This window comes from Limimaricola sp. AA108-03, assembly GCF_050847355.1.
GTDB lineage: Bacteria > Pseudomonadota > Alphaproteobacteria > Rhodobacterales > Rhodobacteraceae > Limimaricola.
The window spans coordinates 538,113-649,060 of sequence record NZ_CP193755.1 but is presented as its reverse complement, the minus strand read 5'-3'; the positions used below and the strand labels follow the sequence as shown (position 1 = coordinate 649,060).

The window sequence follows — 110,948 nt, the reverse complement described above, 5'->3', positions numbered from 1 at the left end:
AGATCTTACCGAAATCTTAACCGCCTTACGAGAACGCATTTGACCATAAGGTCATGCTCGTCAGGGGTACGCCTGCCGATATGGGCGCGGTCGAGTTCATGTTTTCAACTACTGCGGCCCTGCCTTCGCGACGTGATCGGTGATTGTGTGAAGCCTGCCGCCGCTTGCCGCGAGGGCTGCGAGAATGGCGAAGAATACTGCCTTGTCCGATCATCTTCGGCCCGGGGTATCGACGAGCCGCCTCGCGCAAACTCGTCGATACCATGGCCAAGTGCAATTTAGGCCACCAGCAGGTCGTGACGATTGGCGGCCCTGGGATCGCGGCCCTTGGGGGCTCCCGCTGCAAACCTGACCTCGAGCCTTACTCCCTAGAGAGTGCGCCGCGTTCTGTCCGCCATAACCGGCTCACCTTCTCGAAGCAGTACAGTAGTCATCCCGTCCTCCGATACCGTCACCCGCTCATGATAGCAGCGGGCGCCGAAGCCGTAGATACCCCCGGAACCGCCAAATTGGGGCAAAAGACGCGGCAAATCTGGGTCAAATAGCCCAAAAAAGCAGTCTCGATAGCCGGACGTCTTAATTGTTGGATGCCCGGACTTGCAAATATGCTTGTACTGCCTGCTGCGCCCAAGGAGCGGCAGGGAAGGGAGTACGCCGCGATGCAAAAACACCACTCGCTGCATGAATCTCCTCAATATGTCCGAGTGTTGTCGATCTTCATTCTCGCCAGTTTCGCGGCGATCTTCGCGACGACCATCGTGCTCAGCACCTACATGGCCAGCTACATGAAGCGCCAGATGATGCAGCGCGACGCGGTGGTCTCGATGGAATTCCTGAACTCCATTGTCCATGTCGAGGGGGCCGAGCGCTTCTTCTTCGAACGCGAACTCCGCCCTGCCGCGGGAGAGATGGGGGAGGTCTTCGAACATATCCTGCAACTTCCCGAGATGGCCCGTGCGAACATCTATTCGCTATCCGGCGAAGTCATCTGGTCCAGCGATCCCGCCCTCATCGGGCGGACCTTCGACGACAACGAGGAATTGAGCGGGGCGCTGCGTGGAGAACTTCACCCCGCGATCGCGTCATTGGATTTCGAGCACAAGATCGAACATGCCGGCCTGCCCGACGATGTCGAGGAATTCGTGGAGATCTACGTTCCGATCTGGTCGAGCGACGGCAATGCCGTCATCGGAGCGATCGAGGTCTACAAAACCCCGACGACCCTGCTCGCTGTGCTGCAGGACATCGTGCGCCTGGCCCAAGTCGGCGCGCTCTTGGCCGGAGCGGTGCTGTTCGCGGCCCTGATCTCGGTCGTGATCTACACGATGCGCATCCTGCACTGGCAGGAGAAGCGTCTGGTCGAGGCGGAACGTCTGGCGGTGATTGGCGAGATGGCCTCGGCCGTCGCCCATGGTCTGCGCAACCCGCTGGCGGCGATCCGCTCCTGCGCCGAACTGGTCGCAGAAGAGAAGATCGAAGAAAACACACGCCAGACCGTGCTGGACATCGTGGATCAGGTGGACCGGCTCGAGGTCTGGATCCGTTCCTTCCTGAACGGTACGCGCGCCGAACCGCAGGACGCCGCCGACACGGCCCATGTCGACGTGATCATCAAGCGCTGCATCGAGAGCTTTCGGCCGCAACTGCAGCGGCACAATATCGAAGTCGTCTTGGGCCGTTGCGATGGCCACCCGATCGCGGCGGCGGGATCAGGCGAAATGGAGCAGGTCGTCAACACCATCCTCGCCAATGCGATCGAAGCCATGAAGAATGGCGGCCGCCTGCACATCAACTGGTCGAACGCGCCGGGGCGCCGCGTCGCGATCGAAATATCGGACACCGGGCCAGGCCTGGATGAGGATCAGCTGCAAAGCCTGTTTGTGCCGTTCAAGACATCGAAGCCGTCGGGCCTGGGCGTCGGGCTGGCACTCGGGCGGCGTATCGCCGAGCGTTTCGGCGGAACTCTCGATCTGCGAAACGGCATCCAGAAGGGCGTCGTGGTCACGCTGACATTTCCGGCGAGGGCATAGCGATGGGCGAGGTCCTGGTCATCGAAGACGAAATGGTCTTGGCCCGCTCGATCGTCAGCTATCTCGAGCGGCGTGGATTTTCGGCCGATTACGCCGTCGACGCCGCATCGGCAAAGGTGCAGTGCGAGCGCGAGGCGCCACGGCTCGTGATCCTGGACTACAAGTTGAACGAAGATGACGGGCTGGTCCTGCTCGACTGGTTCAAGGCGAACTGCCCCGAGGCGCAGGTGATCATGATGACGGGCCATGGCGACGTGGATATCGCGGTCCGGGCGATGAAGGCCGGAGCGAGGGACTTCCTCGTCAAGCCGGCCCCGCTGTCTGCCGTGGCTTCGATCGCGCAGGGGCTCATGCTGGACGAGAAGATGGGGGGCCTCGACTGTTTCGGCGCCGACCGGATCATCGGTCGCTCCTCCGCCGCCAACGCCCTGCGCCGCGCCGTGACGCGGCTCGGCCGCGGATCCGGCCCCGGACCGCGCCCCGGAGTGCTGGTGGTCGGCCCGCCCGGATCGGGCAAGTTCCTGATCGCGCAGGCCCTGCACGAGACCGCTACCGGCAGCAGCGAGAGAATGACGGTGCTCGACTGCGCGTTGGAAAGCGATGAGATACACCGGTGCCTCGCCGATATCACAGGGCCATGCACCCTGGTGCTGCGCGGCGTCTCCCATTTGGGAATGGATGCGCAGTCGATGCTGCTGCGCCTGCTCAATCGCCTGGATCCGCAACCTTCGCTGATCGCCACGACGGAGACCTACCTCACGCCGAGCACGGGGGCCGGAGGGATCCTGCCGCAGCTACTCTACAGCATCCAGGTGGGTTGGATCGACGTACCCTCGCTGTCCGATCGCGCGGCCGACGTCCTGCTCATCGCCGAGCATGTCGCGAACCGGGTGGCCCGGGCGGCGGGCCAGCCCCGCCCGAAATTCACCCCTGCTGCACGCGTGAAGCTCTTGGAACACGAGTGGACAGGCAACGTGGCCGAGCTGGTGAACTGCATCGAGCGGGCGATGCTGGAACAGACCGACGGGGTGATCGAAGGCTCTCATATCCGCCTCATCGACCAGTCCGCAGACGACAGGCTCAGCGTGCCGACCCTGAAGGAGCTCGAACTGAGCGCGATCCGTCAAGCGCTTCATTGTAGCAAAGGCAACGTCTCGCAGGCCGCCAACATGCTCGGTATCAGCCGCGATACGCTGCGCTATCGCATGCGGAAGTTCGATCTGGAGGCCCATTGAGGCCAACGCTGCCCTGCTGGGTCTTTCGGGCCCGGAACAAATGGGCTCTACCGGCCCCTTCGGCCTTCCGTCCAATCCCGGCTGCTTTACCAAGACCACGAAGGTCCACAACTGGAGCCCGGATTCCACAGGGCGGAGTCCGCGGCCTCTGCACATGACCTTCCGTACCACAAACGCGGGAGGTCACGAAATCGCTCCTAGCATCAGCAGTCCGGCCGCCAGGGACGGCACCGTCACGATCACCCCGATCCGGATGAATTGGCGCACCGGAACATGCACGCCCGAGCGCTCCAAGGCGGCGTACCAGAGCAGCCCGGCAAGCGAGCCGATCGGCAGGAGCCGTGGCCCGAGATCACCACCGACCAACGCGGCGAGATACTCGGTGGTATGCTGTTCGCCCGGAAGCGCTCCGATCGCCACGATGTTGGTCAGGGCCATGGAGTGGTTGTTGATCAGCGCCGACCCCACCGCCGAGACGACCCCGATCGTCGCGATGCCCGGCGGGTTGTAGAGATCGACCAGCCAGTCGACCGCCCCGGCGTTCCTCAGGCCCAGCGCAATCAGGTACACCCCGAACAGGAATATCAGGATCTGCCAGGCGACACCGGTCCGAAGGAGATGGCCCGGCCTGGCCGCATCGTGAAAGGCACAGAGCATGCAGGCGGCGATCGCCCCGCATAGCGCGACGATCCAGACCGACCCGCCGAGATATTCGATCACCGGATAGGCGCCGAGCACGCTCAGCGCTAATATCAGCCCGTGCTTCTCCGCAGGCGCCCAGCCGCTCCCGGAAAAGCGGGCGGCCACGACTTTCGGGTCGGCCACGCCCGGCCCTCGCCGGTCGAGTTCGGCCGAAAAGATCCAGCGCAGAGTCAGGAAGCTGATCACCGCGCTGGCCAGGGCCACCGGCACCATCCGCACCGCATAGGCGTTGAAGTCCAGCTCGGCCACATCAGAGACGATCAGGTTGATCGGGTTCGAAGTCACGATGGGCGCGATCCCGGCCGCCATGAACACCGCGAAGACGAACGGTATCAGCAGCGTCTGGTTCTCCGGATAGAGCGCGCGGACGATGGTGATGACCAGCGGCGTCAGCACGAGGATCGCGCTGTCATTGTTGAGGATCGCCGCCGTGCAGGCGCTCAGGCAGAACACCAGCAAGAACAGGGTCCGCGCCGAGCCATCGCCGAGACGGATCACCGCCCCGGCGAGACGGTTGACCACGCCCAGATGCCCGGCCGCCGCCGCGATCACCATGATCGAGGCGATCGCGATCATCGGTCGCCAGAGCACGCCGATCGCCTCGATGATGTCGAGGATCGCGACATGTCCGGCCGCGGTCATCAGCGTGATGCCGGCGATCGCGGCCAGCGCCGGACCGACGACGAGAACGCCGAGGGCCGGGCGCGACAGCGCGAGGATGATCGTCACGCCCAGCGCCGAAAGTGCGGATGCTTCTCCCATTGGCCCTACTCCTCCAGCGAGGCGCGGATCTGGTGCTCCTCCATGTCGAGGCGCCCCCCCTCTATCGCGAATTTCAGCGCTTCCTCGATGGTGCGGCCCATATGTGGCTGGCCGCGCAGCACCACGACCACCCGCTGAAGCTGCGGCACCGGGTTCTGCCGTGAGCGGATGAAGATCGGCTCGACATAGAGCACCTCACCCTCGACGATCAGGGTCGAGGTCCGGCCGCGAATGACCTCGACGCCGAGACGGTTCCACAGGCCGATTTCCTGCGCGATGAAGGAATCTTGGTCGATGGCGGCATCGGCCTGTTCGGGCCCCATGAAGAACATGCCCTTGGGCAGCTTCAGCACGGACAGCGTCCCGTAATCCTCGCCCGTCTGGTAGACTGTCGCCAATGCCCGCAGGTTGAGCGGATCCTGCGGCGTGTAGCTCTTGGACAGGGCGAACTGCACGGGGTTCTCGGCATCGACCATCGCCCCGCCCGCTTCCGCGACCCACCAGAACAGACCTTGGCTGAAGGTGATCGTGGCACCGCTCTCGCCCAGGATCGGCCCGACCACCTCGTCGGCATCGTCGATCAGATCTTCGCCGCTGTAGAAGGTCAGCGCATCGCGCTGGTGGTAGAACGGATAGATCTTGTTGAACTGGATCGACATCAGTTCCTGGGGATATTGCACATGCGCGCGGATCTCGGGCGGCATGGCGTCCTTCGGCTTGAACAGGCCGGGATAGATCGCGGCCCAGGTCTGAACCACCGGTTCGTCGGCGAACTGGTAGAGATCGACCTGCCCCGTCATGGCGTCGACCACGACCTTCACCGAATCCGCGATGTAGTTCATCCGTTCCAGCGGCCGCCATTCGGTGCGCAGATCCGCGGGATCGCCGAAATTGGTCAGGGCGCTGTAGGGGTAGGCATCGCTGTAGGTGACCGCGTTGACCATCCACTTCACCCCGTCACCGGCCGGAACCGCATAGGGATCGGTGTCGACGTCGATGAATGGCGCGATCTGCTCGAGCCGCTCGATCGGCCTGCGGAAGACATGCACCCGGGTCTCGGACCCGATCAGTTCCGAGAACAGGGTCTGGAAGAAGTGCCCGGTCTGATAGCCGATCACCAGCCGCTTGAGCGGGCTGTCGACCCGGATGCCGGCCGCGACATCCCGCGGAAATTGCACCTCGCTCCGGCCCTGCTCGGTCGCCACGTCGTGCTCCGCAAGCCCGACCGCGTTCGAGAAGGCGGCGTTGACCGCTCCTTCGCCGTAATAGATGGCCGGGTTGTCCACGGCCAACGCGTCGAACCGCGCTGAAACCGGCACGCCGGAGCTGCCATAAACCGGATCGCCGGTCGGCGTCCGCTGGGAGGCGAGCATGGTGATCAGCCCATGACCATGGGTGAACAGGAACGATCGCTGGTTCCAGGCCACGATCCAGGGCCGCATGACGTCCTGCGGCAGTTCGCGCACCGCGCTGGCCATCATGGTCATCTCGCCATCGACCTCCGAGACGATCGTGTCGACATCCATGAAGCCGTAATAGGGGCGCAAGGTCTCTTGGGCTTCGAGGATCTGCAACGTGGGCGAATACACCGTCATGTCGCCTTCCGCCTGGAGGATGCGCTGCACGTATTGCGGCGCGACCCGGCGGCTGTAGCGGCTCACCGAGCCGGACCAGAGCGGGGCGTTCTTTATGGTGGGGCTGTCGAGGAACGCCTCGAGCGGCGGCAGCGCTGCGTCGCCCATTGGCGGCACGAGGGTCTTCTCGATGATCCTGTCGGTACCGAAAGCCTTGTTGGTCGCATCGATATGGCGCTGCAGATACGGCAACTGGATCACCGGTTCGTTGGGCTTCACGAAGATCTGGTCGCGCAAGGCCACGACCGACCGGAAGGCCAGATCCGTGGTGATCCCCGGGAGAAGCACCAACGCGAAGGCGAGCGGGCCGAAGGCGCGCGGCAGATCGATGCTGCCCGGTTGCCGCAGGGCCTTTCGCGCCTTCCAGATCGTCAGCGTCAGGCCCACGGTCAGGGCGAGGATCGCGAGCGCCTCGACATAGATCGCGTTCTTGGTCGAGAAAAAGCCCACGATGTCCACGTATTCCGCGCCCGCACCGGTGCCTTCGGTGGAATCCTCGAAGTTCGGCATGGTCAGAAGGCCATAGCGCCGCAGCCAGATCAGCGTCGCGGCGGTCAGACCGGTGAGCAGCAGCATCAGGCAGCCATAAGGCGTGCCGACCCGGCCGAGCCAGCGCACGAAGCCGTTCATACCCTCGGGCCAGCCGGCATCACGGCTGCCGGAAAGCGCGGTCCAGACCGAGGCGAACAGGCCCGCAATGGCCACGAACAGCACCGCGATCAGCGCGGTCACGATCGGTGGCAGGTCGAAGACATAGAAGCTGATGTCGTTTCCGAAGATCGGGTCGACCTCGCCGAACGGCACCGCGCTGATCGGGCCGAGGAACTCGTAGAACTGCAGGTTCAGGACGTAGCCAAGCAGCGATCCGCCAATCGCGGCAACCCAAAGGGTCTTCAGCCGGTCGGCCTGCGGCAGCCCATGCAGCCAGGCCGGGGTCGCCACCGCCAGTATCATGGCGATCAAACCCCCGGCGAAGAGCGCCGTCTGCATGTAGAAGTTGGTCCAGAAAACCTCGGCATAGCCGAGACTGTCGAGCAGCCAGTAGTTCAGCAGCAGGCCGCTGAACCGGTCGAGCAGGAACAGCCCCAGCGCCACGCTCGCGACGATCAGGACCCGCGTCCACATCCATGCGGCAGTGGGCACCTTCGGCAGCTTGGCGAATTGCGACCGGGCCGGGATATCGGTTTGCATGCTCATCGCTTCACTCCTCCTTCAGCCGTACCGGCTGCCCGAACAGCATCCGCACTTGTTGGAAATTGGTCGTCGTTCCGAAGACGAGCATGGTGCCACCGAACAGCAGCAGACCCGCCGCGTAGCGGACCGCGCTGACGAGGAAAGCCAGGGTGATCGCCTCCGTTACCGGCAGGCGATTGACCATGAGGATCAGCGCGAACGCGAGCTCGAACTGGCCGATACCGCCCGGGGTGACCTGCACCAGCCGGGCGATATAGCCGCCGACCACAGCCATCACGATCACACTCGGCGTAACGACGACATAACGCAACACGTCCTGCACCAGCGGGACCACCCGGCTCGTGAAGGCCTGCGGCACGATGTAGGTCGCGAACTCGACCAGCGCGAAGGAGAGCAGCGAGAGCAGCGCCAGCCCGAACAGCATCTGCGGATCACGGCACAAATCGCCGAACGCCTCCGCCGCCCGCGACCACCATGACGCCTCCCCTGCGCGCTCTTCGGCGCCGGGCCGCATCAGCAGCCACGACACCAGCAGGATCGCGAGCGGTGGCACCAAGGCGAGCGCCCAGTTCAAGAGCCCGTTCATCACCAGACCGATCAGCGCGAAGAAGGCGAGTTCGAACAGAAGGAAACCTTTGAAGATGAAGACCAGTCGCACCGCCTGCTGCAGCGTCGCGCCCTGTCTCTCCAGTCCCGCCGCCCAAGCCACTTCCCCCAACCGGTAAGGGGTCATGCGACCGAGACCGTGGCCGTAGATGAATATCTTGAGATGCTGACCGAGCGTCCCCTCGATGCCCAGAAGCCGGGCGATCCGGTGGAACTGCAGCCCCTTCAGGAGCGCGACGGCGATGAAGATCGAAGCGGCGAGCAGGACCAGCGACCAGGTCACGAGTTCCTGCGACCGAATGAAGTAATGCACGCCGGGCACCCCGGTGCCGAGTCCGGCATCATCCTCGCCCAAGGCGACGATGCCGCCGGCGAGCAAAGCTGCCAGCAGGCGCGTGTTGGCGAGCAACTCCCAAATCCCCGCCGCGGCCACCATCGCTGCAAGCAGCGCCGCGCAGAGCAAGTAGGACGGCGTCACCAATCCCAGAAACTGGCTCTTTTGCGGTAAGATGCCCTGCGATGAAGTGGGCTCGGCTACAGGGCGCGCATCGGAGCTTGGTCCGATCGGCACGCCCCCGCGCAGGTGGTGATGCACCTTCTGAAGAGCAACGTTTTGATCCATGGGACAGCCTCTCAAAAAATACGAGTGCCTAGGCCGATCGGCAAAAAGACAGGTGGACCATTGTCCACTCATCGGCTCCGCTCCAAAGATTGAGATGATTCTCGACGGCCGTCATCGCCCGGAAGATGCAGAAACTGGGGGATATACCCCAATTCAACCGCCTGTTTTCGTACAGAAACCTCGGCACTACATTTCGGCGGCGGTAGGTGATCCGACATTTTGGGTCGGGCCTCGTTAACTCTTGAAGCCAGTTCGGATGGTCACGACCAGGGCGACGGCAAAGAGACAGACTTTTGGGCATCTGTCGTAGCGCGTGGCTCTCGCCTCCAGTCCTTCAAACGTCCGAACATGATCTCGATCCAGTTACGGCGCTTACAACGACGTTTGTCGTGCCTGACCGGCGTGGCACGAGATTTTTGGCCCGGGATGCAGGGTTTGATCCCCTTGACTATCAGGGCTTCACGGATCGGGCGCTTGCCAAGTCAAAGCCATTCTCACCGCAGAACTGCCGCACCTTGTCGCGCAGCCTCTGCAGGACACGTGCCAGAGCAGCGATATTGGAGTCACCCGCCGCGCAGATCCATCATGCGCGCCTCTCACCCGCCAACTTTCGCAGCTCGAGGTTCAACTCTCTCATGCCAAAGCGCAGGGTAGCCTCCCGATCGCCCTCGCGCATCCCCGCCGGATCGGCCAGCTGCGGGAGCTCTTCGAGCGCGCCGGCGGCCAACGCGCGGATAGCCTCAACCACCTTACCTACCTCTTGCCGCAAGAAGTCCTCGTCGCCCTGAAGCGGCGACGCCGTCGCTCCTTCCAGGGTTCGATCGAGGATCACGATGGAGTTGTGGAGGCGCCGAAGATGCTTGAGACGTTCTTCTGCGTCCCGAGCCGGAGCGATCCGCATGACGTCCTTGGCCTCCGCCGCCAAGCGAACGGCTTCCTGATAGCGCGCCTCGTGCCCGGGATGCAGCGGATCGGCCCCTTTCTCCGTTGCGGTGCCAGCATGCTCCAACCGGTCGGCCAGTGCCGCCAGCGCATGCCTGACATGTCGCTCGAAGCGCTTCGCGGCCCGGTCCGGCCAGATGAACAACGCCACGGCGAGACCCACGGCGGCGCCCAGTCCGATTGAGATACCGCGATCGATCGAGACCTCGATCACGTTCTGCTGCGACCCGAGGGCCAAGGCGATCGCGGCAACGATCCCGTACTGCCAGTTCGACTTCAGCGCCGCGATGGTATTCATCGCGAACATGGTGACGAAGAGCGCGACGGCGGTGCCGTATCCGTGCGGCAGAACGAAGAGGCAAGCGATGGCGATCAGCGAGCCGACCAGCGTCGCCGACAGGCGGCCCATGGCCGAGCCGATCGTGCCATCGCTGCTTTCTTGCAGGATGTAGACGGCCGAAATCGTGCCGACGAAGACCTCAGGTAGCCCCAGCCAAGTCATCAACAGGTAGAAGGCGCTCGCTGAGACGGCACCTTGCAGGCCGAGGCGCAGCGCGTCGCGCCGGCGCTTGCGCCATTCCGCGCGCAGGCTCGTTATCCAGGATGGCAACTCCATGGGCAGCCTGCGGCTCCGTCGCTTCGACCTCCAGTCGAGAGACTAGGCCATTACAGCCAATGGCCAAACTGCCAGACCTCAACAGCGATCCCGGCAGTCCACTTCCGCCGGCCATCACGACGCTCCGGGACATGGCTCTCGATCGCTGCTACGGATCCGCCACGGCCGCTTGAGCCGCAACTCGGCAGGCAACGGTAGGCTCCTGCCCTCTCACAGAAGAATTCTGACATTCTAGAGGAATGGTGCCCGGGGGCGGAATCGAACCACCGACACGAGGATTTTCAATCCACTGCTCTACCCCTGAGCTACCCGGGCACGGGGATGATGGCTGCTGCCGTCATCGGGTGTGGGCCTTCTAGGCGAGCCGCAAAGGGGTGTCCAGAGGCATTCGACGGAAAAATGTTGCCCCGTCTCAGTGATCGCGGCGGGGCGGCTCGGCAGCCGCCCGGGCCGCCTCTTCGATGGCTTTTTCGACGTCCTCGGGATCCCGGGACGGCACAGCATAACCGCCACCGAGCCAGCGCGCGAGATCCACGTCGGCGCAGCGCTTGGAGCAGAAGGGGCGCATGGCCTCAACCGTGGCCTTGCCGCAGATCGGGCAGGCCATCACAACCGCCCCAGAAGCCGCACCAAGGCGGGACGCTCGCGCTTGCGTTGAAGCTCGAACAAGCCCATCGGGCTCCACCCTGCCAGCGAGGTCTCGACGGGGTCGTTGCGGAACGAGGCGCGCAGCGACTGCTCGAGCTGCTTGCGATGCGCCTTCGACATCGGCGCGAAATCGACGACGATCTGGCCGCCGAGACCGCGCAGCCGCAATGCCCGCGGCAGGGCGCGGGCGGCGGCGAGGTTGGCCTTGAGCGCGGCGGCGGGCGTCGTGTCGCCGCCGGTGTTCACGTCGATCGCCACCAGCGCCCGGGTCGGCTCGACGAAGATCGTGCCCTCGCCGGTTGCCACGCGCGGGCTCTTGAGATCCTCGATCTGATCGAGCACGCCCTCCCGCTCGAAACCGCCGGGCTCGGTCACCACGTCGCCCGCGCTCCAGTCGCGCCAGGCCAGCAGATGCGGCCCGTCGCCTTCGGTGAGCGCCTCGGGTTCGGTGCCGCCGGCATCCGCCGTCACCGCCTCGGCAAGGCCACGCATCGCGGCGATGTCCTCGACGATATCGTCCTCGGCGGCGCCCTCGCAGACCGAGCGCAGGATCAGGCCAAAGCCCTCGGGCGCGCCTTCCATGCCCTCTTCGGCGAGAATGCACAGCCGTGCGCGTTCCTCTTCCTCGGAGATCCGGCGCGACACGTTGAGACCCGCCGCACCGGGGGTGACGATGGCATAGCGGCTCTTGAACAGCACCCGATCGGTGAGCGGCACCGCCTTGCCGTCTTCGGCGATGCCGGTGACCTGCACCAGCAGCGCCTGTCCGGGACGCAGCCCCTTACCCTGCCGCAGGAAGCCCCTGCCACCCTCTGGCAGACGCACCATCATGCCGCCCTGCCCCTTGAGCGGCCGATCGCAGATGGCGCGGTAGATCGCGCCGGGCCGCGGTGCGTCGCCCTCTTCGATCAACAGGTCGTCGAGCTGGCCATCGACCAAAAGCGCCGCCGCCTCGCGGTCACCGATATGGTCGAGGACGATACGGCGTCCCTTCATGCGTTCTCTCCATATGCAGGATATCCGGCCGCGGTCAGCAGGCCCGCGGCCTCGGCCAGCGGCAGGCCGACCACGCCGGTGAAGGAGCCATTGATCCAGGGGATGAAGGCCCCGGCGGGTCCCTGGATCGCGTAGCCTCCAGCCTTGCCCTGCCAATCGCCGGTGGCGAGGTAGGCGTTGACCTCGGGATTCGACAAGCGCTTCATCTTGACCGCGGTCTCGACCTCGCGCTGCCAAAGCCGGTCACCACGCCGTACCGCGACCGCGGTGATGACGGTGTGCCTGCGGCCCGACAGGAGATGCAGGAAACGCGCCGCCTCCGCGGCATCGGCGGGCTTGCCCATGATGCGCCGGCCCAGCGCGACGGTGGTGTCGGCGCAGAGCAGCACCTCGCCCTTGTCGAGCGAGACCGCCCGCGCCTTTTCCAAGGCAATCCGGCGCGCATAAGCGCGCGGCAACTCGCCACGCGCCGGTGTCTCGTCGATTTCGGGGGGGCGCACCTCGTGCGGCACGAGGCCGATCTGCGCCAGCAGGTCGCGGCGACGCGGCGAGGCCGAGCCGAGGATCAGCCTCAGCCCGGTCTCGGGCGGTAGCGCACTCATGCGGCGATCAGCGGAAGCGGTAGTTGATCCGACCCTTGGTCAGATCGTAGGGGGTCATTTCGACCTGCACCTTGTCGCCGGCGAGGACGCGGATCCGGTTCTTGCGAAGCTTTCCCGCCGTATGCGCGATGATCTCATGGCCGTTTTCCAGCTCGACCCTGAACGTCGCATTCGGCAGGAGTTCCTTCACGACACCGGGAAATTCGAGCAGTTCTTCCTTGGCCATGGTCTCTCCGTCCAGTGGTACCCGCGAAATACGCGGGCCATGCGGAGTAGATGCGCCTTCAGGGCCTGAGTTTCAAGTGCAAACAGGTCCCGATCCGGTCCAGTCCGGCCGGCTTCCCGGCGAGCTTCACCATCGCGCCGCCCGGATGCAATCAAAATTTCGTGGCATTCGGGGGAACGACCTCGGAGATGCGCCGTTGTGTGGCCGAAGCGAAGATTTTACGGGAGACGATCCATGACCACGCGGATGACCAAGCTTCTGCTGTCGACGGCGCTGACCCTGCCGCTGGCGGCTGCAGCCCAGGCGCAGACCACGGATGCGACCTGTTCCGACCTGGAACTGCTGCTGACCGACCGGATGGCCGATGGCGTGCCGGCCGATGCCCCCATGACCGAGGAGGAGATCGCCGCGCTGATCGAGGCGCAGGACAACGAGCAGTGCGCCGTCGCCTATGTCGAACTCGAGCGCATCGTTGCGGTCGAGGGCGAGAGTGCCGAGGCGGAAGCCGAACTGGCCGAAACCGAGACCGCCACGGTTCGCCTCGAGGACGAGGTCGTGATCGAGGGCATGGTCTATCTCGAGCAGTCGACCCCGACGGTCAATGTCGAGAGCGGCCAGACCGACGTGATGGTGTCGAACGCCACTCCCGACGTGACCGTGAGCGAGGGTCAGCCCGAGATCCTGATCCGCCAGGCGCCCGCCACCATCACCATGGACATGCCGCAGCCGACGATCCGCATCGAGCAACCGGCGCCCGAGATCATCATCACCATGCCCGACCCGACGGTCGACGTGGCCAACGCCCAGCCGCAGGTCGAGATCCGTCAGGCCGACCCGGTCGTCACCGTGACGCAGGCCCGCCCGCAGGTCGAGCTTGAACTGCAGCGTGCCCCGGAAGGCTCCGAAGGCGGCATCCAGGTGACGGACCGCGCCACCGGCGAGACCTTCGCCACCGGCGAAGCCGCGGGCGAAGCCCGTGCTCTCGAGAACGCGGAAGTGCAGCTGACCACGGTCGAGCCGACCATCACCTACGAAGAGAGCCGCGACGGCGAGAACGCCAATGTCTCGGTGCAGCGCGCCGAGCCGCAGATTCGCTTCGAGAGCGCCGAGCCGGTGATCGAGTTCACCCAGGCCGGTGAGCCGGTGATCGAGATGGTGCAGACCGGCGAGCCGGTGGTGACCATCAACGAAGCCGCGATGGAAGGCGAAGCCGCCCCCGCCATGGACAACCCCGAGGCCGAGGCCGAGATGGAGTCCGAGGCTGCCGTCGACACCGAAGAGGCGCTCGAAGCCGAGGCCGAGACCGAACTGGCCGAAGCCGGTGCCGAAGTCGAAGGTGCCGCCGAAGAGGTAGAGGCCGAGATGGCCGAGGCCGGCGCCGAGATCGAATCCGAGGCCGCTGAGGCCGAAGCCGCGATCGAGACCGAGGCCGCCGAGGCCGAAGCCGAAGTCGAGGGCGAGGTCGCTGAAGTGGAGACCGTCGAGGCCGAGACCGCCGAGATGACCGACGAAGCCGTGATCGAAAGCACCGGCCCGGTGGTCGAGCGTGAAGGCTTCGCGATGGTTCCCGCCAACGAGATCGCGGTTACCGACCTCGAGGGTTCGACCGTCTATGGCATCAATGACGAGCGGATCGGCGACATCGGCGACATCATGGTCGACGATCAGGGCCAGATCCAGGACGTCGTGGTCGAAGTCGGCGGTTTCCTCGGCATCGGCGAGAAGCCCGTCGCCATCCCCTTCGACCAGATGAGCGTGCTGCGCTCGGAAGCCGGTGAAGTCCGCGTCTTCATCGAAGCCACCGAGGAACAGCTCGAGTCGATGCAGGAAGTCGAGCAGTAAGCCTCGCTCCTTCTCGAACGAAAGGCCGCCCCATGGGGCGGCCTTTTTCGTGGCCTCCCGCGTGGGGCCAGGGGAGTTCTAAGGATTGGCCCGTTCGCGGGGCGGCCCCCAGCGCTCGATCAGCCGCTCGATGATCATGTCGCGGGTCTGGCGGTAGCTGCGCAGCCGCTCTTCGCGGCCCTCGCCGAGACCGGTAGGGTCGAGCACGGGCCAGTACTCCACGTCGAGATGGAAGTAGCTGGTCAGATCCAGCGCGCGACGCTGGCTCGCGGGCGACAGCGCGAGGACCAGATCGAAGGATGACAGGTCATCGCCCCAATCATGCATCTCGTCGAAGCTGCGCGAGCGGTGCCGGTGCAGTTCCACGCCGATTTCGGCGCAGACCGCGATGGCAAAGCCGTCGATCTCGAGGTCGTTCTTTACGCCGACCGACTGGATATAGCAGTCGGAACCATAGAACTTCTTCATGATCGCCTCGGCCATGGGTGACCGGACGGCGTTGTGATCGCAGCAGAACAGAACCGATTGCGGAAGCGGCTGCACTGTCGCGGCCAACTCCATGTCAGGCCCCGAAATGCAGCACGCAGATGAGGGTGAAGAGCCGGCGTGCTGTGTCGGTATCGACATCGGCCTTTCCCTCCAGCCGCTCCTGCAGCACCCGCGCGCCCTCGTTATGGATGCCGCGCCGGGCCATGTCGATCGTCTCGATCTGGCTCGGCGGCAAGGTCTTGACCGCGTCGTAGTAGCTTTCGCAGATCTGGAAGTAATCCTTCACCACCTGCCTGAACGGCCCCAGCGACAGGTGGAACTCGGCCGCGCGCTCGCCTTCGGTATTGGCCACGTCGAAGACCAGCCGCTTCTCGCGGATCCCAAGGCTCAGGTGGTAGGGTCCCATGTCGCGCCCCGGCAGGGCAAAGCTGTTCTCTTCCAGCAGGTCGAACACCGCGACGCGGCGTTCCTGCTCGATCTCGGGCGTCGGCGTCTGACCCGCGTCATGCAGCCGGATTTCGGCGATCCGGGTCATGTCGTGCTCCGGTTCAGCCGGTCGAGCCGGGCGGTCAGCGACAGCCCATGCGCCTCGAGGCTCTCGGCCCGCGCCAGACGCGCGCCGGCGGGGCCGATCGCGGCCAACGCCTCGGGGGTCATCTTCGACAATGTGGTACGCTTCAGGAAATCCATCACCGACAGCCCAGAGGAAAACCGCGCCGACCGCGCCGTGGGCAAGACGTGGTTCGGCCCCGAAATGTAGTCGCCGATCGCCTCCGGCGTCCAGTGGCCGAGAAAGATAGCTCCCGCATGGCTGATCCTGTCCGCGAGCGCCTCCGGATCGGCCACGCAGAGCTCGAGATGCTCGGCCGCGACACGGTCGGCCAGCCGCGCCGCCTCCTCCAGATCCCGTACGGTGACGATGGCACCGAAATCGCGCCAGCTGGCGCCGGCGATGACGCGCCGCTCCAGCGTCTCCAGACGCGCCTCCACGGCGGCGGCCACCTTGTCGCCGAAACCGGCATCATCGGTGATCAGGATCGATTGCGCGCTTTCGTCATGCTCGGCTTGGCTGAGCAGATCGAGCGCGATCCAGTCGGGATCGTTGTCGGCATCGGCGATGACGAGGATCTCCGAGGGCCCGGCGATCATGTCGATGCCGACCCGACCGAAGACGCGCCGCTTGGCCGCTGCCACATAGGCGTTGCCCGGCCCGGTGATCTTGTCCACCGGCGCGATGCTCTCGGTGCCATAGGCCAGCGCCGCGATCGCCTGGGCGCCGCCGATCCGGTAGATCTCGTCCACTCCGGCGATACGGCAGGCCATCAGCACCAGCGGGTTGGCAAGCCCATCCGGCGTCGGCACGGTCACCGCCAGCCGCTCGACACCGGCCACCTTGGCGGGCACCGCGTTCATCAGAACCGAGGAGGGATAGGAGGCCAGACCGCCGGGCACGTAGAGCCCCGCCGCCGAAACCGGGGTCCAGCGCCAGCCCAGCATCGCCCCTGCCTCGTCGGTCCAGCTTTGATCCTCGGGCATCTGGCGCGCGTGATAGGCGCGGATGCGCTCGGCCGCGAGTTCTAGCGCGGCGCGATCCTCGTCAGAGACCTTTTCGCATTCCGCCTCGATTTCCTCCGAGGTGAAGCGCAGCCGTTCCACCGGCAGCGCCATGCGGTCGAAGCGCGAAGTGTAGTCGACCAGTGCGAGATCGCCGCGCGACCGCACATCGGCGATGATCGCGGCCACGGCATCGTCCACGTCGGGGCTGTCTTCGCGCTTCATGGTCAGCAGCGCGGCGAAGCGGGCCTCGAAATCGGGATCGGTGCTGGACAGGCGGTGCGGCATGGCGGTCTCCTTCGGCTCAGGGGCATAGCCCTGCCCGCCGTCCTGCTCAACCGTCCAGTTGCCGCATGCCGCGGGCCCGGGTTCACTCCGGGTGGTGCGGTGCCTTGCCCGAAGGGGCCGCGTAGGGGCGCGTCACGTCACGCAGAAGCAGTTCCGGCGCCTCCACCTCGACCGCGATCTCGCCATCGCCCGCGAGGATCAGGCGGATCGTGCCCGAGGGCTCATCCTCACCCGCCTCGAACACCACGGCGAGCAGCGACAGCACCGTGTCGCGGTCCTTTGGGTCGAGCCCCTGCGCGCGGACAGCCGTCACGTTCTCGATGCACAGCACCGCCTGAACCCGCTCGGCCTCGCGCGTGGTGACCGGGTCTTCCCAGCGGAACCGGTTGAGCAGCATCGCGAAGCGCCGCTCGCTCTTTTTCCACGCCATCTCGGAGGCGGGCAGGACGGAATCCTGCACCAGCGCCGAGATCACCTGCACGTCGTCGCCATCCAGGGCCTTGAGCCGGAGCGGGCGTTGCACGCCCTCCTCGAATGTCGCGTCGCGTGTCTCGGTCATGCGCTCACCCTCTCGATCCGCGCGCCCACCGCGCCGAGCTTGTCCTCGACATGCTCGTAGCCCCGGTCGAGGTGGTAGACCCGGTTCACCACCGTCTCACCCTCGGCCGCGAGGCCGGCGAGGATCAGCGAGACGCTCGCCCGCAGGTCGGTCGCCATCACCTGCGCGCCCTTGAGCTTGTCGACGCCGGTCACCGTGGCGTGGCCGCCATGCACCTCGATCCGCGCGCCCATGCGTACCAGCTCGGGCGCATGCATGAAGCGATTCTCGAAGATCTTCTCCTCGAGCCGCGAGGTGCCCTGCGCGGTGCAGAGCATCGCCATCATCTGCGCCTGCAGGTCGGTGGGGAATCCCGGGAACGGCTCGGTGATCACGTCGACCGCGCGCGGCCGGTCGCCGCGCAGCTTCACCTTGAGTCCGGCCTCGGTCTCGGTCACGTCGATGCCGGCCATGTCGAGCTTCTCGACGAAGGCGCCGATCAGCTCCAGCTTGCCGCCCAGACATTCAACCTCGCCGCCGGTGAAGGCCGGCGCCAGCATGTAGGTGCCAAGCTCGATCCGGTCGGTGACGACCTGATGCGTGGCCCCGTGCAGCCGGTCGACGCCCTGCACCTCGATGGTCGAGCTGCCCTCGCCTTCGATCTGCGCTCCCATCGCCCGCAGGCAACGCGCCAGATCGACGATCTCGGGCTCACGCGCCGCATTCTCGATCAGCGTCGTGCCCTTGGCGAGGGTCGCGGCCATCAGGACGTTCTCGGTCGCGCCCACCGACGCAAAGCGCAGCTTCACCCGGCCGCCCTTGAGGCCGCCGCGGGCCACGGCGTGCAGATAACCGTCCTTGAGCTCGATCTGCGCACCGAGCGCCTCGAGCGCTTCGATATGGATATCCATGGGGCGCGCGCCGATGGCACAGCCGCCGGGCAGCGAGACCACCGCCTCATGCGCCCGTGCCAGCAGCGGGCCGAGCACGAGGTTCGAGGCGCGCATCTTGCGGACGATCTCGTAGTCCGCGCGGGTCGAGCCGAGGTCATGCGTCGACATGGCGATCACCTTGCCGCCTTGCATCGAGGACACCTCGGCACCGAGCGATTCGAGCAGCTGCGTCATGGTGCGGATGTCCGAGAGACGCGGCGCGTTGGTGAGGGTCAGCGGCTCTTCGGAGAGCAAGGTGGCCGGCATCAGGGCGAGGCAGGCGTTCTTGGCGCCCGCGATCGGGATCTGGCCGCGAAGCTCGGCGCCGCCGCGTACGATGATCGAATCCATGCCTGCTACTCTTTCTCTTCTGCGTCTGGGGCGTCATCGGGCCGGGCTCCGGCGGCGCGGGCCTGCGCCTGCGCCTTGCGGCGGGCGATGTTGGCCTTGAGGGCGGCCTTCAGCCGATCGCTGCGATCTGCCGCGCGGGGCGGGTCCTGACGGGGTGTTTTCATGCCTGCGCAGATAGCGTTCTCCCCCCCAAGCGTCCAGTTCCTTGCCGGCACGGCAGGAAGTTGGGTCAAGTTGGAGCGTAGCAGCCCGCCCCGGCGTCAAGCAGGTCAAAAAGCTCTTGCGCTCGCTGTCACGGCAGGTAAAAGCCCGCCCAGACGAGACGCTGCAGTAGCTCAGTGGTAGAGCACACCCTTGGTAAGGGTGAGGTCGAGAGTTCAATCCTCTCCTGCAGCACCATCTCCCTCCCCCCGACAAGTCCAAATGAACGAGTGCAGCGCTGCTGCAGCGGGATCGTTTCGCTCGCCGATACAACGCCTAGACTTGCGTAAGGTAATTTTTACTCTCCTAATGGTTGTGTTGTTTGACCAGTGTTCGAGAGTTTTCTCATGCCTACCATAGATCCGCTGCTACCATTGGCCCTCGGGGCGATCGTCGTCCTTGCGATGTCGGGGACCTCGAGCTTGCCGTCGCAGCCGAACGAGCCGCCCGTGTCGCCTGGCGATGCCATCATCGCCAGGGCGATCTCGGCGCCGATGCGCGCCTTCGATTGGGCCGTGCCTCAGAGCGGGCCGTCGAAGGGTGGGTCGATCTGAAATGGACCCCGCCGCTCCGGCGGCGGGGTCCAGCCATCAATGCCGGTGCATCAATCGCCGATCCAGTCCCAGGGCCGGGTAAAGGCGCCGAGCGCCTTGGCGGCATCGGCCTCCGTGGCGGTACCGGTGCGGCGGATCTTCGCGACGAGACCGCGGCGGCTGTCCTCGACCACCTCGGCCACCTCCGCCCCGACCCCGGCCGTGGCCAGCGCGGCGTCATAGACGCGTGCAATCGCCATCTTGCGCAGCTCAGGCTTGAAGATCTTGCCCACCGCCGTCTTCGGCAACTCGGGAAGGATCTCGAGATGGCGCGGCCTCGCCGCCTTTTCGGGCACGTGCTCGCGCGCATATTCGAGCAGTTCGGCCTCGGTCGCGCTCGCACCGTCGCACAGTTCGACATAGACGCAAGGGATCTCGCCGGCATGGGCATCGGGCTGGCCGATCGCGCCGGCAAAGGCGATAGCGGGATGCGCGGCAAGCGCCTCCTCGATCTCGGCAGGGTCGATGTTGTGGCCACCGCGGATGATCAGATCCTTGGCGCGTCCGGTGATCCAGAGATAGCCATCCGCATCGACCCGACCGAGATCGCCGGTGCGCAGGAACTGGTGCTCATGCGCCGGGCCCGGCCAGTAGAGATGTTCGTTCTTGAGCGGGTCGGTATAGGTATCGCCCCGCGCCACGCCGGGGCTGGAGACGCAGATCTCGCCCACCGTGTCGGGGGCGCAGTCCTCGCCGGTATCGGGGTTGATGATCCGCACCTGCGTGTAGGGGAACGGCACGCCGACCGAGCCCACCTTCTTCTCGCCCTCTGGCGGGTTGATCGAGACGAGACAGGTCGCCTCGGTCAGACCGTAGCCTTCGCAGATCGTGACGCCCGCGGCCTCTTCGAAGCGTTTGTAGAGTTCCACGGGCAACGGGGCCGAGCCGGAAAAGGCGAGGTTCAGCGTCGAGATGTCGGCGTCCACCGGGCGCTGCATCAGCGCCGATATCGCGGTCGGCACGGTGATCACGAAACTCACCTTCCAGCGCTCGATCAGCTTCCAGAAATTGTCGAACACTCCGTCGCCGCGATAGCCCGCCGGGGTCGGCATGATCACATGCGCGCCCGAAGCCAGCGACGACCCCATGATGACGATCGCCGCGAAGACGTGGAACATCGGCAGCGGACAGATAATATTGTCGCGGTCCGAGAACATCAGCCTCTGGCCGAGCCAGCCATTGTAGACGATGCCCGAATAGCGGTGCTGCGCCACCTTCGGCATACCGGTGGTACCACCGGTATGGAACAACGCCGCGACCCTGTCGCCGGCGCTGTCGGCGAAGGCCAGCTTGCTGGGACGCTTGGCGATCTCGCGGTTGAAGTCGAGCACCCGCGCCTTGTGCCGAACCGGGACCTTGGGCCGGATCAGCGGCACGATCAGCTTCTTCACCCCGGTGAGGTAGCGATGCAGGTCGACTTCGATCACGGTCTGGACGTTGGGCGCGAGCGCCACCGCCTCGGCGGCCTTCTGCGCCACATCGGTCTTGGGAAAGGCCTTGAGCGTGATCAGCACCTTGGCGTTGGTCTGGCGCAGGATCGCACCGATCTGCCCGGCATCGAGCAGCGGGTTGATCGGGTTCACCACCCCCGCGATCTGGCCGCCCAGATAGCTCAGGACCACTTCCGTGCAATTCGGCAGCAGGAACGCCACCACATCGGTCTCGCCCACGCCTAGCTCACGCAGGAGGTTAGCGGTCTGCACCGATTTCGCGTGCAGTTCCGCCCAATTCAGGGTCTCAGCCGGGGCCTTGGGGTCCGAGAAGAGCTGGAAGCTGAGCGCCGAGCGTTCGGGAAAGGCCTTCGCGGTCCGTTCCAGCAGGCCGTGAGTGGTCGCGGGCTGGCCCTGCGCCTCCCAACTCTTCTCGGCCTCGATCGCCGCGCGATCGGCAATGCCCGCAAAGCCCATTCCATTCCTCCCTGTCGATATCGTTCCCGTGCCGCGACGCGGCTCCATCCCTGTTCGCGAGCATCCGGCTGACCTCCGCGTCACGCAAGCATGACGCCGCGAAAGGCCCCGGCAGCGCAAGAATTTTCGGACCTTCGGCGCTACTCGGCGGCCTCGACCAACCCGTCGGTGAATTGCAGCCGCGCCAGCCGCGCATAAAGCCCGCCCTCGGCCACAAGGTCGTCATGGCTGCCCTGCGCCACGATCCGGCCCGCCTCGAAGACGAGAATGCGGTCAGCCTTCTTCACCGTGGCCAGCCGATGCGCCACGATCAGCGTCGTGCGCCCCGTCGCGAGCCGATCCACCGCCTGCTGAACCAGCCGCTCGCTTTCGGCATCGAGCGCGCTGGTCGCCTCGTCCAGCAGCAGCACCGGCGCATCGCGCAGAATCGCCCGGGCGATGGCGATGCGCTGCTTCTGGCCGCCCGAGAGCATCACCCCGCGCTCGCCGACCTGGCTGTCATAGCCCTGCGGCAGCGCCATCAGGAACTCGTGCGCCGCCGCCGCCCGCGCGGCCTGCTCGACCTCTTCGTCGGTAGCGTCGGGCCTGCCGAAGCGGATGTTCTCGCGCGCCGTATCCGCGAAGATCACCGGGTCCTGCGGCACCAGCGCCATCTGGCGCCGGAAGGCCGGGCGCGCCATGTCACGCAGATCCGTCCCGTCGAGCAGAACCCGCCCCGTCGCCGGGTCCCAGAACCGTAGCAAGAGCTGGATCATCGTCGTCTTGCCGGCGCCCGAAGGCCCGACCAGCGCCACCGTCTCGCCCGGCCGGATCGAGACGCTGACATGGTCGAGCGCGGAGACGTCGGGACGAGATGGGTAGGAGAAGGAGACGTCCTCGAAGGTGATCTCGCCGCGCGCCGCCGCGATCGAACGCGGCTCAAGGGGCTCCTTCAGGCTGTCCTGCGCATTCAGCAGTTCGACCAGCCGCTCGGTCGCGCCGGCCGCGCGCTGCAGCTCGCCCCAGATCTCGGTGAGCGCGCCGACCGCGCCCGCGACCATCACCGCGTAGATGACGAACTGCACCAGCGCGCCGACGGTCATCGCCCCGGCATGCACGTCGCGCGCGCCGATCCACAGCACCCCGACGATGCCCGCGAAGATCAGGAAGATCACGATCGCGGTCATCACCGCCCGGGTGCCGATCCGGCGCCGCGCGGCGGCAAAGCTCTTTTCCGTCACCTCGTCGAACTGCGCCCGGCTCTGCGCCTCGTGGCTGTAGGCCTGTACCGTCTGCACCGAGAGCAGCGTTTCGGAGGCGTTGCCGGACGAGGCCGCGATCCAGTCCTGGTTCTCGCGGCTGAGTTCGCGCAGGCGTCGACCCAGCACCACGATCGGCACGATGATCGCCGGCACGATCAGCAGCACCAGCCCGGTCAACTTGGCCGAGGTCAGCAGCAGCAGCACCAGCCCGCCCGCGAGGATCAGCAGGTTCCTGAGAGCGATCGAGGCGGAGGAGCCGATGACGCTCAGGATCAGCGTCGTGTCGGTAGTGATCCGGCTCAGCACCTCGCCGGTCATGATCCGCTCGTAGAAGGCCGGGCTCATGCCGACCATCCGCGCAAAGACCGCCTTGCGGATATCGGTCACCACCCGCTCGCCCAGCCGGGTGACGAGGTAGTAGCGCGTCGCCGTGCCGAGGGCGAGAAGCGCGGCCATCACGAGGGCCGCCGCAAAGTAGCGGTCGAGCAGAGCGCCCGCGTCGATCTCGAAATTATCGACCACCTGTCGCACGGCGAGCGGCAGCACGAGGCTTACGCAGGCGGTGAGCACCAGCGCCGCGATCGCGAGCGCCATGTTCAGGCGGTAGGGAGCGAGAAACGGCCAGAGCGCCCGCAGCGCGCCGATGTCGCGCGAGCCTGCGCGCTCCTCGTCACTGGTCTTCGGGGATCGGGCCATCGAGCGCCTCGTTCATTCGTTGCCCAGTTTGTCTAGACGTCGCACCCCGTCATCACAAGCGATGCCGCCTACTCGCCGCCGCAATGGCTTCATGCGATACCGGAGCGCCCTTGATATTCCCGAACGCTGGAAATGGTTCAGGCCGGAACGGCCAACGGCGCGGCGGCGCGGCGCCGCAGCGCCAGCACCGGTGGCAGGATCATCAGCAACAGCAGCGCCACCGCGCCGAAGGCCGCGCGCAGACCGAAGGCCTCGGACAATCCCCCCATGAGCACCGGCGCGATCAGGAAGGCGCAGAAAGCGATGACCGCGACGCGGGCGATCGCCTGAGACCGTTGGTACGGTGCCACCATGCGACCCGCGAGCGCCAGCCCCATCGGCCCGATCACAGAAATGCCAAGCCCCGTCACCGCAAAGCCCAGATAGGCGACCACCGGCCCCGGCGCCATGGCCGCGATCGCGGCACCGGTCGCGGAAACGAGCGCCGCCACCCGGATCACCGCCGTTTCGCTGAGCCGCTCGGCCAGCCCCTGCCCGCCGAACCGGCCCAGCGTCATCGTCACGCCCAAAAGCGCCGGCCCGAGCGCGCCCTGCGCCGCACCGCCGCCAAGCGTCCGCTCGATATGCAGCGCCGACCAGCTCTCGACGGTGGCTTCGCTCAGGAAGGCGATCATCACCACGATTCCGCAGAGCAGGACCGGCCAGAGCGGCAGCCGCACCGCCCCGCCCTCTTGCGGCGCGACGGCCGGGGCCGGAGCACGGGACAGGAGCGGCATCAGGCCCAGGACCAGCAGTCCGACGCCACCGAACACCGCGGTCATCGGCAGCCCCGCCTCGCGCGTCACGCCAGAGGCCAGCGCAGCCAAGCCGTAAGCCAAGGAGAACAGCCCGTGATTGGCGTTCATCAGGGACCGGCCCGACTGGGCCTCGATCTGGCTCACCCGCGCGTTCATCACCACGTCGAGCAATCCAGAGGCCATGCCGACCCCGACCATGCCGAGCGCGAAGGCCATCGGCGCCACCGCCAGCGAGGGCGCGATCCAGGCCATCGCCAGCAACGCCGCGGCGGTGGGCAACGCGGCACGGCCGAGCCCCCGATCGAATTTCGGTGTCAGCCACATGGTCGAGAGAAGGCCTAGAGACGATCCGAGAAGCAGCGTGCCGAACAGCGCGTCGTCAACGCCCAGCCTGTCGCGGAACACCGGCACATGCGCGGCGAAGACGCCCCAGTAGAGCCCCATCACCACGAAGGCGGCGCCCGGAGCGCGGGTCAGTCGAAGTGCGGAGAGAATGGCCATGGCGGCGGCGTGGCATGCCCTGCGCGGACAGTCCAGCGACGCGGCACGGATGCGCCGGATTTCGCCCATGCAGGTCTTTTCAAACGGAGGATTCGGCGCTAAGGGCTCGGGTTCTGAATCGGGCCATACACCCTTGGAGGATGGCCCATCACCTGAAAGGACTTACCAATGGCCAAAGAGATTCCGGATCTCGTCGCCACGGCACGCACGGGGACAGGCAAGGGGGCCGCTCGTCAGGCACGTCGCGAGAACCTCGTTCCGGGCATCGTGTATGGCGGCGGCGTCGATCCGCTCCCCATCAACCTGCCCTACAACGCGCTGATCAAGAAGCTGAAGGCGGGCCGGTTCCTGTCGACGCTGTTCAACCTCAAGGTCGAGGGCCAGGACGACGTGCGCGTCATCTGCCGCTCGGTGCAGCGCGACGTGGTCAAGGACCTGCCGACCCATGTGGACCTGCTGCGCCTGCGCCGCACCACCCGGATCAGCCTGTTCATCCATGTCGAGTTCGAGAACCACAAGGCCGCGCCCGGCATCAAGAAGGGCGGCGTGCTCACCGTGGTCCGCCCCGAGGTCGAGCTGAACGTGCTCGCCGGCGAGATCCCCGAGCAGATCGTCGTCGACCTGACCGGCAAGGAAATCGGTGATGTCATCCACATCAACGACGTCACCCTGCCGTCGGGCGCCAAGCCGACCATCGACCGCAACTTCGTGATCGCCAACATCTCGGCGCCCTCGAAGCTCGCTGCCGCCGCTGCCGAAGAGGAAGAGGCCGCCGCCGACGAGGTCGAAGCGACCGAGCAGTCCGACTCCTGATCGCGACCGCGATCACGATGCATCTGACGGAACGGGGCCCTTCGGGGCCCCGTTTTGCATCCGGCCACTGGCCCTGCCCGACCCCGCGCGCTAGTTTCGCGCGCATGAAACTCTTTGTCGGACTAGGCAATCCGGGGGCCAAATACGCCCGGAACCGTCACAATATCGGCTTCATGGCCGTGGATCGGATCGCCGAGGATCACGGCTTTTCGCCGTGGCGCGCGAAGTTCCAGGGCGAGGTCGCCGAGGGGCGGCTCGGCCATGAGAAGGTGCTGCTGCTGAAGCCCGCCACCTTCATGAACCTCTCCGGCCAGTCGGTCGGCGAGGCGATGCGCTTTCACAAGCTCGACAGCACCGACATCACCGTGTTCCACGACGAGATCGACCTCGCACCGGGCCGGCTCAAGACCAAGGCGGGCGGTGGCCATGCCGGCCATAACGGGCTGCGCTCGATCCACCAGCATGTCGGCCCGCATTACGACCGGGTGCGGATGGGCGTCGGACATCCGGGCCACAAGGACAAGGTGCCGGGCTACGTGCTCAAGGATTTCGCCAAGGCGGACGAGGACTGGCTCGACGACATGCTGCGCGGCGTCTCGGACGGGGCGGCGGCATTGGCCGGCGGTGACGATGCGCGTTTCCTCAACGCCGTGGCGCTGCGGCTGAACCCGCCGCGCTCCGGCGGCGGCAGCAAGGGCCCCGCGGCGAAACCCGCGCCGGCGGAGCCCGCGCCGAAGGCCTCGGCCATGACCGAAACCGTCGCAGAGGTGCCCGACAATCGTTCCGCGCTGCAGAAGCTGGCGGACCGCTTCAGATGAACCGCATGCGCGTGGCACTGGAGGACCAGGCCCGCCATTGCGAGGCGCTGGGCTCGCCCTTCATGGGGCGGCTGATGGCATTGCTGTCCGCGCTCTGGCCGTTGCCCGACACCGTGGCTGAACGGCTCGATGCCTGGCCCGGTGAGGTGGGTTCGCAGGCGGCCGCCTTGCCGTTGCGCCTCGCGGGCGGGCTGCATGCGCTGGTGTTACAGGGCCGGGACGCGGCCCTCGCCGCCGCCTATCCGCCCCATGCGGTTTCCGACGACGAGCTGCTGAGCGCCGTAACCGGTGCGATGCAGCGGCACGAGGGGTTTCTGCTCGACTGGATCCAGAGCCCACCCCAGACCAACGAGGTGCGCCGGGCCGCGGCGCTGATCGCCACGGTGCATCTGCTCACCGATCGCTTCGGCCTCCCGATCCGGCTCTCCGAGTTGGGAGCGAGCGGCGGGCTCAACCTTGGCTTCGATGGCTTCGGGATGGAGGTGAAGGGTCGGCGCTACGGGCCTGAAAACGCCTCCGTCGTGCTCAGTCCCGATTGGAAGGGTCCGCTTCCCCCCGCCACCGAGGTCACGGTCGCCGAACGGCGCGGCGTGGATCTCGCGCCGCTCGAACCGTCGCACCCCGATGACGCGCTGCGTCTCATCGCCTATCTGTGGCCGGACCAGACGGACCGGATCGAACGCACCCGGGCCGCGATGGATCTGCGCGGACCGGGTCTTGTCGAACGCGCCGACGCGATTGATTGGCTCGAGCCGCGCCTCGCCGTCGCCCTGCCCGACCACCTGCACATCGTGTTTCACTCGATCGCCTGGCAATACTTCCCACCCGAAGCTCAGGAGCGTGGCCGCGCGTTGATCGAGGCCGCGGGCGCCCGCGCCTCCGAGGCCGCGCCGCTCGCCTGGGTGTCGATGGAAGCGGATGGCAAGGAGCCGGGAGCGCGGATCGGGCTGCGGCTCTGGCCCGGCGATCACGACATCACGCTGGGACGGATCGACTTTCACGGGCGCTGGTTGTGCTGGACCGGCCCGGAGCGGCTGGACGCCGCCGGAAACTGAAGGAGACCGCCATGGAGATGGACGAGAAGTACAACGTGCTCGGCAAGGCACTGGAGCCCTGTTCCACCGACCCGCTCACCGGCTTCTTCCGGGACGGGCATTGCAACACCTGCGCCGAGGATGCGGGCAGCCATACCGTCTGCGCGGTGATGACCGCCGAATTCCTCGCCTATTCGAAATATGTCGGCAACGATCTCAGCTCGCCCCGGCCCGAGTTCGGCTTTGCGGGGCTGAAGCCGGGCGACAGCTGGTGTCTTTGCGCGGGGCGGTTCCTGCAGGCGCATGACGAAGGCTGCGCCCCGCGTGTCCACCTCGCCGCCACGCATCGCCGGGCCTTGGAGATCGTGCCGATCCAAGTGCTCGAAGCGCATTCCGCCTGAAGACAAAGACCCCGACCGGAACGGATCCGGTCGGGGCCTCGTGGCGTCATATCGCTGCTTGAGCGTCGGGCCGATTACTGGCCGTCATCCTCGTCGCCCGCGCCTTCCGTGTCCTCGCCTTCCTCGATGAAGCCTTCGGTCTCGGTATCGTTGGGCTGGATCGTGCTCTCGGTCGTGTCGCGGTAATCCGGATCCTCGGCGTCGTCGGATTCGGCCCGCTCCTCAGGCTCGGCGACGTCCGGGGTGGACACGGCATCGACGGTGTCGACCGCCATGCCCTCGGGAACGGTGAACATCGCCGTCACCGGCGCGCCATTCAGCAGGACCGGGGTATCGACGTCGGTCATGCCCGGCCCGAAATCATAAACGCCGTTGCCGTTCGTCTCGGCGTGCAGCATGGCGACCAGTTCGGTGCCGGCGGAGAGGGCCATCGGCACGACCACGGCGACGCCGGTATTCTCACCCGCCATGACCATCGCGTGGCCCAGCGATTCCGGCACCACCGGCTCGCCATCCGCAACGGCGTGCAGCACGATGTAGCCGTCTTGGCGCGCATTGATGCGCGGGAAGGTGACGGTGGTCTGACCATCCGCCATGGACATCTCCATGGCATTTTCGTCGATCATCATGTCGTCCTGCGCCATGGCGCCACCGGCCATGAGAGCGGTCAGAGCGGCAGCAGTGGTGAATGTTTTCAGCATGTTGGTCTCCAGAATGAGTTCACCCCCCAACACCTGCAGCGCGCTTGGGTTCGTTACAGCGCGACACATGCGTGTGTCCCATCCGTGAGTGCAGCAATCGCCCGATCCGAAACAGAAAAGGCCGGCCGGACAATTGTCCGGCCGGCCCCGCAGCAGTGTTGAAGGGAAGTGACGCTTACTGGCCGTCGTCTTCGTCGCCAGCGTCGCCGTCGCCATCTTCACCTTCTTCGATGAAGCCCTCGGTCTCGGTGTCGTTGGTCTGGATCGGCGACTCGGTGGTGTCACGGTAATCCGGATCCTCGGAATCGTCGGACTCGGCGCGCATCTCCGGTTCCATGGTCGCATCCATGTTGGTGGCGACACGAATTTCCTGCACGCTCAGCATGCCGTCGCCATCCGTGTCATCCTCCATGAGGATCATCGCGCCGTCTTCACCGAAGGCCGCGACCAGCTCCTCGTTGGAGAGCATCATGTCTTCGTTGGCATCGACCTCGGCAAAGGGAATGCTCTGCGCCACGGCGGTCGAAGCGCCGAGAACGAAAGCGGTGGTCGCGAGGGTGGCACTCAGTTTGTTCAGCATGTCGTGTCCTCTCGAATTGTGAGTTCGCCGCCCAACGTGTCGTCGGAGGACTCCGTTCAACGGCGAAGGATCACATAAACGTGAGGAGTGCCAGATCAGGTCGCGATATCAACGCCCAAATGTTTCGCGACGGTGAAGATGTCCTTGTCGCCACGGCCACACATGTTCATCACCAGAAGGTGGTCCCGGGGCAGTTCGGGCGCGATCTTCATCACATGGGCCAGCGCATGGCTCGGCTCCAAGGCCGGGATGATCCCTTCGAGCGCGCAGGAGAGCTTGAACGCCTCGAGCGCCTCCATGTCGGTGATCGAGACGTATTTTGCGCGGCCGATCTCGTGCAGCCAGGCATGCTCCGGACCGATCCCGGGATAGTCGAGACCGGCCGAAATCGAGTGACCCTCGAGAATCTGCCCGTCATCATCCTGCAGCAGATAGGTCTTGTTGCCGTGCAGCACGCCGGGACGGCCGCCGATCAGCGAAGCGCAGTGCTCCATCTTGTCGGACACGCCCTTGCCGCCGGCCTCGACGCCGATGATGTTGACCTCGCGATCGTCGAGGAACGGGAAGAACAGCCCCATCGCGTTCGAGCCGCCGCCGATCGCGGCGATCAGCGTGTCGGGCAGACGCCCCTCGGCGGCCTGCATCTGTTCGCGGACTTCCTTGCCGATGATCGACTGGAAATCGCGCACCATCGCCGGATAGGGGTGCGGCCCCGCCACCGTGCCGATGCAGTAGAAGGTGTCGCGCACATTGGTGACCCAATCGCGCAGCGCGTCGTTCATCGCGTCCTTGAGGGTGCCGCGCCCGGAGGTGACGGGCACCACCTCGGCCCCCAGAAGCCGCATCCGGAACACGTTGGGCGCCTGACGCTCGACGTCATGCGCACCCATGTAGACCACGCATTTCAGGCCGAACTTGGCGCAGACGGTCGCGGTCGCCACGCCGTGCTGGCCGGCGCCGGTCTCGGCGATGATCCGGGTCTTACCCATGCGGCGGGCAAGGATGATCTGTCCCAGCACGTTGTTGATCTTGTGCGCGCCGGTGTGGTTCAGCTCGTCGCGCTTGAGATAGATCTTCGCGCCGCCCAGATGTTCGCTCAGCCGCTCAGCATAATAGAGCGGGCTGGGACGGCCCACGTAATGGGTCCACAGGTCGTCCATCTCGGCCCAGAAGGACGGGTCGGTCTTGGCCTTGTCGTATTCCGCTTCGAGCGACAGGATCAGCGGCATCAGCGTCTCGGAGACGAAGCGCCCGCCGAACTGTCCGAAGCGGCCGCCCTCGTCGGGCCCGGCCATGAAGCTGTTGATGAGATCGTCCGCCATGCGCTGGGCCTCCTCGCGTTCGGCTCCCGGACTACCCCTGCCATGCCTGACGGTAAAGGGCCTTGGCGGTCATTCGTCGCCGCGGTCGCGCCAGCGCCGCAGCATGCCCTCGCTCCAGCGACGACCGCGGATCAGCGCGGTGTTGACGCTTGGTCGCAGCATCGGCAGGTCCACCGCCAGAAGCGCCAGCCCGATCGGCAGCATCCACAGGCCGAAGAGCGGCAGGATCGCCGCGAGACCGCCGAGAATCAGGAACAGCCCTGCCGGGATGCGGATCCAGCGCGCGCGATCCGCCATCAATCGCTCGGTCAGCCCATGCAGGCGGGGAGATCCGCCGGTCATGGCCCGCATCTGCCGGCGCAGCCGGGCCTTCTCACGCTCGTGATCGACGGTTTTGCTCATGGACGGCATGTAGGGCAGCCGAGGGGGCAGCGCAATCTGTTGCGCTCAACCGCGTGCAGCGTCGAGAAAGGCGCGGATCCGGGCCGCGTCCTTGACGCCCGGCGCACTCTCTACCCCGGAAGAGACGTCGAGCTGGCGTGCCCCGGTCCGGGCCACGGCCTCGGCGAGGTTGTCCGGCGTCAGCCCGCCGGCCAGCATCCACGGCACCGGCCAGCGCCGCCCTGCGATCAGCCGCCAATCGAAGGCCAGCCCGTTGCCGCCCGGCAGGGGCGCGTCCTTCGGAGCCTTGGCATCGACGAGGATCTGGTCGGCCACTGCGGCATAGGTATCGAGCGCGGGCAGGTCCGCCTCGGAGGCCACCCCGACCGCCTTCATCACCGGCAGCCCGTGACGGGCGCGGATCTCGGCCACGCGCTCTGGCGTCTCGCGGCCATGCAACTGAAGCATGTCGAGCGGCACACGGGCCACGATCTCGTCGAGCATGGCATCGTTGGCATCGACCACCAGCGCCACCTTGGCGATGCCCGGCGGCACCTCGACAGCCAACTCGACGGCCTGCTCGACGCTTACCGCGCGCGGTGATTTCGCGAAGAAGACGAAACCCACATAGCGCGCGCCTGCGGTCACGGCAGCGTCGAGCCCGGCCCTGTCGGACAGGCCGCAGATCTTGACGGAGACAGGCATGATCAGGCGCGGGCGGGCGTCGCCGGACGATCGACCAGCGCGAGCACCTCGTCCTGACCCTCGTGCTTCTCGTGACGCAGTCGGTCGACCTCGCGCTCGAGCCGGTTCACTTCGCGGGCGCGCTTGCGGGCCTCGGCGCGGTGCCGGTGCTCGCGCAGCCATTCCCACAGGAAGCCGATCATCAGGCCGAGTGCCACGCCGATCAGGATCACGGCATAGAGCGGCATGTCGATGTCGGGCGAGACGCCGAACAGCCCGCTCAGCCCCTCGGGCAGCACCCGCAGCGTGACCATGCCACGATTGGCGAGGCCGAGGATGACGAGACAGATGGCGACGATGCCCCAGAAGGCGGTGCGGAAAGCTCTCATGTGGTGGTTCTATTTCCCGTTTAGCCGGTCGCGCAACAGCTTGCCGGTCTTGAAGAAGGGGACGTGTTTTTCCTCGACCTCGACCGCCTCGCCGGTGCGAGGGTTGCGGCCCAGCCGCTGGTCGCGTTTCTTGACCGAAAAGGCCCCGAAACCACGCAGTTCGACGCGGTTGCCCTCGGCCATGGCCTGGGTGATCCGGTCGAATATGGTGTTCACGATTTTTTCGACGTCGCGTTGGTAGAGATGCGGATTCTCGTCCGCGATCTTCTGGATCAGTTCGGATCGAATCATGAGCGGGCCTCCCCCTGCCTGCTTCGCCCTGCGGGTGCTGGACGTCACGAGGCTGTGACCTCAAGACTATAGGCCCTCTCCGGGTTCCGATAAATAGTCTGGTAAATCAAGGGTACGCTTTTGAAGCTCCGTTCACGAAAAGACCCCGCCGCCCGGGTGGGGCGACGGGGCCGAAGAGCTGTCCGGGGCCCGTGAGGGCCCCGGTCGGGCTCAGCGGTCGCCCTTGAGGGCGGCGCCGAGGATGTCGCCCAGCGAGGCGCCCGAATCGGAGGAGCCGTACTGCTCGACCGCTTCTTTCTCTTCGGCGATCTCGCGCGCCTTGATCGACAGGCCCAGCTTGCGGGTCTTGCTGTCGACGTTGGTGACGCGGACATCGACCTTGTCGCCGACGCCGAAGCGCTCGGGGCGCTGCTCGGCGCGGTCGCGCGACAGGTCCGAGCGACGGATGAAGGACTTCATGCCCTCATAGGTCACCTCGATGCCGCCATCCTCGATCTTGGTCACCTCGACGGTGATGATCGAGCCGCGCTTCACGCCGCCGATGGCATCCGCGAACGGGTCGCCGTCCATCGCCTTGATCGAGAGCGAGATGCGCTCCTTCTCGATGTCGACCTCGGTGACCTTGGCCTTCACGACGTCGCCCTTGCGGAAGTCGCCGATCACGTCCTCGCCACGACCTTCCCAGGTCAGGTCCGAGAGGTGAACCATGCCGTCGATGTCGCCCGGGAGACCCACGAACAGGCCGAACTCGGTGATGTTCTTCACCTCGCCCTCGACCTCGGTGCCCTCGGGGTGCGTCTCGGCGAAGACTTCCCATGGGTTGCGCTGGGTCTGCTTCAGGCCGAGCGAGACGCGGCGCTTGGCGCTGTCGATCTCGAGCACCATCACTTCCACTTCCTGCGAGGTGGAGACGATCTTGCCGGGGTGCACGTTCTTCTTGGTCCAGCTCATCTCGGAGACGTGGACCAGACCCTCGACGCCCGGCTCCAGCTCCACGAAGGCGCCGTAGTCGGTGATGTTGGTCACGCGGCCGGTGTGCACGCTCTCGATCGGGAACTTGGCTTCCACCGAATCCCACGGATCGTCCTGCAGCTGCTTCATGCCGAGGCTGATGCGGTGGGTTTCCTTGTTGATCTTGATGACCTGGACCTTGACGGTCTCGCCGATCGACAGGATCTCCGAGGGGTGGTTCACGCGGCGCCATGCCATGTCGGTGACGTGCAGCAGGCCGTCGACACCGCCGAGATCAACGAACGCACCGTATTCGGTGATGTTCTTGACCACGCCGTCGACCGTCTGGCCTTCGTGCAGGTTGGCGATGACCTCGGCACGCTGCTCGGCGCGGCTCTCTTCGAGGATCGCACGACGCGAGACCACGATGTTGCCACGGCGGCGGTCCATCTTGAGGATCTGGAACGGCTGCTTGAGACCCATGAGCGGACCGGCGTCGCGCACGGGGCGCACATCGACCTGGGAGCCGGGCAGGAAGGCCACGGCGCCGCCGAGATCGACGGTGAAGCCACCCTTGACGCGGCCGAAGATGGCGCCCTCGACGCGCTCCTCGTCAGCATAGGCCTTCTCGAGACGGTCCCACGCCTCTTCACGGCGGGCCATCTCACGCGAGATGACGGCTTCGCCGCGGGCGTTCTCGACCTGGCGGAGGAACACCTCGACCTCGTCGCCGGGCTTCAGATCGGCCTGCTCGCCAGGGTTGGCGAATTCCTTGAGATCGATGCGGCCTTCCATCTTGTAGCCGACATCGATGATGGCCTGGCCCGCCTCGATGGCGAGAACGCGGCCCTTGACGACACTGCCTTCGGACGGCGTGTCGATTTCGAAGCTTTCGTTCAGGAGGGCTTCGAATTCCTCCATGGATGCTTTAGCGCACATGCGGTCAGTTTTTCCTTTGTAAGTCGCTATACGGGCCAGGCGGTTGTCTCCGCCGGTCTTTGGATTTCGGCTTGCCGAAAGGGCGTCCAACGCGACCGGGGCCGGAAATTCCGACCCTGTCTCGTCCTGCTCGCGCGCAATACGCACCGCCCCTCGACGCTCGCGTCTATAGAGCGAACCGGCCTTCGGATCAAGCGGCAGGGCCACACCCTCTTGCACCGATGCGTGCCCCCGCCCTACCGGGCCGCCCGGGCCGAGGCTCCCAGCCGCAGGGCGCGGCCACGCCGCCCCCGCTATTGATCGAGGGCAGCGGAGACCTTTGCGATGGCAGCGGCGACGGCCTGCGCCACGTCGAGCTCCGAGGTATCGAGCAGATGCGCATCATCCGCCGGCCGCAGCGGCGCCGTGGCCCGCTCCGAATCTCGCGCGTCGCGCGCTTGCACGTCGGCGAGGACGCTGTCGAAGTTCGCCGCATGCCCGGCCTCGACCAGTTCCGCCAGCCGACGACCGGCCCGAGCCTCGGCGCTGGCGGTAACGAAGAGCTTCACCTCGGCCTCGGGGCAGATCACCGTGCCGATGTCGCGCCCGTCGAGCACCGCGCCGCCCTCGCGCCGGGCGAAGCCGCGCTGGAAATCGAGCAGCGCCGCGCGCACCTCGCCGATTGCCGCGACCTCGCTGGCCGCCTGCGCGACCTCGGGGCTGCGCAGCCCCGGCTGCTCCAGCGCCTCGGGCACCAGTCCGCGCGCCGCCGCCACCGGCTCGGCGCCCTTGAGTACCAGCGCGCCCACGGCGCGATACAGGAGCCCGGTGTCGAGATGCGCGAAGCCGAAATGCGCCGCGACGGCGCGCCCCACCGTGCCCTTGCCGGCCGCGGCCGGACCGTCGATGGCGACCGTGAAGATCATGCCCGCCTCACATCCGCGCCGAGCCCGGTCATCAAGGGCTCGAACACCGGAAAGGAGGTCGCGATCGGCCCGCCGTCATCGACCCGCATCGGCGCGTTCGTGGCCAGTCCCATGACCAGGAACGACATGGCGATGCGGTGATCGAGCCGGCTCTCCACCGTGGCGCCGCCGGGCACCTTGCCATGGCCGAGCCCATGCACGACCCACCAGTCCTCGCCCTCCTCGACCTCGACGCCAGCCGCGCGCAGCCCCTGCGCCATGGCGTCGATCCGGTCGCTCTCCTTAACGCGCAACTCACGCACGCCACGCATCACGGTCGGGCCTTCGGCAAAGGCCGCGACGACAGAGAGCACCGGATATTCGTCGATCATGCTCGCAGCGCGCGCGGGCGGCACCTCGATGCCCTTCATGTCCGGAGAGAAACGCGCGCGCAGATCGGCCACCGGCTCGCCGCCCTCCTCGCGGGGGTTCTCGTAGGTCAGGTCGGCCCCCATCTCGCGCAGCGTCTCGAACAGCCCGGCGCGGGTCGGGTTCAGACCGATATTGGGCACCAGCACGTCCGAGCCTTCGGCGATCAGGGCAGCGCAGACCGGAAAGGCCGCGGAGCTGGGATCGCGCGGCACCACGATGTGCTGCGGCTTCAGCTCCGGCTGGCCGGTGAGTGTGATCACCCGGCCCTCCTCGGTCTCCTCGACCGTGATCTCGGCGCCGAACCCCGCAAGCATCCGCTCGGTATGGTCGCGGGTGGCCTCCTTCTCGATCACCACGGTCTTGCCGGGCGCGTTGAGACCCGCCAGCAGCACCGCCGACTTCACCTGCGCCGAGGGTACCGGCACGGTATAGCGCACCGGCATCGGATCGCGCACGCCGGTGATCGTCATCGGCAACCGCCCGCCTTCGCGCCCTTCGGCCTTCGCACCGAACAGCGCCAGCGGATCGGTGACGCGGCCCATCGGACGCGAGCAGAGCGAGGCGTCGCCGGTGAAGGTCACGGTGATCGGCGTGGTGGCCATCGCCCCCATGATCAGCCGTACGCCGGTACCCGAATTGCCGCAATCGATCACGCCCGCGGGCTCGGCAAAGCCGCCGACACCGACGCCATGCACCGACCAGCGGCCCCCGCCGTGATCGGTGACCTCTGCGCCGAAGGCGCGCATCGCCTTCGCGGTGTCTATCACGTCCTGCCCCTCGAGCAGACCCTCGATCACCGTTTCTCCCACCGAAAGCGCACCGAGGATCAGGCTGCGGTGGCTGATCGACTTGTCGCCGGGCACATGCGCCTCGCCCGTGAGGGCGGGTCCGCGCTGGGACATCATCGGGATCGGATCGCCATGGCCGGACATCGGGGCACCTCGTGAGTTGATCGCCTGCGTTCCTAGACCGACGCCGAGGCATGGTCCACGCCCATGGCCACTTTGTTCCTCAAATACGCAATACGCCCGGCCGAAGCCTCACGGCCGGCGGAAGGTCAGGTAGTGCGGACGCCGCCCCTCGCGCAGGGCCTTTTGCTCGTAGCGGGTCGAGGGCCAGTCGCTCCAGGCCTGATCGTCGGGATGATCGACGCGTTCGAACCCCGCGACGGGCACTTCCTCGAGCGTCTGGCGCACATAGTCGGGAATGTCCGTCGCCACGCGGAACTCGGCGCCCGGCGACAGCACCCGGAACAGCGGTTCAAGGTGCTCCTGCGTCACGAAGCGCCGACGATGGTGCCGTGCCTTGGGCCAGGGATCGGGATAGTTCAGGAAGGCCTTCTCGATGCTGCCATCGGGCAGCACGTCGAACAGGTCGCGCACATCGCCCGGATGCACGGCAATGTTGTCCACCTCGGCGTCGCGGATCTTGCCCAGCAGCATCGCCACGCCGTTGATGAAGGGCTCGGCGCCGATGATCGCGACATCGGGATAGGATTTCGCCATATGCACGAGGTGCTCGCCGCCGCCGAAGCCGACCTCGAGCCAGACCGGCCTGTCGCCGAACCGCCTCGCGAGGTCGAGCTTTTCGCGTTCGGGGTTCACGTCCCAGCCCACCGGGCCGGGCGAGAGCGCGTCGAGATCGTGCTCGAGATGGTCCTTCTGCGTCGGGCGCAGGGTCTTGCCGTGAATCCGGCCATAGAAGTTGCGCCAGGGGGCGCCGATGGGGTGCGAGCCTTTTGTCATGGCGCGCGGGTTAGCGCGGGTCGCGCCAGCGCGCAACATCCCCATCAGCGGGCGGGCGCCCCGGCCGGTCGCCATGCGTATCTATGGGGAAATGAACCAAGGGGAGCGTGCCCCATGGTTCATCTTTCTCCAAATACGCAAATGGAACGCCCATTCCCAAGCGCCCCAAAGTAGAGCCGGGCGCCGCCCTTACAGCCCCCGCTTGAGCGCCTCGCCAAGATCGGTACGTTCCCAGGAGAACCCGCCATCCGCTTCGGGGGCGCGGCCGAAATGGCCATAGGCGGCGGTGCGGGCATAGATCGGACGGTTCAGCCCGAGATGGGTGCGGATGCCGCGCGGCGTCAGGTCCATCGCCTGCGCCACGGCGCGCTCGATCGCCGCATTGGCGACCTCGCCCGTGCCATGGGTGTCGGCATAGATCGACAACGGCCGGGCGACACCGATCGCGTAGGAGAGCTGGATCGTGCAGCGCTCCGCCAGTCCCGCGGCGACCACGTTCTTGGCGAGGTAGCGCGCGGCATAGGCGGCCGAGCGATCGACCTTGGTCGGATCCTTGCCCGAGAAGGCGCCGCCGCCATGCGGCGCAGCGCCGCCATAGGTGTCGACGATGATCTTGCGACCGGTGAGGCCTGCGTCGCCGTCCGGTCCGCCGATCACGAAGCGACCGGTGGGATTCACCCACCATTCGGTCTCGGGCGTGATCCAGCCCTGCGGCAGCACCTCGCGGATATAGGGCTCGACGATCTCGCGAATGTCGGCGCTGGTCTGGCCCTCGTCGGAATGCTGGGTCGAGAGCACGATCGAGGTGACGCCGACCGGCATGCCGTTCTCGTAGCGCAGCGATATCTGGCTCTTGGCATCGGGGCGCAGCGTCGGCTCGGCGCCGGATTTGCGCGCTTCGGTCAGCCGCTTGAGCACGCGATGCGCGTAGTGGATCGGTGCCGGCATCAATTCGGGCGTCTCGCGGCAGGCATAGCCGAACATGATGCCCTGATCGCCCGCGCCCTCTTCCTTGCCCTCGGCGGCGTCGACGCCTTGGGCGATATGCGCCGATTGCGCATGCAGCAGGTTGGTCACCTCGACATCGCGATGATGGAAGGCGTCCTGCTCGTAGCCGATGTCGCGGATGCAGTCGCGTACGATGCCCTCGACCCCGCCGAGCACCGTCTCGAGACGGTCCCGATCCCGCAGGCCGATCTCTCCGCCGACGATGACGCGGTTGGTGGTGGCGAAGGTCTCGCAGGCGACGCGCGCCTCCGGCTCCTCGGCCAGCAGCGCGTCGAGCACCGCGTCGGAGATCCGGTCGCAGACCTTGTCGGGATGGCCTTCGGACACCGATTCGGAGGTGAAGATGTAGTTCTGGCGGGACATGAAGAGGCGCTCCATTGAAATTCGCCCGACACGCCAGGAAGCCGTTGTGCCGGGAATCCGGCTTCGCTACGCCCCGGCCCGGTCCCGGTCAAGCCGTTTCCGACGCATACCTGCCAGTCCCAGCGCCATCAGCATCGCCAGCATCGGCCCATCGCCCCAGCGTGCATAGGCGGGCGCGACACCGCGCGGCGGGAGCGCCGCATCCAGCGCCCCGGTCTCGCCCAGCCCGATCCGCGCTGTCACCCGGCCTTGGGCATCGATCATGCCCGACACGCCGGTATTGGCGACCCGCGCCATCGGCATGCGCTGCTCGATCGCGCGCAGCCGGGCCTGTGCGAAGTGCTGATAGGGCCCCGACAGGGTGCCGAACCAGGCGTCATTGGTCATCAGGAGCATCAGCCGAGACCGCAGCGCCCCGGTCGCCGCAACCGCGTTGATCTCTCGCGCGAAGATCCCCTCGTAGCAGATCAGCGGCAACGCCAGCCCGATCCCCGGCACAGCGACCGGATGCAGCCCGGGGCCGGGCGTGTAACCGCCGCCCTCGCTCGCCGCGAGACCATGGATGCCGAAGCGCGCCGCCACCTCGCCAAAGGGGATGTATTCGCCGAACGGTACGAGATGTGTTTTGTCGTAGAGCGAGGCGATCCGCCCCTCCCCGTCCAGGACGATGGCGGAATTGTAGTAGCGCGCGGCTTCGCGCCGCTGGATGCCCAGCGCCAGTGGCGCTCCGCGCGCCGCCACCACACCCTCGGCCAAGGCGGCCTCCGACTGATCCAGAAGCCATGGCAGCGCCGTTTCCGGCCAGACCACCAAGTCTGGCACGGGGCCGTCTGCCGTGAGGGACATCAACCGGTCGTGAAACACGGGCGCCCAGTCCGGGTCCCATTTCAGCGACTGCACCGCGTTGGGCTGCACCAACCTCACGATGGGGGCATCGGGGGACGGGGCCGGCGCCGGGCCGGGATCGAGCACGACCCATGCCCCGGCACAAGCCAGCACCGGCACCGCAAGCCAGAAGCTGCGCCCGATGGAAAGCGCGACCGCCGGCAGGCCCAGCGCAATCAGGGTCAGAAGCGGCGCGCCGCCCAGCGCTGCGAGCTGCGCCACCGGCGTACCGATGAAGACATGTCCCGGCATCGCCCAGGGAAAGCCGGTGAAGACCACGCCGCGCGCCATCTCCGCCGCGACCCAGAGCGCCACGAGCAGGGCCGCGCTTCGACGATGCGCGATTGCAAAGACCGCACCCCAGAACAGCGCCAACCCGCCGCAGAGCAGCACCACCGCGAAGGGCGCCATCCAGCCATCACGTGCGGCATCCACGAAAAAGGGCTCGACGATCCAGGACAGACCGAGCCCGAACCAGCCCGCGCCGAAGGCCCAACCGGTCAAAAAGGCGCCGCCCCGCGTCGCGTCGTGGCGGCGCAGCACCAGAACGAGAAGGATCGCCGGCAGCGTCAGCCACCACGCCCCCCAAGGCGCGAGGCCCAGCGCCCCTGCCACGCCCGCGAAACCGGCCATCGCAGCCCGCGGCCACGGCCGCGCCGCCATGCGTCGCACGGCGGGGCGGGGCCCGGACCGCAAGCTGGCGGCACTCATCCGCTCAGGCGTCCCGGCTCTCGGGAAGGCGGATGCGGAGCCGCTTGATGCGGCGCGGGTCGGCATCGATCACCTCGAACTCGATGCCGGCCGGGTGCTCGATCACCTCGCCGCGCGCGGGCACGTGCCCCGCCAGCATTGACACCAGGCCGCCGAGGCTGTCGATCTCCTCCTCATCGATCTCTTCGTGATCGGTGAGGTCCATGCCGATCGCCCGTTCGAAGGTTTCGAGCGGCGTGCGCGCAAGCGCCAGCCAGACCCCGGGCTTCTCGCGCAGGAAGCTCTGCGCCTCGTCGACATCGTGCTCGTCCTCGATCTCGCCGACCACGGTTTCGATCAGATCCTCGATGGTGACGAGCCCGTCCGTGCCACCATATTCGTCGATCACCAAAGCCATGTGGATCCGTTCGGTCTGCATCTTCTGCAGAAGCACGCCCAGCGGCATCGAGGGCGGAACATAGAGCAGCGAGCGCAACATATCGCGCAGGCTGAAATCGGGCCGCTCCGGCACGAAGCAGAACTTGAGCGCGAAATCCTTGAGATTAACGAGCCCGATCGGCGTATCGAGCGTGCCGTCGAAAACCGGAATGCGGGTGAGACCGCTTTCGCGGAACACCTCGACCAGCTCTTCCATCGGAATGGTGACAGGCACCGCCGTGATGTCCGCCTTGGGCACCATCACGTCCTCGACCCGCATCCGGCGCAGATTGAGCATCCCCGGAACCGGCAGCACCTGCGCAAAGCTGCGCGGCGCCTCTATCGGCGGCAGGTCCGTCTCGGGGGGATTGAGCACCCCGATGATGCGGCTGAAGAAACCGCGCCCTCCGCCATTCTCGGCGGTGACGCTACTTGGCCCCTCGGGACCATCTCCGTCGCCGTCGCGGGTCTGTCCCGCTTCGGCCGTGTCAAACGCGTCGCCCATCGTCTCCTTCCGGTGCTGCCTCTGTTGCGGCATATGGGTCTGCCACCCCCATCTTGCCAAGTATCTCCGTCTCGAGACCTTCCATCAGCGCCGCATCGGCGTCGGTTTCATGGTCATAGCCCAGCAGATGCAAGGTCCCATGCACCAACAGATGCGTCACGTGATCGGCGGTTGTCCGCCCGCTCGCCTCGGCTTCGCGGGTACAGGTCTCCCAGGCGATGGCGATATCGCCCAACTCGGTCGGTCCCATCGAATCGCGCCGCGGCGGCGCCGGACGTGCGCCAGGCCGCGCCGCGCCGCGCTCGTCGGAGGGCCAGCTCAGCACGTTGGTGGGCTTGGGCTTTCCCCGGAAATCGGCGTTGAGATCGGCGATCCGCGCATCGGAACACCCCAGCAGGCTGATCTCGAAACCCGCGGGATCGAGCCCGACGCCGCGCAGCGCCGTCGCGCAGGCGGCCTCGGCCAGCGCTTCAAGACCGGCGGCCTCCCAGCGGTGATCCTCGATCAGGCAGTCGACCAATGGCGGCCGGGCCGGTTTACGCGGCGCCATCGGCTTCGTAGGCATCGATGATCGCGGCGACCAGCGGGTGGCGCACCACGTCCTTCGAGGTGAAGTAGTTGAAACTGATCTTCGGGATGCCCTTGAGCAGTCGCTCGGCGTCATGCAGACCCGAGGTCACGCCACGCGGCAGGTCGACCTGGCTGCGGTCGCCGGTGATCACCATGCGCGAGCCCTCGCCCAGACGGGTCAGGAACATCTTCATCTGCATCGTCGTGGCGTTCTGCGCTTCGTCGAGAACCACGAAGGCGCGGGACAGGGTGCGGCCGCGCATGAAGGCCAGCGGCGCGATCTCGATTACCTTTTCCTCCATCATCTTGGAGGCCTGCTTGCCGGGCAGGAAATCGTTCAGCGCGTCGTAGAGCGGCTGCATGTAGGGATCGACCTTCTCCTTCATGTCGCCGGGCAGGTAGCCGAGCTTCTCGCCCGCCTCGACCGCCGGGCGCGACAGGATGATCTTGTCGACATGGCCCTGCAGGAACATCGACACGCCCACCGCGACCGCCAGATAGGTCTTGCCGGTGCCGGCGGGGCCGATGCCGAAGCACAGCTCGTTGTCGAACAGCGAACGCACATAGGCCTTCTGGGCCTCGGTGCGCGGCTCGACGAGCTTGCGGCGGGTCTTGATCTCGATCCGCTCGGCGGCCGGGTCGGCCTTGAACAGGTCGATCTGGTCGGCTTCGCCGGTGCCGGCGGGTTCGAGGCTGCCCATGCGCAATTCGCGATCCACATCGCCGGGCTCCACGGCGCGCCCGGCCTCGAGCCGGGCATAGAGAGCGCGAAGCACGCGCGCCGCATCGGCACCCGCCTCTTCCTCGCCGATCACCGACAGGCGGTTGCCGCGCCGCAGGATCTGCACACCCAGCCGCTCCTCGATCGCCGCGATGTGGCGATCGTGTTCACCACAAAGATCTATCAGCAGGAAATTGTTCGGAAACTCGAGTACGGTCTCGGTCGGGGTGGCGATGGACAAGCAGGACTCCTCATGCCGGATGGTGCCGAGCGGCAACCCGATGGTCGCAATTCGCGGCTGGCCGCGCAAGCGCATCACATGGGCACCTGAAAGAAAACGCGCAAGCCCGGATCACGTTTCCGCCCATTCGCACGAAAAGGGCCGCGCCTTCTGGCACGGCCCCACTCCGGTGCCCGTTTTCCGGGCGTTCGAGCGCCTTCTTCGTCAGAGGGGATCGGGGATCGGCGAGCCATCCTTGAACGGGCCCACCGCGACGCCGGGCTGCGCCACGCCGGAACAGACCGGCAGCCCGTCGGGGGTCAGGCGCTCGCTCATGTAGCCTTCGAACCCGTCATCGATGATCCAGTGGTCGCAGCCATCGGGATCGACCCAGATCCCGGCGACCATCGTCGACAGATCATGCGAGTTGATGCCGCGATCGGCGGTCTTGTCCGGCCCGATCGGCGTGCAGGCGGCCGCGGAACCCAGCAGGCCGAGGATCGCGAAACTCTTGAGAATGGTCATGTCTCGCTCCTCAGCGCAGGCAGTAGATTTCGACGCGGCGGTTTGTCTGCATGCCGGCGGCGGTCGCGTTCGACGCCTTGGGCTTGCGCTCCCCGAAGCCACGCACGTCGACGACACGGGCACCGACCCCCTGCGCCACGCTGGCGACCGCGCGGGCGCGGTTGTCGGACAAGGTGATGTTGTACTCGTCGCTCGCGCGGCTGTCGGTATGACCGTAGATCAGGAAACCGAAGGCGTTCGCCTGGGTGAAGAACTGGCGCAGCCGCTCGCGGCCCGCGGCCGAGATATCGTAGCGATCGGTGGCAAAGAGCGTGTCGGTCGGTACCACGCCGCAGATCTCGGACCGGTGGCAGACCGGGCTGCCGTCACGGCGCCGCCGCGGGCCCATATAGCCCTCGGCCCCGTCATCCATGGCCCAGTGCTCGCAACCGTCGGGGTCGATCCAGATATTCGGGCTGTAGCGCTCGGCATCGACGATCCGGGGATCCTGCGCCACAGCCGGCACGCTCAACGCTCCGAGCGCCAGCCCGCCCGCGACGATCCCCCCGACCGCGGCGCGCAGCTTAGCTTTGATGAATGAGGCCAATTGTTTTTCCTTCCCGAACTCATACCGTCGAACCCCTCCTCCGGCAGCTGGGAGGCGGTCTGATGCAGGAGTGTTAATGCAGATCGAGCACTTGGGAAGGCCTCGGCAGTAAATTGCCGAGAACTATGACAACAGTAGATGCGGCCACCCTGGCATTGTCACGATGCGGGCAACCCATTCGCCCTTGGGGCGTGCCGAGTCACTGAACGCGCCTTGCTTCCGCCGCATTCATGACGAAGGGGGCTTGATTCGCCCGACGCTTATTCCAGAAGCTCGCCTGCGAGAGAGTTCGGCCCCGAGGCGGTGATGCGAACCTGAGCGATGTCGCCCCGCCGCGTCTCGGGCGCGTCCACATGCACGGCAAAGAGATGCTCGGATTTGCCGACCATCTGCCCGGGCAGCCGCCCCGGCTTTTCGAACAGCACCGTGGTCTTGCGGCCGACCATCGCCTGCTGCGCGGCGCGCTGCTGCTCGCCGAGCAGGCCCTGCAACCGTTGCAGCCGCTCATCCATCACCGCCGCCTCGACCTGGACCTTGCGCTCGGCGGCCGGGGTGCCGGGACGCGGCGAATACTTGAACGAGAATGCCGAGCCATAGCGGACCTCGCGCACGAGCTGCATCGTCGCCTCGAAATCGGCATCGGTCTCGCCGGGAAAGCCGACGATGAAATCCGAGGTCAGCAGGATGTCGGGGCGCGCCGCACGAATCCGTTCGATCAGCCGCAGATACTGCTCGGCCGTGTGCTTGCGATTCATCGCCTTGAGGATCCGATCCGAGCCCGACTGCACCGGCAGGTGCAGATAGGGCATCAGCTTGGCCTCGTTTCCATGCGCCGCGATCAGCGCCTCGTCCATGTCGTTGGGATGCGAGGTGGTGTAGCGGATCCGCTCCAACCCGTCGATCGCCGCGAGTTGGCCCACCAGCGCCGCGAGACCGCCCTCGGCCCCGTTCAGATCGCCATGCCAGGCGTTGACGTTCTGGCCGAGCAGCGTGATCTCGCGAACCCCGGCCTCGACCAGCCCGCGCGCCTCGGCGACGATGCGATCGGCCGGGCGGCTGACTTCGGCGCCGCGAGTGTAGGGCACCACGCAAAACGCACAGAACTTGTCGCAGCCCTCCTGCACGGTGAGAAAGGCGGTCGGACCGCGCTTGGCCTTGGGCCGGGATTTCAGTGCCGCGAACTTATCGTCTTCGGGAAAATCCGTGTCGACGGCACGACCGCCCTGCCCGACCCGGGCTTCCATCTCCGGCAGCCGGTGATAGCTCTGCGGACCCACCACGAGATCGACGAGCGGCATCCGGTTCAGGATCTCCTCGCCCTCGGCCTGCGCGACGCAGCCGGCGACGCCGATCTTCAGGCCGGGCTTGGCCTCCTTGAGCGGACGCAGCCGCCCCAGATCGGAATAGACCTTTTCGGCGGCCTTCTCGCGGATGTGACAGGTGTTGAGCAGCACCATGTCGGCCTCGTCCGCCGTCTCCGTGGTGACGTAGCCCGACCCGCCCAGCGCCTCGGCCATGCGCTCGCTATCATAGACGTTCATCTGACAGCCATAAGTCTTGATGAAGAGCTTCTTGGGCGCCTGGTCCATCGCGGCCATCCTTTGCGAGATCAGGGGCCGGGTCTAAGCCAAAGCCCGGCATCTTGCAATGTCGCCCCGCCCCCGCCATCCCTGTGGTCGAACGGCGGGAGACGGCAATGGAGCATGACGGCATCGAGCGGTTCGCGGCGGCGCTGCGCAAGGCGCGGCATGGCTTCTCGGGGCCGGTCGCGCTGGTTCTGATCGAGGATGGTATCGAGGTCGAAAGCACGCTGCGCCACCACCTCGACCTGGGTTTCTCGCAGGTCGTGGCCATCGCCCCCGATGATCTGCCGCGGCCCGATCTTTCGGATCCCCGCCTCGCCTGGGTGCGCGGAGAGACACGCCGCGACGGCGCCTGCGCCGATCTCGTCAACGCCGTGATCGCCGCCGCGGCGCCGGGCCAGTGGCTGTTCTACTGCTACAATGCCGAATACCTGTTCTTCCCGTTCTCCGAGCATCGTGGGGTGGCCAATCTTTGCGCCTTCGTGGCCGAGGAGCGGCGCGACAGCGTGCCCTGCGTCACGCTCGATCTCTTCGCCGCCGATCTCGAGGCCCACCCGACCGGCGTCACGTGCGCGGCTGCGCATCTCGACCGGATCGGCTATTACGCGCGCGATCGCTATGACGCGCAGGGCCGGTTGATGGAGCGGCAGCCCGAAATCCACGGCGGGCTGCGCTGGCGCCTCGAGGAACACGTGCCCGCCGACCGGCGGCAGATCCTGCGGATCGCGCTGTTCCGCACAGCCCCAGGCCTCAGGCTCGGTGCAGATCACCGGTTCAACCAAGCGGAATACAACACGCTGCAATGCCCGTGGCACCGCTCGCCCACGGCGGCGACCGCCTCGTTTCGCACCGCGAAGGCGCTGCGCCGCAACCCCGCCACGCGCGAGGCGATCAACGGTTTCGACTGGCCCGGCGCCACGCCTTTCGCCTGGCGGTCGCAACAGCTTCTCGATCTGGGGCTGATCGAACCCGGGCAATGGTTCTGAACGGGGCTTCCGATCAGGCCCGGCCGTAGGCCTCGGCGATGGCGATCTGCATTGCAGCGGCCGGGTCACGATGCGCCCAGGACACGAGCTGGAAGGCCGGGTAGTAGCGTTCGCAGGCGTTGAAGGCCGTGTGGATCATCGTATCGACCTGCTCGGGACCCGCGATCTGGCCGCCGGACAATACCAGCCCATAGCGATAGGCCATCATTCCCTGCGCGCCCCACCAGGTGAAGCCGCCGGCCCAGCAACGGTCGTTGATGCGGTTGATGAGGTCGTGGATCTGCGGCAGCCGTGGCTCTGGCGGCTCCATCTCGAACATGCAGGCCAGCCGCAGCGTTTCGTCGGCGGGCTGCCAGGCCAGCGTCACCGCGTAATCACGCCACTGCCCCTTGAGCGTCATCGCGATCTGATCCTCGGCCACCCGTTCGACCGCCCATTCGTGCAGGTCGGCAACCTGCTCGACCAGGTCGATCGGGTGGATCTCGTCGTCGAGATAGGACTCTGACAGCGCCATGACGGCCTCTTTTCTTTGCGGCGACGGGTACGCGGAGGCCCGTCTCGGATGCGGCGGCAGGGGTTCTTCCACCCGCTTGGCTTCGAGTGTATATGGTGAGTCTCGACCGAGTCGCTGTAAAGTCGTTTCTTGGGGATAATCCCCCCGATTCGACCGATTCGAGAATCACTCCCGACATTTCTTGTGGATAACCGAATCGGCTCCTGGCGGTTCCGCAGGGGCACGCTGCCGTCACGACGGGCGTTGCACCCGGTCGCGTGCTGCGTCAGCCTCCGCCGCAAAACGGGAGACTGCGATGAACACCGACCTCTTGAAGCGCCTGTGCGAGATGCCCGGCGTGCCGGGCCACGAACACCGTGTCCGCGACCTGATCACCACCGAGATCGAAGGCCTGTTCGACCATGTCGAGACCGATCCGATGGGCAGCCTGATCTGCCGCCGTGACGCGGCCACCGAAGGTGCGCCGAAGATCATGCTGCTGTGTCACATGGACGAAATCGGGTTTCTCGTCAGCCACGTCGACGAAAAGGGCTTCGTGTGGCTGCAGCCGGTCGGCGGCTTCGACCCGCGCAACCTGTTCTCGCGCCGGGTGCTGGTCTGCACCGATCAGGGCGACATCAAAGGGGTGATGAACCCGGGCGGCAAGCCGCTGCACATCTCCTCGGCCGAGGACCGCAAGAAGGTGCCCGAACTGGGCGAGTTCTACATCGACACCGGCCTCGGCAAGGCCGCCGCCGACAAGGTGAAGATCGGCGACATGGTGGTGATGGACGAGCCGTTCCTCGAAATGGGTGAGAAGTTCGTCTCCAAGGCGCTCGACAACCGCGTCGCCTGCTGGCTCGGCATCGAGGCGATCCGCCAGCTGGCCGATAAGGGCCGCGGCGCCGAGATCCACGTGGTCTTCACCACGCAGGAGGAAGTCGGCCTGCGCGGCGCCCGCACCGCCGCCTACAAGGTGCGCCCCGATATCGGCATCGGCGTCGACACGACGCTGGCCTGCGATACGCCCGGCGTGCCGGACAAGGACCGCACCACGGTGCAGGGCAAGGGCTTCGGCCTGCATGTGCGCGACAGCAGCTTCATCGCCGATCGCGGCCTCGTCGCCGAGATCGAGAAGCTGGCGCAGGACAAGGGCATCCCGTTCCAGCGCACCATGCTGGCCGCAGGCGGTCAGGACGGCGCGGCGGCGCAGCAGGCGGCGGCGGGCGCCCGCGCCGTGGGCATCGTGGTCGGCACCCGCTACATCCACACCGTGACCGAGATGGTCGACCGCACCGATCTCGAAGCGGCCCGCGACATCCTCGCGGCCTATCTCGAAGGCTTCGAGGCCTGAGACGCGAATGGGCGGCCCGCCGGGCCGCCCCGTTTCCCAAATCCCGGACGACTATGTACCCCCCTGAGCGCCTTGCCCGCCGCGTGGCCGATACGCGTTACCCGGACGCACCGGCGCTGTTCTGGACCGGTTCGCTGGCGCGCGGCGGCGGCACGGACCGCTCCGACATCGACCTCGTCGTGCTGTTCGACCGGCTCGACCACGCCTGGCGCGAGAGCTTCCTCGCCGAGGGACGGCTGTGCGAGGTCTTCGTGCACGACCTAGACTCGCTCGACCTGTTCTTTCGCAAGGATGCGAGTCGGGGCCTGCCGATCCTTATGGACATGGTGATCCGCAGCATCTCGCTGCGCCCCGGTCCGCTTGCCCGGGCGGCGCGCCTGTGTGCCGAACGGCGCCTTGCCGAGGGACCACGCCCATGGAGTGCCGAGGAGCTGGAGCGCTCCCGCTTCATCGCCGGCGATCTGCTCGAGGACCTGCGCGGTGCCACGGACCCGCGCGAGATCAGGGTGCTCGGCGCGACCCTCTACCAGATTGCGGTAGATCACCTGCGGCGGTCCCGGAACCGGTGGAGCGCACGGGGCAAACATGTCGTGCGCCTGCTGCGCGACGAGGAAGGCGCGACCGGCGCGGCGATGCTCGACGGGTTTGACCGCCTCTTCGTCGAGGCCGACCCGCGCCCGGTCATCGGGGTGGTCGAGCGCATCTACGCCCCCTGCGGCGGGCCGCTGGTCGAATGGCGCAGCGACGCGCCGCCGCATCGGCCCTCCTGACGCGCGAAGGGGCGGCCCGCCGGGCCGCCCCTTTCACATCCCGGACGCGCGTGGCGCGGTCAGTTCGAGGTCTTGGTCTCCAGCGCCGCGATCCGGGCCTTGAGCGCCTCGTTCTCCTCGCGCGCCTTCTGCGCCATCGCACGCACCGCGTCGAACTCCTCGCGGGTCACGAGGTCGCGGTCGGCCAGCCAGCGGTCGAGCATCGACTTCATGGCGTTGTTGGCCTCGTCCTTCGCACCCTGCGCCACGCCCATCGCGTTGGTCATCAGCTGCGACAGATCGTCGAAGATCTTGTTTCTCGATTGCATGGCGGGTCTCCGCTGTTTCGGGCTGGTCCCTATATGGGCGGCGCAAGGGGCGGCGACAAGGCGGCGGCCTCCACGACGACGCCAGCCAGCCCGGTCACGACATGGCGAGACCCCGCCCTCCTGCGCGGGAGCCCGGATTGACAAGTCCCGGCACGCCGCCGCAGGTATCGCACCATGAATGGCATCCCCTTCCCCGAGATCTCGCCCGAGATCTTCTCGATCTCGCTCGGCGGGTTCGACTTCGCGCTGCGCTGGTACGCGCTGGCCTATATCGTCGGCATCATCGCAGGCTGGCGGCTCTCGGTCGCGGCGCTCAAGCGACCCGGCCTGTGGCCCGGCGACCGCCCGGCCATGACGCCGCCCGAGCTCGAGAACCTGTTGAGCTGGATCATCCTCGGCATCATCGGCGGCGGCCGACTGGGCTACGCGCTGATCTACCAGCCGGGCTATTACCTGTCCCATCCGTGGGAGATCCCCTTCCTGTGGCAGGGCGGCATGTCGTTCCATGGCGGCTTTATCGGCGTGATCCTCGCGATCCTGATCTTCGCGCGGCGCCACCGCCTGCTTCTGGGCGGCGTCGCCGACACCATCGCGCTGGCCACTCCGCCCGCGATCCTGCTGGGCCGCCTTGCCAACTTCATCAATGCCGAGCTCTGGGGCCGCCCGACCGATCTGCCATGGGGCGTGATCTTCCCCGGTGCCGCCGCGCAGGACTGCCCTGGTATCGAAGGGCTCTGCGCCCGCCACCCCTCGCAGCTCTACGAGGCGGGGATCGAGGGGCTGTTCCTGCTAGTGCTGTTCACCCTCATGGCGTTCCGCTGGGGCGCGCTGAAGCGGCCCTGGCTGCTCTCGGGGACCTTCTTCCTGGTCTACGGTATCGGCCGCTTTCTGGTGGAGTTCGTACGCCAACCCGATCCGCAATTCGTAAGCCCCGGCAACCCGCTGGGTCTCGCACTGCACATCGATGGCTGGGGCCTGACCATGGGACAGATCCTGTCGCTGCCGATGATCATCGCCGGGATCGCCGTGATCGCCGCCGCGCGCCGCCGAATGGTCCCGGCGTGACGGCGCTGCGCGAGATCCTGCTGCGGCGCATCACCGCCACCGGGCCGATCAGCATCGCCGAATACATGACCGAATGCCTGCTGCACCCCGTCCATGGCTACTACACGACGCGCGATCCGCTGGGTGCGGGAGGCGACTTCACCACTGCACCCGAGATCAGCCAGATGTTCGGCGAACTCCTCGGATTGTGCCTTGCGCAGGCCTGGCTGGACCAAGGTGCGCCGGAGGCCTTCGTGCTGGCCGAACCGGGGCCGGGGCGCGGCACGCTGATGGCCGACATGCTGCGTGCGACTGCCCGCGTGCCGGGCTTCCACGCCGCCGCGCGACTGCACCTCGTGGAGGCCTCCCCGGCGCTGCGGACCGTGCAGGCGCGTGCCCTGCCACAGGCCACGTGGCATGACCGGATCGACCAGATCCCCGACGACCTGCCGCTCTATCTCGTCGCCAACGAGTTCTTCGACGCGCTGCCGATCCGGCAGTTCGTCCGCGACGGCGCGGGCTGGCGCGAACGCGTCGTGGGGCGTGACGGCGACGAGCTCGTCTTTGGCCTCACCGCGCCCGCGCCGCTGGCAGAGCTGGAACACCGCCTTGCGGATACGCGTGACGGCGACATGGTGGAGCAGTCGCCCGCCTTGCCCGCGCTGACCGGCGAAATCGGTGGTCGCATCGCGCGCCGTGGCGGCGCGGCGCTTATCGTCGATTACGGCGGCCGGGGCCGCACCGGCGACAGCTTCCAGGCAGTGCGCGGTCACGAGAAGGTCGATCCGCTGGCAGCACCCGGCGAAGCCGACCTTACTGCGCATGTGGATTTCGAGGCGCTGGGCCATGCCGCCGCCCCCGCCGCCTGTGCCGGGCCGGTACCACAAGGCGTGTTTCTCGAACGGCTTGGCATCACGGCACGGGCGCAAGCGCTGGCGGCAAAGCTCGAAGGTACGGCGCTCGACGCCCATGTCGCCGCGCATCGCCGCTTGACCCACCCCGAAGAAATGGGCGACCTGTTCAAGGTAGCCGCACTTCATCCGTGCAATGCCCCGCCGCCACCCGGAATTGAGACGTGAACGCCGCAACGCCGCTCGACATCATCACCTCGGACAGCCTGGCACCGTTGCGCCATGGCTTCTTCGGACGCGCCGGCGGGGCCTCGTCGGGAGTCTTCGCCGGACTCAATTGCGGCCCCGGCAGTTCCGACCAGCATGAGGCGGTGCTCATCAACCGCGGCAGAGTCGCACAGGCGATGGGAGTCCCGCGCGAGGCGCTGATCGGCGTGCACCAGGTGCATTCGGCCGATGTGGTGACCATCGACACGCCGCCCGCAGCCCCTGCCCGCGCCGATGCGCTGGTCACGGCGACGCCCGGGCTGGCCCTGACCATCCTCACCGCCGATTGCCAGCCGGTACTGTTCGCCGACCCCAAGACCGGGGTGATCGGTGCCGCCCATGCCGGTTGGAAAGGTGCACTTGCGGGCGTGCTGGAAGCCACCGTGGAGGCGATGGTCGCGCTCGGCGCACGGCGCGAAGGCATCCGCGCGGTGATCGGCCCCTCGATCAGCCAGCGCTGCTACGAGGTCGGCCCCGAACTGCTCGATGCGTTTCTCGCCGAAGATCCGCAGGCAGAACGACATTTCGCCCAAGGTGAAGGCGACCGGCTGCTCTTCGACCTGCCCGGCTTCGGGTTGCGACGGCTGCGCGCTGCCGGAATCGCCTCGGCCGAATGGACGCGGCACTGCACCTATTCCGACCCGACCCGCTTTTTCAGCTATCGCCGCGCCACCCATGCCCGCGAAGCCGATTACGGCCGGTTGATCGCCGCGATCCGTCTCTGAAGGGGCGTCGGCACCTCGCACCCGCCAGCCCCCGAAACAATTCGTTTCACAGGCTTGCTTTGACAATCCAGCCGCGGCCGCCCAGTGTCGCGGTGACCCAAACAGCTTCGGGTGTTGTCGGTGGGGGCCGACAACCGATGCGATGACCGAAAGGCGTTCGCATGGCATTGCCCCTGCTCTCTCCCTCTGCTCCGACCCGTGCCGGAACCATCGATCGCGCTGCCCCGCGCGCGCCTGTGACGCATGCGCCGCTGATGCGCCGGATCGAAATCCTCACCCTTTGCCCGCACCATCCCGGCGACATCGCCGAGACGAGCCGCGTGGTACCCGCCACGCCGATTTTCGAGGAGGCGGTGGCCGCCTTCGCCCATGGCGCGCAGGTCCCGACCGAGCGAGGCCTCGTCGCGGTGGAGGATCTTCTGCCGGGCGATCGGGTCAAGACCGTCGATCGCGGCTTTCGCACGCTGCTATGGCGCGGCGCCACGACGTTGGTCGCCAATGTTCCCGGACAACCGCCGGAGATGGGCCGCCTGACCCGAATTTCGGCCGATGCGCTGGGCATCGCCCGGCCGATGCATGATCTCGTACTGGGTCCGATGGCGCATCTGGTGCGCCAGGGCGCGGCGATCGAACGCCTGACCGGCCGACGCGCCGCCGCGATCCCGGCCCGCGACCTGATCGACGGCATGGGCGTGGTCGAACTGACCCCGCCTTCGGCCGTGCGGGTGTTCCATCTGGGCTTTGAACGCCACGAGAGGATTCTCGCCAACGGCGTCGAGATCGAGAGCTATCACCCCGGTCCGGCGCGCCTCGCGCATCTCGAACCCGAGCAGCGCGGCCTGTTCCTCTCCTGCTTTCCGCATCTGGATCGGATCGAGGATTTCGGCCCGCCCGCCCTGCCGCGGCTTCGGCTGGCCGAACTCGACCTCGTGGCTTGAACCCAGCCCCGGAGGTGCGGCCGCCCCCGAAGGTCAGGCCTTGCGGGCGAGCCGGCTCTCGAGCACGTCGAAGGGGACGCCCGGCTCGGCCTTGGCGTTGCGGATCACCAGCGAGGTCTTGACCGAGGCGACGTTGGGCGCGGCCGTCAGCTCGCCGGTCAGGAAGGACTGGAAGCTGCGCAGATCGGGGGCCACGCATTTCAGCACGAAATCCACCTCACCATTGAGCATGTGGCACTCGCGCACGAGCGGCCAGTCGTTGCAGCGCGCCTCGAAGGCCGACAACTCGGCCTCGGACTGGCTCACCAGCCGCACCATGGCGAAGACCGATACGTCGAAGCCCAGCTCGCGCGGGTCGACATCGGCGTGATAGCCCCGGATGTAGCCCTGCTCTTCGAGCGTCCGCACCCGGCGCAGGCAGGGCGGTGCCGAGATGCCGACGCGGCGCGCCAGCTCCACATTGGTCATCCGGCCATCGGCCTGCAGCTCGGCCAGGATCATCCTGTCGATCTCGTCGAGTTTCGCCCCGGGCATCTTCATCTCCGTGAATGTTGCGTCTGACCTAGGGCAGAGCGGTTGCTAGCGCAAGAATATTGCAGGCCCGCGCAACATCGTGACCTGTTGCGTGACGTGGCTGCCGCAGCGAGGCCGCGCCCTCCTAGGGCGGGGTTTGCACCGGCAGGGACAGTGGCTATATGCAGCCGACTTCAGGCTTGCAAGGGGACGTCCCATGACCACGCGCCGCGACACCAGGGTTCTCATCATCGGTTCGGGACCGGCGGGCTATACCGCGGCCGTCTATGCCAGCCGTGCCATGCTCCAGCCGATCCTCGTGCAGGGCCTTGAGCCGGGCGGCCAGCTGACCACCACCACCGATGTCGAGAACTGGCCCGGCGACAATTCCGTGCAGGGCCCCGACCTGATGGTGCGCATGGAAGGCCATGCGCGCGAGATGGGGGCCGAGGTGATCACCGACATCATCACGGATCTCGACCTGTCGAAGCGGCCCTTCGTCGCCAAGGGCGACAGCGGCACCGAATACGTCGCCGAGGCGGTGATCCTCGCCACCGGGGCGCGGGCGAAGTGGCTCGGACTGCCTTCCGAAGAGGCCTTCAAGGGCTTCGGCGTCTCGGCCTGCGCGACCTGCGACGGCTTCTTCTATCGCGGTCAGGAGATCGTGGTGGTCGGTGGCGGCAACACCGCCGTCGAAGAGGCGCTGTTCCTGACCAACTTCGCCTCCAGGGTGACCCTGATCCATCGCCGCGACGAGCTGCGCGCAGAGATGGTGCTGCAAAAGCGCCTGTTCGAGCACCCCAAGGTCGAAACTCTCTGGTTCCACGAGATCGAGGAAGTCGTGGGCGACGACAGCCCCAAGGGCGTGACCGGCGTACGCGCGAAACACGTCAAGACCGGCGAGATCACCGAGATCCCGGCCAAGGGCGTGTTCGTCGCGATCGGCCATGCCCCGGCCTCGGAACTGGTCAAGGATCAGCTCGAGACCCATCACGGCGGCTACGTGAAGGTCGAGCCGGGCACGACCCGCACCTCGATCCCGGGCGTCTTCGCCGCTGGCGACCTGACCGACCACGTCTACCGCCAGGCGGTGACCAGCGCCGGCATGGGCTGCATGGCCGCGCTCGATGCGGAACGGTTTCTCGCCGAGCATGGCGGCACCGCCGAGGTGGCGGGCCACGGGAAGGACGAAACACTTCCCATGGGCTACGGCGCCCCCGAGACGGAAGGCGTGAAGTGAAATCAGGGGCGGGTCATCTCCGCCCCTTTTCGGGCAGGGTCTGGCGCATTTGCGACGACGCGGCCGACCCCCTCGCCCTCGCCGCATCGCCGGAGGGGCGGTTTCACCGCGATGGCCAGCCGGCACTCTATGTCTCTCTGAGCCCTGAGGGTGCCTCCGTGGCCCTTGCCACCTACGCCGCGCCCGGCGATGCCCCACGACGGCTCTGGCCCCTCGATCTCGCCACGACCGATATGGCCGATCTGCGCGACGAGGACGTTCGGACGGCACTCGGCGTCGATTTTGAGGATCTCGTGGCGCGCTGGGCCGATGATCGGGCAGCGGGGCGCCCGGCCCGCAGCTGGCGGGCCTCGGACCGGCTGCGGAGCTTGGGCGCATCGGGTTTTCTCTACCCCTCACGCAAATCGCCCGAACACGGCCATTTGGTGATGTTTTCGACTCACGGGCTTTGTCGCGGCGGGCCGTCATCGCTCTGGCTCGGCCCTTCGCTCCTTTTCTAGGCCGAATTTTCCCCTCTCCTGCCCCGGGCCCGCCCGCGTGTTCCCCAAGCCCTGCGATCGGCGGAAAACGGTCCGTTTTGCGTCATCGCGCCCTTGAATAGAGGCCGATGCGCGGTCTAGGAGCGGCACAGACCCCCCGGCCCCCTGGAGATATTGTTTTGATGGCCTCGAACCTCGCCCCGATCCCCGAGCTGTATGTTTCATACGAGTCCGCCCAGAAGCTGAAGGTCGAGGCCGGAAACCTCGCCTCCCACGACCTGACCCCGCGCCAGATCTGCGATCTCGAGCTGCTGATGAACGGCGGCTTCAACCCCTTGAAGGGCTTCCTCACCGAGGAGGATTACGACAGCGTCGTCGAGACGATGCGCACCAAGGACGGCGCGCTCTGGCCGATGCCGGTGACGCTCGACGTGTCCGAGAAATTCGCCGACACCGTCGAGCTGGGTCAGGACATCGCCCTGCGCGACCAGGAGGGCGTGATCCTCGCCACCATGACGGTCACCGACAAGTGGGTGCCCAACAAGTCGCGCGAGGCCGAGAAGGTCTTCGGCGCCGATGACCTTGCCCACCCGGCGGTGAACTACCTGCACAACCACGCTGGTGCCGTCTATCTCGGCGGCCCGATCACCGGCATCCAGCAGCCGGTGCATTACGACTTCCGTGCCCGTCGCGACACGCCCAACGAACTGCGCGCCTATTTCCGCAAGATGGGCTGGCGCAAGATCGTCGCGTTCCAGACGCGCAACCCGCTGCACCGCGCGCATCAGGAACTGACCTTCCGCGCCGCCAAGGAAGCGCAGGCCAACCTGCTGATCCACCCCGTCGTCGGGATGACCAAGCCGGGCGACGTCGATCACTTCACCCGCGTGCGCTGCTACGAGGCGGTGCTCGACAAGTACCCCTCCTCGACCACCCACCTGTCGCTGCTGAACCTCGCCATGCGCATGGCCGGCCCGCGCGAGGCGTTGTGGCACGCGATCATCCGCAAGAACCACGGCCTGACCCACTTCATCGTCGGCCGTGACCATGCCGGCCCGGGCAAGAACAGCCAGGGCGAGGATTTCTACGGCCCCTACGACGCGCAGGAGCTGGTGCGCCAGCACCAGGAGGAGGTCGGCATCGAGATGGTCGACTTCAAGCACATGGTCTACGTGCAGGAGAAGGCGCAGTACTACCCGATCGACGAGGTCCCCGAGGGCGCGACCGTGCTCAACATCTCGGGCACCGAGCTACGCCGCCGCCTCGCCGAAGGGCTCGAGATCCCCGAGTGGTTCTCCTTCCCCGAGGTGGTCAAGGAGCTGCGCCGCACCAAGCCGCCGCGCGCCAAGCAGGGCTTCACCGTGTTCTTCACCGGGTTCTCCGGCTCCGGCAAATCGACCATCGCCAACGCGCTGATGGTCAAGCTGATGGAGATGGGCGGTCGTCCGGTGACGCTGCTCGACGGCGACATCGTGCGCAAGAACCTCTCCTCCGAGCTCGGCTTCTCCAAGGAGCACCGCGACCTCAACATCCGTCGCATCGGCTATGTCGCCTCCGAGATCACCAAGAACGGTGGCATCGCGATCTGCGCGCCGATCGCGCCCTATGCCGCGACCCGTCGTGCCGTGCGCGAGGATGTCGAGAACTTCGGCGCCTTCATCGAGGTGCATGTCGCCACCTCGATCGAGGAGTGCGAGAAGCGCGATCGCAAGGGCCTCTACAAGCTCGCGCGCGAAGGCAAGATCAAGGAGTTCACCGGCATCTCCGATCCCTATGACGTGCCCGAGAACCCGGAACTGCGCGTCGAGACCGAGGGCACCGACGTCGACAACTGCGCGCATCAGGTGATCCTGAAGCTGGAACAGATGGGCCTGATCGCAGGCTGATGCCCGGCTCGAAGGCCGCGACGCGGCCTTCAGGCGAAGGACATCACGAACAGCCGGCCCTCGGGCCGGCTGTTTTGTTGTGCCCTCCCATGCTTCGCCCAAATGAGTTGACGAGATGACCGCCACTTGAATAGGTAGACCGGTCTACCTACTGCGAGAGCCGACATGACCGAGACAGGCGTTCGTTCCGGAACCGCGCGCGACCGGCTTCTTCGGGCCGCTGCGATCCTGTTCTATGATGAGGGCATCGCTGCGACGGGGATCGACGCGATCACCCGACGGGCCGGCGTGGCGAAGCAGAGCCTCTACAACAACTTCGCCTCGAAGGCCGAACTGGTCGCGGCCTATATCGACCATCGGCACCGGGAGTGGCTCGACCTCTACGCGCGACGAGCAAGGCAGGCCCCTACCCCGGTCGAAAAAATTCTCGCGATCTTCGACGCTTACGGCGACCACGCCGAATGCGCCTATGAGCGTGGCTTTCGGGGCTGCGGCCTGCTGAATGCCGCGGCCGAATTCAGCTCCGAGGACGCCGGTCGCGAAGCCGTTCGTCGGCACAAGGAAGAGGTGGAGGCAATTCTCGTCGCGCAACTTGCCGAGATTCTGCCCGACGACCTTGATCGCGCGCAGACACTCGCTGCGCATCTGGTCTTTCTGCTCGAAGGCGCCATGGTCCGGGCCGGTCTCGAAGGCTCCGCCGAACGGGTCGGGCAGGCCCGTGCGATGGCCCTGCAGATGCTGGACACGCTATGAGCGGGGTGGCACGGGGCCCCGGACATGGCGTTGGGGTGATCTGCTGCATGCTCGCTGCGATCGCCTGGGGCACCACCGGCACCGCCGCCAGCTTTGCGCCGGGCGTGTCCGCGGTGGCGATCGGCGCCGCGGCGATGGGCTTGGGCGGGCTGATGCAGGCGATGGTCGCCTGGCGCGGCATCCATAGGGGCCGAGGCGCGCTTATGCGGCACCGGTGGCTCCTGATCGCCGGGGCGGTCTCCGTCGCGCTCTACCCCCTCGCCTTCTATTCCTCGATGCGGCTCGCGGGCGTCACCATCGGTACGGTGATCTCGATCGGATCGGCGCCGCTCATCTCTGCGCTTATCGAGAACCGGCTGGAGGGAAGCCGACTGACATTCCGCTGGGGGATCGGTGCGCTGATCGGCCTCGCGGGGATGGTGCTTCTGAGCCTCGCCGAAACTGATCATGCTGCGATTGCCCCGAACATTCCGATGGGCGTCGGCCTCGGCGTCGTCGCGGGGGGCACCTATGCCCTCTATTCCTGGACCGCGCGCCGCGTGATGCAGCGTGGCGTCCCCGCCCCGGCGGCGATGGGCGCGACCTTCGGGCTGGGCGGGCTGCTCCTGCTGCCGATTCTCATAGCGACCGGCGCGCCCTTTCTCGAAAGCGCGCGGAATTTCGGGGTTGGCGTCTACATGGCCGTGGTGCCGATGTTCTTGGGCTACATCGCCTTCGGCCAGGGGCTGGCGCGCATCTCCTCAAGCTTCGCCACGACGATCACCCTGCTCGAACCGGTGGTCGCGGCGCTGCTTGCCGTTCTGCTTGTCGGAGAGAGGCTCCCGCCCTCCGGCTGGACCGGCGTGGCGCTGATCGTAGGCTGCCTGTTCTGGATCACGATTCCGGTGCCATCCCGACGCGATGCGCCACGTCCTGCGGCTCCTGTCGTGGACCCGGCCTGACGGTACGGAAAGGCCCGTCGCCGTCACGGGCAACGGGCCTGGAGATCGAAGGGGTGAGAGCCTAGTCCCCAGACTCCAGCCCTTCAAAGCCGGTGGAAGGCGCGGCTCAGTGCAACGTCATCGGCTGCATGTCGTGCTGACGCGCCAGGGTGAAGGCGAGCTTGCGGTCGGCCACGAGGGCAAGCTGCTGGCCGTCGCTGTCATGTACCGCGAAAAGCACCTCGAGCCCCTCGGCCTGCTCCTGCACCTCTTCGGGAAGATCGGCGACGCTGACCGGCTTGACGTAGACGAGCCGGCTTTCGTCATCGGCGGAGAGCTTGTGATGGCGGAACTGGGTGTTCATTTTCCACTCCTCTTGATGCGGATCGTCTGCACGACGCTGTCGGCGGGCTGACGGGAAAGGTCGATATGCAGAAGGCCGTTCTCCATCACCGCCTCGCCCACCTCGACGCCATCCGCGAGCACGAAGCTGCGCTGGAACTGGCGGGCGGCGATGCCGCGATGCAGGAACACGCGCTCCTCGGCGCTGTCGGATTGTCGTCCGCGCACCACGAGCTGGTTGTCTTCCACGGTGATCGACAGATCCGCCTCGGCAAAGCCGGCCACGGCCAGCGTGATCCGGTAGGACCGCTCCGAGGTCTGCTCTATATTATAGGGCGGATATCCATCTCCCGACGCCTTCGCGGTACGTTCGACCAGCCTTTCGAGCTGTTCGAACCCCAGAAGGAAGGGGTGTGTCCCCAATGTCAGCTTCGTCATGCGACACGTCCTTTTGCACAAGCGACCGTCCATCAGCGGCCCCTGCATCGGCAGCCGCTTGGTTTCAATATGGGAGGCGAAAATCCGCCTTGCAAGGTGCGGGGCTAGGCGGGCCGTGGCGCAGCAACTATGATGTGGCAAAGACGTAGGGCAGACGAGCATGAACAAGTCGGCGAAGATGGAAGAGATCGAGGTGCTCCGGGTGGAGCTCGAGGTGCTCAAGCGCGAGCACCGCGATCTCGACGAGGCGATCCACGCGCTTGAGGAGCGTGGCGGGGCCGACATGCTGCGGCTGCGCAGGCTCAAGAAGCAGAAGCTGCAGCTCAAGGACAAGATCGCCCGGATCGAGGACCGGATATTGCCCGATATCATCGCCTGATCCGCTTGCCGTTGCGTCCCGCCCCGGTGTAGTCCGCCTGCATCGGCAACGAGGGGACACGGGCATGGGCGTGAAGGTCGGCATCATCATGGGCAGCCAGTCGGACTGGGCGACGATGCGCGAGGCGGCGGCCATGCTCGACGAGTTGGGCGTGGAGCATGAAACGCGGATCGTGTCGGCGCACCGCACCCCGGATCGGCTGTGGGACTATGGCAAGACGGCGGTGGACCGGGGCCTTCAGGTGATCATCGCCGGGGCCGGGGGCGCCGCGCATCTGCCGGGCATGATGGCCTCCAAGACCCGCGTGCCGGTGATCGGCGTGCCGGTGCAGACCCGCGCGCTGTCGGGCGTCGACTCGCTCTATTCGATCCTGCAGATGCCGCGCGGCTTTCCGGTCGCGACCATGGCGATCGGCGCGGCCGGTGCCGCCAATGCCGGGCTGATGGCGGCGGGCATCCTCGCTTTGCAGGACGCGGCACTGGCGCAGCGGCTCGACGACTGGCGCGCCGCGCTTTCGGCCTCGATCCCGGAGGAGCCCATCGATGACTGAGACGCTCACTCCCGGCACATCCAAGCCGCTCGCCCCCGGCTCGACCATCGGCATTCTCGGCGGCGGCCAGCTCGGCCGGATGCTCGCCCTCGCGGCGGCGCGGCTGGGGCTGAAATGCCATGTCTACGACCCTGCACCGGGCGGTCCCGCGGCCGAGGTCTGCGCGGCCTCGACCACCGCGACTTGGGATGACGAGGCGGCGCTGCGCGCATTCGCCGGGGCCGTCGATGTCGTCACCTACGAGTTCGAGAACGTCCCGGCTGCCTCGCTCGACCTGATCGAATCCCTCGTGCCGATCCGCCCGGGCCGCCGCGCCCTCGCCGTGAGCCAGGACCGCATCGACGAAAAGCAGTTCCTGCAGGATCTCGGCCTGACCACCGCGCCCTTCGCTGCCGTGGACGATGCGACCACGCTCGACGCCGCGCTGTCCGAGATCGGCGCGCCCGCGATCCTCAAGACCCGCCGCTTTGGCTATGACGGCAAGGGACAGGCCCGGATCATGGTCGCGGACGAGGCCGGGACGGCGCTGGCGGAAATGAACGGTGCGCCCGCGATCCTGGAGGGCTTTGTGGAGTTCAGCCACGAGGTCAGTGTCATCGGCGCGCGCGGGATCGACGGCGCGGTGGCCTGCTTCGACCCGGGCGAGAACCGGCACGAAGACGGTATCCTGCGCGAAACCACGGTACCGGCCCGGCTCTCGGCAGCGCAGCGCACCGACGCGGTGCTACTGGCCGCCAGAATCCTGACCGCGCTCGACTATGTCGGCGTGATGGGGGTGGAGCTTTTCGTCACGCCGCGGGGCCTCGTGGTCAATGAGATCGCGCCGCGCGTGCACAACTCGGGCCACTGGACGCAGGATGGCTGCCTGATCGACCAGTTCGAGCAGCACATCCGCGCCGTAGCGGGCTGGCCGCTTGGTGATGGTGCGCGTCATTCCGACGTGGTGATGGAGAACCTGATCGGCGACGACGTCGACCGCATTCCGCAGATCGCGGGCACCCAGTCGGCGATCCATCTCTATGGCAAGGCCGAAGCGCGGCCCGGTCGCAAGATGGGCCATGTCAACCGTCTCACCGGCCCGGTACGCTAGAGCATCTCGCGCAGCGCGGCGTCGAGCCCCTCCATGCCGCGCGGCCGCCAGCCCAGTTCCCGCAACCGGTCGCAGCGCATGGCGCTGACACGCGAAGCGTCGGCCCGCTCGGGCAGCGCCCCACGCTCCCCGGCGATCCGGGCCACCCTCTCCAGCAGGTCGTGCCGGTCGAGCATGATGTCCGACGCATTGAAGCTGCGCGGGGCCAGCGACGCCTCGGGCGCCTCCAGCAGCAGCGCCACCGCCGCCGCCAGATCGTCGCCATGCAGCTCGGTCGCCACGCGTGGCGCAACGGGCTCATTCGCGAGGAAGGCCTCGAACAACCCGCGCCACTTGTGATCCGGCCCCGGCCCGTAGATGCCGGTGGCGCGGAGGCTCGCCGTCGTGAAACCGTGCCCTGCCAGCGCCGAGAGCCCTTGCTCCACCACCCATTTCATCTCGCCATAGAGCGTGTCGGGACGCGGTGGGAGATCCTCGGTCAGCTCCGTACCGGGCGGGTACTCGCCATAGACCGCGCGGCTCGACAGGAAGACGATGCGGCGCAGACCGGCCGCCTGCGCCTCCTCGAAGAGCCGCAGCGACCCGTCGCGGTTCAGCCTCAGGAAACCCTCGGGATCATCTCCCTCGCCGCCGCGATACCGGCCCGGCAAGTGGGAAAATGCGGCATGGACCAGGGCATCGCAGCCGTCGAGCAGCGCGATTTCCCCCAGCTGCCAGCCACGCCATTCCACGCCGTCGGCAGGTCGTCGGCCGAGTGCCACGACCTCGTGGCCTCGCGACGCGAGACCGCGCAGCAAGAAGCGCCCGACCAGCCCCGATGCCCCGGTCAGCGCGATCTTCACGACGGGTTCGGCAGGGCCGCGAGGTCCGGGACCGGCCCATCGCCCGCATAGGCACGCCACAGATCGATCAGGGGCCGCAGACGGTCGGCCTTGGCATGGTCCTGCCATGGCTTCTCGTACTGGAAATGCAGCACCCTGATTTGCTCCCAGTTCCACAGATCGGGCAGGTTGAACCAGACGTATTGCAGGGTGTTGCAGGTCACCGGCAAGCCGTGCCAGTCAGGGAAGAAGTCCTGCAGGAACGTCTGGTCGGTGCGCCGCCAGAAGGCGCCGGGCGCATCGAGCCGCGACAGCATCGCCTCATAGGTCGCGGTGTCGGGCCGGGCGGTGAACACGCCGGAGTTCATCCGGTGAAAATCGCCCAGACCTTCATAGACGTTCGGCGCGGCACAGAACTCGGGATAGTCGAACAGCTTGTCGATCGGTCGCAGCACCAGCGTGTCGGCGTCGAGAAAGACCACCCGGTCGTAATCGGAAAGCTGCCACAACCGCAGCTTCGCGAAATTGTCGAGAGGGGTGTGGAAGGCCGGCTTCTCGCCCTTGGTGAAGGGGGCGGCCCCGTGCAGCGCATCGCGCGCATGCGCCGCGTTGAAGGCCTCGGAGGTCGGCAGCAGTTCGGTCGCGATCAGCCGCGCACCGCGCGCCCGCAGAGGCGCGAGGTCGGCCTCCGTCACGCCGCCGGTATGCAGCACCACGATGTCGGCATCCGTGCCGCTCAGCTTCAGCGAACGGATCAGCGCCCGCGCCCCCAGCGCGAAATCGGCATTGGTGACGAGGGTAACGAAGGCCCGGCGGCTGCGCGCCGGGCCCTCCGGTCTCAGCCCCGCGCTCACGAGGCGGAGCGCAGCGCCCGGCCCTCGGGATCGCGCTCGACGCGCGCGCCGAGGTCGCGGGTCCAGGCCGAGACGGCGGGCACGCGCGAGCGATCGATCCGATGCGCGTATTTCTTCGCCACCTCGACCACCTCGTCCAGAAGCCCCTCCTGCAGGGTGATCGGCTCGAGGCCGAGCTTCAGGAACTGGTCGTTGCGCACCACGAGCTCGTTCTCCTCGGCCTCCTTGCGCGGGTTCGGCAGGTAAGCAACGCGCGCGCCGGTCTTCTTGGCCACCATCTCGGCCAGGTCACGCACGCGATGCGTTTCGGTCATCTGGTTGAAGATGCGCACCCGCTCGCCCGATTTCGGCGCGTCGCCCAGCGCCAGCTCGATGCAGCGCACCGAGTCCTGGATATGGATGAAGGCGCGCGTCTGGCCGCCGGTGCCGTGGACGGTGAGCGGGTGGCCGATCGCGGCCTGGATCAGGAACCGGTTCAGCACCGTGCCGTAATCACCGTCGTAATCGAAGCGGTTGATCAGCTGCTCGTGCCGCCGGGTCTGGTCGGTATGGGTGCCCCAGACGATGCCCTGATGCAGGTCGGTGATCCTGAGGCCGTCGTTCTGGGCGTAGAACTGGAACAGGATCTGATCGAGGCTCTTGGTCATGTGATAGACCGAGCCGGGCTTGGTCGGGTAGAGGATCTCCTGTTTCGCCTTGTCGCCTGCGAGGGTTTCGACCTCGACATCGAGATAGCCTTCGGGGATCGCCGCGCCGACGCTCGAATAGCCGTAGACGCCCATGGTGCCGAGATGCACCAGATGCGCGTCGATCCCGGTCTCGACCAGCGCCGCCAGCAGGTTGTGCGTCGCGTTGGTGTTGTTGTTGACCGTGTAGACCTTGTGGCGGTCGGACTTCATCGAATAGGGCGCGGCGCGCTGCTCGGCGAAATGGATCACCGCGTCGGGCTTTTCTTCGGCCAGCCAGGATTTCAGCCGCTCGTATTCCTTGGCCAGATCGATCAGGTGAAAGCGCAGGCGCCGCCCCGTCAACTCGTGCCAGATGCGGCAGCGCTCCTGAATCGAATCCATCGGCGTCAGCGACTGCACGCCAAGCTCGGTGTCGATCCAGCGACGGCTGAGATTGTCGACGATATGGATCTCATGGCCCTGTTCAGACAGGTGCAGGCAGGTCGGCCAGCCGACGAAACCGTCGCCACCGAGAATCGCGATCTTCATGTAGTGCCCCCCTTGGTTCATGCCCGGAACCTTGCAGGCTCCGGTGACAGGGCGACGACGCCCCGTGCTATCGGTCCGGCATGATGCATGGGGCGCGACGAAACGCCAGCCCGTCCCGGCGATGCTCCGCCTATCGCGCGGCCCGCGCCCTGAGACGCCCGACGATGCCGGTCGGGAAGAAATAGACCGAGAGGATGAACAGCACCCCGAGCCACAAAAGCCAGCGATCCGGGTCGAGGAGCCGCGACAGGATCGGCAGCGCCTCGGTCGCTCCGGCGGCCAGCGCCATGAGGTTCTGCAAGTAGGACTGCGCCAGCACCATCAGCGTCGCCCCGAGCGCCGCACCCCAGATCGTGCCCATGCCGCCGATCACCACCATCAAGAGGATGTCGAGCATGATCTCGAAGCTCAGCGTCGTGCCGGGGCCGACATAGCGCAGCCAGATCGCCCAGAGGCTGCCCGCCAGCGCCGCGAAGCCCGCCGAGAGGCAGGTCGCGGTGACCCGGTAACGCACTACGCGGTAGCCGATTGCCTCGGCCCGAAAATCGTTCTCGCGGATCGCCTGCAGCACCCGACCGAAGGGAGAGTTGACGATCCTCAGCATCACCAGGAACAGCACCAGCGAGATCGCGAAGACGAGGTAGTAGTTCAGGATCTTGCCGGTGATGGTGACGCCCGCGATCTCCAGATCGAGCCGCATCGCGGGACCGAGCGCGCGCGGGATCTGGTAGACCAGCCCGTCCTCGCCCCCGGTGATCGCGCTGAGCTGGCTCGCCAGCACGGTCACCGCCGAGGCCACGGCCAGGGTGATCATGGCGAAGAAGATCGCCCGCACGCGCAGCGAAAACAGCCCGATCACGAGTGCCAGCGCCACCGCCGCGGCGAGCCCTGCCAGCGTGCCCACGCCCAGCGCCGCGAAACCGCGCCCCATATGGGTCGAGGCCAGCGCCATGCCGTAGGCGCCAAGCCCGAAGAACATCGTGTGCGCGAAGCTGACGATGCCGGTATAGCCCAAGAGCAGGTCGTAGCTCGCGGCGAGCACGACGAAGATGCAGATCCGCGCCGCCGTCTCCAGCGCACGGACGCCTGGAAACAGGAACGGCGCGAAGGCCAGTGCCAGCCCGATCGCGATCAGGATCAGCGCGAGAATGGTGGAACGGGGCCCGTCGCCCGAGAACAGTCGGATCATTTCGCCCTCACCACCGACAGCATGCCTTCGGGCCGCCACATCAGGATCGCCGTCATCAGGCCGATATTCGACACCAGCGCCAGCTTGGGCGCGAGGAAGGCGACGTAGTTCTGCAATAGCCCGACCATCAGTGCGCCGATGAAGGCGCCCTCGATCGAGCCCAGACCGCCGATGATCACCACGACGAAAACGAGGATCATCATCTCCTCGCCCATGCCAGCGGTGATCACCTCCTGATACAGCCCCCACATCACCCCGCCCAAGCCCGCCAGCGCCGAGCCCGCGACGAAGGTGCCGACGAAGACCAGCCGCAGCCGGTAGCCCAGCGCTTCGACCATCTCGCCATTCTGCACGCCGGCGCGCACGATCAGGCCGATCTTGGTGCGCCGCAGCACCAGCCGCATGGCAACGAACAGCACCATCCCCACGGCGACGGCGAGCAGCCGGTAGGTCTCGATCGCCGCTCCCGCGAAGAGCGTCACGCCCTTGAGCATCTCGGGGCGCGTCAGGAAGATCTCGTCAGGCCCCCAGACCACGTGGATCATCTGCTCGATCACGATCAGCCCGCCGACGGTGACGAGGATCTGTCGCAGATGCGCACCGTAGACGGGGCGCACCAGCACCCGCTCGAACCCCCAGCCCAGCGCGCCGGTCACGGCCATCGCCGCGATCACGGCCGCCAGTACCGCGGCCATGTTGAGCGCGAGAGAAGCGGCGCCGGTCCAGTCGCCCAAGCCCCCCAGCACCGAGATGCCGACGAAAGCGCCCACTGAGATGAAGGCGCCGTGGCCGAAATTGATCACGTCCATCAGCCCAAAGACCAGCGTCAGCCCGGAGGCCATGACGAAGATCATCATGCCCATGGCCAGGCCCGAGACGGTCAGCGTCAGCCATGTCGGCCATGTGCCGATCAGCGCCAGCCCGACCAGCGCCAGCACCGGCAGCAGCAGGAACGGCGCCGATTTCGCCAGCTTGTCGCGGGGCGACAGCGCCGCGAATGTCGGTCGATGCGCCGGGGCGCCCTCGCTCTGCACGCTCATGCGCCCTCCACGCTCAGCCCGAGAAGCCTCGATTGCAGCTTGGCATCCGTGGCCAGTTCGGCCATCGCGCCGGTCCAGACGATGCGGCCGCCCTCCATCACCGCGGCACGGTCGCCCAAGGCCCGCGCCACCGCAAAATTCTGTTCGACCAGCAGGATCGACGCGCCCTCGCGCTTCAACTCGCGCAGCGCTGCCGCCATGGTCGAGACGATCGCCGGGGCCAGCCCCTTGGTCGGTTCGTCGATCAGGTAGAGCCGACGCTCCTCGGCCATGGCGCGGGCAATGGACAGCATCTGCTTCTGACCGCCCGACAGCGTGCCCGCCGGCGCGCGCCAGAACGTGGCAAGCGGCGGAAAGGCCGCGAAGATCCGGTCGCGACGCTTGGGCGACAGCGGACCGGATGCGGCGGCCAGCGTCATGTTCTCCTCGACCGTCAGGTCCGAGAAGATGCCCATGTCCTCCGGCACGAAGCCGAGGCCCATCCGCGCGATGGCGGGGGTAGGCATCCTCGTGATGTCCTGTCCGTCGAACAGGATCCGCCCCGATTTCGCGCGCCAATGACCGATCACGCTGCGCAGCGTCGTGGTCTTGCCGACGCCGTTTCGCCCCAGAAGCATCGTCACCTCTCCGCGCGGCACCTCGAGATCGACGCCCGAAAGGATGTGGTAGCGGCCGATATCGGTCTCGACCCCCTCGAGCGTCAGGATCGGCTCAGACATCCTCCAGTTCCCGCCCCATATAGGCTTCCTGCACCACCGCCGAGGCCATCACCGCCTCAGGGGAGCCGTCGGCGGCGAGCGCGCCGTTGTGCAGCACGATGATCCGGTCCGCGAGGCTGCGGATCACGTCCATCTTGTGCTCGACCAGAAGGATGGTGCGGTCGGCCCGCGCCTTGAGCCCGGCGATCAGGTCGAGCACCACCGGCGCCTCGTCGAGCGACATGCCGGCCGTGGGTTCGTCGAACATGTAGACCAGCGGATCGAGCGCGATCAGCAGCGCCACCTCCAGCTTGCGCTGATTACCATGGCTCAACTCCGAAACCGGCTGCTCCGCCAGTGCCTCCAGCCGCAGCCGCGCAAGGAGTTCCTCGGCCTCGCGTGTCACCTCGCGATCCGAGCCCGCCAGCCGCAACAGCGAGGATCCGCGACCGCGCCGCGCCTGCACCACCAGCCGCAGGTTCTCCAGCACCGAGAGGCCGGGAAACAGGTTGGTCAGCTGGAACGCGCGCCCGAGCCCGAGACGACAGCGCTCCGACACGTTCATCCGGGTGATGTCACGCCCGGCCAGCCGTACCCGGCCGGCGCTGGCGGCGATCTGACCGGAGATCAGGTTGAAATAGGTGGTCTTGCCGGCACCGTTCGGCCCGACGATGGCGGTAAGTTCGCCCGCCCGAAAGCCGCAGCTCACCGCGTCGACGGCGACATGACCGCCGAAACGCACGGTCAGATCCTTGGTTTCCAGAAGCATCGCGGTCATGGTCTCGCCTTCGGATGGGAGCCGGGCCCCGAGGCCCGGCCCGATACCTCAGTTGCGGATCGGGATTTCCATGTCCTCGATGCCAAGCTCGCGCACGAGCACCGGGACGCCGTAATCCTTTCCGTCCTGCACCTCGGTGCGGAAGTGATACATGGATTGCAGCGCCTGATGATCCTCGGGGCGGAAACGCATCATGCCCTTGGGCGTCTCCCACTCCATGCCTTCCATCGTGGCGATCAGGTCCTCGGTCTCGGTCGAGCCCGCCTTCTCGATCGCCTCGACGATGGCGATGCCCGCTGCCATGCCGCCTGCGGTGAAGAAGTCGGGCGGCGCGTCGAAGCGGGCCATGTGCTCCTCCACCAGCCAGTCATTCACCGGGTTGTCGGGGATCTCGTAGTAGTAATAGGTCGCGCCTTCGAGACCGGGCAGTTCCTTGTAGGCGGTGAGCGCCGCGAGGATGTTGCCGCCGGTGGCGATCTCGATGCCGTGGCGGGACGGATCCATAGCGTTGATCTTGCCCATCGGGTTACCGCCACCGGCCCAGATGATGAACAGCTTCTTCTCGCCTTCGACCCCCTCCATCGCCGCGAAGATCCGCTCGGCGGCGGCGGTGAAGTCGGTGGTGTCGGTCGGCACGTATTCCTCGTGCGCGATGCTGGCGCCGGTATCCTCCAGCGCCTCGCGGAACGCCGCCACGCCATCGCGGCCAAAGGCGTAATCCTGCGCCAGCGTCGCGATGGTGACGCCCTCGCCGCCCAGCGCCACGGCGTTCGAGATCGCGTCCTGGCTGGAGTTGCGACCGGTGCGGAACACGTAGCGGTTCCAGTCCGAGCCGGTGATCGAATCCGCCACCGCCGGCTCGACGATCAGGATCTTCTCGTATTCGGCGGCCACCGGCAGCATGGCGAGCGCCACGCCGGAACTGACCGGTCCCACCGCGATGTCGGCACCGTCATCGCCATAGGCCTCGGCCAGAACGGCGCGGCCGATATCGGGCTTGGACTGGGTGTCCTTCTCGATCACGACAATCTTCTCGCCGTTCACCTCCATGCTGCCCTCGGTCGCGTATTCGAGACCGAGCATCAGCCCCTCATGCGATTGCGCGGCATAGGCCTCGAGCGGGCCGGTCTTGCCGTAGACATGCGCGATGGTGATATCGGCGGATGCGGGCATGGCGCAGCCCAACAGGACGGCCGTGGCCGTGAGCACTCGTGTCATCCCGGGTCTCCTCCCCCTTCGGAACGGGGCCCTCCTCAAGGCCCGTCATGTAGGGGGAGGTTAGGCGCGGCCGTCGTCACCGGTCAAGCGAGACGACGGCCAAGCCACTGCATTGCCCGGAATTTCACCTCTTGCGTGCGGACCTTCGCGCCGATGTCAGTGCCCCGATCAGTGCCGTCGCACCAAGCCCGATCGTTGCGGCAGCAGCAGCCGTGCGCCAATGCGGCGGCAGCGGGCGGTAGAGATCGGCGATGCGCGCCAGCGCCGCGACCGGCGGCGCGGCCTTCCACAGATCCGCCTCGGCGCGCCGGCCCGAGCGCTGCGTGACCTCGCGCATCACGCCGATCCCGGCGGCCATCGGCTTGAGCCGTGCCGTGCTTTCGCGCTTGCGGGGCATCCGCCCCTTGGACACAGCTTCGAGTGCCTCGCCCAGAGCCTCGTCGTCGCCGGCCCAGAGGCCGCGATAGACGATGGTCCCTTCGCGATCGGTGACCCAGACGGCGTTAGGCTTCTCGTCGAGTTGCTTGTGCAGGGTGCCCTGCGTGTCGTCCACCGCGAGGGCCCAGGGCAGGCTGTCACGCTCCTTCAGGATGCGGGCGTTGCGGATCTTGGTGTCCATGTCGTGCGGCTGATCGAAACGCTCGCCCGGATGCGCCTCGCGCACATGCAGCATCACGAAGACGATCTGGCCGCCATAGCGGCGATGCAGACGCTTCAGCGCCGGGTTCGACGCCGCAGTCATCGGACAGGTGTAGGAGCCGGTCACCAGGAGCATCGGCTTGTTGCCGGTGATCGCGTGGCTGCGGATCCGTCCGCCGGTGGCGGCGGGCAGGTCGAAGCCTGGCAGCCGGTCGCCCGGCCCCGGCGTACCGGGTCGAAAGGCCATGTCCTTGTTCAGGGTGCTGGCCTGGACGTGGTCGTAGACGTAATCGCTGGTCGAGGTCATGGGTCGTCTCCCCGTCTGGTGTGTCATCGGTCGCCGAGACAACCCGCGAAAGCCTCAGCCGTTCGATTTCTCCTGCGTCTCTCGTGCACGCGCCTTCAGCGCCCGATTGAGATCGATCACCGCGCCGATCATTCCGGCATGGGCGAAAGCCTGCGGAATGTTGCCCAGCATCTCCCCCGATCGCGGATCGGCCTCTTCCGACAGGAGGCCCAGATCGTTGCCCTGCGCGATCCCCGCCTCGATGATCGCATGCGCCCGGTCCAGATCGCCGCGCATCACCCAGTACTGCGCGACCCAGAAGCCCGCCGCGACGAAGACCCCTTCCTCGGTGCCGTCGGCGCATTCGAGGCGGCGATGATAGAGCAGCCCGTCCGGGCTCCAGTCACGCTCCAGCGCCTCGATGGTGGCGAGCATCTCGGGCGTGTCGGCGGCGCAATAGTCCCAGACCGGGAACAGCGCGGCGGTCACGTCGACCTCGTCCGAGCCCGGATACACGGCATAGGCACCTTCGGATGTCAGGCCATGTCGCGCCACCCAGTCACGGATTTCGCCGGCCGCCCTTCGCCAGCGCGCGGCCTCGGCTTCGCTGCCGTAATCGGCCGCCGATTCCAGCGCGCAGGCGGCGACCACCTTGCCCGAGACATAGGGCTTCGGCGGGGTTTCCTCCCAGATGCCGTGATCGGGCTCGCACCAGTTCCGGCTCAGGAAATCGCAGATGTCCGCGACCACGTCCCAATGCGCGCGGCCTTGCGACGACCCTTCGCGGTAGAGCAGCTTCGCGGCCAGAGCCACGTTGGCATAGGCATCGAGCTGAAGCTGATCGGCGGCACCATTGCCGATCCGCACCGGTCGAGAGCCGCGCCAGCCCTCGAACGGCAATTCGGTCTCGGGCGGCGCGGTCTCGCAGTCGAGATCGGTGAACACCGCCATCGGGTAGTTCTCGGAGGTGCCGCTGCAGCGGCAGATGAACTGCAGATACCGTTCACCCTCACTGTCCTTGCGGCACAGTCGCAAGAGCGCCGAGACGATCATGCCCGCGTCGCGCAGCCAGACATAGCGGTAGTCCCAGTTGCGGCCGCCCCCGGCGATCTCGGGCAGCGAGGTGGTGACCGCGGCTGTGGTGGCACCGCTTTCCTCGTGGGTACACAGCCGGATCGCCCGAAGCGACCGCTGGAGGTCGTCGGCGAATACGCCCTCGTAGTTCACCGCCTCGTCCAAGCCCTCCCAATGGCCGAGCGTATGGCCGCGCCAGTTGTCGAGCGTGGCGCGGTCGGGCCTTGAAATCGGCGCATCCGAGAGGATCATCCAGCCGGCCTCGTCCTTCGGCAGGTCCATCACCACCGTGCCATCCGAGATGCGCAGCGGGTGCGAGCCGTACAGCCGCATGCCCTCGATCATAGCGGCGTCGCCTTTGACGGACAGCGTCGCGGTCCGACGCGCGTAGTCGGGGCGCGGATCGAGCGTGACCCTGACCGGCGCAGGGGCCGAACCGAACTCGCGCACCAGCACGCCGATCGGCGCCTGTGGCCCGGAGGTCATCCAATCGAGCACGACCAGATCGCCCTGGGGGCCTGTGAGATGTGTCTCCAGCATGCCGCTGCCGTCGAGATATCGGCGCGGCCCCGGTGCCGCGCCATCCATGTCGATGCGCCATTCGCCGCCCTCGGGATCGAGCAGCCCCGCGAAGAGGCTTGGCCCGTCAAAACGGCAGGGACAGTACCAGAGGATGCGACCCATCCGGTCGAGCACGGCGGCGGTGCGGCGGTCGCCGATCACGCCGAGATCGCGGATCGGCACGGTGTTGGAGGCCACGATCTCGGGCGACGACTGGCGGCGGGATCGGATCATGCGGCTCTCCTTCGGCGGTCAACCGGGGACGGAACAGCACGGTTCCGCCGCGCGACGGCCGGTCGCGACCCCGCAGCGCCCTGTCGCGCCAAGCTTCAGGAACCCACCACGAACCGGGCACGTTTTGCCGCTGGCAAGACGGGGGACCATTCACATGCAGACCGCCAATCCGAAGCCGGCCGATCTGGCCGATGATGCACAGGCGCTGTTCCGCGCCACCCGGGCCCGCTCGCGCGAGTTGGTGGCCGATCTCGCGCCCGAGGACATGGTGGTGCAGTCGATGGAGGATGCCTCGCCCACCAAGTGGCACCTCGCCCATACCTCGTGGTTCTTCGAACAGTTCATCCTGCGCGAACGGGTTCCGGGCTACGCCTCGCCGGACGACCGCTTCGCCTTCCTGTTCAATTCCTACTATGTGCAGGCCGGCCCGCGTCATGCCCGCTCCCAGCGCGGGCTGATCACCCGCCCGAGCGTGGCCGAGGTGATGGCGTACCGTGCCCATGTCGAAGCGGCGATGGAGCGACTGCTCGACGAGGGCGACCCGGAGGTGGCCGAACTGACCACCTTAGGCTGCCATCACGAAATGCAGCATCAGGAGCTTCTGCTCACCGACCTGCTGCACGCGCTGTCCTTCAACCCGCTGATGCCCGCGATCAGACCGCCCGAACCGCGCGCGCTTTCCGACGATCAGCCTCTCGACTGGATCGGCTTCGACGGCGGCATCCGCGAGATTGGCCATGCGGGACCCGGCTTCGCCTATGACTGCGAAGGGCCCCGCCACGAGGTGCTGCTGCGCCCCTATGCGCTGGCCAGCCGGCCGGTAACGAATGCCGACTGGATCGCCTTCATCGAAGATGGCGGCTACGCCGATGCGCGTCATTGGCTGATGGAGGGCTTTGCCAAAGCGCAGGCAGAGGGCTGGGACGCGCCGCTCTACTGGTGGAAGCAGGATGGCGAATGGTGGAGCTTCACCGCGCGCGGCCCTCAGCCCGTCGATCCGAACGCGCCGGTGGTGCATGTAAGCTTCTACGAGGCCGAGGCCTTCGCGCGCTGGGCCGGTGCGCGGCTGCCGAGCGAGGCCGAGTGGGAGGTCGCGGCACAGGGTTCGGAGATCGCGGGCAACTTCATGGATGAAGGGGCGCTCCGGCCGCTGCCGGGCCGAGCCGGTGCGGGGCTGCGACAGATGCATGGCGATGTCTGGGAGTGGACCCGCAGCAGCTTCGATCCCTATCCGGGCTTTCGCCCTCCGGAAGGCGCGATCGGCGAATACAACGGCAAGTTCATGGTGAACCAATACGTGCTGCGCGGCGGCTCCTGCGCCACGCCGAAGGCGCAGATGCGTCACAGCTACCGTAACTTCTTCCACCCCGACCGGCGCCGGCAGATGAGCGGGCTGAGGCTCGCGAAAGACGGCTAGAGCGGCACGTCGGTGGTGTTCTTGATCTCGCGAAGCGTCACGCTGGTGGAGATCGAGAGCACGTGCGGCAGCTGCACCAGAGCGTTCTTCACCGTGCTCTCGTAATGCCGGATCGACCGGGCCAGCACCCGCAGCAGGTAGTCGTGATCGCCCGAGACGGTGTAGCACTGCACCACCTCGGCGATGCGCACCACGGCCGCCTCGAACTCTTCGAGATGCGCGCGCGAGTGGCCGTTCATCCGTACCGCGCAGAACACCGTGATGTCGAAGCCCGCCGCCACGGGGTCGATGATGTGGCGCCGCTCCTCGATCACCCCGGCCTCGCGCATCCGGGTCAGCCTGCGCCAGCACGGCGTATGCGACAGCCCGAGCCGTTCGCCGACCTCGCGCAGGGTCAGGTCGGGCTCCGCCTGCAACAGTCGCAGCAGCCGACGGTCGGTCTCGTCCAGTGTGATCCCGCTCTCGCCCATTGCACCCCATCCCCGGCGGCGATCCTCGGCCCCGGGGATGGCGGCGTCAATGGGCCGCGCGCTCATGACCAGCGCGCCGGGCGCTTCTCGAGAAAGGCGGCGATCCCCTCCTCCGCTTCCGGGCTCTCCCAGGCTTCGACCAGCCGGTCGATGGTGGCCTCGATGACGGCCTCATCGATACGGGGGCCGAGGCTGCGCGCCAGCGCCTTGGCCCGCGCCGCGGCACCACGCGCGATCTTCAGATAGGGCGCGACCTCGGCCTCGACGGCCGCGTCGAGATCGGCAAGCGGCACCGCGCGGGTCGCGATGCCAAGCCGTACCGCCTCCTCGGCGCGGAAGAGCCGCGCCGACATGAAGACCTGCCGGGCCCGCCCCTCGCCCATCCGGGCGAGCACGTAGGGCGAGATCGTCGCCGGGATGATGCCGAGCTTGGTCTCGGTGAAGCCAAAGCGCGTACCCTCCTCGGCCACCACCACGTCGCAGATGCAGGCCATGCCGACGCCGCCGCCATAGGCGCCACCATGCACCCGTCCGATCAGCGGGCTGGACATGGTGTTGAGCGCGTCCAGCATGCCCGCCAGACGTCGCGCCTCGGCGCGGCGCCCCTCGCGGTCGGCGCGGATCTGCGCCTGCATCCAGGTCAGGTCGCCGCCGGCGCAGAACACCTCGCCCGCGCCCCGCAGCACCACGGCGCGCGCGTGCGCGCCCTCGGCCCCCGCCAGCGCCGTCAGCTCGTCCATCATCCGCGCCGAAAGCGCGTTGCGGCGCTCGGGCGCGTTCAGCGTCACGGTCAGAACGCCGCGATCATCCGTGTCGAGCTTCAATGTCTCGTAACTCATGCGCGCAGCTCCTTGGCGAAACCCGCCGTCTCGGCCAGCCGTTTGCGATCGAGCCCGGTCTCGAAGCCGCGCTCCTCCAGCATCAATGCGAGCCCTTCGGTCGCGACATTGCCGGCCGCGCCCGGCGCGAAGGGACAGCCGCCAAGGCCGCCGATGCTCGCGTCGAACACCCGCAGCCCCCGCTCGAGGCAGACCGCCACGTTGTCGAGCGCGCGGCCCGAGGTGTCGTGAAAATGCCCGGCGAGCTTGTCGGCGGGCACGCGGGCCAGCACGGCGTCGAGCATCGCGGAGGTGTCCTCCGGCAGCGCCCGGCCCAGGGTTTCGCCCAGGGAAATCTCGTAGCACCCCATATCCATGAGCCGCGCCGCGACCTCTGCCACGGCATCGGGCGCGACCCGGCCGTCATAGGGGCAATGGGTAACGCAGGAGACATAGCCGCGCACCGGCAGGCCGGCGTCTCGCGCGGCCGCCATGACCGGCGCGAAGCGCTCCATGCTCTCGGCGATGGAGCAGCCGATATTGGCCTGGCTGAAGCCTTCCGAGGCGGAGGCGAAAACCGCGACCTCCTCAGCCTTCGCCTCTTGCGCCGCCTCGAAGCCGCGCAAGTTCGGCGTCAGCGCCGCGTATCGGATCCCCGGCTCGCGCCGGATTCCGGCGAGGACCTCCGCCGCATCCGCCATCTGCGGCACGCGCTTCGGGTTCACGAAGCTTGTCACCTCGATCCGCGCGAAGCCGCAGGCCGAGAGCCGGTCGACCAGCGCGATCTTGTCGGCGGCGGGGATGATCCGCGCTTCGTTCTGCAACCCGTCGCGCGGGCCGACCTCGACGATCTCGACGCGCTCATTCATCCTGCGGCTCCAGCGTCAGCAGCAGGTCGCCATCCGATACCTGCGATCCCTCGCGTGCGAGCACCTCGGCCACCACGCCGTCGCGCGGCGCGGTGAGCGTGTGCTCCATCTTCATCGCTTCCAGAATGGCCAGCGGCTGGCCTTTTTCCACCGCCTGCCCGGCCTCGGCGCGCATCCGCTTCACCAGCCCCGGCATCGGTGCCGCGATGGCGTCGCCCCCGCCCCCCGCCGCGTCGGCCGCGGCGAGCGGATCGGGAATGGCAAAGGTAAAGGCCCGGCCCGCATCCCAGACCGTGACGCGATGGCCGTGCCGTACCGCCTCGGCACGGAAGCGCCGTCCCGACACGGTCACTTCCAACCCGCGCGTGTCACGTGAAACGCCGATCTGCGTGCCCGCCCGATGCCAATGCCCCGGGCCGTCGCGCCTGAGCGCCACCTCCAGCGGCTCGCCCTCATGCTCCAGCACGACATGCACCTCTGAGGCGCCCCAGTGCCGGAAGCCCCGTAGCCGGTCCCACGGTCCGTTGCCTTCGGGCGGATGGTCGAGCCCGGCGGCGGCAAGTGCTGCCAGCACCGGCACATGGTCCGGCATTTCCGTCTTGGCGGTCAGCGCGTCGAGATCGCGACCGATCAGACCGGTATCGACCTCCCCGGCCGCGAAACCCTCGTGGCGCAACAGCCGCGCGAGGAAACCGAGATTGGTCACCGTTCCGCCGACCTGCGTGGCTTCGAGCGCCGCCACGAGTCGTGACAGCGCCTCGGCCCGCGTCGCGCCATGGGCGATGACCTTGGCGATCATCGGGTCGTAATGCGGGGTGATCGCGTCGCCCTCGGTCACGCCCGCATCCACCCGCAGCGCGCCGCGCTCGAAGCGCGCGGCCTGGGGAAAGCGCAGCCGCTCCAGCCGCCCGGTGGCGGGAAGGAAGCCGCGTTCGGCGTCCTCGGCATAAAGCCGCGCCTCGACCGCATGGCCGTCGATCCGAAGCTCGTCCTGCGTCAACGGCAGGGTCTCGCCCCGCGCCACCCGGATCTGCCACTCGACGAGGTCGAGCCCGGTGATCGCCTCGGTCACCGGATGCTCGACCTGAAGCCGCGTGTTCATCTCCATGAACCAGAACCCGTCCTCGCGCAGCCCCTCGGAGCCGTCGGCGATGAACTCGATCGTGCCCGCGCCCACGTAACCGATGGCGCGGGCCGCCTCGACCGCCGCCGCCCCCATCGCGGCGCGGACATGGTCGGGCATGCCCGGTGCGGGAGCTTCCTCGATCACCTTCTGATGGCGGCGCTGCAACGAACAGTCGCGCTCGAACAGATGCACGACATTGCCATGGCTGTCGGCGAAGACCTGGATCTCGACATGGCGCGGCGAGGTCACGTATTTCTCGACCAGCACGGCGGCGTCGCCGAAGCTGGCCTTGCCCTCGGCCTGCGCGCCTTCCAGCGCGTCGGCGAAATCCTCGGCCCGCTCGACGAGCCGCATCCCCTTGCCGCCGCCGCCGGCGCGCGCCTTGATCAGCACCGGGTAGCCGATGCGTAGGGCCTCTTGGGCCAGCATCGACGCGTCCTGACCCTCGCCGTGATAACCCGGCACCACCGGCACGCCGGCCTCTTCCATCCGCGCCTTCGCGGCGTCCTTGAGGCCCATGGCGCGGATCGCGCTGGCGGGCGGGCCGACGAAGACCAGACCGGCCGCCTCGACCGACTCGACGAAGTCGGGGTTCTCGGACAGGAAACCGTAGCCCGGATGGATCGCCCCCGCGCCGGTCCGCTTCGCGGCGTCGATGATGGCCTCTGACCTGAGATAGCTCTCGCCCACAGGCGCCGGGCCGATCCGCACCGCCTCGTCGGCGAGCCTGACATGCACCGCCTCGGCATCGGCATCGGAATGCACGGCGACGGTCTTGAGCCCCATCCGGCGGGCGGTGCTGATGACCCGTGCGGCGATCTCGCCCCGGTTCGCGATCAGGATCTTGTCGAACATCAGGCGAAATCCTCCACCAGCCGGAATCTCTCGCAGACCAGCACCATCTCCGGGTCCCAGCCCCCGTTGCGCTCGAAGTAGCGACGGTGATCCGCCTGCCAGCCTACCAGCGTCTCGTTCTCGCCCTCGGCCAGGGCGAAATCGGCATCGACATCGCAAAAGCGCCGCTGCGTGACCTCCACCGTCTCGATCATCAGCGCCGGCCTGCCATCCCAGTTCAGCGCAACGTCGCGGCGGCCGACCTTCGGCATCGGCTCGCCCGCCTCGAAGTCGCGCAGCGCGCCGCAGGTCGCGGTCTTTTTGCCCGAGCGGACCAGTGCGATCAGCTCGTCGCATAGTTCCGGCCCGTCCCCGAAGCGGAAGCTTTCGAGATCCGGGTGCCGGGCCTTCAGCTCATCCATCGTCACCATGCCCGCCTCACATCCGGAAGACGCCGAAGCGCGTGTCGGGGATCGGCGCGTTCAGCGCGGCCGAGAGCGACAGTGCCAGCACCTCGCGGGTCTTGCGCGGATCGACGATGCCGTCATCCCAGAGCCGGGCCGATGCGTAGAGCGGATGCGCCTGTTCCTCGAACCGCTCGCGCAGCGGCTGCTTGAAGGCCCATTCCTCCTCTTCGGTCCAGGGCTTGCCCTGCCGCTCCAGCGCCTCGCCGCGCACCTGTGCCATGACACCCGCCGCCTGCTCGCCGCCCATCACGCCGATCCGGCTCGCGGGCCACGTCCAGAGGAAGCGAGGTGAATAGGCGCGCCCGCACATGCCGTAATTGCCCGCGCCGTAGGAGCCGCCGACGATCATCGTCACCTTGGGCACTTCCGTGCTGGCCACCGCCGTCACCAGCTTGGCGCCGTCCTTGGCGATGCCGCCAGCCTCGTATTTGCGGCCCACCATGAAACCGGTGATGTTCTGCAGGAACACCAGCGGGATGCGACGCTGAGAGCACAGCTCGACGAAATGCGCGCCCTTGAGCGCGGCCTCGGAGAACAGCACGCCGTTATTGGCGATGACCCCCACCGGCATCCCCATGACATGCGCGAAGCCGGTCACCAGTGTTTCGCCGTAGCGCGGCTTGAACTCGTCGAGGCGCGAGCCGTCGAGCACCCGGGCCAGAAGCTCGCGGATGTCGTAGGGCTTGCGTGGATCGGCAGGCACGACGCCGAGGATCTCCTCCGGGTCGTGGAGCGGCTCCTCGATGGGCTGCATCACCACGGTCTCGGGCTTGTGGCGGTTCAACCCCGCCACCGCCTGACGCGCCAGCGCCAAGGCATGCGCGTCGTCGTCGGCAAGGTAGTCCGCCACGCCCGAAAGCCGGGTGTGCACGTCGCCGCCGCCGAGATCCTCGGCCGAAACGACCTCGCCCGTCGCGGCCTTCACCAGCGGCGGGCCGGCGAGGAAGATGGTGCCCTGCTCCTTCACGATGATCGTGACATCCGACATCGCGGGCACATAGGCGCCGCCTGCGGTGCAGGACCCCATGACCACGGCGATCTGCGCGATGCCCTTGGCGCTCATCCGGGCCTGGTTGTAGAAGATCCGGCCGAAATGGTCGCGGTCGGGAAAGACCTCGTCCTGGTTGGGCAGGTTCGCGCCGCCGGAATCGACGAGGTAGACGCAAGGCAGGTGGTTCTGTTCCGCGATCTCCTGCGCCCGCAGATGCTTCTTTACGGTCATCGGGTAGTAGGTGCCGCCCTTCACGGTGGCGTCGTTGCACAGCACCATGACCTCCTGCCCCTCGACGCGGCCGATGCCGGCGATCATGCCGGCGCCGGGCGCCGCGCCGTCATAGAGGCCATGCGCCGCCGTGGCACCGACCTCCAGAAACGGGCTGCCCGGGTCGAGCAACCGGGTGACCCGGTCGCGCGGCAGGAGCTTGCCGCGCGAGAGATGCCGCTCGCGCGCTTTCGCGCCGCCACCGGCCCGTGCGGCTTCGACCGCCTCGCGCACGGTTTCCATCGCAGCGCGCTGCGCGGCCTCGTTCTCGCGAAAGCTCTCCGAGGAGGGCGACAGCGATGAGCGCAGCACCCCCATCAGCGCACCTTGGCCATCAGCTCGCGCCCGATCAGCATGCGGCGGATCTCGGAGGTGCCCGCGCCGATCTCCATCAGCTTGGCGTCGCGGAAAATCCGGCTCACCGCGCTTTCGTTCATGAAGCCGGTGCCGCCCATCGCCTGCACCGCCTGATGCGCGACCACCATCGCCTCCTCGGAAGCGTAGAGCACGCAGGCGGCGGCATCGGCCCGGGTGACCCGGCCCGCGTCGCAGGCCCGTGCCACGGCATAGACATAGGCCCGCGCCGAGCCGAGCTTGGTGTAGATGTCCGCCACCTTGCCCTGCATCAGCTGGAAATCCCCGATCGGCCTGCCGAACTGCTTGCGCTCGGCGAGGTAGGGCATGATTTCGTCGAGGCAGGCCGCCATGATGCCGGTGCCGATGCCCGACAGAACGACGCGCTCGTAGTCGAGCCCCGACATCAGCACCTTCACGCCGCCGCCGACATGGCCCAGCACGTTCTCCTCGGGCACCTCGACATTCTCGAACACCAGCTCGGCGGTGTTCGAGCCGCGCATGCCGAGCTTGTCGAAATGCTCGGAGGTCGAGAAGCCCGCCATGCCGCGCTCGATGATGAAGGCGGTGATCCCCTTGGAACCGGCCTCCGGGTCGGTCTTGGCATAGACCACCAGCGTTTCGGCATCGGGGCCGTTGGTGATCCAGTACTTGGTGCCGTTGAGCCGATAGCCGCCATCGATGCGATCGGCGCGCAGGCTCATCGACACCACGTCGGAGCCCGCCCCCGCCTCGGACATCGCCAGCGCGCCGACATGTTCACCCGAGACCAGCTTGGGCAGGTATTTCGCCTTCTGCGCATCGTTGCCGTTGAGCACGATCTGGTTGACGCAGAGGTTCGAATGCGCGCCGTAGCTGAGCGCCACGCTGGCAGAGGCCCTCGCGATCTCCTCGACCGCGATGACATGAGCGAGGTAGCCCATGCCGGCGCCGCCATACTGCTCGGGCACGGTGATGCCCAGAAGGCCCAGATCGCCCATCTCGCGCCAGAGGTCGGCGGGGAACAGGTTGGACTTGTCGATCTCGGCGGCGCGCGGCTTCAGCCGCTCCTGCGCCCAGCGATGCACCGTCTCGCGCAGCGCCTCGCCATCCTCGCCCAGATCGAACTTCATCGCGTGATCGAACATCGCACTCTCCCTATTCCGCCGCCACCTGGTGCGGCGTGTCGTTCTTGATCGCGGCGCGGAGCGCGTCGCGGATCGGCGCCGCCTGCTCCATCGCCGCCAGCTTCACTGGCCCGAAGCCGCGGATCTGGTCGGGCAGTTCCAAGAGCTTGAGGATCTCGGCGTCGTGCCCTTGCCCCAGCCGCTCCAGCGCGAGGTCCATGTCCGCCTCAAAGGCCTCGATCAGTGCCCGCTCGCGCTTGCGCTCCTCGGTGCGGCCAAAGACGTCGAAGGCGGTGCCGCGCAGCCGTTTGCCCTGCGCCAGCAGGCCGAAGGCCTTGAGAATCCAGGGGCCGAACTCGCGCTTCTTCGGGCGGCCTTCGGCATCCGTGCCCGGCAGTCCCGGCGGTGCGAGGTTGAAGGCGATCCTGTAGTCGCCGTCGAACTGCTTCTTGAGGTTCTCCGCGAATTCGGGCCGCGTGAACAGCCGCGCCACCTCGTATTCGTCCTTGTAGGACAGGAGCTTGGCATAGTTCTGCGCGACCGCGCGGGTGATCTCCTCCGCCTGCGCGTGGCCTTCCACCGCCGCACGGACCCGCGCCACCCGATCGGTGTAGCGCCGGGCGAGCTTTGCATCCTGGTAGGCGGTCAGGTGACCGGTGCGGTGCGCCACGAGCTGGTCGAGCGTCATCTGCGCCTGCGGCAGATGCGGCGGCTCGTCGGTTTCGCCCATCTCGCGGATCACCCGCTCGGGCTCTGCCGCCATCACGCGGCCCCAGTCGAAGGCGTCGAGATTCGACTGCACCGCCACACCGTTGAGACGCACGGCCTCGGCGATGGCCTCGCGGCCCACCGGGATGAAGCCCTGCTGCCAGGCATAGCCCAGCATCATGATGTTCACCGCGATCTCGTCGCCGCAAAGCTCGCGCGCGACATGGGCGAAATCGTGGAAATGCTCCGACGAGCGCACCGTCCTTTCCACCGCCCGCATGACGCCCGCCGAGCGGAAGTCGAAATCGCGCTGACGCACGAAGTCCGAAGTGGGCGAGAGCTTGGTGCTCATCACCGCATGGGTGCGGCTCGCGTCGCACAGGGTGACGCCGTCCTTCGAGGCCGCCACGACGCTATCGGCGGCCAGCAGCAGGTCTGCGGTCCCGGTGGCGATGCGCGGCGCCGTCGCGGGCCGCTCATGCGTCGAGATGCGGATATGGCTCAGCACCGCGCCGCCCTTCTGCGCGAGACCGGCCATGTCGAGGATCATCGGCGACAGACCCTCCATATGCGCCGCGACGCCCAGAAGCGCGCCGATGGTCAGAACGCCGGTGCCGCCGACGCCCGTGACGGCGATGTTCCACGGCCGGGTGATCTCGGGCAGCGCCGGCTCGGGCAAGCCTGAGACGTCGGGGCCTTCGGCGGCCGGGCGCTTATGCGGCTTGGCACCGCGCAGCGTCACGAAGGAGGGACAGAAGCCCTTGAGGCAGGAAAAGTCCTTGTTGCAGGCCGATTGGTTGATCTGGCGCTTGCGGCCCAGCTCGGTCTCCAGAGGCTCGACCGCGATGCAGTTCGACTGCACCGAGCAATCGCCGCACCCTTCGCAGACCGCCGGGTCGATATGCACGCGCATGTCGGGGTCCTCGGCCTTGCCCCGCTTGCGGCGGCGGCGCAGCTCGGCGGCGCAGGTCTGGACATAGACCATGACGGTCACGCCCTCGATCTCGCGCAGCTCGCGCATCACCGCGTCGACATCGTCGCGATGGCGGATCTCGGTGCCGGGCGCGAGATCGACGCGGTCGTAATTCTCGGGATGATCCGAGAGCAGGACGATCTTCGCCACGTTCTCGTGGTGCACCTGATGCGTCACCTGCTCGGGCGAGAGCGGGCCGTCGACCTTCTGGCCGCCGGTCATCGCAACGGCGTCGTTGTAGAGGATCTTGTAGGTGATGTTGGCCTTCGCCGCGACCGATTGGCGGATCGCGAGATGGCCGGAATGAAAGAAGGTGCCGTCGCCTAGGTTCACGAAGCGATGCTTTTCCTCGGTGAACCGGCCGATCGAGGTCCATGGCACGCCCTCGGCGCCCATATGGGTGAAGGTCTCGGTGTTCCGGTCCATCCACTGCACCATGTAGTGGCAGCCGATCCCCGCCATCGCCTTGGACCCTTCCGGCACCTTGGTAGATGTATTGTGCGGGCAGCCGGGGCAGTAATGCGGCAGCCGGGTGATCGGCGCCTCATGCGCCTGTCCCCGGGCATGACCCGCTTCAAGACGGCGCAGCTCGGCCTCGATCCGGTCGTGCAAGCCTTCGGGCAGGTCGATGTGCAGCAGCCGGTCGGCGATGGCGCGGCCGACGGAGCCGACGGTGAGACCTTGGGAAAGCGACAGGAAGGGGCGGTCCTTCTCGTCATGCTTGCCGATGATCCGCGGCCGCACGTCGGCGCGCCAGTTGAAGAGCTGCTGCTTGATCTGGTTCTCGATGATCTCGCGGCGCTCCTCGACGATCAGCACCTCGTCGAGCCCCTCGGAGAAGTGGCGGATGCCCTCGGGCTCCAGCGGCCAGGGCATGCGCACCTTGTAGAGGCGCAGGCCGATCGCCTTCCACTCCTCCGGCCCGAGCCCCATCTCGGCCAGCGCCTGCCGCACGTCCTCGTAGGCCTTGCCCGAGGCGACGATGCCGAAGTGGGCGTTCGGCGTGTCGATCGTCACCTGGTCGACGCGGTTGGCGCGGGCGAAGGCCAGCGCCGCGAAGCCCTTGTATTCCTGCAGCCGCTCGTCCTGCACCAGCGGCGGATCGGGCCAGCGCAGGTTAAGCCCGCCTTCGGGCATCTCGAAATCGGTGGGCAGCAGGAACTGCCGACGCTCCTGTGCGAGATCGACGACGGTCGAGGTCTCGACCGTTTCGGAGATCACCTTGTAGCCGACCCAGCAGCCCGAATAGCGTGACATGGCGATGCCGAGGAGGCCCAGCTCGAGAAACTCGTGCACGGAGCTGGGATACAGCATCGGCATCAGTGCCGAGATGAAGGCGTGGTCCGACTGGTGCGGGATCGAGGACGACTTGCAGGTGTGGTCGTCGCCGGCGAAGGCCAGCACCCCGCCATGCGCCGAGGTGCCTGCCGCGTTGGCGTGCTTGAGCACGTCACCCGAGCGGTCGACACCCGGCCCCTTGCCGTACCACAGGCCCAGAAGGCCGTCCTTCTTCGCGCCTTCGGACAGGCCAAGCTGCTGGCTGCCCCAGACGGCGGTGGCGGCGAGATCCTCGTTGACCCCCGGCTGGAAGGCGATGTCGAGCGGGTCGAGATGCTTGCGCGCGGCCATCAGCTGCTGGTCATAGCCGCCCAGCGGCGAGCCGCGATATCCCGAGATGAACGTGCCGGTATTGAGCCCGGCGGCGCGGTCGCGCCGCATCTGGGTCATCGGCAGGCGCACCAGCGCCTGAATTCCGGTCAGGAAGACATGACCTGTCTCCGCCGTGTACTTGTCGTCGAGCGACATCTGCATCGTCATGCGCCCCTCCCCTGGCTAATGACGATCGCAGCCTAGCGCGGATCGACGGCAACGCGGTCACCGTTTTGAAGACGAATTACGCAAAATCCTGTTACATGGTCACCCTAAAGTGCCCTCCTTGAGAACAAGGTTCCAAAAGGAGAAGCCCTCCCATCGCTTCCGAATGGCGCATCACCCCTGCGTCCCCGGCGCGGCCAAGTCTTGGAGTGTGCCCCCGGGCATGGCAGCATTTGCGCCTCCGGGAGCCGACAAGAGCGAAGCGCGCGCCGAGCTTCGATGGGCGCGCGCTTCGGGTTCTGGATCAGCCGACGCTGGCCAGCAGGCTGGCATTGCCGCCCGCGGCGGTGGTGTCGACGCAGACGTGGCGCTCAAGCTGCAGTCGCAGCGCCAAATCCTCTTCGGAAAGCAACGGGATACGCCGCCCCTCTCGCGCGGCGAGCGCCTTGCGCAGCGGCCGCAGGGCATCCGCTCCGCCCCGCAGGGCGACCGCGTCGAAGCCCGAGAGCTTTTCCAGCGCCGCGGGGTCGAGCGTACCATCGAGATTGCCCTCCCCCGAGAGCCCCGGCGCCACGCCGACGGTGGCGCAGCCGGCGGCGCGGGCGGTCTCGATCTGCGCCCTCGCCTCCTCGGCCGAGGGACCGAGGCAAAGCACGGTGCCACGCGGCACCACCGAGAGACGGTTCGATTCCCCCGTCGGCCCCGGCAGGGTGACGGTGTCGCGCCGATCCGGATCGGGGGCCGCGGCGTCGAGCAGCTTCTGCACCTTCTCGCTCGGTACCTCGCGGCCATTGGCGGGCAGCGAGGCGATGCGCATCGGCTCGGTGAAACGCGCCACGTAGCGCGGTCCGCCGGCCTTGGGCCCGGTCCCCGACAGCCCCTCGCCGCCGAAAGGCTGGGAGCCGACGATGGCGCCGATCTGGTTACGGTTGACGTAGAGATTGCCGACCTTCACGCGCCGCGTCACATGCTCGACCCGGTCGTCGATCCGGGTGTGCAGGCCGAAGGTCAGCCCGTAGCCGGTGGCGTTGACCGCGTCGATGACCGCGTCGATCTCGCCCGCCTTGAAGGTGGCGACATGCAGCACCGGCCCGAACACCTCGCGCTCCAGCTCCTCGATCCCGTTCAGGCGGATCAGCGCCGGACCGATGTAGTGGCCCTTCGACGGCGTCTCGAGCTGCCACAGCAGGCGGCCCTCGGCGCGCGCCTTCTCGACATGTTCGCGGATGCCCTTCTCGGCGCGCCCGTCGATTACCGGACCGACATCGGTGGCATGGCTCCAGGGGTCGCCAACCTGCATCTCCTCGGTGGCGCCTTTCAGCATCTCGAGGAAATGCTCGGCGATGTCTTCCTGCAGGTAGAGCATGCGCAGCGCCGAGCAGCGCTGCCCCGCCGACTGGAAGGCCGAATTGACGATGTCGCGCACCGCCTGCTCGGGCAGCGCGGTGGAATCGACGATCATCGCGTTCAGCCCGCCGGTCTCGGCGATGAGCGGCGCGGTCGGGTCCATGTTGGCGGCCATGGCGCGGTCGATGCCGATGGCGGTCTCGGTTGAGCCGGTGAAGCACACGCCCGCGATGCGCGGGTCGGAGGTGATCGCCGCTCCCACGACGCGCCCCGCGCCCGGCAGCAGTTGCAGTGCATCGCGCGGCACGCCCGCCTCGTGCAGCAGCCTAACGCCCAGCGCCGCGGTGAGCGGCGTGGATTCGGCCGGTTTCGCCAGCACGGCGTTGCCCGCCGCCAGCGCCGCGGCCACCTGACCGGTGAAGATCGCCAGCGGGAAGTTCCAGGGGCTGATGCAGGCGAAGGTGCCCCGGGCCGGGTCCTTCAGCTCCTCGCCACGCGCCGCGTAATAACGCAGGAAATCGACCGCCTCGCGCAGTTCGGCCACGGCATCCTTCGGCGTCTTGCCGGCCTCGCGCGCGGTGAGCGCGAAGAACTCGTGCGCATGCTCCTCGAACAGTTCGGCGGCGCGGCGCAGCGCGGCGCCACGGTCCGAGGCCGGCGCCTGCCAGCGCCGCGCGAGCGCGATGGCATTCTCGACATCGGCCTTGGACGACATCATCACCTCGCCCACCACGTCGGAGGGATCGGCGGGGCTGGTCACCGGGATCACCTCGGCGCCTTCGGCGGGCTCCTCGGTGGCGAGGATCGGCTCGGAGCGCCACTTGGCGTTGCGGAACGCGTCGCGGCCCGCGTCGAACTCGGCCAGCGCATCGACCGCCGTCAGGTCCCAGCCGCGCGAGTTCTCGCGCTCGGGCTGGAACAGCGCGCGCGGATCGCGCAACTCCTTGGGGCGCGGCCCGCCCAGCTTCTCGAACGGATCGGCGGCGACCACCTCGGCGGGCACCTTCTCGTCGACGATCTGGTTCACGAAGCTCGAATTCGCCCCGTTCTCCAGCAGCCGGCGCACCAGATAGGCCAGCAGGTCGCGATGCGCGCCCACCGGCGCATAGATGCGCAGCCGCGTGCCCTCGCTCTCCATCTGCTTGTCGTGCAGCGCCTCGCCCATCCCGTGCAGGCGCTGGAATTCGAAATCGCGCCGCTCGCCCGCCATCTCCATCACGGCGGCAACGGAATGGGCGTTGTGGGTGGCGAATTGCGGATAGATCCGGTCGGTCATGCCCAGCAGGCGATGCGCGCAGGACAGCCATGCCACATCGGTCGCGGCCTTCTCGGTGAAGACCGGGAAATCCTCCAGTCCCTCGACCTGCGCGCGCTTGATCTCGGTATCCCAGTAGGCGCCCTTGACGAGCCGCACCATGATCTTGCGGTCGAGTTTTTCGGCCAGCGCGTAGAGCCAGTCGAGCACGCCGCCGACGCGGCGGCCATAGGCCTGCACCACGACGCCAAAGCCGTCCCAACCGGCCAGTTCGGGGTCGGACAGCACCGCCTCGATGATGTCGAGCGACAGGTTGAGACGGTCGGCCTCCTCGGCGTCGACGTTGAGACCCATGTTCCCCGCCTTGGCGGCGCGGGCGAGCTTCGACAGCCGCGGCACCAGCTCGTCCATGACCCGGTCGCGCTGGGCCTCCTCGTAGCGCGGGTGCAGCGCGGAGAGCTTGACCGAGATGCCGGGGTTGTCGCGGATGTCGGCCGAGGTGGCCTCCTTCGAGATCCGCGCGATCGCGTTCTCGTAGCTCTTCATGAAGCCGGCCGCGTCCTTCGCGGTCAGCGCTGCCTCGCCCAGCATGTCGTAGCTGTAGGTAGCGCCCTTCTTCGCGGGCCCCTGGCTGCGCTTGATCGCCTCGTCGATGTCGCGGCCGAGCACGAAGGTCTTGCCCATCTCGCGCATCGCCGCATAGGTCGCGGCGCGGATCACCGGCTCGCCCAGACGCTTGATCGCGCGGCGCAGCACGAGGCCGAGCCCCTCGCCCTTCTCGTCGAGCACCTTGCCGGTCAGCATCAGTGCCCAGGTCGAGGCGTTGACCAGCGGGGAAGCCGCTTTCCCGAGATGCGCGCTCCAGTCCGACGGCGTGATCTTGTCGTCGATCAGCGCGTCGATGGTCTTGGCGTCGGGCACCCGCAGCAGCGCCTCGGCGAGGCACATCAACGCGATGCCCTCGCGGGTCGAAAGACCGTACTCGGCGAGGAACGCCTCCATGATACCGGGACGCGTATCGTCGCGGATCGCGCGCACCAGCTGGGCGCCGCGCCGCGTGGCGGCGGCGCGCAGCTCCTCCGAGATCGGGTCGGCGGCCATCAGATCGGCGAGGACAGCCGCCTCGTCGCGTCGATGATCGGCACGGATGCGGATGCGCAGATCGTCAAGCTCGCTCATTGGCGGACCCCCTTGAGTAAAAGACAGGTTCATCCTATCCCTGATCAGCTAAGGCGCGTTTCCCGAAAATCGACGGAAAGCGCGCTTTTTGCCCGATTTCTCTTGATATGGCGGGACGAAAGATGAGCAATTCCGACACCGGCAGCCATCTTGACCGCACGGACTACCGCATTCTCGCCGAACTGGCAGCAAATGCTCGGCTTCCGGTGACCGAACTGGCGGTCCGGGTCGGCCTGTCGAAATCGCCCTGCCAGGTGCGCCTGAAACGACTGCAGGAAAAGGGCGTGATTCGAGGTTTTCGGACGGTGATCGACCCGGCCAAGCTTGGCCTCGACCACGTTGCCTTCGTCGAGGTGCGGCTCGCCGACACCACCGAGAAATCGCTTGCTGCCTTCAACGCCGCCGTGCGGCTGATCACCGAGGTGGAGCAGTGTCACCTGATCGCCGGCAGCTTCGACTACCTGCTCAAGGTGCGGACCCGCGACATCCGCAGCTATCGCGAGGTGCTGGGCACCAAGATCTCGGCCCTGCCCGGCGTCGCGGGCACCTCCACCTATGTCTCGATGCAGCCGATCATCGACGACACGATGTGACGCCCCCTCACCATCGTGTCATCCAGGCCGTGCGCGATGGACGCGCGGCGGTCATGGCGCGATGATGGGCCGCCCCCGAAGAAAGCCGTCCCGATGCTCGACGCCGCCGCCCGCCGCCTGATCGACCCGCCGCTCAACCGGCTCGGTCGCAGGTTGGCGCGCGCCGGGGCAACCGCGGATGGAGTGACGCTGGCCGGGCTGGGGCTCGGCCTTGCCGCGGCGGCGATGATCGCGCTCGGCGCGCCGGGCTGGGCCCTGCTGCCGCTCCTCGCGTCGCGCCTCGCCGACGGGCTCGACGGGGCGGTGGCCCGCGCCACGCGCCGGACCGACTGGGGCGGCTATCTCGATATCGCCGCCGATTTCGCCTTCTACGGCGCGATCCCGCTTGCCTTCGTCCTGGCCGATCCGGCGGCCAATGGCGCCGCGGGCGGGTTCCTGCTCGCCGCCTTCTACTTCAACGGCACCACATTCCTCGGCTACGCGATCCTCGCCGAGAAGAAGCGCATGCAGACCTCGGCGCAGGGCATCAAGTCGCTCTACTTTTCGAACGGATTGCTGGAGGGCACCGAGACGATCGGCTTCTTCGTGCTGCTTTGCCTGCTGCCCGGCTACTTCGCGCCGCTGGCATGGGTATTCGGAGCAGTGTGCTATCTGAGCGGCACTTTGCGGCTGATCGGGTCGCGTTCGGTGTTCCGCGGCTGAGAGGATCTGGCCTTGCGACCGCCGATCGGGTAGCCGACGGACATGACCGCAACCCCTTCACAGACGGGTCCGCTGATTCTCGGCGGCACCGGACGACTTGGCCGGGCACTGCGCAAGCTGGCCCAAGACGGGCATTGGCCGGAGGGGCGTGCCGCGCTGTGGCATGGCCGGCGGGGCGATTACGCCTGGGACATGCGGGAGCCGGCACCGCCGCTTCATGAACGACCCGAAGGCGTCGTCGTTCTGGCAGGGGTGACATCGGGATCCCCGGAAGAGCTTGCTGCCAATGCCAACCTTGCCCGGGCCGCTTTGCGCCTTGCCGCGCGCGACGGTCTCGGCCCGGTGCTGCTGATGTCCTCGGCCGCGGTCTACGGCCGTGCCGAAGGCCCTTGTCGAGAGACGGAGGCCAGCCCCGCAAACGCCTATGGCATGGCCAAGCTGGACATGGAGCGCGCGGTCGCCGAAGAGGTCGACAGGCTGGGCACCGAGGCGCCCCGCGCCTGTTGCCTGCGGCTCGCCAATGTCGCGGGCTGCGACCAGTTGTTCGACGCGATGGCCGCCGGGCAGGTCACGCTCGACCGTTTCACCGAGGGGCACGGGCCGCGCCGCGCCTATGTCGGGCCGCTGAGCCTGGCGCGGGTCGTCTCTGCGCTTCTGTCGGCTCCGGAGCTGCCACCCGTCCTGAACCTCGCGCAGCCCGGCGCGGTGCCGATGGAGGCGCTGCTTGAGGCAGCCGGAGCGCGCTGGCACTGGCGCCCCGCTCCGGAAACCGCCCTGCCCGAAACTCTTCTCGACACGGCGCAGCTTGCCGCCATTGCCGGCCCCGTCGCCACCGCCACCGCGCCCGGTCTCGTGGCCGAGGCGCGGCTGGCCGGCTGGAGGCCTGCATGACGCCGGCCAAGCGCGCCTTCGACCTTACGGTGTCGATCCTGCTGCTGGCTCTGCTGTGGCCGGTACTGGCCGCGCTCGTCCTGCTCTTGCTCGTGAAGGAGGGACGGCCGGTCTTCTACGTGGCCGAGCGGATGCGCACGCCGGAGCAGTCCTTTGGCCTGATCAAGCTGCGGACCATGCGCCCTGCCCCCTACGGCACCCGCGCCACCGGCGTGACCGGCGGTGACAAATCGGACCGCATGTCGGGGCTGCACCGCATGCTGCGACGGACCCGCGCCGACGAGTTGCCGCAGCTGTGGAACGTGATCCGCGGCGATATCAGCCTCGTCGGTCCCAGGCCGCCTTTGCGCATCTACGTCGAAGCCTTTCCCGATCTCTATGCGGCGGTGCTGCGCTCGCGGCCCGGCATCACCGGGCTGGCCAGCCTGCGCTATCACGCCACCGAGGAGCGACTTCTGGCGCTTTGCCGCTCGGCCGAAGAAACCGATGCGGTCTATCGCCGCCGCTGCGTGCCCCGCAAGGCGCGGCTGGATCTGATCTATCAGCGCCACGCCACGATCTGCCACGATATCGGCCTGATCGCTGAAACGGCGGGCAGGGTGTTGCGGCTGGCGCCCCGCAGGTTCCCACGAAAGGCACGGCCTCGGCGGGTTCCCGCCACCGTAGATTGATCAATGACCCGGCGTCGGATTACAAGGGACACGGAATTTGCTGTGATGCGGGCGAAAATGTCAGACACGGTCGCGGCTGAGCAGGGCTTTCGGGCCAGCATGGGCGAAAAAATGGGCAAACTGGTCGAATTGCTCGGATTCATCACGCATCTTTCCCGCTCCACCAAACAATGGATGGTACTGACCAACGACGTGGCGCTGGTCCCGGTGGCGTTTCTTGCCGCCCTGTCGCTGCAGCTGAACCGCGCGCCGTTGGGTGCCGAGCTCCAGCAGCACTGGCCGCTCCTCCTCATGCTGATGGCGATCTGCGCCCTGATCGAGATCGCGATGAACATCCACCGGGTGCAGCTCAAGGCCTATGAAAGCCGGGCCATCGCCCTTTCGGCCACGCATGCGGTTCTGCTGGCGCTTTCGGCCGGGCTGATCGACCGGGCGGTGGGCGGCACCTTGCCGGGCGCCACCTTCGTCTCCTTCGCGATGGTCTACCTGCTGCTCGCGGTCAGCTCCCGTGCCGTGATGCTCAAGCTGGTGCTGAGCGCCTATCGGCACAGGCCGAAGCTCAGGGTGCTGGTCTACGGTGCCGGTCGTACGGGTCAGCAGCTGGTCGCGGCGCTTCGGACCGACGAGACGGTCCGTCCCGTCGCCTATATCGACGACAACAAGATGCTGCAGGGCGCGATCGTCCAAGGGCTGCACGTGCACGCCCCGGCCGCCATCGCCCGGCTGGCCCGGACCAAGCATGTCGACCGGGTGCTGCTGGCCATGCCGTCGGTGCCGCGGGCCCGGCTGGCGCAGCTGTCGCGGCAGCTGGAGGAGAAGGGTCTCGACGTGCAGACCCTGCCCTCCTTCGCCCAGCTTGCCGGCAACGGCGTGCCGCTGGTCGAGCAGCTGCGCCCCGTGGTGCCCGGCCAGTTCCTCGGCCGCGCGCCGCTAGACGCGGAACTTCCTGGCGGGTCGGAGACCTATCGCGGGTCTTCGGTGATGATCTCGGGTGCCGGCGGCTCGATTGGCTCCGAGCTGTGCCGCCAGATCCTCGCCTGCCGGCCACGGCGGCTGGTTCTCTTCGAAATGTCGGAGCTGGCGCTCTACAAGCTCGACCAGGAGCTGTCCGCGCTGGCCACGGAGCAGCAGGTCGAGATCGTACCGGTGCTGGGATCGGTCTGCGACGCGCCGCTGGTGCGCCGCGTGCTCGCCGACCAGGAGATCGAGATCGTCCTGCATGCGGCGGCCTACAAACATGTGCCGCTGGTCGAGAGCAATCCTGTCTCGGGCTTCGCCAACAACGTGCTGGGCACGCATACGCTCGCCCAGGCCGCCGGAGAGGCCGGTGTGGCGCGCTTCATCCTGATCTCCACCGACAAGGCGGTCCGCCCCAAGAACATGATGGGCGCCTCGAAGCGCATGGCCGAGCTGGTGGTGCAGGATCTGGCCAGCCGCTCGAACGGCACGATATATTCGATGGTCCGCTTCGGCAACGTTCTGGGCTCCTCCGGCTCGGTGATCCCGCTGTTCCACGACCAGATCTGCAAGGGCGGTCCCGTCACCCTCACCCATCGCGAGGTGACGCGCTACTTCATGACCATTCCCGAAGCCGCGCGGCTCGTTCTGGTCGCCGGGACCTTCGCCACCGGCGGCGACGTCTTCGTGCTCGATATGGGGGCGCCGGTGCAGATCTACGATCTCGCGCGACAGATGATCGAGGCGGCGGGCTACACGGTACGCGACGAGACCAATCCCGAGGGCGACATCGAGATCAGGTTGACCGGCCTGCGCGCGGGCGAGAAGCTGCACGAGGAACTGCTGATCGGCGAAGGCCAGGTCGGCACCCCGCATCCCAAGATCATGCTCGCGCGCGAGGCGCATCTGAGCGAGATCGAGGTGGCGGCGGGGATGCGGGCCCTGCGCGCCGCCGTGACCGAGAATGACAGCGACGCGCTGCGCGCCGTGGTGGCGCGCTGGGTCGAAGGCGGCAAGGCGCTGGCCCTCGCCGCCGCCGAAGGGCGGGGTCAGCTGCCGGCGAGCTGATCCGCCGCGGTGGCGTAGCCCTGCGGATTGGCCTGCTGCCAGCGCCACAGGTCGCGCGCCATCTCTTCCACCCCCAACGACGCCCGCCAGCCGAGCTTTTCGGCCGCATGCCCGCAATCAGCCTGCATCTCGGCGATATCGCCGGCGCGGCGCGGCAGCACCTCGAATGGCAGCGCCCGACCCACCGCCGTGGAGAAGGCGTCGAGCATCTCGCGCACCGAATAGCCCCGACCGGTACCGATGTTGTAGGTCTCGGCTGCCGCCGAGGCCGCCGCGCGGTCGAGCGCCGCGACATGGGCGCGGGCGAGATCGACGACATGAATGTAGTCGCGCACGCCGGTACCGTCCGGCGTGGGATAGTCGTCGCCGAAGATGCGCAGCCGCTCCTGACGGCCCGTCGCCACCTGGGCGAGATAAGGCATCAGGTTGTTCGGCACGCCCTGCGGGTCCTCGCCGATCCGGCCCGATTCATGCGCGCCAACCGGATTGAAATAACGCAGGAGCATCACCGCGCAGCCGGGCCGGGCCGCCGACCAATCGGTCAGGATCTGCTCGGCGAAACGCTTGGTATGGCCGTAGACCGAGGTCGGCGCCAGCGGGTGCGCCTCGGTATAGGGCAGGAAGACCGGCTCGCCATAGACCGTGGCCGAGGAGGAGAAGATGATCCGCTGGCACTCCGCCCGATCCATCGCACGCAGCAGGGACAGCGTGCCCGTGACGTTGACATCGTAATACTCGACCGGCTTCTCGACGCTCTCGCCGACCGCCTTGAGACCGGCGAAATGGATCACCGCCTGGGGCCGGAATTCGGCGAAGATCCGGTCGAGCGCTGCCGTATCCCGGACATCCGCATCATGCGCGTGCAGCGCGCCCTGCGGGACCAGTTCACCGACGCGGCGCAACGCCTCTGGCGAGCCATTGGAATAATTGTCGACGCAGGCCACCTCGTGGCCCTGCCCCAGGAGCTCCACCAGAGTATGGCTGCCGATGTAACCCGCACCGCCCGTGACCAGAACACGCATACAAAATCTCCGCTACTGCTACGCAAGCAGTAGCGGAGTGTGTCGGGGCTGACCAGAACCGGTCTGGCGCGAGGCCTTCAGGCCCCCGCGCCCTGCCCGTCATTGCAGCGCGGCGTCGGTGATTTCATGCGTGAAAGCACCCTCCGGCACGGCCGAGATCACAGGGTCCGAGCCGCCCGCGAGAAGCGTGTCGACGGTGCGCTGATAGGCGGTCTCGTCGAGGCTGCCATCCGAACCCTCGGTCAGCTTGGCGATCTCGCCCATCATCCGGACCTGATGCGCCTCGGTCTGGGCGCCGGTCTCGTCGTAGTCGAGCACGAGCTGCGCCGCGTCTTCGGGGTTCTCCTCGGCCCATTTCCAGCCCTTCATCGAGGCACGCACGAAACGGGTCATCTTGTCGACGAACTCCGGATCCTCGAGGTTCTCCTCCAGCACCCACATCCCGTCCTCGAGCGTCGCCACGCCCATATCCTCGTACTTGAAGGTGACGAGCTCATCCTCGGAGATGCCCGCGTCGAGCACCTGGCCGTATTCGTTGTAGGTCATGGTCGAGATGCAATCGGCCTGCCGCTGGATCAACGGGTCGACGTTGAACCCCTGCTTCAGCACCGTCACCCCGTCCTCGCCGCCCTCGGTCGGGATGCCTTCCTGGCTCATCCAGCTCAGGAACGGGTATTCGTTTCCGAAGAACCAGACGCCGATGGTCTTGCCCTTGAAGTCCTGCGGACCGGTGATGCCGGTATCCTTCCAGCAGGTCAGCATCAGCCCCGAGCTGGCGAAGGGCTGGGCGATGTTCACGACAGGCAGGCCTTTCTCCCGCGCGGCCAGCGCAGAGGGCATCCAGTTGAGCATCACGTCGGCCCCGCCCCCCGCGAGTACCTGCGGCGGCGCGATGTCGGGCCCGCCGGGCAGGATCTCGACATCGAGCCCCTCCTCCTCGTAGAACCCCTCTTCGAGCGCCACGTAATAGCCCGCGAACTGCGCCTGCGTGACCCATTGCAGCTGCAGCCGGACCTCGTCGAGATCCTGCGCCATGGCGGGTATCCCCCCGGTCATCAGCGCGCCTGCCGCCGCCGCGGCCATCATCATCCGTTTCATTCTTGGTCGACCTCCGTTTGCTGTTGACGGCCCGGTTGGCGGGCTCTTTTGGTTATCCGCGTTGCGAGGGGTGCCAGAAGGTCACCCCCCGCTCGATCAGCGCAACCAGCCCGTAGAAGCCGGTGCCTGCCAGCGCCGCGACCAGGATCGCGGCCCAGACCATGTCGAGCGCGAGCTGGCCCACCGAGGTGGTGATCCGAAAGCCAAGCCCCAGTGTCGGCGAGCCGAAGAATTCGGCCACGATAGCCCCGATCAACGCCAGCGTGGTGCAGATCTTGAGGCCGTTGAAGATGAAGGGCATCGCCGCCGGAAGCCGCAGCTTCACCAGCCCCTGCCAGTAGCCCGCGCCCCAGCTCTTCATCAGGTCGCGCTGCATGGCCGAGGTCTCGGCGAGCCCTGCCACGGTGTTCACCAGCATCGGGAAGAACACCATGACCACCACCACCGCGGCCTTGGACTGCCAGTCGAAGCCGAACCACATCACGAGGATCGGCGCGGTCCCGACGATCGGCAGCGCCGCCATGAAGCTCGCCAGTGGAAGCAGCCCGCGCTGCAGGAACACGAAGCGATCGACGGCGATCGCCGTGAGGAACGCCGCCCCACATCCGATCGCGTAGCCCGAAAGCGCGCCGCGCAGGATCGTCTGCACGAAATCGCCCCAAAGCAGTGGCAGGCTCTCGGCGAAGCGCGCGCCGATCTGGCTCGGCGGCGGCAGGATGACCAGCGGCACCTGCAGCGCGCGCACCGCGATCTCCCACAAGATCAGGATGGTGATCCCGAACAGCAAGGGTACCGCCATGCGCGCCCAGATCCGGTTCGACAGCGGCCCGGTGGCAAGCCAGACGTTGAGCGCCCAGAGCCCGAGCCAGAGCGCCAGCGCGAGGATCGCCGCGCTCATGCCGCACCCCCCATGCGCCGCAGCGCCAGCCGCTGCGCGCCGCCGATCATCGCCACCAGTACCGCCGCCAGCGCCGCGGCCAGCAGCAGCGCGGCCCAGATCTGCGCGGTCTGGCCATAATAGCTTCCTGCCAGCATGCGCGCGCCCAATCCGCCGCCCTGCACCGGCAGCTCGCCCACGATGGCCCCGACAAGGGCGGCCGCCACGGCGATCTTCATCGACGCGAAGAGATAGGGCATCGAGGCCGGCAGCCGCAGCCGCGTCAGCACCTGCCAGCCCGAGGCGTCCCATGTGCGCATCAGGTCGGTCTGCATCGCGTCAGGCGCGCGCAGCCCTTTCACCATGCCGACCACCACCGGGAAGAACGACAGGTAAGCGGAGATGATCGCCTTGGGCAGCAGCCCCTGCAGCCCGACAGAGTAGAGCACCACCACGATCATCGGTGCCAGCGCCACGATCGGCACCGTCTGGCTGACGATGGCCCAGGGCATCACCGATTTCTCCATCGTCTTCGAATGGACGATGCCGATCGCCAGTGCGATCCCTGCCATGGCTCCGATGACAAAGCCCAGCGCCGTGGCCGAGAGCGTGATCCAGGCATGCAGCAGCAATCCGCGGTTCGACAGGCTTCCCGATCGCAGCAGGCTGCGCCGCCCCTCGACCTCCTCCATCACCACGCTTTGCCACAGCTCGCCCGCGACCTGATGCGGTGCGGGCAGTCTCGGCCTGTCTTGCGCCCAGGCGTCCGGGATCTGGCCCGGATTGGCCAGCACCAGCCCCAGCGCGTTCGCATCGCGCCGCTCCACGGCGGTGACCGGCTGTACCGCCACCCCCTCGCGCTCGGCGGCGGTCAGGGCCTCGCGGATGTTCATCGGCACGGCGGCGGCGTACCAGAGCGCGAACAATGCCGCGACGAGGATGATGACCGGTCCGGCGCGGCTCATGCGCTAGCCTCGCAAGTGTCTCGCGCCGTATGGGCAACTTTGTTCTCCAAATACGCAATCCCACACTTGCCGCTCCGACCCACCCTCGGTCTGAAGGACGCCGGTCTACTTGCGTATTCTAAGAACAAAGTAACCATGTCCGGCTTACTTGGAGGCGCGGTACAGGCTGGCGAGCCGATGACCGCGAACGAAGTCGCCATGCGACAGGGCTTCCCGCTCGCCATGGGTGGGGAGCCCGATTGTGTCTCACACCTCTTCATGGCCGGCCCTCAGTCCCTCGCGCACCCGGTGCGCGATCTCGATGAATTCGGGGCTGTCGCGGATGTCGAGCGGGCGCTCGCGCGGCAGCGGGCTGTCGATCACGTCGCTGATCCGCCCGGGTCGCGGACTCATCACCACGATCTTGGTCGAGAGATACACCGCCTCGGGAATCGAGTGGGTCACGAAAAGCGTGGTCTTGCCGGTCGCGGCCCAGAGCCTGAGCAGTTCCTCGTTGAGCCGGTCCCGCACGATCTCGTCCAGCGCACCGAAGGGTTCGTCCATCAGCAGGATGTCGGCATCGAACGCCAGCGCCCGTGCGATGCTCGCCCGTTGCTGCATCCCGCCCGACAATTGCCAAGGATACTTCTTCTCGAACCCGCCCAACTCGACCAGTTCCAGCACCTCGCGTACCCGCCGTTTCCGCTCGGCCTTGGGAAACCCCATGATCTCGAGCGGCAGCGCGATGTTGCCGCCGATGGTGCGCCAGGGGTAGAGCCCGGCCGCCTGGAACACGTAACCATAGGCCCGGGCCCGGCGCGCCTCGTCGGGGCTCATTCCATTGACCGAAACCTCGCCAGCCGTGGGCTGCTCCAGTGCCGCGACCACCCGAAGAAATGTGGTCTTGCCGCAGCCCGACGGGCCGATGAAGGAGACGAACTCGCCCTTCGCGATGTCGAGATCCACGCCCTTGAGGGCGTGAACCGGACCGTCCGCGGTCTCGAAGGTGAGGTCGACGCCGCGCGCCGAGATGGCGGTCTGGGGGATCGGCGCATTCATCATCGGCGCGCCCCCCGCCCCATCGCCCTCACACCCCGCTCGCCGGAATGCCCGAGCGTTCGACCGGGCGCGGTGCGGTCAGCGCCTTCCATGACGAGAGCGCCCGGTTGACCGGGCCCTGCGGCTCGCGCGCGACGAATTCGCCATGACCCTCATGCGTATCCAGCGTGCCGTCGCGCAGCGAGACATGGCCGCGGCTCAGCACGTAGCGCGGCAGGCCCTTCACCTTCTGCCCCTCGAAGACGTTGTAATCGATCGCAGACGCCTGCCCGGCGGCGGTGATGGTCTTTTCCTTTTCCGGATCCCAGACCACGATGTCGGCATCGGCTCCGACGAGGATCGCGCCCTTTTTCGGGTAGCAGCCGAGGATCTTGGCGCTGTTGGTCGAGGTGACGGCGACGAACTCGTTCATGGTGATCCGGCCGGTGTTGACCCCATGCGTCCACAACAGGGGCATCCGGTCCTCGAGCCCGCCGGTGCCATTGGGGATCTTGGTGAAATCGCCCAGCCCGTTGCGCTTCTGCTCGGTGGTGAAGGCGCAGTGATCGGTCGCCACCACCGAGAGCGTGCCCGAGGCCAGACCGGCCCAGAGGCTGTCCTGATGGCGCTTGTCGCGGAATGGCGGGCTCATCACCCGGCGCGCCGCGTGGTCCCAGTCGGGATGGGCGTATTCGCTCTCGTCGAGGATCAGGTGCTGGATCAGCGGCTCGCCCCAGACCCGCTTGCCCAGCATCTTGGCGCGGCGGATCGCCTCATGTGCCTCCTCGCAGGAGACATGGACGACGTAGAGCGGCACGCCCGCCATGTCGGCGATCATGATCGCGCGGTTGGTCGCCTCCCCCTCGACCGAGGAGGGGCGCGAATAGGCATGCGCCTCTGGGCCGGTATTGCCCTCGGCCAGAAGCTTGGCCTGCAGCTCGGCCACCACGTCGCCGTTCTCGGCATGCACCAGCGGGATCGCGCCCAGCTCGGCGCAGCGACGGAAGCTCGCGAACAGCTCATCGTCGTTCACCATCAAGGCGCCCTTGTAGGCCATGAAGTGCTTGAAGGTGGTGATGCCGTGATCGCGCACGACGGTTTCCATCTCGTCGAAGACCTGACGGTCCCACCAGGTGATCGCCATGTGGTAGGAATAGTCGCAGGCCGCCTGACCCGACTTGTTGTGCCAGACTTTCAGCGCGTCGAGCAGGCTCTGGCCCGGGCTGGGAAGCGCGAAATCCACCACCATGGTGGTGCCGCCGGCCAGCGCCGCGCGGGTGCCCGAACCGAAATCATCGGTGGAATGGGTGCCCATGAAGGGCATCTCCAGATGGGTGTGCGGGTCGATGCCGCCGGGCATCACGTAACAGCCCGTGGCGTCGAGTTCCTCGTCGCCGGCCAGCCCCTTTCCGATGGCGGCGATGCGCCCGCCCTCGATCAGCAGATCCGCCTCGTAAGTCAGATCCGCCGTGACGATGGTACCGTTCCTGATGACCTTGGAGCCCATTTCCGTTCCCTCTCTGTCAGGCCCGGCCCCTCGTGCGGGGGCCGTGGCACGTCCCGGGCGCGCGCTCGGTGGCGCGCTCCGGCTCGAAAGGGTCGGCGGGCGGAAGGGGGCGGCGGCGCGTGGTCGGCCGGCATCGCCCCCGAACTGCCCGGATCAGCTTGAGGGACGCGGCCCCACCGTGCCGTCGTCGTTTTCACACAGCGGCACGCCGTTTTCGTCGCGTACCGGGTAGCCGCTCAGCGGCTCGGTGCGCTCGATCGAGAACAGGTAGCAGCCATCGCCATTCTGGAACACGGCCGAGGGCGGCGTCCCGGGCAGGAGCGCGGCGAGCACGGCCTCCGGGGCGGAGACCACCTCCTGCGGGGATGTCGCGGTGATGGCGCCGGCAGGTGGCCGGGGGGCCGCCGCGGCGGTCGTGTCACCACCGTCCGACAATGGCGCCGTGGTCACCTGGGCGGGGCTTTCGAGCCGGGCCGGCGCTGGCGTCGGTTCGGGCGCGGGAGCGGGCGCCGCCTGCGGCGCGGGAAACACCGGAGCGGGTTGCGGCACGGCCACGGTACGCACTTCCTCGCAGGCGGCGAGCAGCGGCAGCGCCGCCAATAGGGGCAGCAGTCGGGGCAGTCTGGTCATCGGGCTCTCCTGAACATCTGGCTTGCCGATCCAGAAAGGCCGGAACCGGGAGAGGTCAAGCCCTGCATGTCCGGTGAACGTTTCAAGACACCACCTCGGCGGCCTCGATCACCGCGTGCAGCAGCACGTCGCAGCCCTTGGTCGCCCAGTCCTGCGTGATCTCCTCGGCCTCGTTATGGCTCAGCCCGTCCTTGCAGGGGCACATCACCATGGCGGTCGGGGCGATGCCGGCGATCCAGCAGGCGTCGTGTCCGGCGCCCGAAACGATGTCGCGATGGCCGTAACCCAATCGCTCGGCGGCGGCGCGTACCATGCCGACGCAGTCCGGGTCGAAGGTGACCGGCTCGAAATGCCCGGTGGGCTCGATCTCGAGTCCGAGCCCGAGCTCGTCGGCGATCCGCGCCGCCTCGGTCTCGACCGCCTTGCGCATCACGGCGAGCTTCTCGGCATCCGGCGAGCGGATGTCGACGGTGAAGACCGCGCGGCCCGGGATCACGTTGCGGGAGTTCGGCCAGACATTGGCCTGCCCGACCGCGCCCACCGCGTCGGGCTGGTGCTCCATCGCGATGCGGTGCACCGCCTCGGTGATCCGCGCCATGCCGAGCCCGGCATTGACCCGCATGTGCATCGGGGTGGAGCCGGTATGGCTTTCCTTGCCGGTGAGCCGGACCTCCAGCCACCACAGCCCCTGGCCGTGAGTGACCACGCCGATATCTTTCTCTTCGGCCTCGAGGATCGGGCCCTGCTCGATATGCAACTCGAAGAGCGCATGCATCTTGCGCGCGCCAACCTCCTCCTCGCCCTTCCAGCCGATCCGTTCCAGTTCGGCGCCGAAGGATTTTCCATCCGCATCCTCGCGCGCATAGGCCCAGTCGAGATCGTGCTGCCCGGCGAACACGCCCGAGGCCATCATCGCCGGGGCGAAGCGGGTGCCTTCCTCGTTGGTCCAGTTCACGACGACAATCGGCCGGCGGGTCCTGATTCCCATGTCATCGAGCGTACGGATGATCTCGAGCCCGCCGAGCACGCCCAGCACGCCGTCATACTTGCCGCCCGTAGGCTGGGTATCGAGATGGCTGCCGACATAGACCGGTAGCGCGTCGGAATCCTCGCCCTCGCGGCGTGCGAACATTGATCCCATCTTGTCGACGCCCATCGACAGGCCCGCGGCCTCGCACCACTTCGCGAACAGCGCCCGGCCTTCGGCATCCGCATCCGTCAGGGTCTGGCGATTGTTGCCGCCCGCCACGCCGGGGCCGATCTCGGCCATCTCCATCAGGCTGGACCAGAGCCGCGCGCCGTCGATCTTGAGATTTTCGCCGGGTGCGGACATGCTGGGTTCCTCGCCTTGCTGCCGGTCGGACCCCGCGCGGCTTCGATTTGACCGCTCGGTAAAATTAACGCTATCAAAGTCCCGACACCAGTCAAGGATCGCGTGAGCGCGCCCCCGGTCGGGGCTCGAAACGATGCGAGACGAGGCAGCGGCGGGTCGTTCCGCCCGTTCGACAGGACCGGAGATGACCAAGAGCCCGCCCCGCACCCGGATCCAGGTCCGCAACCGGGCCGCCATCCTCGAGGCGGCGCTCGAGGTTTTCGCGGCGCGTGGCTTCAGGGGCGCAACGCTGGACCGGATCGCGCAGGCGGCGGGGCTGTCGAAGCCGAACCTGCTCTATTATTTCCGCTCCAAGGAGGCGCTGCACCTCGCCATTCTCGAGGATCTGCTCGAGCTGTGGCTGGCGCCGCTGCGCGAGATGGATGCCGAAGGCGAGCCGCGCGAGCAGATCTTGGGTTACGTGCGGCGGAAGCTGGAGATGAGCCGCGACCACCCGCGCGAAAGCCGGCTTTTCGCCAACGAAATCCTGCAAGGCGCGCCCCGTGCGCGGCCGGTATTGGAGGGCGAGTTGAAGGCGCTGGTCGACGAGAAGGCCGCGGTGATCGCGGCCTGGTCGGAATCAGGGCGGATCGGACCCGTCGACCCCTATCACCTGATTTTCTCGATCTGGGCCCTGACCCAGCACTATGCCGATTTCGAGGTGCAGGTACGCGCGATCATGGGGAAAACCAATCCCTACCCGGGCGCCGAAGCTTGGCTCGATCACCTCTTCGGCGCGGCACTCGGGATTTCGCACAAGAACACTTGAACACCGGAGCCGGCGGGCGCATCTATGCGCATCGTCATCTTGGCCGCTCACATGCATGCCCCGACACATGCCGCCCCACGCGGCCACGCTTTTTCCTCCGCCACACCAGCCCTGACACTCGGCGCCCTTGGCGTCGTTGTGGGCGATATCGGGACATCGCCGATCTACGCCCTGCGCGAAGGTCTTGCCGCAGCAGGCGGCGAAACCGGCGCCCCCGCCCCTGTGACGGTCATTGGCACCGTCTCGCTCCTGTTGTGGCTGCTGATCGGCATCGCCACGCTGAAATACGTGGTGCTGATGCTGCGCGCCGACAACAACGGCGAGGGCGGCACGCTGTCGCTTCTGGCGCTGGCCACCCGCGCGGTGGGACGACGCAGTTGGGGGCTGATGGCGCTGGGCATTCTCGGCGCGGCGCTGTTCTTCGGCGACGCGATGATCACCCCGGCAATTTCCGTACTCTCGGCGATCGAAGGGGTGACGCTGCTGGCGCCAGGCTTCGAGCCTTGGGTGATCCCCGCGGTCATCGTCATCCTTTGCGCCCTGTTCTGGGCCCAGCGCGGCGGCACCGGGGGGATCTCGCGGCTGTTCGGCCCGGTGATGCTGGCGTGGTTCTTGACGTTGGGTGGCCTCGGCCTCGTGGCAGTGGTACGGCATCCCGTGATCCTCGCGGCGTTGAGCCCACTGCCCGGCCTGGAGCTGCTGTGGCATGGCGGCGGCGCGGTGGTGCCGATCCTCGGCGCCGCCTTCCTCGCGGTGACCGGCGCCGAGGCGCTCTATGCCGACATGGGGCATTTCGGGCGCCGGCCGATCCGCCTCGCCTGGACCTGCATCGCCCTGCCCTGCCTGATGCTGAGCTATGCCGGTCAGGGCGCGCTGGTGCTGTCGGACCCTTCGGCCGCTCGCGACCCGTTCTTCCTGCTGGCGCCGGGCTGGGCACTGCCGGGGCTGATCGGCCTCGCCACGCTGGCCACGGTGATCGCCAGCCAGGCCGTGATCACCGGCGCCTTCTCATTTGCCTACCAGGCGATGCAGTTGGGCCTCCTGCCGCGCATGGCGGTACACCACACTTCGACCACGCAGCGTGGTCAGATCTACCTGCCGCGGATCAACGTGATGCTGCTGTTCTGCGTGGTGGTGCTGGTACTGAGCTTCGGCAGTTCCTCCGGCCTCGCCGCCGCCTATGGCATCGCGGTGACCGGCGAGATGTTGATCACGACGCTGCTGGCCTATGTGGTGATGCGGCGGGTCTGGAACTGGCCTCGAGGGCTGGCGGTGCCGCTGACGGCACTGATCCTGGCGGTCGAGTCGGCGCTGTTCGGGGTGAACATGACCAAGGTGACGGATGGCGGCTACGTGCCGCTGGCCGTAGCTGCGGCGCTCTGCGTCGTCATGGCCACCTGGTTGCGCGGCTCGGTGATCGTGCAGGACCGGTCACGCGCCCGCGGCGTGACGATGGAAGCACTGGTCAAGTCCCTGTCGCATTCGAGCAGGCTGCGCCGCGTGCCCGGTACCGCCGTGTTCCTCACCGCCGAGCCCGTGATGGCGCCGCCGGCGCTGATGATGTGACCGCCCCCCGACGGCATCGATGTGCCAAGGTGGGTTTGCAACAATCCACATTGGAGGGCGGTCATGTCGGACGTTACCACAATCGGTCTGGATCTGGCGAAGAACGTGTTTCAGGTGCATGGAGCTGATGGCTCCGGCAACGCGGTCATTCGCAAGAAGCTGCGCCGGGATCAGGTTCTGTCCTTTTTCAGCCAAGTGCCACCGTGCCTCGTCGCCATGGAAGCCTGTGGCGGTGCCCATTTCTGGGGCCGTGAAATCGGTAGGCTGGGCCACGAGGTGCGGCTGATCCCGCCAGCGTATGTGAAGCCCTTTGTCAAACGCCAAAAGAACGATGCGGCCGATGCCGAGGCGATCTGCGAGGCGGCGCAGCGCCCGTCGATGCGTTTTGTGCCGGTGAAGAGTGAAGCGACCCAGGGTGCGGCCATGGTCTTCCGCGTCCGGGAGCTTCTGATCCGGCAGCGCACCCAAGCGATCAACGCCCTGCGGGGCCACTTAGCCGAGTTCGGGGCTGTGGTGTCACAAGGGGCCGCCAACGCCGCGCGCCTGGTGGCGCTTGTGGAGGACCGGGACAGTGGCTTGCCGGACGATGCACGAGGCACCTTGGAAGTTCTGGTCGGAACGCTGGCCCAGCTCGACGCTCAGATCGGGAAGCTCGACGCAGAGATTGCCCGCCGCGCCAAGGAGAACGACGTCGCGCGACGGCTGATGACGGTCCCGGGCATTGGCCCGCTGATCGCCACGGCGATTGCGGTTCTGGCGCCCCCGCCAGAGACGTTCCGAAGGGGTCGGGACTTTGCCGCCTGGCTCGGCTTGGTGCCGCGACAGCATTCGACGGGCGGCAAGCAGCGTCTGGGTGCCACCACGAAGATGGGGGAGCGGTCCTTGCGACGTCTTCTCATCATCGGTGCCAATAGCGTCGTCATCAAACGACACGTCCACAAGGAGGCGCAGCCGGGCACCTGGCTGGGCGGCCTGCTGTCGCGCAAGCCGCCGATGTTGGTGCGGGTGGCGCTGGCCAACAAGATGGCGCGGATCGTCTGGGCCTTGATGGCTCGAGGCGGCGTCTACAGGTCTCCGGTCGCGATGGCGTAAGCCAGCGTCGGCCGCGAGCGCGTCGGAGCGAAAGAGGGCAAGGAGTTGTATGGCGCAACGGTCGTGAGACGGGATCGGGAAAACCAGTGTGCAACAGAGTGCCTTCGAGCACGCGGCGTTGATTTGGATCCGACCTGCGCACACCATACGGGCCTGCGGCATGTATGGCCGCATCAGAGGCCGGACACATGTCAGCACCCGACGACGCGCCAAGATCAGCTCTGAATATACCTCTTGCGCTTGGGGCGGTTACACATGTTGCACAATATCAAGCACAACGGAGTGCTGCACGAACACAGCTACGTCGTCACGGTGATGATCTCGGATCAGCCACATCTCGACCCCGTGGTCTCGCTGGTGGTCGAGACACTGAGTGACGGCATCGAACGGGTCCACGTCACCTTCGGCTACATGGATCCGCCTAACATCGCGCGGGCGCTGCGGCGGCGGCTGCGCTTCGACATCCACGCGACTTCGTTCTTCCTGAACCGGCGCACCGTGCTACTTTCGGACCGGCCCGGTTTGGCGCGCTGGCGCAAGAAGCTGTTCATCGGGCTCACGCGCACCGCCGCGGCGGCGCATGACCACTATCATCTACCCTCGGACCGGGTGATCGAACTGGGCCAGCAGATCAGCCTCTAGGGCGGCTATTCCGCCGCCTGCGCCATCGGGTTGTTGGGATGGGTGGTCCAGTCGGCGTGATCCTCGGACACCACCTGCCCGGTGCGCGGATCGACGCTCCCCGGCGCCATCCGGACCATGTCGATGCAGTTCTCGACCGGGCAGACATCGACGCAGAGGTTGCAGGCGACGCATTCCGCGTCGATCACCTCGAACACCCGGTCCGGCGTCATCGCGATTGCCTGGTGCGAGGTGTCCTCGCAGGCGGCATAGCAGCGGCCGCACTTGATGCACAGTTCCTGATCGATCCGCGCCTTGGTGACGTAGTTGAGATTGAGGTTCTTCCAGTCGGTGACGTTGGGCACCGCCTGGCCGACGAAATCCGAGGTCGAGCGATAACCCTTTTCATCCATCCAGTCGGACAGCCCGGCGCACATCTCCTCGACGATCCGGAAGCCGTAGGTCATCACCGCCGTGCAGACCTGCACCGTGCCGGCGCCCAGCACCATGAACTCGGCCGCGTCGCGCCATGTGGTGACGCCACCGATGCCCGAGATCGGCAGGCCGCGCGTCGCCTCGTGCCGCGCGATCTCGGAGACCATCGACAGCGCGATCGGCTTGACCGCGGGACCGCAATAGCCGCCATGGCTGCCCTTGCCGTCGATGGTGGGCTGCGGCGCCATCAGGTCGAGATCGACCGAGGTGATCGAGTTGATCGTGTTGATCAGGCTCACCGCGTCGGCGCCGCCGCGCTTCGCGGCCTCGGCGGGCTTGCGCACATCGGTGATGTTGGGGGTGAGCTTCACGATCACCGGGCGGTCGTAATACTGCTTGCACCAGCGGGTGACCATCTCGATGTATTCGGGCACCTGCCCCACCGCCGATCCCATGCCGCGCTCGCTCATGCCGTGCGGACAGCCGAAGTTCAGCTCGATGCCGTCCGCGTTCGTCTCCTCGACCCGCGGCAGGATCGCCTTCCAGGCCGCCTCCTCGCAGGGCACCATGATCGAGGCGATCAGCGCCCGGTCGGGATAGTCGGCCTTGACCCGCGCCATCTCCTCCAGATTGGTTTCGAGATCGCGATCGGTGATCAACTCGATGTTGTTGAGACCCAGGAGCCGCCGGTCGGCGCCGTAGATGGCGCCGTAGCGCGGGCCGTTGACGTTGACCACCGGTGGCCCCTCGGCCCCCAGCGTTTTCCAGACCACCCCGCCCCAGCCGGCCTCGAAGGCGCGGCGGACGTTGTATTCCTTGTCCGTGGGCGGCGCCGAAGCGAGCCAGAACGGGTTGGGGCTCTCGATGCCCAGGAACCGGGTGGTCAGGTCGGCCATCTCATCATCCTTCCGGTGGTGTGGCGTGCATCACGATGGTGTTGCCTTCGCTGTCGAGGAACATCGCGAAGCGCTCGGTGTCGCTCCAGGGAAGCTCGGTGGGGTTCGACACGAAGCGCACCCCTTCGGACTTCAGCCGCGCGGCCTCGGCATCGACATCCGCGCATTCGAGATAGAGCACGGGGACTTCCTCAGAGTAACTCACCTCTTGGCGCCGCGCGAACTGGATCTTGGTCTGCGTGTCCGGCAGCTTCATCATGATCATGCGCCAGTCCTCGTCGAGATCGGCATCCAGCGCGACCTCCATGCCGATCCGGTCGCGGTAGAAGGCCAGCGCGCGGTCCTGGTCATCGACCGGAAGCGGCAGGATGAAGATGCCCGTGAATGCCATTTGTCTATTCCATGAGTGAGCCGTGAATGTCTTCGGCGGCATCCCGACCCTGCGCCACGGCCGTGACGGTGAGGTCGTCGCCACCGCCGGCACAGTCTCCCCCGGCCCAAACCTTGTCCATGCCGGTGCGGCCGCGACCCTGCGTCACAACCTTTCCATGTACGATTTCCAGGCCATTCGCGTCCCCAAGGCGCTGTCCGACGGCACGGAACAGCTGATCCGCCGGCAGGGAGAATCGCTCCCCCGTCGGGGCGAGGCCATCCGGCCCCTCCGCCATCCGCTCGAACACCACGGCGGAAAGCCGCCCTTCGCCCTCGATCGCGACGGGCGCGGCCTCGAAGATCAGCCGCACGCCGCGCCGCGCCGCGAGCTCCTGCTCGTAGAGGCTCGCCCCCATCCGCTCGCGCGCCCGGCGATAGACCAGCGTCACGGTCTCGGCACCCAGCCCCTTGGCCTGTACCGCGCAGTCGATCGCGGTCATGCCGCCACCGATCACCACCACGTCGCGGCCGATCGGCAGCGTCGACAGGTCCTCCGCCTGGCGCAACGCCGAGATGAAGGTGACGGCATCATGCGTCCCCTCGAGCGGCGGGCCCTCGAGCCCGAGCGCGTTGACGTCGGAAAGCCCGATGCCGAGGAACACCGCGTCGTATTCCTCCCGGAGCGCATCGAGCGTCACGTCGCGACCGAGCCATTGCCCGTGCCGCAGCTCGATGCCGCCGATACCCATGATCCAGGCCGCTTCGCGCGCCGCGAAATCACCGACGGTCTTGTAGGCGGCGATGCCGTATTCGTTGAGCCCGCCCGGCTTGGGCGCGCCCTCGAAGATCACGACGTCATGGCCATGCCGCGCCAGCCGGTGCGCGCAGGCGAGCCCGGCGGGCCCGGCGCCGACAACCGCGATGCGCTTGCCGGTGCGGGGCGCGCGGGTAAAGGGGTGGCCCTGCCGCGCCATCAGGCTGTCGGTGGCATGGCGCTGCAAGAGCCCGATCTGCACCGGCTTGCCCTCGGCCGCCTCGCGCACGCAGGCGCCCTCGCAGAGCACCTCGGTCGGACAGACGCGGGCGCACATGCCGCCCAGGATATTGGCTTCGAAGATCTCGCGCGCCGCGGTTTCCGGGCGCCCGGCCTGGATCTCGCGGATGAACAGCGGGATGTCGATCTCGGTGGGGCAGGCCGTCACGCAGGGTGCGTCATGGCAGAAGTAGCAGCGATCCGCAGCGACCCGTGCCTCATGCGCGCTCAGTGGAGGGTGAAGGTCCGAGAAGTTCCGTGCCAGCACATCGGCAGGCAGGCGTCCGGCGATCGGTCCGGTCTGTGGCTGGGCAGGCATCTGGCGTCCCCCGTGGCAGCATTCCGTTTTGCCGAGCCTGACACGGAATCATTTTTTTCCAAACGGTAAATTTTGTGCGTCATGCGAATCCGGTTTTCCTTGACCGGCAACGCGCGCCGCGCAGAGTGGTGGCGACATCCCGACAGCGAGGCCCGCCATGGAAGACCTGATGCACAACGACCCCGCCCGCGTCATCGAGGCCGACCGGACCCATGTCTGGCACCACATGATCCAGCACCGGGCGCTGGAGACCACCGATCCGCGCATCATCGTCGAGGGGCGCGGCATGCGGGTCTGGGACATCACCGGCAAGGAGCATCTCGACGCGGTGTCCGGCGGGGTCTGGACCGTCAATGTCGGCTATGGGCGCGAAAGCATCGCCGATGCGGTACGCGAGCAACTGGTAAAGATGTGCTACTTCGCCGGCGCGCAAGGGACGGTGCCGGGCGCCCGCTTCGCCGAGGCGCTGACCGAGAAGATGCCGGGGCTGTCCCGGGTCTACTTCGCCAATTCCGGTTCGGAGGCCAACGAGAAGGCCTTCAAGATGGTGCGCCAGATCAGCCACAAGCATCACGGCGGCCGCAAGTCCAAGATCCTCTACCGCGAGCGCGACTATCACGGCACCACCATCGCCTGCCTCTCGGCCGGCGGGCAGCTGGAGCGCAACGCGCAATACGGTCCCTTCGTGCCCGAATTCGCAATGGTGCCGCATTGCCTCGAATACCGGGCCCAGGACGGGCTCGCGGGCGAGGATTACGGGGTCCGGGCCGCGGAGGCGATCGAGGAGGTGATCCTGCGCGAGGGACCCGACACGGTCGGTGCGCTCTGCCTCGAGCCGATCACCGCCGGCGGCGGCATCATCCTGCCGCCCAAGGGCTACTGGGAAAAGGTGCAGGAGATCTGTCGCAAATACGAGATCCTGCTGCATATCGACGAGGTGGTCTGCGGCATGGGCCGGACCGGCACCTGGTTCGGCTACCAACAGTTCGGGGTGCAGCCCGACATCGTGACCATGGCCAAGGGCGTGGCCTCGGGCTACGCCGCGATTTCATGCTGCGTGACCACCGAGGCCGTGTTCGAGAAGTTCAAGGACGCCTCCGACCCGATGGCGCATTTCCGTGATATCTCGACCTTCGGCGGCTGCACCTCCGGTCCGGTCGCGGCGCTGGAGAACCTGCGCATCCTCGAAGAGGAGAACCTGCTCGAGAACTCGACGCGGATGGGCGCCTACCTGCATGATGGGCTGAGGGCGCTGATGGAAAAGCACGCGTTGATCGGCGACGTGCGCGGCATGGGGCTGTTCGCCGGGGCCGAGCTGGTGGCCGACCGCGACACGCGCGAGCCGGTCTCCGAGAAGCTGGTGCAGGCCGTGGTCGCCGATTGCCTTAAGCAGGGCGTGATCATCGGGGCCACCAACCGCTCGGTGCCGGGCTTCAACAACGTGCTGCTCTTCGCGCCCGCGCTGATCGCCGGCACGTCCGAGATCGACGAGATCCTCGCGGCAGTGGATGGCGCTCTGTGCCGGGTCGCGTGACCGGCCGCGCTTGACCGGAAGGGGGCGTCGGCGGTTTCCTGAAACCCCCGCCCCCTGCCGGGGCGGGACCGATCCCGGAGAGATCCCATGCCTCGCTTTCTCGTGCATATCCACACCGGTCCCGCCGACCCCAACAAGGCGACGCTGGGCTGCCTAGTCGCGCTGACCGCCGCGCATAAGGGCCATGACGTCACGCTGTTCCTCGCCGGCGATGGGGTGCATCTGCTCGCGCCCGCGCATGCCGGGATCGAGGGCCAGGGAACGGGACGGCTGTCCGACCATCTCACGGCCCTGGCCGAGGCCGGGGCGCGATTCCGCGTCTCCGGGCTGTCGGCCAAGGCGCGCGGCTATGATGAGGAGTTGCTCGAAGGCCACCCGGCCGAGTTCGCGATGCCCGAAACGCTGATCGACCTCGCCCATGCCGCCGACACGGTACTCTGCTATTGATCCCGGTATTTGAAACCAACGTCTCATTATATGAAACAGGGATCCAGATCGCCTTGCCGACCCTTGTAACTCCGTGCGCGGCGGTGACACTCTGCCTGCGCAGCACGGGAGAGGACGATGGAGAGCGGTACAGGGTTTGAGGCGGTCCATCCGGATCTGAAGGACGCCTCGGTGTTCCTCACCGGCGGCGCCAGCGGCATCGGGGCCGCGCTGGTCGAGGCGTTCCTGCGGCAGGGTGCGCGGGTCGCCTTCTTCGACCGCGCCGATGCGAGCGCCACGGTCGAGGAGATGGAGGCCCGCACCGGCAACCGCCCGCTCTTCGTGCAGGGCGACGTGACCGACACCCCTGCCCTGAT

General features: G+C 67.2%; 106 protein-coding genes, 2 tRNA genes, 1 pseudogene and 1 riboswitch (1 of these 110 only partly in view). Of the genes and pseudogenes, 36 read left to right on the top strand and 73 right to left on the bottom strand.

Annotated elements, in window-relative coordinates:
- Positions 1-587 precede the first annotated feature (587 nt).
- Entirely contained in the window at positions 588-2,030 is a 1,443-nt protein-coding gene (locus ACRAQ3_RS03305; protein ID WP_432255666.1) for a sensor histidine kinase, read from the top strand.
- A gap of 2 nt (positions 2,031-2,032) precedes the next feature.
- Positions 2,033-3,265, top strand: a complete 1,233-nt coding sequence (locus ACRAQ3_RS03300) for a sigma-54-dependent transcriptional regulator (RefSeq protein ID WP_432255665.1) — start codon at positions 2,033-2,035, stop codon at positions 3,263-3,265.
- A 183-nt stretch (positions 3,266-3,448) separates the two neighbouring features.
- Here the strand turns inward: ACRAQ3_RS03300 and ACRAQ3_RS03295 are convergent, their stop codons facing one another.
- The 10 genes and pseudogenes from ACRAQ3_RS03295 to infA all read right to left on the bottom strand — a co-directional run bounded on the left by ACRAQ3_RS03295 (position 3,449) and on the right by infA (position 12,815).
- Positions 3,449-4,729 carry an ArsB/NhaD family transporter gene (locus ACRAQ3_RS03295; RefSeq protein ID WP_432255664.1) on the bottom strand — a complete coding sequence of 427 codons (1,281 nt, stop codon included), beginning with the start codon at positions 4,727-4,729 and terminating at the stop codon, positions 3,449-3,451.
- A 5-nt stretch (positions 4,730-4,734) separates the two neighbouring features.
- Positions 4,735-7,560 (bottom strand): UPF0182 family protein, encoded by a 2,826-nt coding sequence (locus tag ACRAQ3_RS03290; RefSeq protein WP_432255663.1) that lies wholly within the window; start codon positions 7,558-7,560, stop codon positions 4,735-4,737.
- A gap of 4 nt (positions 7,561-7,564) precedes the next feature.
- On the bottom strand, positions 7,565-8,641 hold the full coding sequence (locus tag ACRAQ3_RS03285; protein WP_432255662.1) for a lysylphosphatidylglycerol synthase domain-containing protein: 1,077 nt from the start codon (positions 8,639-8,641) through the stop codon (positions 7,565-7,567).
- Positions 8,642-9,019: 378 nt separating this feature from the next.
- Positions 9,020-9,249 (bottom strand): annotated as a pseudogene (locus tag ACRAQ3_RS03280) (IS5/IS1182 family transposase); the annotation flags it as partial.
- 119 nt (positions 9,250-9,368) lie between these two features.
- Positions 9,369-10,343, bottom strand: coding sequence for an FUSC family protein (locus tag ACRAQ3_RS03275; RefSeq protein ID WP_432255661.1), 975 nt, complete (start codon positions 10,341-10,343; stop codon positions 9,369-9,371).
- 240 nt (positions 10,344-10,583) lie between these two features.
- A tRNA-Phe gene (locus ACRAQ3_RS03270) sits at positions 10,584-10,658 on the bottom strand.
- Between the two features lie 97 nt (positions 10,659-10,755).
- A complete protein-coding gene (locus tag ACRAQ3_RS03265; RefSeq protein ID WP_432255660.1) occupies positions 10,756-10,950 on the bottom strand; it encodes a DNA gyrase inhibitor YacG in 195 nt (64 codons plus the stop codon).
- Positions 10,950-11,987 (bottom strand): ribonuclease E/G, encoded by a 1,038-nt coding sequence (locus ACRAQ3_RS03260; RefSeq protein ID WP_432255659.1) that lies wholly within the window; start codon positions 11,985-11,987, stop codon positions 10,950-10,952. Before ACRAQ3_RS03260 ends, ACRAQ3_RS03265 begins: the two co-directional genes overlap by 1 nt.
- Entirely contained in the window at positions 11,984-12,589 is a 606-nt protein-coding gene (locus tag ACRAQ3_RS03255; RefSeq protein WP_432255658.1) for a Maf family protein, read from the bottom strand. Before ACRAQ3_RS03255 ends, ACRAQ3_RS03260 begins: the two co-directional genes overlap by 4 nt.
- 7 nt (positions 12,590-12,596) lie before the next feature.
- Complete coding sequence (gene infA / locus ACRAQ3_RS03250) at positions 12,597-12,815, bottom strand: translation initiation factor IF-1 (RefSeq protein ID WP_013384801.1); 219 nt, start codon at positions 12,813-12,815, stop codon at positions 12,597-12,599.
- A 234-nt stretch (positions 12,816-13,049) separates the two neighbouring features.
- Here infA and ACRAQ3_RS03245 point away from each other — a divergent pair, with 234 nt between their 5' ends.
- Entirely contained in the window at positions 13,050-14,657 is a 1,608-nt protein-coding gene (locus ACRAQ3_RS03245; protein ID WP_432255657.1) for a PRC-barrel domain-containing protein, read from the top strand.
- 78 nt (positions 14,658-14,735) lie between these two features.
- Here the strand turns inward: ACRAQ3_RS03245 and ACRAQ3_RS03240 are convergent, their stop codons facing one another.
- The 6 genes from ACRAQ3_RS03240 to ACRAQ3_RS03215 form a co-directional block, all read right to left on the bottom strand.
- Positions 14,736-15,218, bottom strand: a complete 483-nt coding sequence (locus tag ACRAQ3_RS03240) for a low molecular weight phosphatase family protein (RefSeq protein WP_085897076.1) — start codon at positions 15,216-15,218, stop codon at positions 14,736-14,738.
- 1 nt (position 15,219) lies between these two features.
- On the bottom strand, positions 15,220-15,681 hold the full coding sequence (locus tag ACRAQ3_RS03235; protein WP_269397861.1) for a UPF0262 family protein: 462 nt from the start codon (positions 15,679-15,681) through the stop codon (positions 15,220-15,222).
- Positions 15,678-16,988, bottom strand: coding sequence for a histidinol dehydrogenase (gene hisD / locus ACRAQ3_RS03230; protein WP_432255656.1), 1,311 nt, complete (start codon positions 16,986-16,988; stop codon positions 15,678-15,680). Before hisD ends, ACRAQ3_RS03235 begins: the two co-directional genes overlap by 4 nt.
- Before the next feature lie 82 nt (positions 16,989-17,070).
- Complete coding sequence (locus ACRAQ3_RS03225; protein WP_432255655.1) at positions 17,071-17,547, bottom strand: DUF2948 family protein; 477 nt, start codon at positions 17,545-17,547, stop codon at positions 17,071-17,073.
- Positions 17,544-18,809, bottom strand: coding sequence for a UDP-N-acetylglucosamine 1-carboxyvinyltransferase (murA, locus tag ACRAQ3_RS03220; RefSeq protein ID WP_085897081.1), 1,266 nt, complete (start codon positions 18,807-18,809; stop codon positions 17,544-17,546). The genes ACRAQ3_RS03225 and murA overlap by 4 nt, the downstream gene beginning before the upstream one ends.
- Before the next feature lie 5 nt (positions 18,810-18,814).
- Positions 18,815-18,973 carry a hypothetical protein gene (locus tag ACRAQ3_RS03215; RefSeq protein ID WP_432255654.1) on the bottom strand — a complete coding sequence of 53 codons (159 nt, stop codon included), beginning with the start codon at positions 18,971-18,973 and terminating at the stop codon, positions 18,815-18,817.
- A gap of 160 nt (positions 18,974-19,133) precedes the next feature.
- On the opposite strand from ACRAQ3_RS03215, the gene ACRAQ3_RS03210 reads away from it, so the two are divergent.
- Positions 19,134-19,208: transfer RNA gene (locus ACRAQ3_RS03210), tRNA-Thr, on the top strand.
- A gap of 406 nt (positions 19,209-19,614) precedes the next feature.
- Here ACRAQ3_RS03210 and ACRAQ3_RS03205 read toward each other — a convergent pair.
- The 3 genes from ACRAQ3_RS03205 to ACRAQ3_RS03195 all read right to left on the bottom strand — a co-directional run bounded on the left by ACRAQ3_RS03205 (position 19,615) and on the right by ACRAQ3_RS03195 (position 24,745).
- On the bottom strand, positions 19,615-21,510 hold the full coding sequence (locus ACRAQ3_RS03205) for an acyl-CoA synthetase (RefSeq protein WP_432255653.1): 1,896 nt from the start codon (positions 21,508-21,510) through the stop codon (positions 19,615-19,617).
- A gap of 140 nt (positions 21,511-21,650) precedes the next feature.
- A complete protein-coding gene (locus ACRAQ3_RS03200) occupies positions 21,651-23,447 on the bottom strand; it encodes an ABC transporter transmembrane domain-containing protein (RefSeq protein WP_269397855.1) in 1,797 nt (598 codons plus the stop codon).
- 137 nt (positions 23,448-23,584) lie between these two features.
- The gene (locus ACRAQ3_RS03195) at positions 23,585-24,745 is read right to left on the bottom strand and encodes an MFS transporter (RefSeq protein ID WP_432255652.1); all 1,161 of its coding nucleotides are present in this window, start codon (positions 24,743-24,745) and stop codon (positions 23,585-23,587) included.
- 168 nt (positions 24,746-24,913) lie between these two features.
- Between ACRAQ3_RS03195 and ACRAQ3_RS03190 the strand changes: the two genes are divergently transcribed.
- From ACRAQ3_RS03190 to ACRAQ3_RS03175, 4 genes are all read left to right on the top strand, one after another.
- Positions 24,914-25,558 (top strand): 50S ribosomal protein L25/general stress protein Ctc, encoded by a 645-nt coding sequence (locus ACRAQ3_RS03190; RefSeq protein ID WP_432255651.1) that lies wholly within the window; start codon positions 24,914-24,916, stop codon positions 25,556-25,558.
- A 104-nt stretch (positions 25,559-25,662) separates the two neighbouring features.
- Positions 25,663-26,376: an aminoacyl-tRNA hydrolase gene (gene pth, locus ACRAQ3_RS03185; RefSeq protein ID WP_269397852.1), complete on the top strand. Its 714-nt coding sequence runs from the start codon at positions 25,663-25,665 to the stop codon at positions 26,374-26,376.
- The gene (locus ACRAQ3_RS03180; protein WP_432255650.1) at positions 26,373-27,431 is read left to right on the top strand and encodes a DUF2332 domain-containing protein; all 1,059 of its coding nucleotides are present in this window, start codon (positions 26,373-26,375) and stop codon (positions 27,429-27,431) included. The genes pth and ACRAQ3_RS03180 overlap by 4 nt, the downstream gene beginning before the upstream one ends.
- Positions 27,432-27,442: 11 nt before the next feature.
- The gene (locus ACRAQ3_RS03175; RefSeq protein ID WP_432255649.1) at positions 27,443-27,811 is read left to right on the top strand and encodes a DUF2237 family protein; all 369 of its coding nucleotides are present in this window, start codon (positions 27,443-27,445) and stop codon (positions 27,809-27,811) included.
- 74 nt (positions 27,812-27,885) lie between these two features.
- Here ACRAQ3_RS03175 and ACRAQ3_RS03170 read toward each other — a convergent pair whose 3' ends face one another.
- The 19 genes from ACRAQ3_RS03170 to miaB form a co-directional block, all read right to left on the bottom strand.
- The gene (locus ACRAQ3_RS03170; protein WP_432255648.1) at positions 27,886-28,728 is read right to left on the bottom strand and encodes a DUF7282 domain-containing protein; all 843 of its coding nucleotides are present in this window, start codon (positions 28,726-28,728) and stop codon (positions 27,886-27,888) included.
- On the bottom strand, positions 28,688-29,092 hold the full coding sequence (locus ACRAQ3_RS03165) for a hypothetical protein (protein ID WP_269397848.1): 405 nt from the start codon (positions 29,090-29,092) through the stop codon (positions 28,688-28,690). The genes ACRAQ3_RS03170 and ACRAQ3_RS03165 overlap by 41 nt, the downstream gene beginning before the upstream one ends.
- A gap of 95 nt (positions 29,093-29,187) precedes the next feature.
- Positions 29,188-30,414 carry a tryptophan synthase subunit beta gene (gene trpB, locus ACRAQ3_RS03160; RefSeq protein ID WP_432255647.1) on the bottom strand — a complete coding sequence of 409 codons (1,227 nt, stop codon included), beginning with the start codon at positions 30,412-30,414 and terminating at the stop codon, positions 29,188-29,190.
- 69 nt (positions 30,415-30,483) lie between these two features.
- On the bottom strand, positions 30,484-30,816 hold the full coding sequence (locus ACRAQ3_RS03155; RefSeq protein WP_432255646.1) for a tryptophan synthase subunit beta: 333 nt from the start codon (positions 30,814-30,816) through the stop codon (positions 30,484-30,486).
- A gap of 45 nt (positions 30,817-30,861) precedes the next feature.
- Entirely contained in the window at positions 30,862-31,500 is a 639-nt protein-coding gene (locus ACRAQ3_RS03150) for a phosphoribosylanthranilate isomerase (protein WP_432255645.1), read from the bottom strand.
- 2 nt (positions 31,501-31,502) lie between these two features.
- Entirely contained in the window at positions 31,503-31,868 is a 366-nt protein-coding gene (locus tag ACRAQ3_RS03145; protein ID WP_432255644.1) for a LapA family protein, read from the bottom strand.
- 9 nt (positions 31,869-31,877) lie between these two features.
- On the bottom strand, positions 31,878-32,159 hold the full coding sequence (ihfB, locus tag ACRAQ3_RS03140; protein WP_085897095.1) for an integration host factor subunit beta: 282 nt from the start codon (positions 32,157-32,159) through the stop codon (positions 31,878-31,880).
- A 210-nt stretch (positions 32,160-32,369) separates the two neighbouring features.
- Positions 32,370-34,049: a 30S ribosomal protein S1 gene (gene rpsA, locus ACRAQ3_RS03135; RefSeq protein WP_269397844.1), complete on the bottom strand. Its 1,680-nt coding sequence runs from the start codon at positions 34,047-34,049 to the stop codon at positions 32,370-32,372.
- A gap of 293 nt (positions 34,050-34,342) precedes the next feature.
- Positions 34,343-34,954, bottom strand: coding sequence for a (d)CMP kinase (locus ACRAQ3_RS03130; protein ID WP_432255643.1), 612 nt, complete (start codon positions 34,952-34,954; stop codon positions 34,343-34,345).
- The gene (gene aroA / locus ACRAQ3_RS03125; protein ID WP_432255642.1) at positions 34,951-36,297 is read right to left on the bottom strand and encodes a 3-phosphoshikimate 1-carboxyvinyltransferase; all 1,347 of its coding nucleotides are present in this window, start codon (positions 36,295-36,297) and stop codon (positions 34,951-34,953) included. Before aroA ends, ACRAQ3_RS03130 begins: the two co-directional genes overlap by 4 nt.
- 108 nt (positions 36,298-36,405) lie before the next feature.
- Positions 36,406-37,110, bottom strand: a complete 705-nt coding sequence (gene trmB / locus ACRAQ3_RS03120) for a tRNA (guanine(46)-N(7))-methyltransferase TrmB (protein ID WP_432255641.1) — start codon at positions 37,108-37,110, stop codon at positions 36,406-36,408.
- Between the two features lie 189 nt (positions 37,111-37,299).
- A complete protein-coding gene (gene metK / locus ACRAQ3_RS03115; RefSeq protein WP_432255640.1) occupies positions 37,300-38,481 on the bottom strand; it encodes a methionine adenosyltransferase in 1,182 nt (393 codons plus the stop codon).
- Between the two features lie 7 nt (positions 38,482-38,488).
- Positions 38,489-38,537, bottom strand: a riboswitch (SAM-SAH riboswitch).
- A gap of 10 nt (positions 38,538-38,547) precedes the next feature.
- Positions 38,548-40,029: an apolipoprotein N-acyltransferase gene (lnt, locus tag ACRAQ3_RS03110; protein ID WP_432256254.1), complete on the bottom strand. Its 1,482-nt coding sequence runs from the start codon at positions 40,027-40,029 to the stop codon at positions 38,548-38,550.
- 52 nt (positions 40,030-40,081) lie between these two features.
- On the bottom strand, positions 40,082-40,999 hold the full coding sequence (locus ACRAQ3_RS03105; RefSeq protein WP_269397838.1) for a transporter associated domain-containing protein: 918 nt from the start codon (positions 40,997-40,999) through the stop codon (positions 40,082-40,084).
- Positions 40,983-41,564 carry an rRNA maturation RNase YbeY gene (ybeY, locus tag ACRAQ3_RS03100; protein ID WP_432255639.1) on the bottom strand — a complete coding sequence of 194 codons (582 nt, stop codon included), beginning with the start codon at positions 41,562-41,564 and terminating at the stop codon, positions 40,983-40,985. Before ybeY ends, ACRAQ3_RS03105 begins: the two co-directional genes overlap by 17 nt.
- Entirely contained in the window at positions 41,536-42,525 is a 990-nt protein-coding gene (locus ACRAQ3_RS03095; protein ID WP_269397868.1) for a PhoH family protein, read from the bottom strand. The genes ybeY and ACRAQ3_RS03095 overlap by 29 nt, the downstream gene beginning before the upstream one ends.
- 210 nt (positions 42,526-42,735) lie before the next feature.
- Positions 42,736-43,035: a hypothetical protein gene (locus ACRAQ3_RS03090; RefSeq protein ID WP_085897103.1), complete on the bottom strand. Its 300-nt coding sequence runs from the start codon at positions 43,033-43,035 to the stop codon at positions 42,736-42,738.
- A gap of 10 nt (positions 43,036-43,045) precedes the next feature.
- Entirely contained in the window at positions 43,046-43,621 is a 576-nt protein-coding gene (locus ACRAQ3_RS03085) for an OmpA family protein (protein WP_432255638.1), read from the bottom strand.
- 260 nt (positions 43,622-43,881) lie between these two features.
- Positions 43,882-45,210 (bottom strand): tRNA (N6-isopentenyl adenosine(37)-C2)-methylthiotransferase MiaB, encoded by a 1,329-nt coding sequence (gene miaB / locus ACRAQ3_RS03080; RefSeq protein ID WP_432255637.1) that lies wholly within the window; start codon positions 45,208-45,210, stop codon positions 43,882-43,884.
- Positions 45,211-45,317: 107 nt separating this feature from the next.
- Between miaB and ACRAQ3_RS03075 the strand changes: the two genes are divergently transcribed.
- Entirely contained in the window at positions 45,318-46,190 is an 873-nt protein-coding gene (locus ACRAQ3_RS03075) for a glycosyltransferase family 2 protein (protein ID WP_432255636.1), read from the top strand.
- A gap of 13 nt (positions 46,191-46,203) precedes the next feature.
- Here ACRAQ3_RS03075 and ACRAQ3_RS03070 read toward each other — a convergent pair whose 3' ends face one another.
- A complete protein-coding gene (locus ACRAQ3_RS03070) occupies positions 46,204-46,704 on the bottom strand; it encodes a YbjN domain-containing protein (protein WP_269397834.1) in 501 nt (166 codons plus the stop codon).
- 295 nt (positions 46,705-46,999) lie between these two features.
- Here ACRAQ3_RS03070 and ACRAQ3_RS03065 point away from each other — a divergent pair, with 295 nt between their 5' ends.
- The gene (locus tag ACRAQ3_RS03065) at positions 47,000-48,037 is read left to right on the top strand and encodes a M42 family metallopeptidase (RefSeq protein WP_432255635.1); all 1,038 of its coding nucleotides are present in this window, start codon (positions 47,000-47,002) and stop codon (positions 48,035-48,037) included.
- 83 nt (positions 48,038-48,120) lie between these two features.
- Positions 48,121-48,807, top strand: a complete 687-nt coding sequence (locus ACRAQ3_RS03060; RefSeq protein ID WP_432255634.1) for a nucleotidyltransferase domain-containing protein — start codon at positions 48,121-48,123, stop codon at positions 48,805-48,807.
- 59 nt (positions 48,808-48,866) lie between these two features.
- Here the strand turns inward: ACRAQ3_RS03060 and ACRAQ3_RS03055 are convergent, their stop codons facing one another.
- Positions 48,867-49,115 carry an accessory factor UbiK family protein gene (locus ACRAQ3_RS03055; RefSeq protein ID WP_085897110.1) on the bottom strand — a complete coding sequence of 83 codons (249 nt, stop codon included), beginning with the start codon at positions 49,113-49,115 and terminating at the stop codon, positions 48,867-48,869.
- Positions 49,116-49,289: 174 nt separating this feature from the next.
- On the opposite strand from ACRAQ3_RS03055, the gene lgt reads away from it, so the two are divergent.
- The 4 genes from lgt (at position 49,290) to ACRAQ3_RS03035 (ending at position 52,940) form a co-directional block, all read left to right on the top strand.
- Positions 49,290-50,180, top strand: a complete 891-nt coding sequence (gene lgt / locus ACRAQ3_RS03050) for a prolipoprotein diacylglyceryl transferase (RefSeq protein WP_432255633.1) — start codon at positions 49,290-49,292, stop codon at positions 50,178-50,180.
- Positions 50,177-51,238, top strand: a complete 1,062-nt coding sequence (locus ACRAQ3_RS03045) for a class I SAM-dependent methyltransferase (RefSeq protein ID WP_432255632.1) — start codon at positions 50,177-50,179, stop codon at positions 51,236-51,238. Before lgt ends, ACRAQ3_RS03045 begins: the two co-directional genes overlap by 4 nt.
- Positions 51,235-52,002: a peptidoglycan editing factor PgeF gene (gene pgeF, locus ACRAQ3_RS03040; protein ID WP_432255631.1), complete on the top strand. Its 768-nt coding sequence runs from the start codon at positions 51,235-51,237 to the stop codon at positions 52,000-52,002. Before ACRAQ3_RS03045 ends, pgeF begins: the two co-directional genes overlap by 4 nt.
- Before the next feature lie 161 nt (positions 52,003-52,163).
- A complete protein-coding gene (locus ACRAQ3_RS03035) occupies positions 52,164-52,940 on the top strand; it encodes a Hint domain-containing protein (RefSeq protein WP_269397829.1) in 777 nt (258 codons plus the stop codon).
- Positions 52,941-52,973: 33 nt separating this feature from the next.
- Here the strand turns inward: ACRAQ3_RS03035 and ACRAQ3_RS03030 are convergent, their stop codons facing one another.
- Positions 52,974-53,474 (bottom strand): Lrp/AsnC family transcriptional regulator, encoded by a 501-nt coding sequence (locus ACRAQ3_RS03030; RefSeq protein WP_085897209.1) that lies wholly within the window; start codon positions 53,472-53,474, stop codon positions 52,974-52,976.
- 196 nt (positions 53,475-53,670) lie between these two features.
- On the opposite strand from ACRAQ3_RS03030, the gene trxB reads away from it, so the two are divergent.
- From trxB to ACRAQ3_RS03005, 5 genes are all read left to right on the top strand, one after another.
- Entirely contained in the window at positions 53,671-54,693 is a 1,023-nt protein-coding gene (gene trxB, locus ACRAQ3_RS03025; protein ID WP_432255630.1) for a thioredoxin-disulfide reductase, read from the top strand.
- A complete protein-coding gene (locus tag ACRAQ3_RS03020; protein ID WP_432255629.1) occupies positions 54,690-55,193 on the top strand; it encodes an RES family NAD+ phosphorylase in 504 nt (167 codons plus the stop codon). The genes trxB and ACRAQ3_RS03020 overlap by 4 nt, the downstream gene beginning before the upstream one ends.
- A gap of 161 nt (positions 55,194-55,354) precedes the next feature.
- Positions 55,355-57,058 carry a bifunctional sulfate adenylyltransferase/adenylylsulfate kinase gene (locus tag ACRAQ3_RS03015; RefSeq protein ID WP_085897117.1) on the top strand — a complete coding sequence of 568 codons (1,704 nt, stop codon included), beginning with the start codon at positions 55,355-55,357 and terminating at the stop codon, positions 57,056-57,058.
- 165 nt (positions 57,059-57,223) lie between these two features.
- Entirely contained in the window at positions 57,224-57,811 is a 588-nt protein-coding gene (locus ACRAQ3_RS03010) for a TetR/AcrR family transcriptional regulator (protein ID WP_432255628.1), read from the top strand.
- Positions 57,808-58,752 (top strand): DMT family transporter, encoded by a 945-nt coding sequence (locus ACRAQ3_RS03005; protein WP_432255627.1) that lies wholly within the window; start codon positions 57,808-57,810, stop codon positions 58,750-58,752. The genes ACRAQ3_RS03010 and ACRAQ3_RS03005 overlap by 4 nt, the downstream gene beginning before the upstream one ends.
- A 106-nt stretch (positions 58,753-58,858) precedes the next feature.
- Here the strand turns inward: ACRAQ3_RS03005 and ACRAQ3_RS03000 are convergent, their stop codons facing one another.
- Positions 58,859-59,095 (bottom strand): DUF1150 family protein, encoded by a 237-nt coding sequence (locus ACRAQ3_RS03000; protein WP_085897120.1) that lies wholly within the window; start codon positions 59,093-59,095, stop codon positions 58,859-58,861.
- Entirely contained in the window at positions 59,092-59,511 is a 420-nt protein-coding gene (locus ACRAQ3_RS02995; protein WP_085897121.1) for an Hsp20 family protein, read from the bottom strand. The genes ACRAQ3_RS03000 and ACRAQ3_RS02995 overlap by 4 nt, the downstream gene beginning before the upstream one ends.
- Positions 59,512-59,671: 160 nt before the next feature.
- Here ACRAQ3_RS02995 and ACRAQ3_RS02990 point away from each other — a divergent pair, with 160 nt between their 5' ends.
- The 3 genes from ACRAQ3_RS02990 to ACRAQ3_RS02980 all read left to right on the top strand — a co-directional run bounded on the left by ACRAQ3_RS02990 (position 59,672) and on the right by ACRAQ3_RS02980 (position 61,530).
- A complete protein-coding gene (locus tag ACRAQ3_RS02990; protein ID WP_085897122.1) occupies positions 59,672-59,890 on the top strand; it encodes a YdcH family protein in 219 nt (72 codons plus the stop codon).
- A 64-nt stretch (positions 59,891-59,954) separates the two neighbouring features.
- Positions 59,955-60,440: a 5-(carboxyamino)imidazole ribonucleotide mutase gene (gene purE / locus ACRAQ3_RS02985; RefSeq protein ID WP_085897123.1), complete on the top strand. Its 486-nt coding sequence runs from the start codon at positions 59,955-59,957 to the stop codon at positions 60,438-60,440.
- Positions 60,433-61,530 carry a 5-(carboxyamino)imidazole ribonucleotide synthase gene (locus tag ACRAQ3_RS02980; RefSeq protein WP_432255626.1) on the top strand — a complete coding sequence of 366 codons (1,098 nt, stop codon included), beginning with the start codon at positions 60,433-60,435 and terminating at the stop codon, positions 61,528-61,530. The genes purE and ACRAQ3_RS02980 overlap by 8 nt, the downstream gene beginning before the upstream one ends.
- On the opposite strand, the gene ACRAQ3_RS02975 is transcribed toward ACRAQ3_RS02980, so the two are convergent.
- The 10 genes from ACRAQ3_RS02975 to ACRAQ3_RS02930 all read right to left on the bottom strand — a co-directional run bounded on the left by ACRAQ3_RS02975 (position 61,527) and on the right by ACRAQ3_RS02930 (position 72,139).
- Positions 61,527-62,372 (bottom strand): NAD-dependent epimerase/dehydratase family protein, encoded by an 846-nt coding sequence (locus ACRAQ3_RS02975; RefSeq protein WP_432255625.1) that lies wholly within the window; start codon positions 62,370-62,372, stop codon positions 61,527-61,529. The two genes, ACRAQ3_RS02980 and ACRAQ3_RS02975, sit on opposite strands and share 4 nt — an antisense overlap.
- The gene (locus tag ACRAQ3_RS02970) at positions 62,369-63,205 is read right to left on the bottom strand and encodes a glycosyltransferase (RefSeq protein ID WP_432255624.1); all 837 of its coding nucleotides are present in this window, start codon (positions 63,203-63,205) and stop codon (positions 62,369-62,371) included. Before ACRAQ3_RS02970 ends, ACRAQ3_RS02975 begins: the two co-directional genes overlap by 4 nt.
- Positions 63,202-64,422 (bottom strand): NAD-dependent epimerase/dehydratase family protein, encoded by a 1,221-nt coding sequence (locus ACRAQ3_RS02965; protein ID WP_085897127.1) that lies wholly within the window; start codon positions 64,420-64,422, stop codon positions 63,202-63,204. Before ACRAQ3_RS02965 ends, ACRAQ3_RS02970 begins: the two co-directional genes overlap by 4 nt.
- Before the next feature lie 130 nt (positions 64,423-64,552).
- Complete coding sequence (locus tag ACRAQ3_RS02960; RefSeq protein ID WP_432255623.1) at positions 64,553-65,611, bottom strand: branched-chain amino acid ABC transporter permease; 1,059 nt, start codon at positions 65,609-65,611, stop codon at positions 64,553-64,555.
- Positions 65,608-66,651, bottom strand: coding sequence for a branched-chain amino acid ABC transporter permease (locus ACRAQ3_RS02955; protein ID WP_432255622.1), 1,044 nt, complete (start codon positions 66,649-66,651; stop codon positions 65,608-65,610). Before ACRAQ3_RS02955 ends, ACRAQ3_RS02960 begins: the two co-directional genes overlap by 4 nt.
- Positions 66,648-67,370: an ABC transporter ATP-binding protein gene (locus ACRAQ3_RS02950; RefSeq protein ID WP_432255621.1), complete on the bottom strand. Its 723-nt coding sequence runs from the start codon at positions 67,368-67,370 to the stop codon at positions 66,648-66,650. Before ACRAQ3_RS02950 ends, ACRAQ3_RS02955 begins: the two co-directional genes overlap by 4 nt.
- Complete coding sequence (locus ACRAQ3_RS02945) at positions 67,363-68,127, bottom strand: ABC transporter ATP-binding protein (RefSeq protein WP_432255620.1); 765 nt, start codon at positions 68,125-68,127, stop codon at positions 67,363-67,365. The genes ACRAQ3_RS02950 and ACRAQ3_RS02945 overlap by 8 nt, the downstream gene beginning before the upstream one ends.
- Positions 68,128-68,175: 48 nt before the next feature.
- On the bottom strand, positions 68,176-69,345 hold the full coding sequence (locus ACRAQ3_RS02940) for a substrate-binding domain-containing protein (protein WP_432255619.1): 1,170 nt from the start codon (positions 69,343-69,345) through the stop codon (positions 68,176-68,178).
- Positions 69,346-69,469: 124 nt separating this feature from the next.
- Positions 69,470-70,291, bottom strand: coding sequence for a TlpA family protein disulfide reductase (locus ACRAQ3_RS02935; protein WP_432255618.1), 822 nt, complete (start codon positions 70,289-70,291; stop codon positions 69,470-69,472).
- A gap of 54 nt (positions 70,292-70,345) precedes the next feature.
- Positions 70,346-72,139 carry a glycoside hydrolase family 15 protein gene (locus ACRAQ3_RS02930; RefSeq protein ID WP_432255617.1) on the bottom strand — a complete coding sequence of 598 codons (1,794 nt, stop codon included), beginning with the start codon at positions 72,137-72,139 and terminating at the stop codon, positions 70,346-70,348.
- 154 nt (positions 72,140-72,293) lie between these two features.
- On the opposite strand from ACRAQ3_RS02930, the gene egtB reads away from it, so the two are divergent.
- Positions 72,294-73,556, top strand: coding sequence for an ergothioneine biosynthesis protein EgtB (gene egtB / locus ACRAQ3_RS02925; RefSeq protein WP_432255616.1), 1,263 nt, complete (start codon positions 72,294-72,296; stop codon positions 73,554-73,556).
- Here egtB and ACRAQ3_RS02920 read toward each other — a convergent pair.
- From ACRAQ3_RS02920 to putA, 9 genes are all read right to left on the bottom strand, one after another.
- Complete coding sequence (locus tag ACRAQ3_RS02920; protein ID WP_085897136.1) at positions 73,553-74,026, bottom strand: Lrp/AsnC family transcriptional regulator; 474 nt, start codon at positions 74,024-74,026, stop codon at positions 73,553-73,555. The two genes, egtB and ACRAQ3_RS02920, sit on opposite strands and share 4 nt — an antisense overlap.
- A 62-nt stretch (positions 74,027-74,088) precedes the next feature.
- The gene (locus ACRAQ3_RS02915) at positions 74,089-74,865 is read right to left on the bottom strand and encodes a crotonase/enoyl-CoA hydratase family protein (RefSeq protein ID WP_432255615.1); all 777 of its coding nucleotides are present in this window, start codon (positions 74,863-74,865) and stop codon (positions 74,089-74,091) included.
- Positions 74,862-75,713: a hydroxymethylglutaryl-CoA lyase gene (locus ACRAQ3_RS02910; protein ID WP_432255614.1), complete on the bottom strand. Its 852-nt coding sequence runs from the start codon at positions 75,711-75,713 to the stop codon at positions 74,862-74,864. The genes ACRAQ3_RS02915 and ACRAQ3_RS02910 overlap by 4 nt, the downstream gene beginning before the upstream one ends.
- Complete coding sequence (locus tag ACRAQ3_RS02905) at positions 75,706-77,694, bottom strand: acetyl/propionyl/methylcrotonyl-CoA carboxylase subunit alpha (protein WP_432255613.1); 1,989 nt, start codon at positions 77,692-77,694, stop codon at positions 75,706-75,708. The genes ACRAQ3_RS02910 and ACRAQ3_RS02905 overlap by 8 nt, the downstream gene beginning before the upstream one ends.
- Complete coding sequence (locus tag ACRAQ3_RS02900; RefSeq protein ID WP_432255612.1) at positions 77,694-78,104, bottom strand: ASCH domain-containing protein; 411 nt, start codon at positions 78,102-78,104, stop codon at positions 77,694-77,696. Before ACRAQ3_RS02900 ends, ACRAQ3_RS02905 begins: the two co-directional genes overlap by 1 nt.
- Before the next feature lie 7 nt (positions 78,105-78,111).
- Positions 78,112-79,719 (bottom strand): carboxyl transferase domain-containing protein, encoded by a 1,608-nt coding sequence (locus ACRAQ3_RS02895; RefSeq protein ID WP_432255611.1) that lies wholly within the window; start codon positions 79,717-79,719, stop codon positions 78,112-78,114.
- On the bottom strand, positions 79,719-80,882 hold the full coding sequence (locus ACRAQ3_RS02890) for an isovaleryl-CoA dehydrogenase (RefSeq protein WP_432255610.1): 1,164 nt from the start codon (positions 80,880-80,882) through the stop codon (positions 79,719-79,721). The genes ACRAQ3_RS02895 and ACRAQ3_RS02890 overlap by 1 nt, the downstream gene beginning before the upstream one ends.
- Positions 80,883-80,892: 10 nt before the next feature.
- Positions 80,893-84,360, bottom strand: coding sequence for an indolepyruvate ferredoxin oxidoreductase family protein (locus tag ACRAQ3_RS02885; RefSeq protein ID WP_432255609.1), 3,468 nt, complete (start codon positions 84,358-84,360; stop codon positions 80,893-80,895).
- Between the two features lie 301 nt (positions 84,361-84,661).
- The gene (gene putA / locus ACRAQ3_RS02880) at positions 84,662-88,138 is read right to left on the bottom strand and encodes a bifunctional proline dehydrogenase/L-glutamate gamma-semialdehyde dehydrogenase PutA (RefSeq protein WP_432255608.1); all 3,477 of its coding nucleotides are present in this window, start codon (positions 88,136-88,138) and stop codon (positions 84,662-84,664) included.
- A gap of 122 nt (positions 88,139-88,260) precedes the next feature.
- Here putA and ACRAQ3_RS02875 point away from each other — a divergent pair, with 122 nt between their 5' ends.
- The 5 genes from ACRAQ3_RS02875 (at position 88,261) to ACRAQ3_RS02855 (ending at position 93,020) form a co-directional block, all read left to right on the top strand.
- The gene (locus tag ACRAQ3_RS02875; RefSeq protein ID WP_085897145.1) at positions 88,261-88,731 is read left to right on the top strand and encodes an Lrp/AsnC family transcriptional regulator; all 471 of its coding nucleotides are present in this window, start codon (positions 88,261-88,263) and stop codon (positions 88,729-88,731) included.
- Positions 88,732-88,824: 93 nt separating this feature from the next.
- On the top strand, positions 88,825-89,433 hold the full coding sequence (locus ACRAQ3_RS02870) for a CDP-alcohol phosphatidyltransferase family protein (protein ID WP_269397803.1): 609 nt from the start codon (positions 88,825-88,827) through the stop codon (positions 89,431-89,433).
- 42 nt (positions 89,434-89,475) lie between these two features.
- A complete protein-coding gene (locus ACRAQ3_RS02865; protein WP_432255607.1) occupies positions 89,476-90,324 on the top strand; it encodes an NAD-dependent epimerase/dehydratase family protein in 849 nt (282 codons plus the stop codon).
- Positions 90,321-90,995 carry a sugar transferase gene (locus ACRAQ3_RS02860; protein ID WP_432255606.1) on the top strand — a complete coding sequence of 225 codons (675 nt, stop codon included), beginning with the start codon at positions 90,321-90,323 and terminating at the stop codon, positions 90,993-90,995. The genes ACRAQ3_RS02865 and ACRAQ3_RS02860 overlap by 4 nt, the downstream gene beginning before the upstream one ends.
- Positions 90,996-91,169: 174 nt before the next feature.
- The gene (locus ACRAQ3_RS02855; protein ID WP_432255605.1) at positions 91,170-93,020 is read left to right on the top strand and encodes a polysaccharide biosynthesis protein; all 1,851 of its coding nucleotides are present in this window, start codon (positions 91,170-91,172) and stop codon (positions 93,018-93,020) included.
- Here ACRAQ3_RS02855 and galE read toward each other — a convergent pair.
- From galE to ACRAQ3_RS02815, 8 genes are all read right to left on the bottom strand, one after another.
- Positions 93,002-94,042 carry a UDP-glucose 4-epimerase GalE gene (gene galE / locus ACRAQ3_RS02850; RefSeq protein ID WP_432255604.1) on the bottom strand — a complete coding sequence of 347 codons (1,041 nt, stop codon included), beginning with the start codon at positions 94,040-94,042 and terminating at the stop codon, positions 93,002-93,004. The genes ACRAQ3_RS02855 and galE overlap by 19 nt on opposite strands.
- Positions 94,043-94,141: 99 nt before the next feature.
- Positions 94,142-95,140, bottom strand: a complete 999-nt coding sequence (locus tag ACRAQ3_RS02845) for an ABC transporter substrate-binding protein (RefSeq protein WP_432255603.1) — start codon at positions 95,138-95,140, stop codon at positions 94,142-94,144.
- A gap of 52 nt (positions 95,141-95,192) precedes the next feature.
- Positions 95,193-96,038 carry an ABC transporter permease gene (locus ACRAQ3_RS02840; RefSeq protein ID WP_432255602.1) on the bottom strand — a complete coding sequence of 282 codons (846 nt, stop codon included), beginning with the start codon at positions 96,036-96,038 and terminating at the stop codon, positions 95,193-95,195.
- A complete protein-coding gene (locus tag ACRAQ3_RS02835) occupies positions 96,035-96,982 on the bottom strand; it encodes an ABC transporter permease (protein WP_432255601.1) in 948 nt (315 codons plus the stop codon). Before ACRAQ3_RS02835 ends, ACRAQ3_RS02840 begins: the two co-directional genes overlap by 4 nt.
- Positions 96,983-97,228: 246 nt before the next feature.
- The gene (locus ACRAQ3_RS02830; RefSeq protein WP_432255600.1) at positions 97,229-98,023 is read right to left on the bottom strand and encodes an ABC transporter ATP-binding protein; all 795 of its coding nucleotides are present in this window, start codon (positions 98,021-98,023) and stop codon (positions 97,229-97,231) included.
- 25 nt (positions 98,024-98,048) lie between these two features.
- Positions 98,049-99,506 carry a dihydropyrimidinase gene (gene hydA, locus ACRAQ3_RS02825; protein ID WP_432255599.1) on the bottom strand — a complete coding sequence of 486 codons (1,458 nt, stop codon included), beginning with the start codon at positions 99,504-99,506 and terminating at the stop codon, positions 98,049-98,051.
- 153 nt (positions 99,507-99,659) lie between these two features.
- A complete protein-coding gene (locus ACRAQ3_RS02820) occupies positions 99,660-100,136 on the bottom strand; it encodes a hypothetical protein (protein WP_432255598.1) in 477 nt (158 codons plus the stop codon).
- 82 nt (positions 100,137-100,218) lie between these two features.
- Positions 100,219-101,469, bottom strand: coding sequence for a Zn-dependent hydrolase (locus ACRAQ3_RS02815; protein ID WP_432255597.1), 1,251 nt, complete (start codon positions 101,467-101,469; stop codon positions 100,219-100,221).
- A 184-nt stretch (positions 101,470-101,653) separates the two neighbouring features.
- On the opposite strand from ACRAQ3_RS02815, the gene ACRAQ3_RS02810 reads away from it, so the two are divergent.
- The 4 genes from ACRAQ3_RS02810 to ACRAQ3_RS02795 all read left to right on the top strand — a co-directional run bounded on the left by ACRAQ3_RS02810 (position 101,654) and on the right by ACRAQ3_RS02795 (position 105,577).
- Positions 101,654-102,277, top strand: a complete 624-nt coding sequence (locus tag ACRAQ3_RS02810) for a TetR family transcriptional regulator C-terminal domain-containing protein (RefSeq protein ID WP_432255596.1) — start codon at positions 101,654-101,656, stop codon at positions 102,275-102,277.
- Between the two features lie 24 nt (positions 102,278-102,301).
- On the top strand, positions 102,302-103,843 hold the full coding sequence (locus ACRAQ3_RS02805; RefSeq protein WP_432255595.1) for a potassium transporter Kup: 1,542 nt from the start codon (positions 102,302-102,304) through the stop codon (positions 103,841-103,843).
- 63 nt (positions 103,844-103,906) lie between these two features.
- Entirely contained in the window at positions 103,907-104,935 is a 1,029-nt protein-coding gene (locus tag ACRAQ3_RS02800) for an IS110 family transposase (protein WP_432255594.1), read from the top strand.
- Positions 104,936-105,190: 255 nt separating this feature from the next.
- Positions 105,191-105,577, top strand: coding sequence for a KUP/HAK/KT family potassium transporter (locus ACRAQ3_RS02795; RefSeq protein WP_432255593.1), 387 nt, complete (start codon positions 105,191-105,193; stop codon positions 105,575-105,577).
- Positions 105,578-105,582: 5 nt separating this feature from the next.
- Here ACRAQ3_RS02795 and preA read toward each other — a convergent pair whose 3' ends face one another.
- From preA to ACRAQ3_RS02780, 3 genes are read right to left on the bottom strand one after another with little or no spacing between them, the layout of a single operon-like run.
- Positions 105,583-106,887, bottom strand: coding sequence for an NAD-dependent dihydropyrimidine dehydrogenase subunit PreA (gene preA / locus ACRAQ3_RS02790; RefSeq protein WP_432255592.1), 1,305 nt, complete (start codon positions 106,885-106,887; stop codon positions 105,583-105,585).
- Between the two features lie 4 nt (positions 106,888-106,891).
- Positions 106,892-107,278: a VOC family protein gene (locus ACRAQ3_RS02785; protein WP_165761475.1), complete on the bottom strand. Its 387-nt coding sequence runs from the start codon at positions 107,276-107,278 to the stop codon at positions 106,892-106,894.
- 4 nt (positions 107,279-107,282) lie between these two features.
- Positions 107,283-108,611 carry an NAD(P)-dependent oxidoreductase gene (locus ACRAQ3_RS02780; protein ID WP_432255591.1) on the bottom strand — a complete coding sequence of 443 codons (1,329 nt, stop codon included), beginning with the start codon at positions 108,609-108,611 and terminating at the stop codon, positions 107,283-107,285.
- A 157-nt stretch (positions 108,612-108,768) separates the two neighbouring features.
- Here ACRAQ3_RS02780 and ACRAQ3_RS02775 point away from each other — a divergent pair, with 157 nt between their 5' ends.
- From ACRAQ3_RS02775 to ACRAQ3_RS02765, 3 genes are all read left to right on the top strand, one after another.
- On the top strand, positions 108,769-110,145 hold the full coding sequence (locus tag ACRAQ3_RS02775; RefSeq protein ID WP_432255590.1) for an aspartate aminotransferase family protein: 1,377 nt from the start codon (positions 108,769-108,771) through the stop codon (positions 110,143-110,145).
- A gap of 87 nt (positions 110,146-110,232) precedes the next feature.
- Positions 110,233-110,592, top strand: coding sequence for a DsrE family protein (locus ACRAQ3_RS02770; protein ID WP_269397787.1), 360 nt, complete (start codon positions 110,233-110,235; stop codon positions 110,590-110,592).
- Between the two features lie 117 nt (positions 110,593-110,709).
- Positions 110,710-110,948 carry the 5' portion of an SDR family NAD(P)-dependent oxidoreductase gene (locus ACRAQ3_RS02765; RefSeq protein ID WP_269397786.1) on the top strand. 544 nt of this gene lie beyond the right edge of the window, so the window shows 239 of its 783 coding nt (coding positions 1-239); it begins with the start codon at positions 110,710-110,712; its stop codon lies off the right edge, out of view.

What these genes read in the sequence shown, in the direction of transcription:
- ACRAQ3_RS03145 (WP_432255644.1), bottom strand. Translation starts at nt 31,868, where the DNA reads ATGAGAGCTTTCCGCACCGCCTTCTGGGGCATCGTCGCCATCTGTCTC.
- ACRAQ3_RS02840 (WP_432255602.1), bottom strand. Translation starts at nt 96,038, where the DNA reads ATGAGCGCGGCGATCCTCGCGCTGGCGCTCTGGCTCGGGCTCTGGGCG.
- ACRAQ3_RS03015 (WP_085897117.1), top strand. Translation starts at nt 55,355, where the DNA reads ATGGCCTCGAACCTCGCCCCGATCCCCGAGCTGTATGTTTCATACGAG.
- ACRAQ3_RS02920 (WP_085897136.1), bottom strand. Translation starts at nt 74,026, where the DNA reads ATGGGCGAGAGCGGGATCACACTGGACGAGACCGACCGTCGGCTGCTG.
- ACRAQ3_RS03215 (WP_432255654.1), bottom strand. Translation starts at nt 18,973, where the DNA reads ATGAAAACACCCCGTCAGGACCCGCCCCGCGCGGCAGATCGCAGCGAT.
- ACRAQ3_RS02860 (WP_432255606.1), top strand. Translation starts at nt 90,321, where the DNA reads ATGACGCCGGCCAAGCGCGCCTTCGACCTTACGGTGTCGATCCTGCTG.
- ACRAQ3_RS03200 (WP_269397855.1), bottom strand. Translation starts at nt 23,447, where the DNA reads ATGGCCCGATCCCCGAAGACCAGTGACGAGGAGCGCGCAGGCTCGCGC.
- ACRAQ3_RS02905 (WP_432255613.1), bottom strand. Translation starts at nt 77,694, where the DNA reads ATGTTCGACAAGATCCTGATCGCGAACCGGGGCGAGATCGCCGCACGG.
- ACRAQ3_RS02910 (WP_432255614.1), bottom strand. Translation starts at nt 75,713, where the DNA reads ATGAATGAGCGCGTCGAGATCGTCGAGGTCGGCCCGCGCGACGGGTTG.
- rpsA (WP_269397844.1), bottom strand. Translation starts at nt 34,049, where the DNA reads ATGTGCGCTAAAGCATCCATGGAGGAATTCGAAGCCCTCCTGAACGAA.
- ACRAQ3_RS03240 (WP_085897076.1), bottom strand. Translation starts at nt 15,218, where the DNA reads ATGGAGTTGGCCGCGACAGTGCAGCCGCTTCCGCAATCGGTTCTGTTC.
- ACRAQ3_RS02965 (WP_085897127.1), bottom strand. Translation starts at nt 64,422, where the DNA reads ATGAAGATCGCGATTCTCGGTGGCGACGGTTTCGTCGGCTGGCCGACC.
- ACRAQ3_RS02930 (WP_432255617.1), bottom strand. Translation starts at nt 72,139, where the DNA reads ATGATCCGATCCCGCCGCCAGTCGTCGCCCGAGATCGTGGCCTCCAAC.
- ACRAQ3_RS03070 (WP_269397834.1), bottom strand. Translation starts at nt 46,704, where the DNA reads ATGGCGCTGTCAGAGTCCTATCTCGACGACGAGATCCACCCGATCGAC.
- ACRAQ3_RS02990 (WP_085897122.1), top strand. Translation starts at nt 59,672, where the DNA reads ATGAACAAGTCGGCGAAGATGGAAGAGATCGAGGTGCTCCGGGTGGAG.
- ACRAQ3_RS02895 (WP_432255611.1), bottom strand. Translation starts at nt 79,719, where the DNA reads ATGGGGGTGCTGCGCTCATCGCTGTCGCCCTCCTCGGAGAGCTTTCGC.
- ACRAQ3_RS02900 (WP_432255612.1), bottom strand. Translation starts at nt 78,104, where the DNA reads ATGGTGACGATGGATGAGCTGAAGGCCCGGCACCCGGATCTCGAAAGC.
- ACRAQ3_RS03290 (WP_432255663.1), bottom strand. Translation starts at nt 7,560, where the DNA reads ATGAGCATGCAAACCGATATCCCGGCCCGGTCGCAATTCGCCAAGCTG.
- ACRAQ3_RS02870 (WP_269397803.1), top strand. Translation starts at nt 88,825, where the DNA reads ATGCTCGACGCCGCCGCCCGCCGCCTGATCGACCCGCCGCTCAACCGG.
- ACRAQ3_RS02915 (WP_432255615.1), bottom strand. Translation starts at nt 74,865, where the DNA reads ATGAGTTACGAGACATTGAAGCTCGACACGGATGATCGCGGCGTTCTG.
- ACRAQ3_RS03225 (WP_432255655.1), bottom strand. Translation starts at nt 17,547, where the DNA reads ATGACCGAGACACGCGACGCGACATTCGAGGAGGGCGTGCAACGCCCG.
- ACRAQ3_RS03075 (WP_432255636.1), top strand. Translation starts at nt 45,318, where the DNA reads ATGGAGCATGACGGCATCGAGCGGTTCGCGGCGGCGCTGCGCAAGGCG.
- lgt (WP_432255633.1), top strand. Translation starts at nt 49,290, where the DNA reads ATGAATGGCATCCCCTTCCCCGAGATCTCGCCCGAGATCTTCTCGATC.
- ybeY (WP_432255639.1), bottom strand. Translation starts at nt 41,564, where the DNA reads ATGCCTACGAAGCCGATGGCGCCGCGTAAACCGGCCCGGCCGCCATTG.
- ACRAQ3_RS03260 (WP_432255659.1), bottom strand. Translation starts at nt 11,987, where the DNA reads ATGAAGGGACGCCGTATCGTCCTCGACCATATCGGTGACCGCGAGGCG.
- trpB (WP_432255647.1), bottom strand. Translation starts at nt 30,414, where the DNA reads ATGGCGGACGATCTCATCAACAGCTTCATGGCCGGGCCCGACGAGGGC.
- purE (WP_085897123.1), top strand. Translation starts at nt 59,955, where the DNA reads ATGGGCGTGAAGGTCGGCATCATCATGGGCAGCCAGTCGGACTGGGCG.
- ACRAQ3_RS02780 (WP_432255591.1), bottom strand. Translation starts at nt 108,611, where the DNA reads ATGCCTGCCCAGCCACAGACCGGACCGATCGCCGGACGCCTGCCTGCC.
- ACRAQ3_RS02800 (WP_432255594.1), top strand. Translation starts at nt 103,907, where the DNA reads ATGTCGGACGTTACCACAATCGGTCTGGATCTGGCGAAGAACGTGTTT.
- ACRAQ3_RS03300 (WP_432255665.1), top strand. Translation starts at nt 2,033, where the DNA reads ATGGGCGAGGTCCTGGTCATCGAAGACGAAATGGTCTTGGCCCGCTCG.
- ACRAQ3_RS03170 (WP_432255648.1), bottom strand. Translation starts at nt 28,728, where the DNA reads ATGGCGACGGCGACGCTGGCGACGAAGACGACGGCCAGTAAGCGTCAC.
- ACRAQ3_RS02805 (WP_432255595.1), top strand. Translation starts at nt 102,302, where the DNA reads ATGCGCATCGTCATCTTGGCCGCTCACATGCATGCCCCGACACATGCC.
- ACRAQ3_RS02865 (WP_432255607.1), top strand. Translation starts at nt 89,476, where the DNA reads ATGACCGCAACCCCTTCACAGACGGGTCCGCTGATTCTCGGCGGCACC.
- ACRAQ3_RS03155 (WP_432255646.1), bottom strand. Translation starts at nt 30,816, where the DNA reads ATGAGCAAAACCGTCGATCACGAGCGTGAGAAGGCCCGGCTGCGCCGG.
- trmB (WP_432255641.1), bottom strand. Translation starts at nt 37,110, where the DNA reads ATGACAAAAGGCTCGCACCCCATCGGCGCCCCCTGGCGCAACTTCTAT.
- aroA (WP_432255642.1), bottom strand. Translation starts at nt 36,297, where the DNA reads ATGTCCGGCCATGGCGATCCGATCCCGATGATGTCCCAGCGCGGACCC.
- ACRAQ3_RS03030 (WP_085897209.1), bottom strand. Translation starts at nt 53,474, where the DNA reads ATGCCCGGGGCGAAACTCGACGAGATCGACAGGATGATCCTGGCCGAG.
- ACRAQ3_RS02935 (WP_432255618.1), bottom strand. Translation starts at nt 70,291, where the DNA reads ATGACCTCGACCAGCGATTACGTCTACGACCACGTCCAGGCCAGCACC.
- infA (WP_013384801.1), bottom strand. Translation starts at nt 12,815, where the DNA reads ATGGCCAAGGAAGAACTGCTCGAATTTCCCGGTGTCGTGAAGGAACTC.
- ACRAQ3_RS03165 (WP_269397848.1), bottom strand. Translation starts at nt 29,092, where the DNA reads ATGCTGAACAAACTGAGTGCCACCCTCGCGACCACCGCTTTCGTTCTC.
- ACRAQ3_RS02835 (WP_432255601.1), bottom strand. Translation starts at nt 96,982, where the DNA reads ATGAGCCGCGCCGGACCGGTCATCATCCTCGTCGCGGCATTGTTCGCG.
- ACRAQ3_RS02945 (WP_432255620.1), bottom strand. Translation starts at nt 68,127, where the DNA reads ATGACCGCGATGCTTCTGGAAACCAAGGATCTGACCGTGCGTTTCGGC.
- ACRAQ3_RS03090 (WP_085897103.1), bottom strand. Translation starts at nt 43,035, where the DNA reads ATGACCATTCTCAAGAGTTTCGCGATCCTCGGCCTGCTGGGTTCCGCG.
- ACRAQ3_RS02845 (WP_432255603.1), bottom strand. Translation starts at nt 95,140, where the DNA reads ATGAAACGGATGATGATGGCCGCGGCGGCGGCAGGCGCGCTGATGACC.
- trxB (WP_432255630.1), top strand. Translation starts at nt 53,671, where the DNA reads ATGACCACGCGCCGCGACACCAGGGTTCTCATCATCGGTTCGGGACCG.
- ACRAQ3_RS02810 (WP_432255596.1), top strand. Translation starts at nt 101,654, where the DNA reads ATGACCAAGAGCCCGCCCCGCACCCGGATCCAGGTCCGCAACCGGGCC.
- ACRAQ3_RS02795 (WP_432255593.1), top strand. Translation starts at nt 105,191, where the DNA reads ATGTTGCACAATATCAAGCACAACGGAGTGCTGCACGAACACAGCTAC.
- ACRAQ3_RS03065 (WP_432255635.1), top strand. Translation starts at nt 47,000, where the DNA reads ATGAACACCGACCTCTTGAAGCGCCTGTGCGAGATGCCCGGCGTGCCG.
- ACRAQ3_RS03055 (WP_085897110.1), bottom strand. Translation starts at nt 49,115, where the DNA reads ATGCAATCGAGAAACAAGATCTTCGACGATCTGTCGCAGCTGATGACC.
- ihfB (WP_085897095.1), bottom strand. Translation starts at nt 32,159, where the DNA reads ATGATTCGATCCGAACTGATCCAGAAGATCGCGGACGAGAATCCGCAT.
- ACRAQ3_RS02830 (WP_432255600.1), bottom strand. Translation starts at nt 98,023, where the DNA reads ATGATGAATGCGCCGATCCCCCAGACCGCCATCTCGGCGCGCGGCGTC.
- ACRAQ3_RS03000 (WP_085897120.1), bottom strand. Translation starts at nt 59,095, where the DNA reads ATGAACACCCAGTTCCGCCATCACAAGCTCTCCGCCGATGACGAAAGC.
- ACRAQ3_RS03205 (WP_432255653.1), bottom strand. Translation starts at nt 21,510, where the DNA reads ATGGGCTTTGCGGGCATTGCCGATCGCGCGGCGATCGAGGCCGAGAAG.
- ACRAQ3_RS02980 (WP_432255626.1), top strand. Translation starts at nt 60,433, where the DNA reads ATGACTGAGACGCTCACTCCCGGCACATCCAAGCCGCTCGCCCCCGGC.
- ACRAQ3_RS03305 (WP_432255666.1), top strand. Translation starts at nt 588, where the DNA reads ATGCCCGGACTTGCAAATATGCTTGTACTGCCTGCTGCGCCCAAGGAG.
- ACRAQ3_RS02950 (WP_432255621.1), bottom strand. Translation starts at nt 67,370, where the DNA reads ATGTCTGAGCCGATCCTGACGCTCGAGGGGGTCGAGACCGATATCGGC.
- pth (WP_269397852.1), top strand. Translation starts at nt 25,663, where the DNA reads ATGAAACTCTTTGTCGGACTAGGCAATCCGGGGGCCAAATACGCCCGG.
- ACRAQ3_RS03255 (WP_432255658.1), bottom strand. Translation starts at nt 12,589, where the DNA reads ATGAGTGCGCTACCGCCCGAGACCGGGCTGAGGCTGATCCTCGGCTCG.
- ACRAQ3_RS02775 (WP_432255590.1), top strand. Translation starts at nt 108,769, where the DNA reads ATGGAAGACCTGATGCACAACGACCCCGCCCGCGTCATCGAGGCCGAC.
- ACRAQ3_RS02855 (WP_432255605.1), top strand. Translation starts at nt 91,170, where the DNA reads ATGGTACTGACCAACGACGTGGCGCTGGTCCCGGTGGCGTTTCTTGCC.
- ACRAQ3_RS02940 (WP_432255619.1), bottom strand. Translation starts at nt 69,345, where the DNA reads ATGACACGAGTGCTCACGGCCACGGCCGTCCTGTTGGGCTGCGCCATG.
- ACRAQ3_RS03150 (WP_432255645.1), bottom strand. Translation starts at nt 31,500, where the DNA reads ATGCCTGTCTCCGTCAAGATCTGCGGCCTGTCCGACAGGGCCGGGCTC.
- lnt (WP_432256254.1), bottom strand. Translation starts at nt 40,029, where the DNA reads ATGGCGGCGCGGCCGTGGCCGCGGGCTGCGATGGCCGGTTTCGCGGGC.
- ACRAQ3_RS03005 (WP_432255627.1), top strand. Translation starts at nt 57,808, where the DNA reads ATGAGCGGGGTGGCACGGGGCCCCGGACATGGCGTTGGGGTGATCTGC.
- ACRAQ3_RS03180 (WP_432255650.1), top strand. Translation starts at nt 26,373, where the DNA reads ATGAACCGCATGCGCGTGGCACTGGAGGACCAGGCCCGCCATTGCGAG.
- ACRAQ3_RS03265 (WP_432255660.1), bottom strand. Translation starts at nt 10,950, where the DNA reads ATGGCCTGCCCGATCTGCGGCAAGGCCACGGTTGAGGCCATGCGCCCC.
- ACRAQ3_RS03235 (WP_269397861.1), bottom strand. Translation starts at nt 15,681, where the DNA reads ATGACCCGGATCGCCGAAATCCGGCTGCATGACGCGGGTCAGACGCCG.
- ACRAQ3_RS03190 (WP_432255651.1), top strand. Translation starts at nt 24,914, where the DNA reads ATGGCCAAAGAGATTCCGGATCTCGTCGCCACGGCACGCACGGGGACA.
- ACRAQ3_RS02960 (WP_432255623.1), bottom strand. Translation starts at nt 65,611, where the DNA reads ATGATCCGACTGTTCTCGGGCGACGGGCCCCGTTCCACCATTCTCGCG.
- ACRAQ3_RS03195 (WP_432255652.1), bottom strand. Translation starts at nt 24,745, where the DNA reads ATGGCCATTCTCTCCGCACTTCGACTGACCCGCGCTCCGGGCGCCGCC.
- preA (WP_432255592.1), bottom strand. Translation starts at nt 106,887, where the DNA reads ATGGCCGACCTGACCACCCGGTTCCTGGGCATCGAGAGCCCCAACCCG.
- metK (WP_432255640.1), bottom strand. Translation starts at nt 38,481, where the DNA reads ATGTCCCGCCAGAACTACATCTTCACCTCCGAATCGGTGTCCGAAGGC.
- putA (WP_432255608.1), bottom strand. Translation starts at nt 88,138, where the DNA reads ATGAGCGAGCTTGACGATCTGCGCATCCGCATCCGTGCCGATCATCGA.
- ACRAQ3_RS02885 (WP_432255609.1), bottom strand. Translation starts at nt 84,360, where the DNA reads ATGACGATGCAGATGTCGCTCGACGACAAGTACACGGCGGAGACAGGT.
- ACRAQ3_RS03295 (WP_432255664.1), bottom strand. Translation starts at nt 4,729, where the DNA reads ATGGGAGAAGCATCCGCACTTTCGGCGCTGGGCGTGACGATCATCCTC.
- ACRAQ3_RS03010 (WP_432255628.1), top strand. Translation starts at nt 57,224, where the DNA reads ATGACCGAGACAGGCGTTCGTTCCGGAACCGCGCGCGACCGGCTTCTT.
- ACRAQ3_RS03035 (WP_269397829.1), top strand. Translation starts at nt 52,164, where the DNA reads ATGGCATTGCCCCTGCTCTCTCCCTCTGCTCCGACCCGTGCCGGAACC.
- ACRAQ3_RS03245 (WP_432255657.1), top strand. Translation starts at nt 13,050, where the DNA reads ATGACCACGCGGATGACCAAGCTTCTGCTGTCGACGGCGCTGACCCTG.
- ACRAQ3_RS02890 (WP_432255610.1), bottom strand. Translation starts at nt 80,882, where the DNA reads ATGTTCGATCACGCGATGAAGTTCGATCTGGGCGAGGATGGCGAGGCG.
- ACRAQ3_RS02785 (WP_165761475.1), bottom strand. Translation starts at nt 107,278, where the DNA reads ATGGCATTCACGGGCATCTTCATCCTGCCGCTTCCGGTCGATGACCAG.
- ACRAQ3_RS02815 (WP_432255597.1), bottom strand. Translation starts at nt 101,469, where the DNA reads ATGTCCGCACCCGGCGAAAATCTCAAGATCGACGGCGCGCGGCTCTGG.
- galE (WP_432255604.1), bottom strand. Translation starts at nt 94,042, where the DNA reads ATGCGTGTTCTGGTCACGGGCGGTGCGGGTTACATCGGCAGCCATACT.
- ACRAQ3_RS02875 (WP_085897145.1), top strand. Translation starts at nt 88,261, where the DNA reads ATGAGCAATTCCGACACCGGCAGCCATCTTGACCGCACGGACTACCGC.
- miaB (WP_432255637.1), bottom strand. Translation starts at nt 45,210, where the DNA reads ATGGACCAGGCGCCCAAGAAGCTCTTCATCAAGACTTATGGCTGTCAG.
- murA (WP_085897081.1), bottom strand. Translation starts at nt 18,809, where the DNA reads ATGGATTCGATCATCGTACGCGGCGGCGCCGAGCTTCGCGGCCAGATC.
- ACRAQ3_RS02955 (WP_432255622.1), bottom strand. Translation starts at nt 66,651, where the DNA reads ATGAGCGTGCAGAGCGAGGGCGCCCCGGCGCATCGACCGACATTCGCG.
- ACRAQ3_RS02820 (WP_432255598.1), bottom strand. Translation starts at nt 100,136, where the DNA reads ATGACCAGACTGCCCCGACTGCTGCCCCTATTGGCGGCGCTGCCGCTG.
- hydA (WP_432255599.1), bottom strand. Translation starts at nt 99,506, where the DNA reads ATGGGCTCCAAGGTCATCAGGAACGGTACCATCGTCACGGCGGATCTG.
- ACRAQ3_RS03105 (WP_269397838.1), bottom strand. Translation starts at nt 40,999, where the DNA reads ATGGGCGACGCGTTTGACACGGCCGAAGCGGGACAGACCCGCGACGGC.
- ACRAQ3_RS03175 (WP_432255649.1), top strand. Translation starts at nt 27,443, where the DNA reads ATGGAGATGGACGAGAAGTACAACGTGCTCGGCAAGGCACTGGAGCCC.
- ACRAQ3_RS02995 (WP_085897121.1), bottom strand. Translation starts at nt 59,511, where the DNA reads ATGACGAAGCTGACATTGGGGACACACCCCTTCCTTCTGGGGTTCGAA.
- egtB (WP_432255616.1), top strand. Translation starts at nt 72,294, where the DNA reads ATGCAGACCGCCAATCCGAAGCCGGCCGATCTGGCCGATGATGCACAG.
- hisD (WP_432255656.1), bottom strand. Translation starts at nt 16,988, where the DNA reads ATGCCGCACCGCCTGTCCAGCACCGATCCCGATTTCGAGGCCCGCTTC.
- ACRAQ3_RS02770 (WP_269397787.1), top strand. Translation starts at nt 110,233, where the DNA reads ATGCCTCGCTTTCTCGTGCATATCCACACCGGTCCCGCCGACCCCAAC.
- ACRAQ3_RS03130 (WP_432255643.1), bottom strand. Translation starts at nt 34,954, where the DNA reads ATGATCTTCACGGTCGCCATCGACGGTCCGGCCGCGGCCGGCAAGGGC.
- ACRAQ3_RS03275 (WP_432255661.1), bottom strand. Translation starts at nt 10,343, where the DNA reads ATGGAGTTGCCATCCTGGATAACGAGCCTGCGCGCGGAATGGCGCAAG.